General features: G+C 70.8%; 102 protein-coding genes, 1 tRNA gene and 4 pseudogenes (2 of these 107 only partly in view). 40 read left to right on the top strand and 67 right to left on the bottom strand.

Annotation, left to right across the window (positions count from 1 at the left end):
• Positions 1-781, bottom strand: the 5' portion of a protein-coding gene (locus tag ACQEV1_RS15560) for an ABC transporter ATP-binding protein (RefSeq protein ID WP_433394535.1). 17 nt of this gene lie to the left of the window's left edge; 781 of the gene's 798 nt are visible here — the first part of the coding sequence; it begins with the start codon at positions 779-781; its stop codon lies beyond the left edge, outside the window.
• A 240-nt stretch (positions 782-1,021) separates the two neighbouring features.
• Between ACQEV1_RS15560 and ACQEV1_RS15555 the strand changes: the two genes are divergently transcribed.
• Positions 1,022-2,404, top strand: a complete 1,383-nt coding sequence (locus tag ACQEV1_RS15555; RefSeq protein ID WP_433394534.1) for a tannase/feruloyl esterase family alpha/beta hydrolase — start codon at positions 1,022-1,024, stop codon at positions 2,402-2,404.
• On the opposite strand, the gene ACQEV1_RS15550 is transcribed toward ACQEV1_RS15555, so the two are convergent.
• Positions 2,397-3,287 (bottom strand): LysR family transcriptional regulator, encoded by an 891-nt coding sequence (locus ACQEV1_RS15550; protein WP_433394533.1) that lies wholly within the window; start codon positions 3,285-3,287, stop codon positions 2,397-2,399. The two genes, ACQEV1_RS15555 and ACQEV1_RS15550, sit on opposite strands and share 8 nt — an antisense overlap.
• A 113-nt stretch (positions 3,288-3,400) precedes the next feature.
• On the opposite strand from ACQEV1_RS15550, the gene ACQEV1_RS15545 reads away from it, so the two are divergent.
• Complete coding sequence (locus ACQEV1_RS15545; RefSeq protein WP_433394532.1) at positions 3,401-4,588, top strand: CaiB/BaiF CoA transferase family protein; 1,188 nt, start codon at positions 3,401-3,403, stop codon at positions 4,586-4,588.
• A 22-nt stretch (positions 4,589-4,610) separates the two neighbouring features.
• A complete protein-coding gene (locus ACQEV1_RS15540) occupies positions 4,611-5,936 on the top strand; it encodes an SLC13 family permease (RefSeq protein WP_433394531.1) in 1,326 nt (441 codons plus the stop codon).
• Positions 5,937-6,031: 95 nt separating this feature from the next.
• On the opposite strand, the gene ACQEV1_RS15535 is transcribed toward ACQEV1_RS15540, so the two are convergent.
• Together ACQEV1_RS15535 and ACQEV1_RS15530 are read right to left on the bottom strand one after the other, a co-directional pair.
• Positions 6,032-6,655 (bottom strand): NADPH-dependent F420 reductase, encoded by a 624-nt coding sequence (locus ACQEV1_RS15535; RefSeq protein ID WP_433394530.1) that lies wholly within the window; start codon positions 6,653-6,655, stop codon positions 6,032-6,034.
• Positions 6,656-6,685: 30 nt separating this feature from the next.
• Positions 6,686-7,420 carry an SDR family NAD(P)-dependent oxidoreductase gene (locus tag ACQEV1_RS15530; RefSeq protein WP_433394529.1) on the bottom strand — a complete coding sequence of 245 codons (735 nt, stop codon included), beginning with the start codon at positions 7,418-7,420 and terminating at the stop codon, positions 6,686-6,688.
• Between the two features lie 143 nt (positions 7,421-7,563).
• Here ACQEV1_RS15530 and ACQEV1_RS15525 point away from each other — a divergent pair, with 143 nt between their 5' ends.
• Entirely contained in the window at positions 7,564-8,175 is a 612-nt protein-coding gene (locus tag ACQEV1_RS15525; protein WP_433394528.1) for a TetR/AcrR family transcriptional regulator, read from the top strand.
• Between the two features lie 203 nt (positions 8,176-8,378).
• Here the strand turns inward: ACQEV1_RS15525 and ACQEV1_RS15520 are convergent.
• The 4 genes and pseudogenes from ACQEV1_RS15520 to ACQEV1_RS15505 form a co-directional block, all read right to left on the bottom strand.
• Positions 8,379-8,654, bottom strand: a pseudogene (locus tag ACQEV1_RS15520) (ATP-binding protein); the annotation flags it as partial.
• 71 nt (positions 8,655-8,725) lie between these two features.
• On the bottom strand, positions 8,726-9,454 hold the full coding sequence (locus ACQEV1_RS15515) for a hypothetical protein (protein ID WP_285617887.1): 729 nt from the start codon (positions 9,452-9,454) through the stop codon (positions 8,726-8,728).
• A gap of 90 nt (positions 9,455-9,544) precedes the next feature.
• The gene (locus ACQEV1_RS15510; RefSeq protein WP_433394527.1) at positions 9,545-9,883 is read right to left on the bottom strand and encodes a hypothetical protein; all 339 of its coding nucleotides are present in this window, start codon (positions 9,881-9,883) and stop codon (positions 9,545-9,547) included.
• A 272-nt stretch (positions 9,884-10,155) separates the two neighbouring features.
• Positions 10,156-10,227, bottom strand: a tRNA-Gln gene (locus tag ACQEV1_RS15505).
• 151 nt (positions 10,228-10,378) lie between these two features.
• On the opposite strand from ACQEV1_RS15505, the gene ACQEV1_RS15500 reads away from it, so the two are divergent.
• The gene (locus ACQEV1_RS15500; protein ID WP_433394526.1) at positions 10,379-11,527 is read left to right on the top strand and encodes an MFS transporter; all 1,149 of its coding nucleotides are present in this window, start codon (positions 10,379-10,381) and stop codon (positions 11,525-11,527) included.
• A gap of 202 nt (positions 11,528-11,729) precedes the next feature.
• Here ACQEV1_RS15500 and ACQEV1_RS15495 read toward each other — a convergent pair whose 3' ends face one another.
• From ACQEV1_RS15495 to ACQEV1_RS15475, 5 genes are all read right to left on the bottom strand, one after another.
• Positions 11,730-12,140 (bottom strand): sugar phosphate isomerase/epimerase family protein, encoded by a 411-nt coding sequence (locus ACQEV1_RS15495; protein WP_433394525.1) that lies wholly within the window; start codon positions 12,138-12,140, stop codon positions 11,730-11,732.
• A 52-nt stretch (positions 12,141-12,192) separates the two neighbouring features.
• A complete protein-coding gene (locus tag ACQEV1_RS15490) occupies positions 12,193-13,374 on the bottom strand; it encodes a DUF993 family protein (protein ID WP_285617890.1) in 1,182 nt (393 codons plus the stop codon).
• Positions 13,361-13,507, bottom strand: coding sequence for a hypothetical protein (locus tag ACQEV1_RS15485; protein WP_433394524.1), 147 nt, complete (start codon positions 13,505-13,507; stop codon positions 13,361-13,363). Before ACQEV1_RS15485 ends, ACQEV1_RS15490 begins: the two co-directional genes overlap by 14 nt.
• A 252-nt stretch (positions 13,508-13,759) precedes the next feature.
• Entirely contained in the window at positions 13,760-14,377 is a 618-nt protein-coding gene (locus ACQEV1_RS15480) for a hypothetical protein (RefSeq protein WP_433394523.1), read from the bottom strand.
• Positions 14,378-14,465: 88 nt separating this feature from the next.
• A complete protein-coding gene (locus ACQEV1_RS15475; protein WP_433394522.1) occupies positions 14,466-14,834 on the bottom strand; it encodes a hypothetical protein in 369 nt (122 codons plus the stop codon).
• 349 nt (positions 14,835-15,183) lie between these two features.
• Here ACQEV1_RS15475 and ACQEV1_RS15470 point away from each other — a divergent pair, with 349 nt between their 5' ends.
• A complete protein-coding gene (locus tag ACQEV1_RS15470; protein ID WP_433394521.1) occupies positions 15,184-16,170 on the top strand; it encodes an ArsR/SmtB family transcription factor in 987 nt (328 codons plus the stop codon).
• 25 nt (positions 16,171-16,195) lie between these two features.
• On the opposite strand, the gene ACQEV1_RS15465 is transcribed toward ACQEV1_RS15470, so the two are convergent.
• Positions 16,196-17,104, bottom strand: a complete 909-nt coding sequence (locus tag ACQEV1_RS15465; RefSeq protein WP_433394520.1) for a LysR family transcriptional regulator — start codon at positions 17,102-17,104, stop codon at positions 16,196-16,198.
• A gap of 139 nt (positions 17,105-17,243) precedes the next feature.
• Here ACQEV1_RS15465 and ACQEV1_RS15460 point away from each other — a divergent pair, with 139 nt between their 5' ends.
• Together ACQEV1_RS15460 and ACQEV1_RS15455 are read left to right on the top strand one after the other, a co-directional pair.
• Positions 17,244-18,800 carry an MFS transporter gene (locus ACQEV1_RS15460; RefSeq protein WP_433394519.1) on the top strand — a complete coding sequence of 519 codons (1,557 nt, stop codon included), beginning with the start codon at positions 17,244-17,246 and terminating at the stop codon, positions 18,798-18,800.
• Positions 18,801-18,912: 112 nt separating this feature from the next.
• Complete coding sequence (locus tag ACQEV1_RS15455; RefSeq protein WP_433394518.1) at positions 18,913-19,152, top strand: YciI family protein; 240 nt, start codon at positions 18,913-18,915, stop codon at positions 19,150-19,152.
• 62 nt (positions 19,153-19,214) lie between these two features.
• On the opposite strand, the gene gltX is transcribed toward ACQEV1_RS15455, so the two are convergent.
• From gltX to ACQEV1_RS15435, 4 genes are all read right to left on the bottom strand, one after another.
• Positions 19,215-20,618, bottom strand: a complete 1,404-nt coding sequence (gltX, locus tag ACQEV1_RS15450; protein WP_433394517.1) for a glutamate--tRNA ligase — start codon at positions 20,616-20,618, stop codon at positions 19,215-19,217.
• Positions 20,611-21,375 (bottom strand): fumarylacetoacetate hydrolase family protein, encoded by a 765-nt coding sequence (locus ACQEV1_RS15445; RefSeq protein ID WP_285617899.1) that lies wholly within the window; start codon positions 21,373-21,375, stop codon positions 20,611-20,613. The genes gltX and ACQEV1_RS15445 overlap by 8 nt, the downstream gene beginning before the upstream one ends.
• Positions 21,376-21,442: 67 nt before the next feature.
• Complete coding sequence (locus ACQEV1_RS15440; RefSeq protein ID WP_433394516.1) at positions 21,443-22,780, bottom strand: cellulose binding domain-containing protein; 1,338 nt, start codon at positions 22,778-22,780, stop codon at positions 21,443-21,445.
• 85 nt (positions 22,781-22,865) lie between these two features.
• The gene (locus ACQEV1_RS15435; protein WP_285617901.1) at positions 22,866-23,060 is read right to left on the bottom strand and encodes a hypothetical protein; all 195 of its coding nucleotides are present in this window, start codon (positions 23,058-23,060) and stop codon (positions 22,866-22,868) included.
• A gap of 285 nt (positions 23,061-23,345) precedes the next feature.
• Here ACQEV1_RS15435 and ACQEV1_RS15430 point away from each other — a divergent pair, with 285 nt between their 5' ends.
• Complete coding sequence (locus tag ACQEV1_RS15430) at positions 23,346-23,708, top strand: antibiotic biosynthesis monooxygenase family protein (protein ID WP_285569446.1); 363 nt, start codon at positions 23,346-23,348, stop codon at positions 23,706-23,708.
• Between the two features lie 402 nt (positions 23,709-24,110).
• On the opposite strand, the gene cimA is transcribed toward ACQEV1_RS15430, so the two are convergent.
• Entirely contained in the window at positions 24,111-25,682 is a 1,572-nt protein-coding gene (gene cimA, locus ACQEV1_RS15425) for a citramalate synthase (RefSeq protein WP_285569449.1), read from the bottom strand.
• A 374-nt stretch (positions 25,683-26,056) separates the two neighbouring features.
• Here cimA and ACQEV1_RS15420 point away from each other — a divergent pair, with 374 nt between their 5' ends.
• Complete coding sequence (locus ACQEV1_RS15420) at positions 26,057-26,641, top strand: Uma2 family endonuclease (RefSeq protein WP_433394515.1); 585 nt, start codon at positions 26,057-26,059, stop codon at positions 26,639-26,641.
• A 13-nt stretch (positions 26,642-26,654) separates the two neighbouring features.
• On the opposite strand, the gene ACQEV1_RS15415 is transcribed toward ACQEV1_RS15420, so the two are convergent.
• The 3 genes from ACQEV1_RS15415 to ACQEV1_RS15405 form a co-directional block, all read right to left on the bottom strand.
• A complete protein-coding gene (locus ACQEV1_RS15415) occupies positions 26,655-27,752 on the bottom strand; it encodes a branched-chain amino acid aminotransferase (protein WP_285617904.1) in 1,098 nt (365 codons plus the stop codon).
• A gap of 143 nt (positions 27,753-27,895) precedes the next feature.
• Positions 27,896-28,942: a 3-isopropylmalate dehydrogenase gene (locus ACQEV1_RS15410; protein ID WP_285617905.1), complete on the bottom strand. Its 1,047-nt coding sequence runs from the start codon at positions 28,940-28,942 to the stop codon at positions 27,896-27,898.
• Between the two features lie 68 nt (positions 28,943-29,010).
• On the bottom strand, positions 29,011-30,165 hold the full coding sequence (locus ACQEV1_RS15405; protein ID WP_433394514.1) for an ROK family protein: 1,155 nt from the start codon (positions 30,163-30,165) through the stop codon (positions 29,011-29,013).
• 224 nt (positions 30,166-30,389) lie between these two features.
• Here ACQEV1_RS15405 and ACQEV1_RS15400 point away from each other — a divergent pair, with 224 nt between their 5' ends.
• The 6 genes from ACQEV1_RS15400 to ACQEV1_RS15375 all read left to right on the top strand — a co-directional run bounded on the left by ACQEV1_RS15400 (position 30,390) and on the right by ACQEV1_RS15375 (position 36,956).
• Positions 30,390-31,793, top strand: a complete 1,404-nt coding sequence (locus ACQEV1_RS15400) for an APC family permease (protein ID WP_285617907.1) — start codon at positions 30,390-30,392, stop codon at positions 31,791-31,793.
• Positions 31,783-32,673 carry an ROK family protein gene (locus ACQEV1_RS15395; RefSeq protein WP_433394513.1) on the top strand — a complete coding sequence of 297 codons (891 nt, stop codon included), beginning with the start codon at positions 31,783-31,785 and terminating at the stop codon, positions 32,671-32,673. The genes ACQEV1_RS15400 and ACQEV1_RS15395 overlap by 11 nt, the downstream gene beginning before the upstream one ends.
• A 209-nt stretch (positions 32,674-32,882) precedes the next feature.
• Positions 32,883-34,313, top strand: a complete 1,431-nt coding sequence (locus ACQEV1_RS15390; RefSeq protein WP_433394512.1) for an alkaline phosphatase family protein — start codon at positions 32,883-32,885, stop codon at positions 34,311-34,313.
• A 28-nt stretch (positions 34,314-34,341) separates the two neighbouring features.
• Positions 34,342-35,463 (top strand): beta-propeller fold lactonase family protein, encoded by a 1,122-nt coding sequence (locus tag ACQEV1_RS15385; RefSeq protein WP_433394511.1) that lies wholly within the window; start codon positions 34,342-34,344, stop codon positions 35,461-35,463.
• Between the two features lie 116 nt (positions 35,464-35,579).
• Positions 35,580-35,939 (top strand): hypothetical protein, encoded by a 360-nt coding sequence (locus ACQEV1_RS15380; RefSeq protein WP_285617912.1) that lies wholly within the window; start codon positions 35,580-35,582, stop codon positions 35,937-35,939.
• Between the two features lie 51 nt (positions 35,940-35,990).
• Positions 35,991-36,956 carry a helix-turn-helix domain-containing protein gene (locus ACQEV1_RS15375; protein WP_285617913.1) on the top strand — a complete coding sequence of 322 codons (966 nt, stop codon included), beginning with the start codon at positions 35,991-35,993 and terminating at the stop codon, positions 36,954-36,956.
• Here ACQEV1_RS15375 and ACQEV1_RS15370 read toward each other — a convergent pair.
• Positions 36,874-38,124: an MFS transporter gene (locus tag ACQEV1_RS15370; protein WP_433394510.1), complete on the bottom strand. Its 1,251-nt coding sequence runs from the start codon at positions 38,122-38,124 to the stop codon at positions 36,874-36,876. The two genes, ACQEV1_RS15375 and ACQEV1_RS15370, sit on opposite strands and share 83 nt — an antisense overlap.
• 472 nt (positions 38,125-38,596) lie before the next feature.
• Complete coding sequence (serA, locus tag ACQEV1_RS15365; protein WP_433394509.1) at positions 38,597-40,186, bottom strand: phosphoglycerate dehydrogenase; 1,590 nt, start codon at positions 40,184-40,186, stop codon at positions 38,597-38,599.
• A gap of 194 nt (positions 40,187-40,380) precedes the next feature.
• Between serA and ACQEV1_RS15360 the strand changes: the two genes are divergently transcribed.
• Positions 40,381-41,055, top strand: coding sequence for an SseB family protein (locus ACQEV1_RS15360; RefSeq protein ID WP_285617916.1), 675 nt, complete (start codon positions 40,381-40,383; stop codon positions 41,053-41,055).
• 93 nt (positions 41,056-41,148) lie between these two features.
• Positions 41,149-42,576 carry a CehA/McbA family metallohydrolase gene (locus ACQEV1_RS15355; RefSeq protein WP_433394508.1) on the top strand — a complete coding sequence of 476 codons (1,428 nt, stop codon included), beginning with the start codon at positions 41,149-41,151 and terminating at the stop codon, positions 42,574-42,576.
• An 8-nt stretch (positions 42,577-42,584) separates the two neighbouring features.
• Here the strand turns inward: ACQEV1_RS15355 and ACQEV1_RS15350 are convergent, their stop codons facing one another.
• Entirely contained in the window at positions 42,585-42,674 is a 90-nt protein-coding gene (locus ACQEV1_RS15350) for a DUF397 domain-containing protein (RefSeq protein WP_433394507.1), read from the bottom strand.
• A complete protein-coding gene (locus ACQEV1_RS15345) occupies positions 42,671-43,483 on the bottom strand; it encodes a helix-turn-helix domain-containing protein (protein WP_433394506.1) in 813 nt (270 codons plus the stop codon). The genes ACQEV1_RS15350 and ACQEV1_RS15345 overlap by 4 nt, the downstream gene beginning before the upstream one ends.
• Before the next feature lie 117 nt (positions 43,484-43,600).
• Between ACQEV1_RS15345 and ACQEV1_RS15340 the strand changes: the two genes are divergently transcribed.
• Together ACQEV1_RS15340 and ACQEV1_RS15335 are read left to right on the top strand one after the other, a co-directional pair.
• On the top strand, positions 43,601-44,005 hold the full coding sequence (locus tag ACQEV1_RS15340) for an ATP-binding protein (protein ID WP_285617920.1): 405 nt from the start codon (positions 43,601-43,603) through the stop codon (positions 44,003-44,005).
• Complete coding sequence (locus ACQEV1_RS15335) at positions 43,984-44,355, top strand: helix-turn-helix domain-containing protein (protein WP_285617921.1); 372 nt, start codon at positions 43,984-43,986, stop codon at positions 44,353-44,355. Before ACQEV1_RS15340 ends, ACQEV1_RS15335 begins: the two co-directional genes overlap by 22 nt.
• 18 nt (positions 44,356-44,373) lie before the next feature.
• Here the strand turns inward: ACQEV1_RS15335 and ACQEV1_RS15330 are convergent, their stop codons facing one another.
• A complete protein-coding gene (locus ACQEV1_RS15330) occupies positions 44,374-44,766 on the bottom strand; it encodes a VOC family protein (RefSeq protein WP_433394505.1) in 393 nt (130 codons plus the stop codon).
• 52 nt (positions 44,767-44,818) lie between these two features.
• A complete protein-coding gene (locus ACQEV1_RS15325) occupies positions 44,819-45,637 on the bottom strand; it encodes a hypothetical protein (protein ID WP_433394503.1) in 819 nt (272 codons plus the stop codon).
• Between ACQEV1_RS15325 and ACQEV1_RS15320 the strand changes: the two genes are divergently transcribed.
• On the top strand, positions 45,636-46,133 hold the full coding sequence (locus tag ACQEV1_RS15320; RefSeq protein WP_433394501.1) for a hypothetical protein: 498 nt from the start codon (positions 45,636-45,638) through the stop codon (positions 46,131-46,133). The two genes, ACQEV1_RS15325 and ACQEV1_RS15320, sit on opposite strands and share 2 nt — an antisense overlap.
• 69 nt (positions 46,134-46,202) lie before the next feature.
• Here ACQEV1_RS15320 and ilvC read toward each other — a convergent pair whose 3' ends face one another.
• From ilvC to ACQEV1_RS15285, 7 genes are all read right to left on the bottom strand, one after another.
• Positions 46,203-47,189: a ketol-acid reductoisomerase gene (gene ilvC / locus ACQEV1_RS15315; RefSeq protein WP_285571326.1), complete on the bottom strand. Its 987-nt coding sequence runs from the start codon at positions 47,187-47,189 to the stop codon at positions 46,203-46,205.
• A 36-nt stretch (positions 47,190-47,225) separates the two neighbouring features.
• Positions 47,226-47,750: an acetolactate synthase small subunit gene (gene ilvN / locus ACQEV1_RS15310; RefSeq protein ID WP_285569495.1), complete on the bottom strand. Its 525-nt coding sequence runs from the start codon at positions 47,748-47,750 to the stop codon at positions 47,226-47,228.
• A gap of 18 nt (positions 47,751-47,768) precedes the next feature.
• A complete protein-coding gene (locus ACQEV1_RS15305) occupies positions 47,769-49,586 on the bottom strand; it encodes an acetolactate synthase large subunit (RefSeq protein WP_285617925.1) in 1,818 nt (605 codons plus the stop codon).
• A 227-nt stretch (positions 49,587-49,813) separates the two neighbouring features.
• Positions 49,814-51,712, bottom strand: a complete 1,899-nt coding sequence (locus ACQEV1_RS15300; RefSeq protein WP_433394498.1) for an N-acetylmuramoyl-L-alanine amidase — start codon at positions 51,710-51,712, stop codon at positions 49,814-49,816.
• A gap of 114 nt (positions 51,713-51,826) precedes the next feature.
• Entirely contained in the window at positions 51,827-53,722 is a 1,896-nt protein-coding gene (locus tag ACQEV1_RS15295; protein ID WP_433394496.1) for an N-acetylmuramoyl-L-alanine amidase, read from the bottom strand.
• 123 nt (positions 53,723-53,845) lie between these two features.
• Positions 53,846-56,563 carry a putative bifunctional diguanylate cyclase/phosphodiesterase gene (locus ACQEV1_RS15290; protein WP_285617928.1) on the bottom strand — a complete coding sequence of 906 codons (2,718 nt, stop codon included), beginning with the start codon at positions 56,561-56,563 and terminating at the stop codon, positions 53,846-53,848.
• A gap of 435 nt (positions 56,564-56,998) precedes the next feature.
• A complete protein-coding gene (locus tag ACQEV1_RS15285) occupies positions 56,999-57,910 on the bottom strand; it encodes a 2-hydroxyacid dehydrogenase (protein ID WP_433394494.1) in 912 nt (303 codons plus the stop codon).
• A gap of 184 nt (positions 57,911-58,094) precedes the next feature.
• On the opposite strand from ACQEV1_RS15285, the gene ACQEV1_RS15280 reads away from it, so the two are divergent.
• Positions 58,095-59,177: a PQQ-dependent sugar dehydrogenase gene (locus ACQEV1_RS15280; protein WP_433394492.1), complete on the top strand. Its 1,083-nt coding sequence runs from the start codon at positions 58,095-58,097 to the stop codon at positions 59,175-59,177.
• A 10-nt stretch (positions 59,178-59,187) separates the two neighbouring features.
• On the opposite strand, the gene ACQEV1_RS15275 is transcribed toward ACQEV1_RS15280, so the two are convergent.
• Positions 59,188-59,805: a TetR/AcrR family transcriptional regulator C-terminal domain-containing protein gene (locus ACQEV1_RS15275; protein WP_433394490.1), complete on the bottom strand. Its 618-nt coding sequence runs from the start codon at positions 59,803-59,805 to the stop codon at positions 59,188-59,190.
• A 113-nt stretch (positions 59,806-59,918) separates the two neighbouring features.
• Between ACQEV1_RS15275 and ACQEV1_RS15270 the strand changes: the two genes are divergently transcribed.
• From ACQEV1_RS15270 to ACQEV1_RS15260, 3 genes are all read left to right on the top strand, one after another.
• Positions 59,919-61,412: an FAD-dependent monooxygenase gene (locus ACQEV1_RS15270; protein ID WP_433394488.1), complete on the top strand. Its 1,494-nt coding sequence runs from the start codon at positions 59,919-59,921 to the stop codon at positions 61,410-61,412.
• Between the two features lie 38 nt (positions 61,413-61,450).
• The gene (locus ACQEV1_RS15265; protein ID WP_285617931.1) at positions 61,451-62,002 is read left to right on the top strand and encodes a suppressor of fused domain protein; all 552 of its coding nucleotides are present in this window, start codon (positions 61,451-61,453) and stop codon (positions 62,000-62,002) included.
• Positions 62,003-62,072: 70 nt separating this feature from the next.
• On the top strand, positions 62,073-63,077 hold the full coding sequence (locus ACQEV1_RS15260) for a YihY/virulence factor BrkB family protein (RefSeq protein ID WP_433394486.1): 1,005 nt from the start codon (positions 62,073-62,075) through the stop codon (positions 63,075-63,077).
• Between the two features lie 106 nt (positions 63,078-63,183).
• On the opposite strand, the gene ACQEV1_RS15255 is transcribed toward ACQEV1_RS15260, so the two are convergent.
• The 8 genes and pseudogenes from ACQEV1_RS15255 to ACQEV1_RS15220 all read right to left on the bottom strand — a co-directional run bounded on the left by ACQEV1_RS15255 (position 63,184) and on the right by ACQEV1_RS15220 (position 74,252).
• Positions 63,184-63,579, bottom strand: a complete 396-nt coding sequence (locus ACQEV1_RS15255; protein ID WP_433394484.1) for a hypothetical protein — start codon at positions 63,577-63,579, stop codon at positions 63,184-63,186.
• Positions 63,580-63,680: 101 nt separating this feature from the next.
• Positions 63,681-64,517: pseudogene (locus tag ACQEV1_RS15250) on the bottom strand (IS1634 family transposase); the annotation flags it as partial.
• A gap of 889 nt (positions 64,518-65,406) precedes the next feature.
• On the bottom strand, positions 65,407-66,903 hold the full coding sequence (gene gatB / locus ACQEV1_RS15245; RefSeq protein WP_433394482.1) for an Asp-tRNA(Asn)/Glu-tRNA(Gln) amidotransferase subunit GatB: 1,497 nt from the start codon (positions 66,901-66,903) through the stop codon (positions 65,407-65,409).
• Positions 66,900-68,405, bottom strand: a complete 1,506-nt coding sequence (gene gatA, locus ACQEV1_RS15240) for an Asp-tRNA(Asn)/Glu-tRNA(Gln) amidotransferase subunit GatA (RefSeq protein WP_433394480.1) — start codon at positions 68,403-68,405, stop codon at positions 66,900-66,902. The genes gatB and gatA overlap by 4 nt, the downstream gene beginning before the upstream one ends.
• A gap of 76 nt (positions 68,406-68,481) precedes the next feature.
• The gene (gene gatC, locus ACQEV1_RS15235) at positions 68,482-68,829 is read right to left on the bottom strand and encodes an Asp-tRNA(Asn)/Glu-tRNA(Gln) amidotransferase subunit GatC (RefSeq protein WP_285617935.1); all 348 of its coding nucleotides are present in this window, start codon (positions 68,827-68,829) and stop codon (positions 68,482-68,484) included.
• An 88-nt stretch (positions 68,830-68,917) separates the two neighbouring features.
• The gene (locus ACQEV1_RS15230; protein ID WP_433394478.1) at positions 68,918-71,017 is read right to left on the bottom strand and encodes a putative bifunctional diguanylate cyclase/phosphodiesterase; all 2,100 of its coding nucleotides are present in this window, start codon (positions 71,015-71,017) and stop codon (positions 68,918-68,920) included.
• A 224-nt stretch (positions 71,018-71,241) separates the two neighbouring features.
• Entirely contained in the window at positions 71,242-73,404 is a 2,163-nt protein-coding gene (gene ligA, locus ACQEV1_RS15225) for an NAD-dependent DNA ligase LigA (RefSeq protein WP_433394476.1), read from the bottom strand.
• Between the two features lie 110 nt (positions 73,405-73,514).
• A complete protein-coding gene (locus ACQEV1_RS15220; protein WP_433394474.1) occupies positions 73,515-74,252 on the bottom strand; it encodes an SDR family oxidoreductase in 738 nt (245 codons plus the stop codon).
• 122 nt (positions 74,253-74,374) lie between these two features.
• On the opposite strand from ACQEV1_RS15220, the gene ACQEV1_RS15215 reads away from it, so the two are divergent.
• Complete coding sequence (locus ACQEV1_RS15215) at positions 74,375-74,734, top strand: winged helix-turn-helix transcriptional regulator (RefSeq protein WP_433394472.1); 360 nt, start codon at positions 74,375-74,377, stop codon at positions 74,732-74,734.
• Here ACQEV1_RS15215 and ACQEV1_RS15210 read toward each other — a convergent pair.
• The 5 genes from ACQEV1_RS15210 to ACQEV1_RS15190 form a co-directional block, all read right to left on the bottom strand.
• Positions 74,731-77,988 carry an NACHT domain-containing protein gene (locus ACQEV1_RS15210; RefSeq protein WP_433394470.1) on the bottom strand — a complete coding sequence of 1,086 codons (3,258 nt, stop codon included), beginning with the start codon at positions 77,986-77,988 and terminating at the stop codon, positions 74,731-74,733. The genes ACQEV1_RS15215 and ACQEV1_RS15210 overlap by 4 nt on opposite strands.
• Positions 77,989-78,048: 60 nt before the next feature.
• The gene (locus tag ACQEV1_RS15205) at positions 78,049-79,047 is read right to left on the bottom strand and encodes a methionine synthase (RefSeq protein WP_285617941.1); all 999 of its coding nucleotides are present in this window, start codon (positions 79,045-79,047) and stop codon (positions 78,049-78,051) included.
• A 20-nt stretch (positions 79,048-79,067) separates the two neighbouring features.
• Complete coding sequence (locus ACQEV1_RS15200) at positions 79,068-79,883, bottom strand: LLM class F420-dependent oxidoreductase (RefSeq protein WP_433405911.1); 816 nt, start codon at positions 79,881-79,883, stop codon at positions 79,068-79,070.
• 39 nt (positions 79,884-79,922) lie between these two features.
• The gene (mnmA, locus tag ACQEV1_RS15195; RefSeq protein ID WP_285617943.1) at positions 79,923-80,999 is read right to left on the bottom strand and encodes a tRNA 2-thiouridine(34) synthase MnmA; all 1,077 of its coding nucleotides are present in this window, start codon (positions 80,997-80,999) and stop codon (positions 79,923-79,925) included.
• Positions 81,000-81,128: 129 nt separating this feature from the next.
• Entirely contained in the window at positions 81,129-82,289 is a 1,161-nt protein-coding gene (locus ACQEV1_RS15190; RefSeq protein ID WP_433394467.1) for an RNA-guided endonuclease InsQ/TnpB family protein, read from the bottom strand.
• A 322-nt stretch (positions 82,290-82,611) separates the two neighbouring features.
• Here ACQEV1_RS15190 and ACQEV1_RS15185 point away from each other — a divergent pair, with 322 nt between their 5' ends.
• A complete protein-coding gene (locus ACQEV1_RS15185) occupies positions 82,612-83,619 on the top strand; it encodes a DUF695 domain-containing protein (RefSeq protein WP_285617945.1) in 1,008 nt (335 codons plus the stop codon).
• A gap of 73 nt (positions 83,620-83,692) precedes the next feature.
• On the opposite strand, the gene ACQEV1_RS15180 is transcribed toward ACQEV1_RS15185, so the two are convergent.
• Together ACQEV1_RS15180 and ACQEV1_RS15175 are read right to left on the bottom strand one after the other, a co-directional pair.
• A complete protein-coding gene (locus ACQEV1_RS15180) occupies positions 83,693-83,992 on the bottom strand; it encodes a hypothetical protein (protein ID WP_433394465.1) in 300 nt (99 codons plus the stop codon).
• Between the two features lie 316 nt (positions 83,993-84,308).
• Positions 84,309-85,463 carry a cysteine desulfurase family protein gene (locus ACQEV1_RS15175; protein WP_433394463.1) on the bottom strand — a complete coding sequence of 385 codons (1,155 nt, stop codon included), beginning with the start codon at positions 85,461-85,463 and terminating at the stop codon, positions 84,309-84,311.
• Between the two features lie 150 nt (positions 85,464-85,613).
• Between ACQEV1_RS15175 and ACQEV1_RS15170 the strand changes: the two genes are divergently transcribed.
• The 4 genes from ACQEV1_RS15170 to ACQEV1_RS15155 all read left to right on the top strand — a co-directional run bounded on the left by ACQEV1_RS15170 (position 85,614) and on the right by ACQEV1_RS15155 (position 89,003).
• Positions 85,614-86,135, top strand: a complete 522-nt coding sequence (locus ACQEV1_RS15170; protein WP_285569563.1) for a TetR/AcrR family transcriptional regulator — start codon at positions 85,614-85,616, stop codon at positions 86,133-86,135.
• A gap of 87 nt (positions 86,136-86,222) precedes the next feature.
• Positions 86,223-87,434, top strand: coding sequence for an MFS transporter (locus tag ACQEV1_RS15165; RefSeq protein WP_433394461.1), 1,212 nt, complete (start codon positions 86,223-86,225; stop codon positions 87,432-87,434).
• Between the two features lie 103 nt (positions 87,435-87,537).
• Positions 87,538-88,095, top strand: coding sequence for an RNA polymerase sigma factor (locus ACQEV1_RS15160; RefSeq protein ID WP_433394459.1), 558 nt, complete (start codon positions 87,538-87,540; stop codon positions 88,093-88,095).
• Positions 88,092-89,003, top strand: a complete 912-nt coding sequence (locus ACQEV1_RS15155) for a hypothetical protein (RefSeq protein ID WP_433394457.1) — start codon at positions 88,092-88,094, stop codon at positions 89,001-89,003. Before ACQEV1_RS15160 ends, ACQEV1_RS15155 begins: the two co-directional genes overlap by 4 nt.
• Before the next feature lie 60 nt (positions 89,004-89,063).
• Here ACQEV1_RS15155 and ACQEV1_RS15150 read toward each other — a convergent pair whose 3' ends face one another.
• From ACQEV1_RS15150 to ACQEV1_RS15130, 5 genes are all read right to left on the bottom strand, one after another.
• The gene (locus tag ACQEV1_RS15150) at positions 89,064-90,014 is read right to left on the bottom strand and encodes an electron transfer flavoprotein subunit alpha/FixB family protein (protein ID WP_433394455.1); all 951 of its coding nucleotides are present in this window, start codon (positions 90,012-90,014) and stop codon (positions 89,064-89,066) included.
• 11 nt (positions 90,015-90,025) lie between these two features.
• On the bottom strand, positions 90,026-90,805 hold the full coding sequence (locus ACQEV1_RS15145; protein WP_285569578.1) for an electron transfer flavoprotein subunit beta/FixA family protein: 780 nt from the start codon (positions 90,803-90,805) through the stop codon (positions 90,026-90,028).
• Positions 90,806-91,034: 229 nt separating this feature from the next.
• A complete protein-coding gene (locus ACQEV1_RS15140; protein ID WP_285617952.1) occupies positions 91,035-91,694 on the bottom strand; it encodes a hypothetical protein in 660 nt (219 codons plus the stop codon).
• A 74-nt stretch (positions 91,695-91,768) separates the two neighbouring features.
• On the bottom strand, positions 91,769-93,391 hold the full coding sequence (locus ACQEV1_RS15135) for a serine/threonine-protein kinase (RefSeq protein ID WP_285617953.1): 1,623 nt from the start codon (positions 93,389-93,391) through the stop codon (positions 91,769-91,771).
• A gap of 45 nt (positions 93,392-93,436) precedes the next feature.
• Entirely contained in the window at positions 93,437-94,258 is an 822-nt protein-coding gene (locus tag ACQEV1_RS15130; RefSeq protein ID WP_285617955.1) for a serine/threonine-protein kinase, read from the bottom strand.
• Positions 94,259-94,308: 50 nt separating this feature from the next.
• On the opposite strand from ACQEV1_RS15130, the gene ACQEV1_RS15125 reads away from it, so the two are divergent.
• Positions 94,309-95,826, top strand: a complete 1,518-nt coding sequence (locus tag ACQEV1_RS15125; protein WP_433394452.1) for a DUF885 family protein — start codon at positions 94,309-94,311, stop codon at positions 95,824-95,826.
• 14 nt (positions 95,827-95,840) lie between these two features.
• Here the strand turns inward: ACQEV1_RS15125 and ACQEV1_RS15120 are convergent, their stop codons facing one another.
• Entirely contained in the window at positions 95,841-96,326 is a 486-nt protein-coding gene (locus ACQEV1_RS15120; RefSeq protein WP_433394450.1) for a hypothetical protein, read from the bottom strand.
• A 144-nt stretch (positions 96,327-96,470) separates the two neighbouring features.
• Here ACQEV1_RS15120 and ACQEV1_RS15115 point away from each other — a divergent pair, with 144 nt between their 5' ends.
• On the top strand, positions 96,471-97,913 hold the full coding sequence (locus ACQEV1_RS15115; protein WP_433394448.1) for a sulfatase family protein: 1,443 nt from the start codon (positions 96,471-96,473) through the stop codon (positions 97,911-97,913).
• A gap of 7 nt (positions 97,914-97,920) precedes the next feature.
• On the opposite strand, the gene ACQEV1_RS15110 is transcribed toward ACQEV1_RS15115, so the two are convergent.
• From ACQEV1_RS15110 to ACQEV1_RS15090, 5 genes are all read right to left on the bottom strand, one after another.
• Positions 97,921-98,460 carry a YbaK/EbsC family protein gene (locus ACQEV1_RS15110; protein WP_433394446.1) on the bottom strand — a complete coding sequence of 180 codons (540 nt, stop codon included), beginning with the start codon at positions 98,458-98,460 and terminating at the stop codon, positions 97,921-97,923.
• A 13-nt stretch (positions 98,461-98,473) separates the two neighbouring features.
• Positions 98,474-99,109 carry a maleylpyruvate isomerase N-terminal domain-containing protein gene (locus tag ACQEV1_RS15105; protein ID WP_433394444.1) on the bottom strand — a complete coding sequence of 212 codons (636 nt, stop codon included), beginning with the start codon at positions 99,107-99,109 and terminating at the stop codon, positions 98,474-98,476.
• A gap of 26 nt (positions 99,110-99,135) precedes the next feature.
• Positions 99,136-99,978, bottom strand: a complete 843-nt coding sequence (locus tag ACQEV1_RS15100; RefSeq protein WP_285617966.1) for a M55 family metallopeptidase — start codon at positions 99,976-99,978, stop codon at positions 99,136-99,138.
• A gap of 59 nt (positions 99,979-100,037) precedes the next feature.
• Positions 100,038-100,178: an Ig-like domain-containing protein gene (locus ACQEV1_RS15095; protein ID WP_433394442.1), complete on the bottom strand. Its 141-nt coding sequence runs from the start codon at positions 100,176-100,178 to the stop codon at positions 100,038-100,040.
• A gap of 115 nt (positions 100,179-100,293) precedes the next feature.
• Positions 100,294-101,253 (bottom strand): LysR family transcriptional regulator, encoded by a 960-nt coding sequence (locus tag ACQEV1_RS15090; RefSeq protein WP_433394440.1) that lies wholly within the window; start codon positions 101,251-101,253, stop codon positions 100,294-100,296.
• Positions 101,254-101,326: 73 nt separating this feature from the next.
• Between ACQEV1_RS15090 and ACQEV1_RS15085 the strand changes: the two genes are divergently transcribed.
• Positions 101,327-101,716: a RidA family protein gene (locus tag ACQEV1_RS15085; protein WP_433394438.1), complete on the top strand. Its 390-nt coding sequence runs from the start codon at positions 101,327-101,329 to the stop codon at positions 101,714-101,716.
• A 15-nt stretch (positions 101,717-101,731) separates the two neighbouring features.
• On the opposite strand, the gene ACQEV1_RS15080 is transcribed toward ACQEV1_RS15085, so the two are convergent.
• Positions 101,732-102,118, bottom strand: a complete 387-nt coding sequence (locus ACQEV1_RS15080) for a hypothetical protein (RefSeq protein ID WP_433394436.1) — start codon at positions 102,116-102,118, stop codon at positions 101,732-101,734.
• A gap of 196 nt (positions 102,119-102,314) precedes the next feature.
• On the opposite strand from ACQEV1_RS15080, the pseudogene ACQEV1_RS15075 reads away from it, so the two are divergent.
• Together ACQEV1_RS15075 and ACQEV1_RS15070 are read left to right on the top strand one after the other, a co-directional pair.
• Positions 102,315-102,437 (top strand): annotated as a pseudogene (locus ACQEV1_RS15075) (transposase); the annotation flags it as partial.
• Between the two features lie 20 nt (positions 102,438-102,457).
• Complete coding sequence (locus ACQEV1_RS15070) at positions 102,458-103,480, top strand: RNA-guided endonuclease InsQ/TnpB family protein (RefSeq protein ID WP_433394434.1); 1,023 nt, start codon at positions 102,458-102,460, stop codon at positions 103,478-103,480.
• Positions 103,481-103,538: 58 nt separating this feature from the next.
• On the opposite strand, the gene ACQEV1_RS15065 is transcribed toward ACQEV1_RS15070, so the two are convergent.
• The 3 genes from ACQEV1_RS15065 to ACQEV1_RS15055 form a co-directional block, all read right to left on the bottom strand.
• The gene (locus ACQEV1_RS15065; RefSeq protein ID WP_433394432.1) at positions 103,539-104,354 is read right to left on the bottom strand and encodes a heavy metal-binding domain-containing protein; all 816 of its coding nucleotides are present in this window, start codon (positions 104,352-104,354) and stop codon (positions 103,539-103,541) included.
• A 73-nt stretch (positions 104,355-104,427) separates the two neighbouring features.
• On the bottom strand, positions 104,428-105,306 hold the full coding sequence (locus ACQEV1_RS15060; RefSeq protein WP_285617976.1) for a heavy metal-binding domain-containing protein: 879 nt from the start codon (positions 105,304-105,306) through the stop codon (positions 104,428-104,430).
• Between the two features lie 61 nt (positions 105,307-105,367).
• Positions 105,368-106,147 carry an enoyl-CoA hydratase/isomerase family protein gene (locus ACQEV1_RS15055; protein WP_285617978.1) on the bottom strand — a complete coding sequence of 260 codons (780 nt, stop codon included), beginning with the start codon at positions 106,145-106,147 and terminating at the stop codon, positions 105,368-105,370.
• Positions 106,148-106,292: 145 nt separating this feature from the next.
• Between ACQEV1_RS15055 and ACQEV1_RS15050 the strand changes: the two genes are divergently transcribed.
• From ACQEV1_RS15050 to ACQEV1_RS15035, 4 genes and pseudogenes are all read left to right on the top strand, one after another.
• Positions 106,293-107,330, top strand: coding sequence for a hypothetical protein (locus tag ACQEV1_RS15050; protein ID WP_433394429.1), 1,038 nt, complete (start codon positions 106,293-106,295; stop codon positions 107,328-107,330).
• An 80-nt stretch (positions 107,331-107,410) separates the two neighbouring features.
• Positions 107,411-108,835 (top strand): annotated as a pseudogene (locus ACQEV1_RS15045) (SNF2 helicase-associated domain-containing protein); the annotation flags it as partial.
• A complete protein-coding gene (locus ACQEV1_RS15040) occupies positions 108,818-111,799 on the top strand; it encodes an SNF2-related protein (protein ID WP_433405909.1) in 2,982 nt (993 codons plus the stop codon). The pseudogene ACQEV1_RS15045 and the gene ACQEV1_RS15040, both read left to right, overlap by 18 nt.
• Positions 111,799-112,620 (top strand): SWIM zinc finger family protein, encoded by an 822-nt coding sequence (locus ACQEV1_RS15035; protein ID WP_433394427.1) that lies wholly within the window; start codon positions 111,799-111,801, stop codon positions 112,618-112,620. The genes ACQEV1_RS15040 and ACQEV1_RS15035 overlap by 1 nt, the downstream gene beginning before the upstream one ends.
• Before the next feature lie 18 nt (positions 112,621-112,638).
• Here the strand turns inward: ACQEV1_RS15035 and sigJ are convergent, their stop codons facing one another.
• Positions 112,639-112,766, bottom strand: partial view of an RNA polymerase sigma factor SigJ gene (gene sigJ, locus ACQEV1_RS15030; protein WP_433394425.1) — the end only. The gene runs 769 nt beyond the window's last position; the window shows 128 of its 897 coding nt (coding positions 770-897); the start codon falls outside the window, past its right edge; it ends in the stop codon at positions 112,639-112,641.

The following is a 112,766-nucleotide window of genomic DNA, read 5'->3' as shown; positions in this document are numbered from 1 at the left end:
AGTCTCCGAGGTAGGCGGTGATGACGCGCGGATCGTGACGGATCTCGGCGTACGGGCCCTCGATGAGCACCTTGCCGTGCTGCAGGACGGTCACCCGCTCGGCGAGGCTGGCGACCACGTTCATGTTGTGCTCGACCAGGATCACGGTGCGGCCCGTGCGGATCTTTCGGATGAGCTCGATGGTGCGCTCCAGGTCCTCGACGCCCATCCCGGCCGTCGGCTCGTCGAGCAGGAGCACCTTGGGATCCAGCGCCAGGGCGAGCGCCAGTTCCAGCGCGCGCTTGCTCCCGTACGACAGCGAGCCCGCCGGGATGCCGCCGTGCCCGGACAGCCCGACCTGTTCGAGCAGTTCCCCGGCGCGTCCGGCGAACCGAGCCAGCGCCCGATCGGAGCGCCAGAACCGCCACCCGAGGCCGGTCCGGCTCGCCAGCGCCAGCTCCACGTGCTGGTGGGGGGTCAACTCGGCGAACAGGCTGGTGATCTGGAAGGAGCGCGCCACCCCCAGCCGGGTGATGGCCTCGGGGCTGCGGCCCGCCAGCTCCTGCTCACCGAGTCGCACGCTGCCCGCGGTCGGCTTCAAGAACCCGGTGAGCAGGTTGAACAGCGTGGTCTTGCCGGCGCCGTTCGGGCCCACCAGGGCGTGCACGCCGCCCTCGGCCACGTCCAGGTCGACGCCGTCCACCGCGCGGAACCCGCGGAACTCCCTGACCAGGCCACGCGCCTTCAGAACCGGAACGGAGAGGGCGCCGTGCTCGCGGTCGCCGGCCATGGGCGCTCCCATACGCCCTCCTCACGATTCATGGTGTGACCCGAGCCACACTCGGACGCCGTGACCGTGAACGCTAAGTGGCGGCGGGGCCGGCGAACCAGGTGATCGCCCACATATTCCGGCGGTCCGGTATGAGGCGGCGCACACCGCGCCGGCCCCACCGGACACGGGCGAACAGTGGCCTCCGCCACGTGGTGCGCCCCGTCACCGGTCGAGGAACATGTGTTCCGTCTCCACCTCCCGGGAGCTGCCATGCCCACGCTTCGCAGACCGTCCGTCCTGTCGGCCCTGCTGGGATCGCTCCTCGCGGCCCCGCTGATGATGGCCGCGCCGCCCGCGCACGCCGGCACCCGCTGCACGATGAACCACGTCCACGTCCCCGGGGCCGAACGGCAGGTCGCCGCCTGCCTGGACGACCTCACCACCGCCGGCACGGTCGGCACGGACCACACCGACCCCTCCGACTGGGCGGGGTTGCAGTCGACGGCCACCCGGAACCCGAGCGGAGTGCCGGGCATCCAGATCGACGGCTACTTCCCGGACACCTCCACGTTCAACACCACTCACGGCTGGAACCACGACGCCCAGTTCGTGATCCGGCTGCCCGAACGCTGGAACGGCGGGCTCGTGGTCTCCGGGGCGCCGGGAAACCACCGCCAGTACGCCAACGACGTGACCATCTCCGACTGGGTGCTGGCCAAGGGGTACGCCTTCGCCTCGACCGACAAGGGCAACGTCGACGGGCGGTTCTACCTGGACGGCCGGCGGCCGGGCGACGCCTACCTGGAGTGGTACCGCCGGATGACCCAGGTCACCGTCGCCGCCAAGGCGGTCGTCGCCCGGCACTACGGCAGGCCCCTCCGCAGGACGTACGCGGCGGGCATCTCCAACGGCGGCCAGCTGGTGCGCTGGGCGCTGGAGAACCACCCCGAGCTCTACGACGGCGGCGTCGACTCCGAAGGCACCCTCTGGCCGCCCGACGACGCGCCGAACGCGCTGGTCTACCTGCCGGTGGCGCTGCGCGAGTATCCCAAGTACGCGGCGACCGGCGACCCCGCGGCGCACGCCGCGATGCTGCGGGCCGGGTTCGCGCCGGGGTCGGAGTTCCTGTGGGACTTCAACTACCGGGTGCTCTGGGACGGCACGCAGCGCCGAGCCCGCGAGGAGCTCGACCCGTCCTACGACGGCGACCTGGAGGCGGGCATCCCGTTCTGCCAGAGCGGCACACCCCACTGCGACGCCGACTACGACTACTACCGGCGGCCGATGAGCGTGCACCGGGCCGTACGGCGGGCATCGCTGAGCGGTCGCATCGGCAAACCGATGATCACCGTGCAGGGGACACTGGACAGCCTGCTGCCGATCCGGGTTCACGGCGACCGGTACGACGCGATGGTCCGGTCGCGGGGCGCGGGCGCGCTGCACCGCTACTACCGGATCGAGGGCGCCTCCCACCTGGACATCGAGTACGACATGTTCCCGGACAGAATGCGCCCGCTGCTCCCCTGCATGCGGACGGCCTTCGAAGCCCTCGAACGCTGGACGGCCCCGGGCGGCGGCCACGCGCCTCCGCCCAGCGCCACCATCCCCCGCCAGACCTCCGGCGACGTGGCCAACACCTGCTCCATCAGCTGACCGGGGACGTCATCTCCTCGGCGATGGCCCGGATGAGCCGCCGCACGATCAGGGCCGCCGGCGAGGGCCGGCTGTCCTCGCGCTGGGTCAGGCACAGCTCGATCGGCCGCGCGTCACGCAGGGGCAGCCACACGAGGCCGGTGATGTCGGCCGAGGTCTCCGTCCGGGCGAGGACACCGAGTCCGGCCCCTCGGCCGACCATCACCTTGACGGTGCGCGCCGACATGGCCTCGACGACGACGTCGGGGGCCGCCACGTGCCGGTGCAGCGTCTCCCACAGCACGGTGCCCGGCCGCATGGTGACGATGGGCCAGGCCTCCAGGTCGCGCCAGTGGACATGGTCGCGCCCGGCCAACGGATGGTCGGTGCGCGCGAAGACTCCGACGGGGACGGAGAGCAGCGACGTCCGCCGCAGTCCCGGCGCGGCCGGACCGAGCGGCATCGTGATCACTCCGAAGTCCAGCTCGCCGTCCAGCACGGCGGCCTCGACGGCGGTCGAGGCGCCCTCGCGGACGGTGAACCGCAGCTCCGGATGGTCCTCGCGCAGACGGCCCACGGCCGGCGCGATGATCGTCTCCGCGGTCACCGAGACGCCGCCGATCTGGACCCGGCCGCGGTAGGCGCCGCTCGACTCCATCGCCGACTCGCGCAACGCGTCCTCGGCCGCGACGAGCCGGCTCAGCGGTTCGAGGAGTGCGTGGCCGGCCGGCGTCGGTCGCACGCCGTGCCGGCTGCGGGTGAGCAGGACGACGTCGAGGTCCTCCTCCAGCAGCGCGATCTGCTGGCCGATGGTGGGCTGGCTGACCCCGCACCGGGCCGCCGCCGCTCGCAGCGACCCGGTCTCCACGGCGGCCAGGAGGTATCGCGCCCGTTCCACGCGCATCGCGTCACTATAAAGGCGAAGCCTTTCACCCGCGAGCCGCTTTCGCGTCTTCCTCGCACCTCACCGGCACGGCATGGTGACGGCAACCTCTCGCCGCATGAAAGGCATACCTGGTGTCCAATGGCCCGCTGAGCGGAGTACGCGTCCTGGACGTGTCGACGATCCTGGCCGGTCCGCTGGCGTCCTCGCTCCTCGGCGAGTTCGGTGCCGAGGTGATCAAGATCGAGCATCCCGTCGGGGGCGACCCGGCGCGCCTGTACCCACCGCTGGAGGACGGCGTTTCGTCCGGCTGGCGGATGCTCGGCCGCGTCAAGCGGAGCGTCACCATCGACCTGCACCACCCCGAGGCGGCCGGCCTGGTCGGCCGGCTGGCCGCGGCGGCGGACATCGTGGTGACCAACTTCCGGCCGCGAACGCTGCGCCGGTACCGCATCGACTTCGACGACCTTCGCGCGTACCGGCCGGACCTGGTGATGGTCCACGTGAGCGCGTTCGGCCGCACCGGGCCCTACGCCGACCGCCCCGGGTTCGCCCGCGTCGCGGAGGCCTTCGCCGGTCTGACCTACCGGACGGGCGAACCCGGCCGGCCGCCGGTCTTCGCGGGCTACCCCGTGGCCGACGGTGTCACCGGCATCTACGCCGCGTTCGCGGCCATGCTCGCCCTGCGTCAGCGGGACCTCACCGGAGAGGCCCAGTTGGCCGACATCCCGCTGTACGAGCCGCTACTGCGGATGATGGAGGACTTCGTCGTCGAGTACGGCGCGACGGGCGAGAGCCGCGAGCGCCAGGGCAACGAGAACCCGCACATCAGCCCCAACAACCTGTACCGCACCCGCGACGGTCGTTGGCTGGCCCTGCCCGCCTCGACCGAGCAGATGTGGCGGCGACTGGTCAAGGTGATGGACGCCGCGGACCTCGCCGTCCACGATTCGATGAGTGCCCGGCTGGAGCACCGCGAGGAGATCGAAACGCGCGTCTCCGCGTTCGTCGCGGCGCACGACCTCGAACCGCTGATGTCGCTGCTCGTCGACGCCGGGGTCGCCGCCGGCCCGGTGAACTCGGCGGCCGACGTCTGCGCCGATCCGCACATCCGCGCCCGTGGGTCGGTGATGGAGGTACCGGACGAGGACACCGGCCGTCCGCGCCTCATGCAGGCCCCGGCCGGCCGCTTCTCCGGCTTCGAGGGCACGGTCGGCCGCGGCGCACCGGCCCTTGGCGAGCACACCACCGAAGTACTGCGGGAACTCGCCGGGCTGGCGGAATCGGAGATCCATGATCTGCGCCACCGAGGAGTGGTCTGACCGAGAAAGCGAGCTCACGACCATGGCAACCCTCTCGATCCTCATCCTGATCGTCCTTTTCACCGCGACCCTCGTCCCCGGATTCGACCTCGGGCCGGCCGCCCTGTCCGCGGCGTTCCTCCTCGGTCTCGTCTCCGGTGTGCCGGCGGACGAGGTGACGAAATTCTTCCCGGGCGACTTCTTCGTGCTCATCGTCGGGGTGACGGCTCTGTTCGCCGCCGCCCAGCTCAACGGGACCCTCGACTGGCTGCTCGACCTGCTGCTCCGGCTCGTCGGCGGTCGCCTGGTGCTGATCGTGCTGGTCCCGTTCGTCGTCGGCGCGGTGCTGACCGCGCTCGGCACCCTGCCCGCCGCCGCGACCGCGATCGTCTCCCCGATCGCCCTGGGCCTCGCCGCGCGGTACCGGATCTCCCCACTGGTGGCCGCCGTGCTCGGCATCACCGGCATCATCAGCGGGCTGCTGTCGCCGCTCGCCGTCTACGGTGTCACCGCCCGCGAGCTGAGCACGAGGCTCGGCGTCGGGTTGCCCGGCTCGGCCCCGGTGACCTTCCTGCTCGGCGGCCTGCTGACCGGACTGGTCGTCTGCGCGGCGTGGCTCGTCGTCGGGACGCGCGTCGGGGCGGTGCCGCGCGGCCGTGCCACCGCCCTCGCCGCGCCGGCCGGACCCGACGCCGCCGCGCCGGAACCCGAGCACGGGACCCGCGTCTCGGGCGGTGCCGAGACGGCCACGGCCGTCGCGGCAGAGCCCAAGACGCCGCGGGCGCGGCCCGGAGTCCGCGCTCTCACCGTGCTCTGCCTGCTCACCGTCGTCGTCCTCTCGGTCGGCTTCGACCTGAACGTGGGCTACCTCGGCCTGACCGCGGCACTGGTCCTGCAGGTGGCGCTACGGCTGCCGGCCGACGCGATCGTCTCCAGGATCCCGTGGAACGTGGTCCTGCTGATCGGCGGCTTGCTGACCTACGTAGGCCTGATGCAGCACCTGGGCGCCTTCAAGAAGATCAGCGATCTGCTGCAGGTGGAGGGAGCGCCGTGGCTCAGCCTGCTGGTGCTGTGCTACATCGCCGGGGTCACGTCCTTCGCCGCCAGTTCGATCGCGGTGTTCGTGACCGTCATGCCGCTGCTGCCTCCGCTGGTGGCCGATGGAGTGTCCCCTGTCGGCGGCGTGCTCGCCCTCGCCCTGGCCTCGGTCCTGGTCGACATCAACCCGCTCGGCATCACCGGCGGCCTGATCCTCGGCGCCGCCGAGCCGTCGATGCGACCCCGCCTTTTCCGCCACCTGCTCGCCTACGGATCCGCCTCGATCGTGGTCGCGCCGGCCTTCGCCTGGCTCGCCTTCGGCTGGTGGTGACCCGCAGGGCGTCCTCAGCGGTCGGCCGCCGCCACCCCACCGACTCGCCACGGGCTCACTTGGCGAGTCCTTTCGGTGATCCGTCAACCGTTTGCTCAGACGGGAAGTTCGGTGATGCTGAGGGAGAAGTTCAAGTTCCCCATCCCGTGGTTGGCGAGGCCCACCGTGACCACGCCCGCTCCTTCCAGCCAGTGCGCCATTCTCAGGCCGCCGACGTCCAGCGGGCGCAGCCCTAGGCTCTCGATGAACGCCTCCACACTTGCCTTGGCCTGCGCGTTATCGCCGGCGATGAAGACGTCGGGCCGACCCTTCTCCAGGACATGACGGAAGATGGTGTTGAACGCCTTCACCACGCTGGCGCCGGCCGGGGCCGCCTTGGCGACTTCCTGCGCGATCGAGGTCTCCTCGCGGTGGGTCAGCCCGTCGAACGTGGAATTGAAGGGATTGCTGATGTCGACGATGACCTTGCCCGCGAGAGCGTCTCCGTACTGGGCGACGACCGGCACGACACCGTCGTACAACAGGGCCACGATGACGATGTCCCCTGCCGGGGCGGTGCCCCATTCTCCCGCCGTGGCGCCGCCGCCGAGAGCCTTGGCCAGGTCAGCGGCCTTGGACTGATCGCGGCCCATGACCTCGACGGTGTTGCCGCCCGCCACCGCCCGCGCGCCGATGGTGCGGGCCATGTTCCCGGTGCCGATGATGCTGATGTTGCTCATGAGATGTCCTGCCCTGGTGCGTTGTTCGGTTCAGATGGCGGTGGTGCCGCCGTCGGCGACGAGTTCCATGCCGTTGACGTAGCTGGAGTCGTCGGAGGCGAGGAAGAGGGCGGCGGTGGCGATTTCGTCGGGGCGGCCCATCCGGCCGCGAGGGATGAGGGACTCGAACTGCCGCTTGGTGGCCTCGTCGAAGAGTTCTTCCTGCTTGGCGGTGGCGACCTGGCCGGGGGTCAGGACGTTGACGCGGATGCGGCGGTCCTTGAGCTCGTTGAGCCAGACGCGGGCCCAGGCCTGCTGGACGGCCTTGCTGCCGGCGTAGACGCTCCAGCCGGGGAAGGCGCCGAGGGAGGCGTTGGAGCCGGTCATGAGGATGGAGCCGCCGTCGTTGAAGAGCGGGAGGGCCTTCTGGACGGTGAATAGGGTGCCGCGGGCATTGAGCCCGAACCAGGTGTCGAACTGGGCCTCGGTGATCTCGCCGAGCGGGGCGGGCTCGCCCCCGCCCGCGCTGGCCCACAGCACGTCGAGGCTGCCCTTCTCCCGCTTGACGGTGTCGTACAGGCGGTCCAGGTCGTCCAGGTCGGCGGCGTCGCCCTGGACGCCGGTGACGTTGCGGCCGATCTGCTTCACGGCCTCGTCCAGGGCGTCCTGGCGGCGGCCGGTGATGAAGACGTGCGCTCCCTCGTCGACGAACAGCTTCGCGCCGGCCAGAGCCATGCCGGTGGTACCGCCGGTGATGACCGCTACCTTGCCGTCAAGCTTTCCCATGGCCGCTCCCTTGGGTCCGTGGTGCCGTGCGCACCGGGGATGACGATGTTATGTACACCGATCTGTGTGCTTAAGGTACGCGACGGGCGGCCGGGGTACAAATTATGTACACCGGTCGTTACCCACTGCGGTACGATGGACCCATGACGGAGTCGGAGAAGGGCCCCACGGGCCGCCGTCGCGGCCGGGGCGCCCGCGAGCGCATCCTCAGTGCGTCCCAGCAGCTGTTCCGCGAGCAGGGCATCAACCGCACCGGCATGAACGAGCTCTGCGCGGCGGCCGAGGTGTCCAAGCGCACGGCCTACCAGCACTTCACCAGCAAGGACGAGATCGTCGCCGAGTACCTGCGCCGGTTCGACCCCTCCGTTCTGTCCGGCGTGTTCGACCGCACCGACCTCACGCCCCGCGAACGGCTCCTCGCCGCCTTCGACATCCCCCCCACCACCCCCCTGTGCCCCTACATCGCCGCCGCCGTCGAACTCCACGACCCCCAGCACCCGGCGTCCCAGTACGCACGCGAGTACAAGAAAGCCGTCGCCGCGCGGCTCGCCGAAACCGCCCGCGAAGCCGGCGCCGCCAACCCTGAACAGCTCGGCGAGCAGCTCGCGCTGCTCATCGACGGCGCCGCGGCCCGCACCCGGGTCCTCGACGCCGACGCCTTCCCCACCGCCGCCGCCATCGCCGCCGTCCTCATCGACAACGCCATCCCCGCCACAACCGGCGACGACCGGCGGCGGGAGGAAGTGTCAAGCTGACGTGGCACTCGGCGGCCGGGCTGGACGCGCTGCCGGTCGCGCGGCCGCACCCGCTGGTACGCGACACCAGCCGCCCGGCACCTGGCCCGGACCTGCGGGCTTTTACGGAACTGGCCGCCCGCCTGCCGGGGCCGCAGCAGAAGCCGCCGGGGAGACAGGCGGCCCCCGAAGGCCGGCACCGGCCCCGGGACGGTCTGGTCCGGGTCGACGACGTACAGATGCGTCCACCGAGGCCGGATGTCGAGCCAGACCGACGACTGCCCTTCGCCGACGGCGTGGCAGATGGCGTTGGTGACGAGTTCGGAGATGGCCAGGACGACGTCGTCCACGTGATCGGCGTCGATCTTGACGACTTCTGCGAGGACGCTCGCCACGTACCGACGGGCGACCTTCACCGGATTCGCCGACTCAGCCGGCAAGGGCTGCCAGATGGGCTCCTTCAACGACCCCAGAACGAGCCGACCGCCTTGAGCCTGCATACGTAAGCCCGCATCGGTCAACACGCATGTGTTGACCAGCAGGACAAGTCGGGCACTCGAAAAGAGTCGGTTTATCCCTGGCCGGTCTGGAACCCGCGTTTCTCCACCCCGGAGAGCGCCGCGAGGTTCATGGACAGGTCGAGTGCGAGCGGAATGGTCGCCGTGATCAGCGGCCAGTCCGGACGCCGGGTCAGCTGCAGCACGAACGCTCCGGCGACCTTCTGGGTGGCGGCGAACGGGGCGACGCCACTGCGTGCGCCATAGGACGGCGAGCCGACCTTGGTCAGCCGGCCGTAGCCACTGCCGTCGGCGTCCTCCAGGTCGAAGCCGAGCATCCGGGTGCTGTGCGCGATGAACCTGCCGTACGGCCGCCCGTACGCCTCGAGCTGAAACTTCACCTTGCCCAGCACGTTCCGCTGCCGCATCTCGCCGATCGGTCGGCCGTCGGCGTCGGCGATGCTGACGGTGCTCTTCCACACCTTCTTGTGTCGCAGGTACAGCAGCGCGGAACCGTCCGGTGCGCTGACGGTGACCACCGAAGTGTTGATGTGTTCGGTCATCTCGGCGATGGACGCGCCATCTGGGCTCGGCGGCGGACCGACGGCCTCGGCGGCGCGGGCCACGACGGTGCCATCCGGCGTCAGGTAGACGTACCGGAAGCCCTCGCCCGGCCCGGTCGGCAGTTGGACGAAGACCAGCACCGGCTCCCCGGACAGGGTTCGGTCGCCGGTCGCCACCGGCAGCACGTCGGCCTGGGAGAGAAGGTCATTCAGTTCCTGCTGGCTCACCTCGGCGTCCATGCCGACAAACATATCTGTCCCCCGACAACGACAATGCCCAAGCCTTTCAGGCTACGCAGGAACCAGCGGCGCAACGGCGGCGTTCGCCGGCTACCTGAGGCGGCGGATGCGGCGATTCAGCAACGTCCCGACTTTGTGGAGCCAGGCGATACGGTCGCCGTAGCGAGAGACCATCCCCGCACAAACACGATCAAGCGCAGGACTCATCCGGTAGCCCTGTGCCGCGAGGTAATCCTGATTGCCCAGCACAAGGGCGTCGGCGAGCCGCTCCTTGGTCGACCACTCCGAGGACGGGAAGCCATCGTCGCGCCCCCTCGCCCAACGGACACGGACGACGAGGCCTCGGGCGAACTCGACCTCAACGTCGGTCAGATGGACGATGCTCCCGGTCTCCTCCTCATAGCCCGCCTGCTTCCACCGCCGTCCCACACCGGGTTAGCCGCTGTCGCCGAGGAAGGCCAGATCGGCGAGACCTTCCTCTGTCAGCTCGCAGGGCGCTGCGACGTAGCGTCCGTCCGACGTATGGCAGGGGCAGGGCGGTGTGGAACCGGCGTCCGGATCGGTTAACCCTGTCACGCGATCTTTTGGGCTCCTGAGGCGAAGCATCGCACGTCTACAGCGCCCTGTTCGTTCCCGCGCGGGCCCAGAAACGACGAAAGCAGGGCCTCATCAGAGGCTCCCGCCGCAGGTCAGATGCTGTGCTGGGGTACCAGGACTCGAACCTAGACTAACTGAACCAGAATCAGTCGTGCTGCCGATTACACCATACCCCACGGGCCGCGAACCCCTGGTCCGTGGCGCCTCAGCGAGTTTAGCGGACTTGCACCACTCCTCGCGAACGGGCGGCCGCTGTCGTCCCGTGCGTCTCGCCGGCCGCCGGGGAGCGCGTCGAGGACGGTCGCCCTTCGGGCTAGTCTCCCCCCTGTGGATCGTTCGGGGGGTTTGTCGCGGGGCAGGGCCACCTGGCTGCTGTACGCCGTTCTCAGCTGTTTCGGCTTCCTCCTCAACGGGCTCGGCGCCATCCTCGTGCCCCTTCAGAAGGATCTTCGGGTCGGCCGGGACCAGGTCGCCTTCTACCCCACCCTCTTCGCCGTCGGGCTGCTGATCGTCGGGGTCTTCGGCGGTCTGCTGGTCGGGCGGGTCGGCCGGGCGGTGGCGTTGCGGCTGTCCATCGGCGGGATGATCGCCGGTGGGCTGCTCCTGGCGACCTCGGCGCAGGCGCTCACGCTCCTCGGCGCGCTGCTCATCGGCATCGGCGGGGCGCTGCTGATCCAGTTGATCCCCGCTCTGCTGTCCGCTCTTCACCCGCACGCCCCGGCGGCGGCGGTCGGGGAGGCGAACGGGCTCGCCAGCGCGGCGTCCGTGCTCGCTCCCCTGATGGTGGGCGGGGCGCTCGCGGCCGGGATGGGCTGGCGGGCCGGGTACCTGGTGGTGCCGCTCGTCATGCTCGTCCTCGTGCTGGTGCCCGCCTGGCGGGTTCCGTTGCCGGCGGCCGAGGTCCCGGCGGACGACGCGCCGCGCGCCGACGTTCGGCGGCTCATCGGGCCCTGGGTCGAGGTGCTCTTCGCGGTGAGCGTGGAGTTCTGCATGGTGTTCTGGGCGGCCTCGGCGGTGACCGAGTGGCACCACGCGTCGGACGGGCTGGCGCCGGCGGTGGCCTCCCTGTTCCTGGTCGGCATGGCGACCGGGCGGTCGCTGGCGGTGCCGGTGACCCGGCGGCTGCCGCGGGCCCGGCCGCTCATGCTCGTGTGCGTCGCCGTGGCCGCGGCCGGGTTCGCCGTCTTCTGGACCGCGCCCGACCTGCTCCTGGCCGGCGCCGGGCTCCTGGTGACCGGGCTCGGGGTCGCCCTGCTCTATCCCACGACCGTCAGCCGTACGGTGGCCGCCTGGCCGCACGCGCCCGACCGGGCGGCGGCCCGCGCCGCGCTGGCGTCCGGTGTGGCGATCGGCGGCGCGCCGTTCGTGCTGGCCCACCTCGCCGACCTGATCGGGCTGCGCATCGCCTACCTCGTCGTCCCGCTGCTGCTGGCCGCCCTCGTGGCCCGTACGCTCGCCGCCCGGGACACGCCCTAGCCGAGCACCCGTTCCGCGTACCGCTTCTTCGTCGTCGCGACGACCTCGTCCGGGTCGGCGGGCGGAAGTCGATCACGCCGTCGCCCATCATCGCCCGGCCCAGAAGGACGGCCGCCGGGAGCGGGTCGAGGAAGTCGCACACCTAGAAGCTCGCGATCCGCGACCCCGCGCGGGCGATCGAGGCGAACACGTCCGGATCCCATCAGAGGTGGAAGCGGTCGACCACCACTCCGACCTCCGGCGGCGCCAGGTCGAGCGCCTGGGCGAGCGTCGAGACCACCGACCGATCCGCGCAGTACATCGGATGCGGTGCCTCAATCGCCAGCCGTACACCGCGCTCGGCCGCGTACGGCGCCGGCGAGGTCGCGGGATCCGGCGGGCAGCCCGCCAGGCACCAGGACGAGGCGGGCGCCTCCAGGACCGCCGCCTCGTCGATGGCCCGCCGGTTCTGCTCGCGCCGGTCCGGCTCGTTGAAGAAGCCGCCGCGGCACAGCGAGGAGACGCGCTGGCCCGCGGAGCGTACGAGCGCGGCGGTCGCCTCAAGGCCGTGGTCGGCCACGTGCTCGCGCCACAGTCCGATCGCCTCCAGACCGTGGCGTACGCAACCGTCCACGGCCTCGGCTACGGACCAGCGCCGCGTCGTCCACTGGTTCAGCGACAGGCGTTCACAGCACCCCGGTGGTGGTCAGGAACGACCGCATCCGGCGTACGGCCAGGTCGGGGTCGGGCAGCAGGCCGGCCTGGTCCGCGAGCCGGAACACGTCGGTCAGGTGCAGCACCGACCGGGCGCTCTGGGCGCCGCCCACCATCACGAACGCGTCCTGGTGGCCGGCCAGCCAGGCGAGGAAGACCAGGCCGGTCTTGTAGTGGTACGTCGGCGGCTCGAAGATCTTGCGGGCCAGCGGCAGCGTACGGTCCAGGATCGCCTCGTACTCGACGGTCTCGTCCCGGTCGAGGGCGGCCAGGGCCGCGGACGCCGCCGGGGCGATCGCGTCGAAGACGCCGAGCAGCGCGTCGCTGCCGTCCTTGATCAGCGAGGGGTAGTCGAGGTCGTCGCCGGTGTAGAGCCGTACGCCGGCGGGCAGCGCCGCCCGCAGCCGCGCCTCGCGTTCGGGGTCGAGGAGCGACACCTTGACGCCGTCGATGACCGAGGCGTGCGCGTTCACCAGGTCCAGGAACGACGACGTCGCCTCCTCGATGTCGCCGCTCCCCCAGTATCCGGCCAGCCTCGGGTCGAACATCTCCCCCAGCCAGTGCAGGATCACCGGCCGGGACACCTGCCCCAGCAGCCGCCCGTACACCTCGTGGTAGTCCTCCGGGCCGCGGGCGGTGGCGGCGAGCTGCCGGCTGGCCATGAGGATCACACGGGCGCCGGTCTCCTCGACCGCCGCGACCTGCTCCTCGTACGCGTGCGCGACCGCCGCCGGCGAATCGGCCTCCGGCGCGTGGTCGGTGCCGGCGCCGCAGGCGAGCAGGTCGTACGGATCGCCGAAGTCCTTCGCCTCGGCCGCGCTGCGGCGGACCAGCTCACGGGCGGTGTCCCAGTGGAGGCCCGCGCCGCGCTGGGCGGTGTCCATCGCGTCGGCCACGCGCAGGCCCCAGGACCAGAGGTGGCGGCGGTAGGCGAGCGTGGCGTCCCAGTCGAGCCGCGCCGACGCCGGCTCCGCCAGCGGGTCGGCGACAACGTGCGCCGCCGCGTACGCGACGCGTGAGGTGGGCAGGCCCTCGGACCGCGGCCAGACGTACGGGCCCTTCAGCGCGTACGACTCCAGCGCTCCCCCCGGCGCCGGGAGAAGGAGGAAACGGCGGCCCGGCCGGCGCAGGACCCGGTTCTCACGAGTGATCATCAAGCGTCTCCAGTTCGATTCGGCGGCCCTCCGCCGAGGATCGCAGGCCCGCCTCCGCGACGTACACCCCACGGGCCCCGGCGCTGAAGTCGTGCGGGAACGGCGCGTCCTCGACGACGTGCCGGACGAACATCAGCCCGCCAGCACCGACCGGACGAGATGCCGACGGTGCCCCATCCGCCCGGTGACGCCGTTCATGATGACGCCGAGGGGGCGCGTGGTCATCGATGACCTCTTCAGCGGGGAGGGAAAGCGCTTTCCGCGCCACCGTACGCAGCGGCGGGCGGCGTGTCCAGATCACCCATCCGGGCCCGTGGCCGGGCGGATCGAGACGCGACGACCGGCCGGGCCGCGTACGGCCCGGCCGGTCCACCGGAAGGCCTGATCAGCACACGTGGACTATGTCGATCTTGTCGTTGGCGTACCCTCCGGGGGGATTGGACAGTGACTTGTCCTTCGAGAGATCGCGCAGGTAATGGCCGGCGGGGAGCCGGAGGAGGACCTGCCAGTTGCTCGATGAGTTGGGGTCACCGGAGCCGTCGTAGTTGTAGAAGACCGATGTGACGTTGGAAGTCTGGTCGTTGTCGATGGAAGAGATCTGGTCATTCCACGGACGACCGTTCGACATGTACTTGGTGCTGAGATTGACGTTCGTGCAGACGGTGAGGTCCAGGTTCTCACCGCCCCAGTTGTCGTTCTGGTACAGGCACAACCAGCCGACCGCGGCGCCGTGCCGGAAGCTGCACAGGCTGACCGACACCGCCGGTGAGACGGCGCTGTCGGGGTGGACCGTGACGACGGCACCCTGCCCCAGGTCCACCTTGTCCGCGGCGATGCGCTTCGCCCCCTTGTTGTACTTCAGCAGCCCGGCGACCTGGCTTTCCACGGTCGCTCCGGCGGTGTCGTGCGGAGCGGAGGTCGCGGCGTGTGCCGCGCCGCTCACCGCCGTGGTGGCGACGGCCACCGCGGCGGTCGCGACCATGGCCGAGCCGATACGGCGCATTTTCCCCATGTGAACCCTGCTTTCCTTCTTCCCCGTTCCGGCATCCGTTTTCGGTGCCGGCCTGAAAAATGTCACGACTCGGTCAGACTCAAGGAAAGGCGAGATAGGCTGTCACCATCCAGCCGGTGACCTTCGTCGAGCCGTTGTAGCCGTAGCCGTACACGAATACGTATCCACTGCCACTGGTGTACGAGCTGCTGCAGAATTTGACTTGGGCCCCGTAGGGCAGCTCGCCGACTCGTGGTGCCGATGTGGACGGCGACGTGTGAACGAGTAGCCAGTCCGCGCCGTTGACGTGGGTGAGCGAGTCATAGGTGCACGAGTAGGCGGGCGCGGCGACCGGACCGGCCGGCGCCGCGGCGTTCGCGGTCCCTGCCGTCAGTGCGGAACCGGCCAGGGTCGTCGCTGCGATGCAGAGCTTGGCGCGTTTTCCGGACAATGCTTTTCCTCCGTTCATGTTGGTCGATTCATGAGGGTCAGCTCGTGTTCAACAAACATGCGTCAGAGTCAGGCCGTTCCACAGACCCTTTCAGGCATGGCTTAAAGACCCAGCACCACGCGATGCCGCGTTGTTCGCACAGCAGAGAAGTCAGGGTTCTCCACGATGTTCGGACTCCCCCGGCGGGAGCAATATCGTCATCTGTGGATGTGGCGAAAAATGATCACCGGCGACAAGTGGTGATCCACCTTCTTCGTCGCGTACCTCAATAGGAGATGTGGTCACCCCGCCTAGGGCAGCGATGTTACGCATTCACTTCGGCACAGACGATCTTGCACGCACGCGCATCGCGGACACCGCGGATGCGATGTGGGAGATCGTGTCGAGCCTGCACCGCCTGCAGACCCGCAGCGGCCGGGTCGCGTTCACCGGCTGGCTCAACCAGGCCCGTGACGACCTGCGGCAGAGAGAACTGCTCCGAACCGTTCAGCACCTGCTGCTTCCGCTCGCGCCCCGCGCCGCCTACTTCCCGGATTTCCTCACCCCGCCCCAGGGGCTGCTCGGCGTCGAGCCTGGCGTCGAGGCGGTCCTGGCCACCCCACGCAGGCGTGTCCGCCGCGAACTCGCCCGGCTGCAGACCCAGCAGGGCCGCTCGGTCTGGGCCCGCGGCCTGGCCGACGGCGATGGCGAGATCCGCACCACGGTCGGCCGGGCGCTGCACGCGTACCACCAGGCCGCGGTCGCACCGCACTGGCCACTGATCGAAGCAAGCGTGGCCACCGACCGCGCCGTTCGCATCCGCGCCCTCCAGACAGGAGGAGTCCACGCGCTGTTGGAGAGCTTCGCCCCGATGATGCGCTGGCGGTCTCCGGTACTGGAGGTCCAGCATCCCGCCGAACGATCCATCCACCTCGACGGGCGCGGCCTTCTGCTGATCCCGTCGTACTTCTGCTGGCGCATACCCGTCGCCCTGGCCGACCCCCTTCTGGCGCCCACCATGATCTATCCGATCGCGCCAGAACTCCGGCGATGGGACACCACCGAACCCTGCCCGGACCACGTCATCGAACCAACGCTGATCCGGCTGCTGGGTACGACGCGGGCGAGAGTGCTCCAGGAAGCGCAGTACACGCGCAGCACGACCGAGATCGGCCGGGCGGTGCAAGTCTCGGCGGCGTCGGTCAGCCAGCACGCCGCCGTTCTGCGTGAGGCCGGGCTCATCGATTCACGACGCCACGGCGGCGCGGTGCTGCACAGCCTCACCACGCTGGGCCGCGCGCTGCTCGCCGGCCGGATCCTCCCACTGCCCGAAAACGCATCGCGGATCGTCCCGAAGGTGCCCTCGCACAGATGACCCACCACCGTCGGCACGGGCGAGATCAGCCCGACGTGGTGGTGCCGGCGGGGTGTTCGAGGAGGTCGGTGGCCATGGCCGTGAAGGCGCGGATGGCTGCGTTCTCGCGGGCGGTGGCCCATACAAGGACGCTCTTGACCGGTGGCTGCCCGTGAAGGGGGACCTGGGTGACGTCGGGGTGGCGGTAGTAGTCCATGAAGGGCGCGACGGTGGGGTGTACGACCTCACCGCGGGCGACCAGTTGCAGGACGTCGCTGCTCATGGTGATCTCGGGGCCGCGGCGGATGGGGCGACCGGACGGGGTGATGGCGGGGTATGACTCGTCGTACGTGGGCTGCGGGATTCCGCTGCGGGAGATGACGGCGTAGTCGGCGAGGTCCTCGACCGTCGCGTGGCCACGTTCTGCGAGCGGGTGGCCGGTGTGGACCAGAAGGATCCGGTCGTCCACGCTCATGATCGGTCCGACGGACAGGCCGGGCTCGTCCGTCGGTACGCGGTGGCACATCAGGTCGTAGGTCCCCTTGCGGAGCAGCGCGAGGTCACCTGGGAAATCCTCGGTCACCGTCACCTGGCAATCGGGGTAGCGGTTCTTGAAGGTACGAACGATCCCGGTGAACGAGGGGCCGGCCATGGAATAGGTGGGCAGGCAAATGCGCAGGACACCGCTGACGCCCTTGGCCAGGTCGGTGGTAATGCGTATCGCCCGGCGGAATTGCTCTTGCGCGGGAATCAGTTCATCGCGCAGCCGCTCGCCCAGGGGAGTGAGGCGCACGCGGCGGGTGGTCCGCTCGACGAGCCGGCCACCGATGCGTTCTTCGAGCGTGCGAAGGGTCTGGCTGACCCGCGGCTGGGTGAGGTAGAGCCGCTCGGCCGTACGGCCGAAGTGCAGCTCCTCGGCGAGCACCAGGAAGATCTCTGCTTCGCGGAGTTCCACCTGATGATCGTAGGCACTCATTAGCTCCGCTTATAAGCGTCTTATCGAATCCGTCGTTGATCGTCTCCTGACGGCGCCCCGATGCTGAATGAACCGGCGCGGGCCTCGCACCGGAGGGTCTTTCAGAAAGGAGACGTCGATGTCGGATGTGGCTGGGGCACGTGCCCCCTCGGCCGGGCGTCGCGAGTGGATCGGGCTTGCCGTACTGGTGCTGCCGACGCTGCTGGTGGCAATGGACATGACCTCGTTGTTCCTCGCGCTCCCGCGGCTGAGCGCCGATCTGGGCGCGAACGGCACCGAGCAGCTGTGGATCAGCGACGCCTACGGCTTCATGGTGGCCGGCTTCGTGATCACGATGGGGACGCTCGGCGACCGGATCGGCCGCCGTCGCCTCCTCCTGCTCGGCGGTGCGGCGTTCGCGGTCCTGTCGGTCGCCGCCGCGTACGCCCCCACCCCGGAGATGATGATCGTTGCCAGGGGGCTGCTGGGCGTGGCGGGGGCGACGCTGATGCCCTCGACCCTGGCCCTGATCAGCAACATGTTCCGCCGGGACGGGCAGCGCGCGAAGGCCATCTCGGTCTGGGCCACCTGCCAGTTCGCCGGCGGTGCGCTCGGCCCGGTCCTGGCCGGGGTGCTGCTGCGGCACTTCTGGTGGGGGTCGGTGTTCCTGATCGCCGTGCCCGCGATGGTGGTCCTGCTGCTCGCCGGTCCGGTCCTGCTGCCCGAGTACCGCAATCCGGCGCCCGGCCGGACGGACCCGGTCAGCGTCGCGTTGTCCCTGGGTGCGGTGCTCGCGGTGGTGTACGGCCTCAAGCAGCTGGCCGTGGAGGGAGCACACGACCTGGCGGTGCCGCTCGCCGCGATCGTCGTCGGAACGGCGGTCGGCGTGGTCTTCGTCCGCCGTCAGCTCACACTCGACACCCCGCTGCTGGACCTGCGGCTGTTCGGGAACCGGTCGTTCACCGCGGTCCTGGTCGCGCTCGTGCTGGCGGGAGTCGCGATGGCGGGGACGGGCCTGCTGGTCACCCAGTACCTGCAGAGCGTCCTGGGGCATTCGCCCGCCGGATCGGCCCTGCTGTTCGCGCCGATGGGCCTGGGCGTCGCGGTGGGTACGATGACCGCGCCCGCGCTCGCCTCGCGGATGCGGCCGACCACCGCCATCGCCGCCGGGCTGGCGGTGTCAGTGCTGGGTTGCCTGCTACTGACACAGGTCTCCAGCACCGGCGGGCTTCCACTGGTGATCGTGGGGATCACGGTCCTGGCTCTGGGCACCGGCCCGCTCTTCGCCCTCGGCACCGGCATGGTGGTCGGTTCCGTTCCGCCCGAACGAGCCGGATCGGCGGCCTCGATGTCGGAGACCAGCAACTACTTCGGCTCATCGCTCGGCCTGGCGCTGCTCGGCGTCACCGCGGCGAGCGTCTACCGGCACCACATGGCGCACGCCGGCGTGCCCGCCGCGCGCGAAACACTCGCCGGTGCCGTCACCGCCGCCCGGAACCTGCCGTCCGGCCAGGCGGCCGAACTGCTCCACACCGCCAAGGACGCCTTCACCTCCGGCCTGAACCTCACCGGCGCGATCGCCGCCGCGCTCTTCGCCGCGCTCGCGGTGCTCACCGCGACGACCCGCCGGGAGAGCGCACAGGTCGCCGTCGAACTCCCCGAAACCCAGGTCGAACTCGAAGGAGCATCGTCATGAAGTACATGCTGCTGATCCACAACCGACCTGGATACGTCGAAGAGCTGCCCGAAGCCGACCGCGCCGAGCTGATCGATCAGGTCGACACCGTCATGAAGGAGCTGTCGGAGAGTTGATCCGCGGCGAGGCCCTGGCCTGCCCGTCCCAGACCCGGACGGTCAGGGTCCGCGACGGCCTCCCCGCCGTCACCAACGGACCGTTCATCGCCACGGCCGAACAGTTCGCCGGCTACCTCCTCGTCGACTGCGACACCCGGGAACGCGCCATCGAGATCGCCACCCGCTGGCCCGACGCCCGCCACTTCGCCATGGAGGTCCGCCCCGTCACCCACCAATCCGGCCCACAGGTATGACGACCCGCAGCCGAGGATCCGCTGACACGGCGGATCCTCGGCGCGTCTCTCTCGGAGGGACGTCAGGCCAGGGCGGTGGCGGCCTTCCGGAGACGGGCGAGGGTGCGGTCTCTGCCGAGGACCTGCAGGGACTCGAACAAGGGCAGGCCGACCGTGCGGCCGGTGACCGCCACGCGGATGGGGGCCTGGGTCTTGCCGAGTTTCAGGCCGTGTGCGACGCCGATGGCCTCCGTGCGGGACTTGAGCTCTTCGGCCGTCCAGGGGGCGTCGGTGTAGGACTCGATGGCGGCGGCGAGGATCGCGGCGGCGGGCTCCTTCATCGCCTTGTTCCATGAGGCCTCGTCGATCTCCGGCTCGTCCAGGAACGCGAAGTCCACGATGGCGGTGATCTCGGACATGACCGCGACGCGGGTCTGGGCGAGCGGGGCCAGGGCGGCGAAGACGTCCTCGTCGTACTGCTCCGCGGTCCACGGGGCCTGCGGGGCGACCAGCCACGGACGGCAGCGGGCGATGAAGTCCGCGAGCGGCAGGGCGCGGATGTATTCGCCGTTGAACGCGCGGAGCTTCTTGACGTCGAAGAACGCCGGTGACGGGTTGACCTCCTCGAGCCGGAACTCCTCCTCGATCACGCTCCACGGCACGATCTCGCGGTCGCCCGACGGGGCCCAGCCCAGCAGCATCAGGTAGTTGCGCATCGCCTCGGCGAGGTAGCCCTCGGCCTGGTAGTCCTCCAACGCGACCTTGTCGCGGCGCTTGGAGAGCTTCTGCCGCTTCTCGTTGACGACCACGGGCACGTGCGCCCAGATCGGCGGCTGCGCGCCCAGCGCCTCCCACAGCAGCTGCTGCTTGGGCGTGTTGGAGAGGTGCTCCTCCGCGCGGATCACGTGGGTGATGCCCTGGGTCATGTCGTCCACGACGTTCGCCAGCATGAACAGCACCGAACCGTCGCCGCGGGCGATGACGAAGTCCTCGATCGTGGCGTTCTCGAACGCCGGCTTGCCGCGGATCAGGTCGATGACGACCGTCGTGCCCTCGTCGGGGGTGCGGAAGCGCAGCGCCCGGCCCGGCGCGGCCTCCAGGCCCCGGTCGCGGCAGTGTCCGTCGTAGCCCTTGTAGGAGTCGCCGGTGCGGGCGATCACGTCGTCGCGGGTGCAGTCGCAGAAGTACGCCCGGCCGGCGACGCGGAGGCGCTCCACGGCCTTGCGGTGCTCTTCGGCGTTGGCCGACTGGAAGAACGGGCCCTCGTACTGGTTTTCGTCGATGCCGAGCCACGCGAGCGCCCGGATGATGCCCTCGGTCCACTCGGGCCGGTTGCGGGAGGCGTCGGTGTCCTCGATGCGCAGCACGAGAGTGCCGCCGTGCTGGCGGGCGTAGAGCCAGTTGTGCAGCGCCGATCGCGCGCCGCCGACGTGGAACATGCCGGTCGGCGACGGCGCGAAGCGCACGCGGGGCTTGTCGTTAGTCACGTGAGATCACCCGGTTGGTGAGCGTGCCGATGTTCTCGATGGTGACGGAGACCTCGTCGTCGACCTCCAGCGGGCCGACGCCCTCGGGCGTGCCGGTGAGGATGACGTCTCCGGGAAGCAGGGTCATCACCCGGGTGATGTACTCGATCAGCTCGGGGATGCGGTGCAGCAGCTTGTCCGTACGGGAGTCCTGACGGGTCTCACCGTTGACGGTCGTGGTGATGGCGAGGTCGGACGGGTCGAGCTCGGTCTCGATCCACGGACCGAGCGGGCAGAACGTGTCGAAGCCCTTCGCCCGGGTCCACTGGCCGTCCTTCTTCTGCAGGTCGCGCGCTGTCACGTCGTTGGCGCAGGTGTAGCCGAGGATGACCTCGGCCGCCCGCTTGGCCGGCACGTCACGGCACAGCCGCCCGATGACCACGGCGAGCTCGCCCTCGTAGTCGACGCGCTCGGACAGCGACGGGTAGACGATCGCCTCCCGCTGCCCGATCACCGACGTGGACGGCTTCATGAAGATCAACGGCTCCGCCGGCGCCTCGTTGCCCATCTCCTTGGCGTGCTCGGCGTAGTTACGGCCGACCGCGATCACCTTGTTCGGAAGGATCGGCGCCGTCAGCCGTACGTCGGCCAGCGGCTGGCGCTCCCCCGTGAACTGGATTTCGCCGAAGGGGTGGGCGGCCACGGTGGCGATGGTGTCGTCGTCCTCGACCACCCCGAAGGACAGGTCGCCGTCTTTGGTGAACCTCGCGATACGCACGAGACTGAGGCTATCGAGCCCGGGAGGGTGACGTCGCAACCAGTGGGCGGGTTGTGGACGACCTCGGTCACCGTACGAAGGTGCAGGGCGCGCCGTTGAAGCGGCAGTTCGTCGGCATACCCGGACGACCCGCGCCGCCGAACCGCACCTCGAAGTCGTCGCCGGGGGCGATCGGCTCGGCGGTCGGGGCGCTGGCGATCGCGACGTTCTGCCCCGTCTGCCGCAGGACGACCTCCCAAGCGTTGTGCACGTCGGCGCCGGGATAGGTGAACGTCAGCGTCCACGAACGCCAAGGCGTCGCGCCGCGGTTGGCGAGCGTGACGGTGCCCTCGAAGTACCCGGTGTCCCGTTCGACGGTGCGGTAGCGGAACCGGGGCCCGGCCGCGGCGCTGCCCGTCCGCGAACAGGCTTCACCCGCGCACCCGGCCTGGGGTCGAGAGGCGCCGCCGAGCCGCCCGAACGCGAACGCGATGCCCCCGGCGACCACGACCGCGACGCCGGCCGCGACGATCGCCATGGTCATCCGGCGCCGTCCCTCGCCGGGAGCGCGTCCTCCGACGGGGCCACCGGGTGGGCCAGGGGGAGGACCGCTCGGCGTACCGTCCATGGGCATTCCGGACGTACGGCCGCCGGGAGGACCCGCGGCCGGTCGGATCGGCGCGCCTCCCGACGCGGGACCGTTGCCCTGCCCGGCTGGACCGGGAGTAGGCCACCCACCGGTGCCGGACGGCGGATGCCCGCCGGGCGGCAGGGGTTCGGCAGGCGCCTCGCCGCGCGATTCGGCGGTTCGCGCGGCCCGCCCGCGGTATCGGGGCGCCGACTGATCGTGCCGCGTCGCCGGAGCGGTGAACGGCGCCACGACCGCGTCCCAGGGCCCGGACCTGCTGCCCGTCTCCTCGGGAACGTCGTTCGCCGCCTCGGACCGGCTGCCCGGCGCCTCGGGGACGTCGTTCACGGCCTCAGGCCGGTCACTCGCGGCCTTGGGCAGGTCGTGGCCGGGCGCGGGCAGTTCGCGGGTGAGCATCGGAAGGTCGGCAGGTGCCATGGCCGCGCCGGACGGCCTGGGTACCTCTCGGGTACGCGCCTCGCCCTCGGTCTGCGCCGATCCGTCGGCTGGTGGTACGCCGCCCGGCCGTACCGCTTCGCCGACCGGTGTCTCACGCGTCGGCGCGGCGCTCCCCGGTCCGCCGCCCGGCGTCAGCGGAACCTCACGAGTCACCGCCGCCCCGGAGGGGCCGCCGGCGATCATTCCCGTACTCAGATCGGTCACCGTGACGATGTCCCTCGGCGCCGGACCGCCCGGCTTCGCCGGGACGTCGGTTTCGCGCCTGTTCTCGGGTACGCCGGGGGATTCTTCGTCCGGTGAGACCCAGGGGGCTTCCGGGTCGCCCGGAGTGTTCGTCACCGTGTCACCGTCTTCCAGTCTCTACCGATGTCTCGGACTTCGACGGCGATGCGACCCGGATGGTTTCACCCGGCGACCCGACGGTTCACGCTCCGCAGGCCTCGACGGGAACGTCGAGGGCCCGGCAGGCGGCCACGTGCTGCTGGCGCTCCAGCAGGGCCATGACGGACTCCATCGTCTCCTGGTCGCCGGAGCGCGTCGTCAGCCGGCGGCTGGCCTCGGCGATCAATAGGAGCTCGATGTCGCGGTCGTACCGCAACCAGTGCTGAGAAGTCTGCAACGCCGACACATCCCCCGAATCAACAAGAACCAAGTACGCGCGGCGCCCCCAGCGCCGCAGGAGGAAGAGTCTGCCGTCAGACATTTCCGCCCCGCCACTTATTTAGCATCCTTCGCCAAGAAAACTCGCATCCGAACGGACCTGCACGTGCAGACGCACGTGTTGCAACCACAGAACCCCCCGACGCCTCCCAAATTGGACATTTTCTCTTCGTTGCGCTCTTCATAACCACCGCACAAGACACCCCTCATCCGCAGCGGAGACGGCGCGCGCGACAATGCCCTCATGAGCGTCGTGAAGATCAACGTCCTGACCGTCCCGGAGCCCATGCGCGACGAGCTGGAGCGCCGGTTCGCCGGGCGGGCCGGTCTCGTGGAGAACGCCGAAGGCTTCGAGGAGTTCGCGCTGCTCCGGCCCGCCGGTGGCAACGACCGCTACCTCGTCTACACGCGCTGGCGCAGCGAGGAGGACTTCCAGCGCTGGACGGAGAGCCAATCGTTCCAGAAGGGCCACGAGCAGGCACGGGCCGACGCCGAACACGACGCCGCCGAAGGCCACGGGCACGGCCATGGCCACGGCGGCCCCGCGGCGACCGGCTCCGAGCTGTGGTCCTTCGAGGTCGTCGAACGCGCCACGCCCAAGGCCTGATCACCGCTCAGGCCGGACCCGCGTCCGCCGAGCCGAGCTGACCGTGAGCCGATCCGCGTCATCGACGCTGAACAGGGATAACGCCGGGGTGCCGGAGCAGCCCACTGCGGTCGCGGTGAAGGTGGCGGGCGGCGCCGAAGCCGACACCGGACATGCCCAGGTGCCCTACGGCGCCCGCGTGCTTCAGGCGGTCGGCAGAGGCACGTGGACACCGCGCCAAGGGCCGACGCGAGGAGCGGGAGGGACTCGGCGGCTCGGTGCCGCCTGACCGGCCTGATATCGCAGTGGCGAGGATCACGCGCCCACCGGCGCGGACGTGATCTCCGGACTTCGATCACGGAGCTCTGAACCGCCGGCCGTCGAGATCGCCGGGGCTCCGCCCGCGCCGGGCGCGGACAGCGCTTAGGCCGGTGTGTGGCCGGCGCGCAGGAGGCAGTACGTCACCGACTCCTCCAGGGCGTCCCAGGACGCGGCGATGACGTCGTCCTGTACGCCGACCGTGCCCCACTCCCCGGTCGAGTCGCTCGACTCGATCAGCACCCGGGTGCGCGCCTCCGTGCCGTGGGTCCCTTCGAGGATGCGGACCTTGTAGTCGACGAGTTCGAGCGCGGAGAGCTCGGGGTAGATGCGTTCGAGCGCCAGCCGCAACGCGCGGTCGAGGGCGTTGACCGGGCCGTTGCCCTCGCCGGTGGCGACGATCCGCTCGCCCTTGGCGTTGAGCTTGACCGTGGCCTCGCTCATGAGCGTCCCGTCGGTGCGGCGCTCGACGATGGTCCGCCACGACTCGACGGTGAAGAACCGGGTCCGCGCGCCCTCGACCTCCTCGCGCAGCAGGAGTTCGAACGAGGCGTCCGCGGCCTCGAAGGTGTATCCGGAGGCCTCCAGCTCCTTGACCCGGCCGACGACCTGCTTGGCCTTCTCGCCGGACAGCTCGTACCCGAGCTCGCGGCCCTTGAGCTCCACCGACGCCCGGCCGGCCATGCTGGAGATCAGCATCCGCATGTCGTTGCCGACGAGTTCGGGGTCGATGTGCTGGTAGAGCATCGGGTCGACCTTGACCGCCGAGGCGTGCAGGCCGGCCTTGTGCGCGAACGCCGAGGTCCCGACGTACGGCTGCTGCGACGAGGGCGCGACGTTCGTCACCTCCGACACCGCGTGGGCCACACGCGTCATCTCGCCGAGCCGGACGCCGAGGTCGTACCCCCGCTTGAGCTGGAGGTTGCCGACCACGGTGAACAGGTTGGCGTTCCCGCTGCGCTCGCCGTACCCGTTGGCGCATCCCTGCACATGCGTCACTCCCGCGCTCACGGCCGCCAGCGTGTTGGCCACCGCGCAGCCGCTGTCGTCGTGGCAGTGGACGCCGAGGCGCGCGCCGGCCTCGGCGACGGCGGCGACCACGTCGGCCAGCTCGTCCGGGAGCATCCCTCCGTTGGTGTCGCACAGCGCGACGACGTCCGCGCCGGCCTCGGCCGCGGTCCGTACGACCTCCAGGGCGTACGCCGGGTTCGACCGGTAGCCGTCGAAGAAGTGCTCGGCGTCGAGGAAGACCCTCTGGCCCTCCGTACGCAGGTGGGAGACCGTGTCGCGGATCATCGCGAGGTTCTCCTCCAGAGTCGTACGGAGGGCCAGTTCGACGTGCCGGTCGTGACTCTTGGCGACAAGGGTCACGACCGGCGCGCCGGACTCGCGCAGCGCGGCCACGAGTGGGTCGTCCGCGGCCTTCGCGCCGGCCCGGCGGGTCGCGCCGAACGCGGCGAGCTGCGCGTGCTTGAGATCGAGTTCGGTCCGGGCGTGCCGGAAGAACTCGGTGTCCTTGGGGTTCGCGCCCGGCCAGCCGCCCTCGATGAAACCGACCCCCAGATCGTCGAGGTGACGAGCGATGGCGATCTTGTCGGCCACAGAGAGGTTGAGGCCCTCCTGCTGGGCCCCGTCACGAAGCGTCGTGTCGTAGACGTGGAAGCCGTCGTCATGCATGGGGTATGAGTCCTTTGGGATACGAGAGGCGCACTGCTCCGAAAAGCAAAATGACCCCTCACGGACGTGAGAGGTCTGCGCGCCGGCGATGTGGTGCTATCAGCCGACGCGCCCGCCGATAATGAGAAGGCCGCAGCGCATGATGCGATCGAGTCTGCCACATGTGTACGGCAAGTGACACCTCGCGTTCCACACTCTGAGACGAGAGCAGATCCAGGCAGGCCGGGCGCGGCAGGCGACGCCGACGGCCGCATGCGGATCCAGCGAGGAATCGAAACCACACTCGAATCTCCGGGACAGAACGCCATCCCCACCGCTACTTTCCGTCATTGATCGGACACGAAAGATAGAGGTGCGGAGGAGATGATGGCAGCATGTCCATCGTGCTGGAGACCCCGACGGACGCCGAGACGGGCGAGGGCCCTTCTCTCGAAGAGCGCTACCAACAGCTCAGCGATCAATGGCCGGACCGCAAGGTCGAGATCGTCGATGACCGGATCGTGGTGAGAGAAGTGCCCACCACGCAACACGCCAAGCTCATCTTCCGCCTGCTGCTCCAGCTCATCCCGGTGATGACCGAGCGGGGTTGGGAGGCATGGAACGACGTCGCGCTCTTCCTCGGCCCGCAGCTGGGCCGCTACCGCCCGGACGTCCTGGTCGTGCCGCCCGACCCCGGGCTCTGGGGCGAAGACCACGTGTTCGGCAAGGACACCTTGCTCGTCGCCGAGGTCGTCTCCAAGAGCAGCGCGCACGACGACCATGAGGTCAAGCCGCGCGGATGCGCCCGCGGCAAGGTGCCGCTCTATCTGGTGATCGACACGTTCGCCGGACGGGTACGGCTGCTCAGCCGGCCCGGCGACAAGGGATACGACCACGAGGTCGAGGTGAGGCTCGGCGAGCCACTCGAACTGCCCGCCCCCTGGAGCCTCACCCTCGACACCGCCGTTCTCGGCGGCTGACCTCAGGCGCGGGTCAGGCCGTCTTGTGGATCCAGCCGTACGAGTCGGTGCGCTCGCCGTACTGGATGCCGACGAGTTCGTCGCGCAGGCGCATGGTCACCGGGCCCGGCTCGCCGGAGCCGACCAGCCACTCGCCGTTGGTGCCCTTCACGCGCCCGACCGGGGTGATCACCGCGGCGGTGCCGCACGCGAAGACCTCGGTCAGCTCGCCCGAGGCGTTGCCCTCGCGCCATTCGTCGGTGGAGATGCGTCCTTCTGTGGCGGGGATGCCCAGGTCGGGGGCGAGTTGCAGCAACGAGTCACGGGTGATGCCGGGGAGCAGCGTGCCGGTGAGGGCCGGCGTCATGATGCGGGCGTCCGCTCCCGAGCCGTACACGAAGAAGAGGTTCATGCCCCCCATCTCCTCGACCCAGCGGTGCTCGGTGGCGTCGAGCCAGACCACCTGGTCGCAGCCCTCGCGGACCGCCTGGGACTGGGCGACGAACGCCCCGGCGTAGTTGCCGCCGCACTTGGCCGCGCCGGTGCCGCCGGGAGCGGCGCGGGTGTAGTCCTCCGAGAGCCAGACCGAGACCGGCTTGATGCCGCCGGTGAAGTACGCGCCGGAGGGCGAGGCGATGACGACGAACATGAAGGAGGACGAGGGGCTGTTCACGCCGAGCCCGCGCTGCGTGGCGATCAGGAAGGGGCGCAGGTAGAGGCTGGAGTCCACATTGGTGGGGACCCAGTCGCGGTCGGTGTCGACGAGGAGCTCCAGCGAGCGGACGAACAGCTCCTCGGGCAGCGGCGGCATCGCCATCCGCTCGCAGGAGGTGTTGAAGCGCGCGGCGTTGGCGTACGGCCGGAACGTCACGATCGAGCCGTCGGCCTGGCGATACGCCTTGAGGCCCTCGAACAGCTCTTGGCCGTAGTGGAAGACGGCCGTCGCCGGGTCCAGCGTCAACGGCCCGTACGGCTGCAGACGCGCGTCGTGCCAGCCCTCTTCTTCGGTCCACTGGATGGTGATCATGTGGTCCGTGAAGTACTGGCCGAAGCCGGGGTTGTCGAGGATCCGTTGCCGTTCCTCGGCCGGCGTACGGTTCTGGGAGAGCCGGATGTCGAAGGTGTTGCTCATCAGGAGGTCCTCTCGCGGCGCGGCCCCGTGCCGCCCTTGCCCATCTTTTCTTATTTTGACGTCCTACTATCTCCTTCGTCACGGCAGCGCTAAAAGGGCGCGCCGTGGGGCGCGCCCGGAGATGTCCGAAAGGAAGGCGCGCCCTAGCCGGCTACTCGCTCGGCGATGTCGTCGCCGGCCTCGCGGGTCGAACGCGCGGCCCAGGCACCCTGCCGCTCGATGATGTCGTCGGCGACGGCCTGCTCCACCCGGCGGGCCTCGTCGGCCAGGCCGAGGTGGTCGAGCAGCAGCGCGACGGACAGGATCGTGGCGGTCGGGTCGGCCTTGCCCTGCCCGGCGATGTCGGGCGCGCTCCCGTGCACCGGCTCGAACATGCTCGGCGCGGCGCCGGAGGGGTTGAGGTTGCCGCTGGCGGCCAGGCCGATGCCGCCGGCCACCGCCGCGCCCAGGTCGGTGATGATGTCGCCGAAGAGGTTGTCGGTGACGATGACGTCGAAACGTGCCGGCTGGCTCACGAAGTACATGGTCGCGGCGTCGACGTGGCAGTAGTCGACGTCGATGTCGGTGAACTCCTTGGCCACGGCATCGACCGTACGCGACCACAGGTCGCCCGCATAGACCAGGACGTTGTTCTTGTGGACGAGGGTGAGCTTCTTGCGCGGGCGGCGGGCCGCGAGCTCGAACGCGTACCGGACGGTCCGCTCGACGCCGAAGGCGGTGTTGATGCTCTCCTGGGTCGCGATCTCCTGCGGGGTGCCCTTGCGGAGGACGCCGCCGGCGCCCGCGTACAGGCCCTCGGTGCCCTCGCGCACGACCATCATGTCGATGTCCTCGGGCCGGACGCCGGCCAGCGGCGTGCCGACGCCCGGGTAGAGCCGCACGGGACGCAGGTTGATGTAGTGGTCGAGCTCGAATCGCAGCTTGAGCAGCAGGCCGCGCTCCAGGACGCCGCTCGGCACGCTCGGGTCGCCGACCGCGCCCAGCAGGATCGCGTCGTGGCCGCGAATCTCCTCGAGCGTCGCGTCAGGCAGCACCTCACCGGTCTTGTGCCAGTAGGCGGCGCCGAGTTCGTACACCGTCTGCTCGATCGTGAGGCCGAGCGCGTCGAGGACCTTGAGGCCCTCGGCCACGACCTCGGGGCCGATGCCGTCACCTGGGACCACGGCGAGCCTGATGCTGCGAGAAGCCATGGAGGTACCTTAGCGGAGCGTCTCAGTGCCTGAACACTCGTCTCACACCATGAACCGGTACAAGGGCCCTAAGCGGACCGGTCGCCGGCGATGGCCCGGTCGAAGACGAGGGCGCGGGCCGTGGCCAGGCCGGTCGCCAGGGCGCCCAGCACGACGGCGTCATCGCCCAGGGGCGACACCTCGATCCGGGGCGGGCCCAGCGGCGTCATCGCCTCCAGCCGCTCGCGGACCGCGCCGAGCAGAACGTCCGCGCCGTGGCCGCCGATGCCGCCGCCCAGCACGATCAGCTCCGGATCGAGCAGTGCCACGACCCCGGCCAGGGCGTGGGCGACGTGGTCGGCCTCGTGCACGACCGCGTTCACGGCGACCTCGTCGCCGTCGCGCGCCTCGTCGAAGACCCGCTTGGCGGTGATCCGCCCGGACATGCCGAGCCGCTGGGCCGTCGCGACGACGCCGGGGCCGGAGGCGACCGACTCGAGCATGCCGTGCCGGCGGGTGCCGGGGGCGTGCGCGAGCGGGTCGGCCTCGCCCATCGGCAGGAACGCGATCTCCCCGGCCGCGCCGCGGGCGCCCCGGTACAGCTCGCCGTCCACGATGATCCCCATGCCGATGCCGGTGCCGATCGACACGTAGACGAAGTGCCGCAGCCCGGCGCCGAGGCCGTACCCCTGCTCCCCCAGGGCGGCCAGCGCGATGTCGTTCTCGATCGCGATCGGCGCCGGCAGCCGCTCCGCCAGCCGCCCGATGACGCCGGGGCGGTCCCAGCCGGGCAGGTTCGGCGCGAGCAGGAGACGGCGGTGGTCGGCGTCGTGCACGCCGGGTGTGCCGAGCACGATGTTGGTGATCTCACCGCCGGCCGCCGCGGCGAGGTCGTCGACGATGCGGCCGAGCCGGTCGATCAGCGCGGTGGCGCCGCCGGCACGCGCCGGGAGGTCCTCGCGTACGGCGATCTCTCCGCTCAGGTCGACGAGCGCGGCGCGGATCCACTCGCGGCCGACGTCGAGTCCGATCACCCAGCCGGCCTCGGGACGGATCTCGTAGAGCGCCGCGGCGCGTCCGGCGTTTCCGGTGCGATGGCCCACGGAGAGCACGAGCCCGGCGCGCTCCAGGTCGGCCAGGGCCAGGGAGATCGTCGGCTTGGACAGGCCGGTCGCGGCGGCGAGCTGGGGCCGCGACACCGGGCCGAGCACGCGGATCCGGTCGTACACGGCCCGCTCGTTCATGATCCGCAACACACTCGTGGTGTTCGCGGTGGGATTGACGTTCCCCGTCCCACCAGTCCCCGTCGACACGTGTCCCCTCCGACGCCGATCTGCACAAGCTGGCATATCACGTAACGGTCCGCCTTGGGCGGCCCCGATGCGGTTTCTTTGTTAGGAAGTCTCCCTTACCTTGAGGGGAGACATCTTCCCTGGGTATGGCGACCCCCGGTGAACGGAGAGCATCCATGGCGAGTCCCACCGCGCCGTCGTTCGAGCGGCGCCTCGGGCTGTTCCAGGCGACGACCGTCAACATGACACAGATGTGCGGCGTGGGACCGTTCGTCACCATCCCCCTCATGATCAGCACGATGCAGGGGCCCCAGGCGATGTTCGGCTGGGTCGTGGGCGCGCTCATCGCGATCGTCGACGGGCTGGTCTGGGCCGAGCTCGGCGCGGCCATGCCGGGCGCGGGCGGCACCTACCTCTACCTCCGCGAGGCCTTCCAGTACCGCACCGGGCGGCTCATGCCCTTCCTGTTCGTCTGGTCGGCGGTGCTGTTCATTCCGCTGATCATGTCCACGGGCGTCATCGGTCTCGTGCAGTACGCGGGATACCTGTGGCCCTCGCTCGTCCACGGCGGCGGACTGTCCGCCAAGGGCCACCTGGTCGCCCTCGGCGTCGTCGTGCTCGTGGTCATCGCGCTGTACCGGCGCATCGGCGACATCGGCAAGCTGACCTCGTTCTTCTTCGTGGTCATGCTCGTCTCCGTGCTCGGCGTGATCTTCGCCGCCTTCACGCACTTCAGCCCGCACCTGGCCTTCACCTTCCCCGAGAACGGCGGCTCGAAGTTCTTCACCGGCCTGGGCGCGGGCCTGGTCCTCGCCATCTACGACTACCTCGGCTACAACACGGCCGCCTACCTCGGCGCCGAGGTGAAGAACCCGGGGCGGGTGATCCCGCGCGCGATCGTCATCTCCATCCTCGGGATCATGGGGCTGTACTTCCTGCTCCAGGTGGGCGTGCTCGGCGTCGTTCCGTGGCAGCAGGCCCAGCACTCCAGCTCCGTGGCCTCGCTGGTGCTGGAGACGGCGTGGGGCAAGGGCGCCGCGCAGATCTTCACGGTCGGGATCATCGTCACCGCCTTCGCCTCCGTGTTCGCCGGCCTGCTCGGCGGCTCGCGGGTGCCCTACAACGCGGCGCGCGACAAGGTGTTCCTGTCCTGGTTCGGACGGCTGCACCCGCGCCTGAACTTCCCGACCGCCGGACTGTTCGCGATGGGGATCATCACGGCGGTCGGCAGCCTCTTCACGCTGACCGACGTGATCAGCATGCTCACCGCGGTGTTCGTACTCATCCAGTCGGTGGCCCAGGTCGTCGCCCTGACCGTGCTGCGCCGGCGGCAGCCGACCCTGCCCCGGCCGTACAAGATGTGGCTCTACCCGCTGCCCAGCATCGTCGCGCTGGTCGGCTGGCTCTACATCTACAAGTCGGCGGGCACCAAGCCGATCCTGCTGTCCATCGCATGGCTCGCGGCCGGTGTCGTGGCCTTCCTGATCTGGGCCCGCGCCGAGCGGACCTGGCCGTTCGGCCCCAAGGAGATCAAGGAGTCGTTCCTGCCGAACGCCGAGGAGGCGGTCCATGAAGCATGATGAACAGGCCGGTTTCGTCCTCGGCATCGACTTCGGCGGCACCAAGATCGCCCTTGCCACCGCCACGACGACCGGTGAACGGCTGCGGTACACCCGCATCGAGACCCGCGCCGCGGACGGCGCGGAGGAGGTGCTGCGGCGCACGCTCGACGCCGCGCACCGGCTGGGCGACGCGACACCCGGCCGTCTCCGGGCGGCCGGGATCTCCACCTTCGGCGTCGTACGGGACGGGCGGGTGCACCTGGCGCCCAACGTGATCGGCTGGGACGACCTGCCGCTGCCCGCGATCCTGCGCGAGGGGCTCGGCGTGACCGCACTGGAGATCGAGAACGACGTCAACGCGGCCGCCACCGCCGAACTGGACTGGGGCGCGCTCCAGGGCACCGACGTCGGCCTGTACGTCAACCTCGGCACCGGCACCGGCGCGGCCCTCATCGTCGAGGGCCGCGTCGTGCCCGGCATGCACGGCGCGGCGGGCGAGATCGGCTACCTGCTGCGGGAACCGGGCGAGCCGGGGTACGCCCACGGCCACGCTCCGCTGGAGGAGTACACGTCCGGCAGCGGCCTGGCCGCGCGCGGCACGACGCTCCTGCGCCGCTCGGTGACCGCCGTCGACCTGGCCGCCGGCCGGGACGAGCCCGCCATCGCGAGCCTCCTGGACGACGCCGCCGCCACGCTCGGCATGACCGTCGCCAACCTGGCCACCTTCCTCGACCCCGAGCGCGTCGTCGTCGGCGGGGGCATGGCGAACGCCTTCCTGCCCGCGATCCAGAGCGCGGTGGAACGGGCGGTGCCGTTCCCGCCTCCGGTCGAGGCGGCGCGGTTCCTCGACGACGCTCCGCTCATCGGCGCCATCGCCCTCGCCGTCGCGGCGCTCTGAGGCGCGTCTTCCCGCTCGTCAACCCACCCGGACCGCATTACCCCATGCCTGTCCGGGTCCGGCCATAACCCTATTCTTCGGGCTCTTTAACACCTTAATGTCCCGGCAGATGATCATCACTGCCAGTTGACTCATCCTGTCAAGCCGGGCTTCCGCAATGCCATTTCGCATGGTATTTTCCGGGCGCCCGCGGGCCGGGAGCGTGTTAGATGCCTGATTTGACCCGTCGTCGCCTGTTCAGTGCGGCGGGCGCCACGGCCGCGGCGGCATTCGCGGCGGAATTCCTGCCGCCCAACGTACGACGCGCCGTCGCCGAAACGCCCGCACACGTGAGCGGAAAACTCCACGACATCGAGCATGTCGTGATTCTCATGCAGGAGAATCGCTCGTTCGACCACTACTTCGGGACCCTTCCCGGCGTTCGCGGCTTCTCCGATCCGGACGCGCTCACGCTGGACACCGGCAGGTCGGTCTTCTACCAGCCCGACGTCGAGAACCCCGCCGGCTACCTGCTGCCCTTTCACCTGGACACCCGCAGGACCAGCGCCCAGGCGATCCCGTCGACCAGCCACGCGTGGGCGGTGCAACACCAGGCGTGGAACAACGGGAAGATGGACCGGTGGCTGCCCGCGCACCGGGCGGCCGACGGCGCGAACGGCCCCTATGTCATGGGGTACTACACCCGCGAGGACATCCCCTTTCAGTTCGCCCTCGCCGAGTCGTTCACCATCTGCGACAACTATTTCTGTTCGCAGATGGGACCGACCTGGCCGAACCGGCTCTACCTGATGAGCGGGACCATCGACCCGGGCGGCACCATGGGCGGTCCGGTCACCAGCAACAAGGACCCGGTCCCCTACCAATGGAAGACCTATCCGGAGGCGCTCACCGAGGCGGGCATCGACTGGAAGGTCTACCAGGAGGTGGACAACTACGGCTGTAATGTGCTGGAGTACTTCGCCTCATTCCAGAACGCCGGCGCGCAGTCCCCGCTCTTCCGCAATGGGTTGCGCACCTATTCGGCCGGGCAGTTCGAATACGACGCGGCGCACGACCGGCTGCCAGCGGTCTCGTGGATCATCCCGACGAGTTACCAGTCCGAGCATCCCGACTACACGCCTGCGGCCGGGGCGGACTTCGTGGCCAGCAAGATCGACGCCATCGCGTCCAACCCGGACGTGTGGCGCAAGACGGTCTTCATCCTCAACTACGACGAGAACGACGGGTTGTTCGACCACATCCCGCCTCCGGTGCCGCCGCCGGGCACACCGGACGAGTTCGTGCAGGGGCTGCCCATCGGCGGCGGCTTCCGGGTGCCGTGCGTGATCGTGTCGCCATGGACCGTCGGCGGGTGGGTCGCCCGCGAGGCGTTCGACCACACCTCCACGCTGCGCTTCCTCGAACGGCTCACCGGAGTGCGGATCCCGAACCTGAGCGCGTGGCGCCGGTCCGCGTTCGGCGACCTGACCTCGGCGCTCGGCATGGCGACCCACGCTCGCCCGCCGCGGCTGCCGCACACGAAGCGGCGGCTGAGGCAGGCGGTCGAGGAGATCGCGACCCTGCCCTCGCCGCAGTTCCCCGGCGGCGTCCAGACGCCGCCACGGCAGGAGAAGGGCCCGCGGCCACGGCCGCGGGGCTGAACCGGCAGACGAGAAGGGACTTTCGACCGTGCTGAAGCAGATCTCACGGCGGCGGCTCCTCGCGGCAGCGGGCGCGGCGGGCCTCGTCATGCTGGCCGTGCCGGCGAGTGCCGCCCTCGGGCTGACCGGGTCATCGTCTCCGCAGGCGAGGCCGAGCCCGACGAACAGCGCTCCCGGCGGGCCCAAGTGGGACGCGCCGTCATCGCCGGGGGCCAGGCGCGCCGCCGCCGGCTACCTGGCGTACGTCGCGCTGGCCGGCGGATACAACGTGTCCACCGTCGACGTCGCCTCCCACACGATCCTGGCCACGGACATCAAGACCGACGCCGCCCAGGGCGTGGCCGCGACACCGGACGGCAAGAAGCTCTACGTCGCGAACACCGGCCAGTACGACGTGCTCGCCGTCGACGCCGTCAGCCATGCCGAGCGGACCGTCCACGTCGGCCCGTACCCGAAGGACGTCGCGGTCTCCCCCGACGGCACGAAGACGTACGTGGCCGTGACCGGCGGTGACAGCGGGCCGGGCGGCGCCGACACGGTCGCCGTGATCGACACCACGACCGACACGGTCACCCACCGGATCCGGGTGGGAACGGCGCCCCGGCAGGTCGTGTTCAGCCGGGACGGCGCCCGTGCGTACGTGACCTGCGACGATCGCATCTCCGTCATCGACGTGAAGAAGGATCGAGTGATCGACGCCTTCCGCGACGACGCGGGACCGCAGGGCGTCGCCGTCGATCCGGCCGGCCGGACCCTGTACGTGACGGAGCCGCTCGCCGGAAAGGTGGCGGTGATCGACGCGGACACCGGCCGGACGCGGCAGCGGATCACGGCCGGGGACCAGCCGTGGGCGGTCGACGTGACGCCCGACGGCTCCCGGGCCTACGTGACGCAGATGAACGACGACACCGTCGCGGTGGTCGACACGGCGAGCCGGAGGATCACGGGTGAGATCGCCGTCGGGAAGCTGCCCGAGTCGGTCGCCCTGACGCCGGACGGCACGCAGGCGTGGGTCGGCAACGGCTTCTCCGGCAGCGTCTCGGTGATCGACGTGGCCTCCGGCCAGGTCGTCGCCACGGTCGTGGGCGGCACCGGAACCAAGCCGCTCGACGCCGCACCGCTCGGTATCGCGTTCGCCAAAGCACCGTGAGCCGCCGCCCTGTGACGCCCTGCCACGCCGCCGGGGGCTTGACGCGCGAAACCCCGCTGTGGACGCTGAACGGGGAGGTGCGACATGGGGCGCGATCACGTGTGGGGCCGGCGATCGTGAGCAAGGACGACGGACCGTTCGGGGGCGTGCTGGCCCCCTGCGACATGTGCCTGGAAGTCGGTGAGCTGGTCACCCTGGACGGGCGGCCGCCACAGGTACTGCGGGTGGGCGAGTGTCCGCAGTGCCACGGGTCGGGGCACGTCCACATCGACTGTGAGGAGCACGAGGTCGACGACGTCGTCCGCGGCCTGCCGCCGACCCGAAGACAGCTCGCCGTACGCCGCATGGTGGCCGGCGTCGGCATGTGCACCGACTGCTTCGGCGCCGGCGCGGTCGCCCAGATCGACTGCGACGCCGACCGCTCCCCCGTCCGGTACACCGAGGTGCCCTGCCCGACCTGCGGGACCGGTGACTGACTCGACCATCGAACGCTCCGTCCGTAACAGTACGGTCGTACACTTCCGGACATGAGCTCGGTCGCGCTCGCGCTCCACGACGGCATCACGATCTACGAGGTCGCCGCGGTCTGCGAGGTCTTCGGCGTCGACCGCGGGATCACCGACCGCTGGTACGACTTCACCGTCTGCGGCCCGGGCGACGTACGGTTCGGCGGCTGGTTCCGGGCCGAGGCGCCGCAGGGGCTGGACGGGCTCGCCGCCGCCCGTACGGTGATCGTCCCCGCCTGCCGCGACGTCTCCGAGGATCCGCCCGCCGACCTCGTCGCGGCGGTACGGAAGGCGCACGAGGCGGGCGCACGGGTGGTCTCGATCTGCACGGGGGCGTTCGTGCTGGCCGCCGCCGGGCTGCTCGACGGACGCCGGGCGACGACGCACTGGCTGCACGCCGGGCGGCTCGCCGCCCGGTATCCCCGCGTGACCGTCGACCCGGACGTCCTCTACGTCGACGAGGGCGACGTCCTCACCTCCGCCGGCAAGGCCGCCGGGATGGACCTGTGCCTGCACCTGGTCCGGCTCGACCACGGTGTGGCCGTCGCCAACGACCTGGCCCGGCGCCTGGTCGTGCCGCCGCACCGGCCCGGCGGGCAGGCCCAGTTCATCCCCGCCCCGGTCGCCGCGGGCGGGCCCGGCCGTCCGCTCGCCGACCTGCTCCCGTGGGCACTCGCGCGGCTGGACCGGCCGTTGACCGTCGAGGACCTCGCCCGCGCCGCGAACATGAGCACGCGCAACCTGGCTCGGCACTTCAACGCCGCGACCGGCACGACGCCGCTGCGGTGGCTGCTGACCCAGCGGATCCATCGTGCCCAGGAGCTCCTGGAGACCACCGACGACAGCGTCGAGCGGATCGCCGCACGCACCGGCATGGGCACGGCGGCCACGCTGCGGCGGCACTTCAACCGCGCGATCGGCGTACCGCCCGATACCTACCGGCGGACGTTCCGCGACGGGCCCGCGGAGCCGTCCACGCCAGCGTGACGGCGGCGAGCCCCGCCACGACCAGCAGCAGTACGCCCGGGGACGCGAGACGTCCGGCCGCGGCGAGCGGGAACGGCAGTACCAGGCCGACGTAGGAGACCGCCTGGTACGCCGCGGTGAGCCCGGCGAGGTGCTCGGGCCGGGCCAGGCGCTGCACCTCGGTCAGACCGCAGACCTGGCAGCAGCCGTACCCGGCGCCGAGCACGAGCGCGGCCACGACCACGAGCCACGGCCGTACGACGGCGGCGGCCAGCGCGGCGACGAGAAGGCCGGCGACGACGAGGGTCAGCGAGGTGGCGACCAGGCGCACGGGGGCGCCGTCCATCCGGCGCGCCAGCGGCTGCGCGAAGATGCCGGCGAAGGCGGTCAGCAGGATGACCAGGGCGCTGAAGACGAGCTCGTACCCGCCGAGCCGTGGCCGGACCACGCCGGGCAGGTAGGCCAGCGCCACGGACGCGGAGCCGAACACCCACGGCGCGAGCGGCGCCACCACGCCCCGGAACCGGGGTTCGCGCAGTTCGGGCAGGCGCAACGCCCGCAGCATCCCGCCCGGGCCGCCCGGCCGCGTCTCAGGGGCGCGCAGCACCGCCGCGAGGGCCGCGACGGTCAGCACCAGATGCGGCGCGTACGGCAGGACGGTGGGCGCGGGCGCCCACTGGGCCAGCACGCCGGCGGTCAGCGGGCCGAGCCCGAAACCGGCGCTCATCGTGACGGTCAGCCGCCGGGGGGCGTGAGCGGCGTCGCCGGAGGGTCCGAGAGCGGACAGTTCCTTGATCCAGGCCGCGCCGGAGCTGAAGGCCGCGCCACCGGCGACACCGGTGAGCAGGCGACCGGCGAACAGCCAGCCGACCGCTCCCCCGCCGAGCATGAGCAGGGAGGTGGCGAGGACGGACAGGGCGAGGACGGGAGCCATGACGCGCCGGCGGCCGAACCGGTCCGAGACGGGGCCGCCCAGCAGCAGTCCGGGGATCAGTCCCGCGACGTAGAGGCCGAAGGCGGCCTGGACGGTGGTGGCCGTGAGATGCAGGCGGCCCTGGTACATCAGCAGGAGCGGCGTGAACTGCTGGGCTCCCCAGCCGGCCGCCACGACGGCGAGCCCGGCCGGCCACCACACGCGGGGCGTCGCCGGGCGCCGCGCGGCGGGGATGACGTGCGCTGTGTCGTACATGCCGCTCATGCTGGCGGCGGGGATGACGGTCGACGAGCGTCGCAAACGCCAACATGCGCACGGTTTCGGACACCCGCGAGAAACGAACGGCGCCCCACCGGCGTCGTGCCGGCGGGGCGCCGTTCAGGTCGTCACTTGCTGGCGGCGCCGCCGTTGTCGCGGCGGTCCAGGGCGATCTGGATCGCGCGGGCGGCCTCTTCGGCGGCGTCTTCGGCAGGCTTCAGCACGTACATCGAGTCCATGGGATACGTCTCCGTGGATGTCGAGAGCGATCGGGACGTTCGGCCAGCGGCTGACTCCGCGGCGGGTCGCCGGCCCACCCGAAGGATCAGGCCCCGCCGCGGCTGCGAAGGATGAACACGGAGCGCCGCATGACCATTACCACGGTACCCGCGGCCCTCGGTGATGTCTCGACTCACGGTCAGAAATCCCACTATGTGAGACGCGGACCGCGAAACGCCTGGTAGACGGCTTATGTGTCCAGGTCGACCCGTCGTCCCTGGTCGGCGCCGATCTCGGCCGCGATCGCCTCGGTCAGGTCCGGGCCGAGCGCCGAGTCGACGGACAGCGCGATGAGCGCCTTGCCGCCCTTGGCGTTCCGGCCGACCTGCATGCCCGCGATGTTGACGCCCGCGTCGCCCAGCAGCCGGCCCACGACGCCGACGATGCCGGGCCGGTCGGTGTAGGTGAAGAAGCCCATGTGCGCGGTCGGCGCGATCTCCATCGGATAGCCGTTCACCGCCACGAGCCGTTCGGCGTGCCGGGGCCCGGTCAGCGTGCCGGACACCGAGACGACCGCGCCGTCGGCCATCGTGCCGCGCACCGTGATGAGGTTCCGCCAGTCGGGACTGTCCTCGCCGGCGGTGAGCGTCACCTCCACGCCGCGGTCGCGCGACAGCAGCGGCGCGTTCACGTAGGTCACCGAGTCCTCGACGATGTCGGTGAACGCGCCCTTGAGCGCGGCCAGCTCCAGCACCTTCACGTCGTGCCGGGCGATCTCGCCGCGCACCTCCACCTCCAGCCGCGCCGGCACGCCGCCCGCGAGCGCGGTGAAGACGCGGCCGAGCTTCTCGGTGAGGGGCAGGCCCGGCTTGACCTCCTCGGCCGCGACGCCGCCGCGTACGTTGACCGCGTCCGGCACGAACTCCCCCGACAGCGCCAGGAGCACCGACCGGGCGACCTGGGTGCCGGCCCGCTCCTGCGCCTCGTGCGTGCTCGCGCCCAGGTGCGGGGTGACCACGACGTTGTCGTGGTGGAACAGCGGGCTGTCGGTGCACGGCTCGCTGCGGAACACGTCGATGCCGGCCCCCGCGACCCGCTTCTCCTTCAGCGCCAGGTCCAGGGCGTCCTCGTCGACGATGCCGCCGCGCGCGGCGTTGACGATCCGCACGGACGGCTTGACCATCCGCAGCTCCCGGTCGCCGATCAGCCCGAGCGTCTCCTGGGTCTTGGGCAGGTGCACGGTGATGAAGTCACTCTCGCGCAGGAGCTCGTCCAGCGGCACGAGCCGTACGCCGAGCTGGGCCGCGCGCGGCGCCTGGATGTACGGGTCGTAGGCGATGACGTTCATGTCGAAGGCGGCGAGCCGCTTGGCGACGAGCACGCCGATGCGGCCGAGGCCGAGCACGCCGAGCGTCTTGTCCCGCAGCTCGACGCCGGTGTACCGCGACCGCTGCCACTCCCCTCGCTTCAGCGCCGCGTGCCCCTGCGGGACGTTGCGGGCCGTGGCCAGCAGGAGCGCGATCGCGTGCTCGGCGGCCGTGACGATGTTCGAGGTCGGCGCGTTGACGACCATGACGCCGGCCTGGGTCGCCGCCTCGACGTCGACGTTGTCCAGGCCGACGCCCGCACGCGCGACGACCCGCAGCCGCCGTGCCGCCGCGAGCACCTCCGCGTCGATCCGGCTCGCGCTCCGTACGATGATCGCGTCGACGTCGGCGACGGCCGCCAGCAGCTGTTCGCGGTCGGCGCCGTCGGCGCGGCGCACCTCGAAGCCGGGCTCGAGCAGGGCGATGCCGGCGGGCGACAGCTCCTCGGCGACGAGGACGACGGGCTTGCTCAACGTGGGCCCCCTTGTGACGGTGCTTCCCCTGTGACGGGGATCGCTTACCGACTCTCCGGCGGCGGGTGCCATGAGCGCAATGCGCGTAACCACAAGCGGCCGACGGCGCCGTCGGCCCGACCAGGAAAAGGCGTGTCCGGAACCCGTGCCCGTACGGCCGCGGGAGGTGCCGCGTACGCACTAGTGTCGGGCGCATGGCGAATGGAAACCCGAAGCTGGCCGACGTCCTCACGCAGCGCGGAGAACCCGAGGAGATCCTGCGCGCGCTGGTCGACGGCGGGGTGCTCATCGTGACCAACCCCGACGGCTCGGTCCTGGTCGGGCAGCTTGAGGACGAGAGCGTGGTGCTGGCCGCGTTCACCTCTCCCGACAAATACTCAGAAAAGCCCGAGAACGAGACTTTTCAGCAGGCTGACGCCGCGTTGCTGCTGGAGATCGCGCGTACGGGCGACGTCGAGGCCCTCGTGGTCGACCCCGAGGGCGAGGACGCGGCCCTCATCCCGTTCAGCGACGTGCAGGGCTTCCTGATCGCCCAGGGCATGAGCGTGGACGAGGACGTCGAGGTGGCGTTCCGGCCGAGCGAGCACGAGCTGGTGCCCAGCCTCCAGGAGGGGATCGCCGCGCGCCTCAAGGACTTCCCCGCGGTCGAGCGGGTGTGGATCTCCGACGTGCGGATGCCCAGCGGCGTCGAGGGGATCATGCTGCACGTCATGGTGCAGGAGGGCGCCGACCCGCAGCTGGCCAACGAGCTGCTCCAGTCGACCATGGAGGACCTGCCGCCGAGCAACGTCCCGGTCTTCGCGCACATCGGCGACGAGGAGACCGAGGGCTTCCTCACCGAGATGAACGCCACCGTCGTACGGCGCTAGGGACTCTGAGGCGGGTGGCCGGTCCCGGCCGCCCGCCTTCTCGCCGCCGCGCCGGACGATCAAGATCGACCCTGTCGGCCGAGGGGAGATCTCATGTCCGCCGCACTGGACCGGAGAAGGTTCCTGCTGGTCACCGGGGTTACGGGCGCGGCCGTGACGCTTGACCCGCTGCGCTTCGCCGCCGCCGAGGCCGGCGCGGAGCAGACCCTAACGATCTCCGGCCGCTTCGAACCGGGAGCGCCCGACTGGGTGTACGTCCCGGTACGGGTGCCGCCCGGCGTCCGCTCGATCGCGGTCTCCTCCACCTATGACCGGCCCGCCGTGCCCGCCGGCGTGCCCGGCAACGCCCTGGACCTCGGGGCGTTCGACGAGACGGGCTTTCGCGGCTGGTCCGGCGGGGCGCGCGACTCGTTCACGATCAGCCGTTCCTCCGCCACCCCCGGCTACCTGCCCGGTCCCGTACGGCCTGGCGAATGGCGCGTAACCCTCGGGCCGTACACGGTCGCGCCCCAGGGCATGAACTGGACGGTGACGGTGACGCTGCGGTTCGGCGAACCCGGGCCGGCGTTCGTGCCCTCCCACGCACCGACGCGCGCGAACGGCCGGGGCCGCGCCTGGTACCGGGGCGACATGCACCTGCACTCGGTGCACTCCGACGGCGCGTGGCTGCCCGAGCAGATCGTGGCCGGCGCCCGTACGGCCGGACTGGACTTCATCGTCTCCACCGAGCACAACACCTCCAGCGCGGCCGGCATCTGGGGTCATCACGCACGCGAGGACCTGCTCATCATCGACGGCGAGGAGATCACCACCCGCAACGGCCACTACACCGCGCTCGGGCTCCCGCCGGGCACGTGGATCGACTGGCGGTACCGCGCGGTCGACGGCGTGATCCCGCGTTTCCTCAAGGAGATCCACCGGCACGGCGCGCTGGCGGTGGCCGCCCACCCGTTCTGCCCGTTCGTCGGCTGCCAGTGGAAGTTCGGCTACGGCCAGGTGGACGCGATCGAGGTGTGGAACGGTCCGTGGACGCTCGACGACGAGGCGGCCCTGCAGATGTGGAACGGCCTGCTGGTCGAGGGACGCCGCTGGATCCCGGCGGTCGGCGACAGCGACTCCCACAAGGAGGGCCAGGTCATCGGCCTGCCACAGAACGTCGTGCTCGCCGACGACCTGGAGCGTGACGCGATCCTGTCGGCGGTGAAGGCGGGGCGGCTGTACGTCGCGGAGTCCTCGGCGGTCGCCCTGTCGTTCACGGCCGCCGTGGGGTCGCGTACGGCGGGGATCGGCGAGCGCCTGAACGCCGCGCCGGGCGATCAGGTCGAGGTGTCGGTACGGACGGAGGGCGTGCCGGCGGGCATGATCCGCCTGTTCACCGACGAAGGCCAGGTGTTCGAAGGCCCGGCCGGCACGGCGACGTGGCGGACGACACCACGCGTGTCACCGTACGTCCGCGCGGAGGTCCGCCACCCGGACGGCTCCATGGCCGCCCTCACCAACCCCATCTTCCTGGGCCACTGAGCCGAAGACTAAGCGGACTTCTCCTCGATGCGGACCTCGACGCACGCGTTCCCCGAACCGCCGCTACGGCTGCTCTTCCTCCACGGGGAATCACTCATTTGAACTCCTCCATCGCCTGCTTGATCATCTCGCGCGACGCACTCCGGGAAAGGGCATCGGCCCCGAGCTGCTCAAACTTTTCCTTGTACCAATCGATCTCGGCAGCGGCGAGAATGAGTCTCCCTCCAGGCATGGCCGAGGAGTATGCCGCTCGACTGGTCGGGGACTCCAGTGTACAGAACGAGCCATCGAGGCCACAATGCGCGCCAACCTTTGTAGGGATAACGCGCACAGAGATGTGCGGGAGGCGACTGACCGCCAGTAGGTGTTCTAGCTGCTCTTTCATCACCTCCGGTCCACCTACCGGCTGGCGGATGATGGGCTCATTCAATAGAAGCCAGACATTGGGCGGCGGGTCCACCAGGAGTGCGGTTTGGCGCGCCTTCCGAATGTCTAATGCCTGCTCCACGTCATCGACGATTCTTGAGGCTTCCAGGAGTGCGCGCGCGTATCTCTCGGTCTGGAGAAGACCTGTGACGGTCAGCGCCTCGTAGATGCGGATGCTGGACGCCACCCGCTCGTACCCGATGAAGGCCTTGAACCAGTCGGGGTCGTGGCCCAGCTCGGCGTAGCGCAGGAGGCGGAGGAAGTGGCCGCCGGTGTCGAAGATCCGGTCCAGGATCTTCGCCTGCTTGTCGTCGATCTTGAGCGTGGCGGACTCGATGCGGGAGATCGTCGAGCGGTCGCAGCCGAGCAGCTCCCCCAGCCGCGTACCGGACATTTTCGCGCGAGTGCGATAAAAGCGCACATCGTGCGCGAGCCAGGTCCACATCGAGATCATCGGGTCCGGTGACGGTTTCGCATGCATTGACAGGCCCTCCGTGTTTCCGAGTGTTGCGGATGTTTCCGAGAAACATCGACACGTCGACGGGGACGGGTCAATCCTTCTCCTGAATCCCGATTATCACCGACCAGGAGAGCATTCGTGGACCTTTCGAATATCCTCCGCCATCCGGCACAGAATCGCGACCTGCGCATTCGCATGCCGCCGCACGCGATCGCCGCCGAACAGGCCCGTACGCTCACCGAAAGGGTCCTGGACGACTGGGATCTCACGCCGCTGAGGGACAATGCGCTACTCGTGGTGTCCGAATTAGTGACTAATGCCATAAAGCAGCGCGATATATTCCTGTTCGCGCTTCAACGCCGCGGCGACACCGTCCTGGTCGAGGTCACGGACATGGGCCCCGGTCTTCCCACGGTGAGGAACGCCGGCGAGACGGACACCACGGGACGCGGCCTGTTCCTCGTCGACGCCGTCTGCGAAGAATGGGGAGTGCGCGGCGAGGAGAACGGCGGGAAAACGGTATGGGCGGCGGTCGCGAAGTGAACGACCGCGATCTCCCCGACGACCACTTGCTGAAACCGTACGAGGCCGCGCGAGCGCTCGGCATCGCCACGGGAACGCTCGCGCAAATGGCCAGAGCGGGCCGCCTGACGTCGCTGACGACCCCGGGCGGGCACCGCCGCTACCGATGGGCCGACATTCGCGCACTCCGCGACGCCAAGACCGATCCGGAACTCGAATGGTTGGAAGAAGAGGCCGCCCGCCTCTACCGGGAGGGCTGGACCATCCGCGAAGTAGCGGAGAAATTCGACCGCGGCTACGGCGCCATGCGCCGCATCCTCCTGCGGCGTGCGCCCCTGAGACCTCCCGGTGCGCGTACGGAGAGAGGGTGATGAGCACACCGGATCCGGTCAGGCCGGGCCGAGCAGGTCCCAGCGGTTACCGGAGATGTCGAGGAACACGGCGACCCGGCCGTACGGCTCGGTGCGAGGCGAGGTCACGAACTCGACCCCCGCGGCGACCATCCGTTCGTACTCGGCCTCGAAGTCGTCCACCTGGAGGAAGAACCCGACCCGGCCGGCGACCTGGTTCCCGACGGCCAGGGACTGCCGTTCTCCGTCCGCGCGGGCGAGCAGGACGCCCGTCTCGGCCCCTGGCGGCCGGACGACGACCCACCGTTTCGGACGGCCGTCGTTCGTCAGCGACGGCGAGTCTTCGACCAGCTCGAACCCGAGCACGTCGACGAAGAACTCGATGGCGGGGTCATAGTCGTCCACGACCAGCGTGACAAGATCAACTCGCACGCTTCCCGAGCATACGGACGAACCCATGAGAGCGCACAGCACGCTTCATGATTCAGTAGTCGTTGTAGACGCTGGAGCCGTAGAAGGCGAGCCGCTCGCTCCCGTGGCCGAGGCGGACCTGGGCCGGATGGCCGACCGGCAGCAGGTCACCGGCGAGAGACGGCAGGGTGAACTCCGACCATTCGACAGGTCGTTCCGCGCTCCTGCCGAGATGGCGTTCGAGTCGTATCAGCCTGGTCGGTTCTCCTGAACGGTAGACGGTGATCGCCGGTTCAGTGTCCGCGAAGAACACCGCCGGGTCGTCGTCGCCGTCGAGTCCGCACCGTAGTTGCCGGTCGAACGCCCACCGGAACTCACGCGGATCGGTGGCGACCAGGAGGCTGACCCAACCGGCCGAGCCAGAGTGGGCCGACCACGTGGCACAGTAGAAGCCGTATCCGGACACCGGCGTGGTGCCGGCCGGATCGAGGAGGTCCTGGATCGCGGCGAGCCCGGCCTTCGCCGTCGCGTTGTCGGGATCCCGGCCCAGGATCCGGGAGTACAACGCCGTCGCTTCGTCCTGTAGCGCGGTATCGGAATCGCCGTCGTGCACCCGGAGACCGGTCTCGAACCGTTGCGTGAGGAGACCGGCGAGCAGGGCGGCGGAGTCGATGTCGTCCGGCCGCGACGCGAGCGCGGCGCGCAGCCACGGTTCGGCGGGCCATTCCGGCGCTAACCAGCTCCACGCGGTCAGTGATCCGTCCTGCGGCAACAGGCACAACAGCCGCCCGAGTTCGCCGGCCGCCCGCGGATCCCCGGCGGCCGCGTCGGCGTGCAGGCGCTCAAACGCGGCATCGAGCGGCAGCTCCGTTTCATCATGATCGCTTGACATGGGCGTGACCGTATCAACGGGAATCACGACCAGTGTCCGTCTCGACAAAGCGGAGGCGGAGAATGAGCGGATGCGCCAAGTACCGATGGAGACGCTTCTCAGCGGTCTCTTGGAGCGGCTGGACGACGAGGATCTCGCCGAGGTATGCGACACGCTCTCCTGGAAATTCCAGGACAACGGCACCGAGATGCTCGATACCGTCCGGAGCTGGCTGGACGGCGACGATATCCGCCGCATCGAGGCCGCGCTGACGATCAACGACGGCTTTCTCTTCCGTACCCGTGAAGAGAGCGAGACCGCCTTCACGAAGCTCGTCGCGCGGCTTCCGCAGTTCCGGAAGAGGACCGAGGCGATCCTTCAGGCGTGGGACGCCGGGTGCAGACCGAAAGCGGTACGCGACGTCGTCGAGGGCACCTGGCCGATCTCAACCGCCGCACAGATCTACGGCGTGTCCGAAGACCGGCTCCGCCGCTGGATCGAGGAATCCCCGGAGTAGAGCCGGGGACCGCCCCCGGGGCCCGTCGAGGGATCGCCTGACGGGCCCGGGGCGGCTCTCAGAAAGAGATCAGTCGTCCTGGAGCCAGGACATCATCGGGCGGAGCTTGGCGCCGGTCTGCTCGATCGGCGAGTTCTGCTCTTCCTCGCGGCGCTTGAGGAAGTTCTTGCGGCCGCCGTCGAACTCCTCGACGAGCTCCTTCGCGAAGGTGCCGTCCTTGATCTCGCCGAGGATCTTGCGCATCTCCTCGCGGGTGGCGTCGGTGACGATGCGCGGGCCGCGGGTGTAGTCGCCGAACTCGGCGGTGTCCGAGATCGACCAGCGCATCTTGGACAGGCCGCCCTCGTACATCAGGTCGACGATCAGCTTCATCTCGTGCAGGCACTCGAAGTAGGCCGCCTCCGGCTGGTAGCCGGCCTCGACGAGCGTCTGGAACCCGGCCTTGATCAGCTCGGACACGCCGCCGCAGAGCACGGCCTGCTCGCCGAACAGGTCGGTCTCGGTCTCCTCGGTGAAGGTCGTCTTGAGCGCGCCCGGACGGGTGCCGCCGATGGCCTTGGCGTACGAGAGCGTGAGCGGCCAGGCGTTGCCGGTGGCGTCGCGCTCGACGGCGACGAGTACCGGCACGCCGCGGCCCTCGGTGTACTGGCGACGGACCAGGTGGCCCGGGCCCTTGGGGGCGACCATGCAGATGTCGACGCCCTCGGGCGGCTCGATGAGGCCGTAGCGGATGTTGAGGCCGTGGCCGAAGAACAGCGCGTCGCCCTCGACCAGCGACGGCGCGATCGCCGAGGTGTACAGCTCGCGCTGCAGGTGGTCGGGGATGAGCACCATCGTGACGTTGGCCTCTTCACACGCCTCTTCCGGCGTGACCACGCGCAGGCCGTCGTTCTCGGCCTTCTCGCGGCTCTTGGAGTCCTTCGGCAGGCCGACGCGGACGTCGACGCCGGAGTCGCGCAGCGAGAGCGCGTGCGCGTGTCCCTGGCTGCCGTATCCGAGCACCGCGACATGGCGGTCCTGGATGACGCTCAGGTCGGCGTCCTTGTCGTAGTAGATCTCAGCCACTTGCCTTTACCTCTCTGAAAAAACGGCTCACGCGCTGCGCTCGATGGCGCGCAGCGAGCGGTCGGTGATGGAACGGGCACCTCGGCCGATGGCGACCATGCCCGACTGCACGAGTTCCTTGATGCCGAAGGGTTCGAGCACCCGGATCAGGGCTTCGAGCTTGTCCTTGCTACCAGTCGCCTCGACCGTCACCGCGTCCGGGGCCACGTCGACGACCCGGGCGCGGAAGAGTTCGACGGTCTCCAGCACCTGGGAACGGGTCTCGTGGTCGGCACGGACCTTGATCAGAACGAGCTCGCGCTGAACCGACGCCGCCGGGTCGAGCTCGACGATCTTGATGACGTTGATCAGCTTGTTGAGCTGCTTGGTCACCTGCTCGAGCGGGCGTTCCTCGACGTTGACCACGATCGTCATCCGGGAGATCTCCGGGTGCTCGGTCGTGCCGACGGCCAGTGAGTCGATGTTGAAGCCGCGGCGGGAGAAGAGCGCCGCCACACGCGCCAGGATGCCCGGCGTGTTCTCGACCAGCACCGAAAGCGTATGCCTGCTCATCTCGTGTTCTCTCCCAGCTCAGTCATCGCTCCCCCACTCCGGCGCCAGGTCTCGCGCGATCTTGATGTCGTCGTTGCTCGTGCCGGCGGCGACCATCGGCCAGACCATCGCGTCCTGGTGGACGATGAAGTCGATCACGACGGGCACGTCGTTGATCTCCATGGCCTTGTTGATCGTGGCATCCACGTCGGCCGCGTTGTCGCACCGCAGTCCCACGCAGCCGTACGCCTCCGCCAGTTTGACGAAGTCCGGGATCCGCCGGGACTGCAGGTCGGAGTTGGAGTACCGCTCGTTGTAGAACAGCGTCTGCCACTGCCGGATCATGCCGAGGTTACCGTTGTTGATCACGGCGACCTTGATCGGGATGCCCTCGATGGCGCAGGTGGCGAGCTCCTGGTTGGTCATCTGGAAGCAGCCGTCGCCGTCGATCGCCCAGACCGTGGTGTCCGGCCGCCCCTGCTTGACGCCCATCGCGGCCGGCACCGCGAAGCCCATCGTCCCCAGCCCGCCGGAGTTGATGAACGCGCCGGGCCGCTCGTAGCCGATGAACTGGGCGGTCCACATCTGGTGCTGGCCCACCCCCGCGACGTACAGCGCGTCCGGACCGGCGATCTGCCCGATGCGCTGGATGACCTGCTGCGGTGCCAGCGACCCGTCGGCCGGCGTCTCGTAGCCCAGCGGGTACGTCTCGCGCCACGCGCTGAGCTGGCGCCACCAGTCCGCGTGGTCACCCTTGCGGCCGGCGGCGTGCTCGTTCCGCACCGCGGTGATCAGGTCGGTGAGCACGTCGCGGCAGTCGCCGACGATGGGCACGTCGGCGTGGCGGTTCTTGGAGATCTCGGCCGGGTCGATGTCGGCGTGCACGACCTTCGCGTCGGGGGCGAAGGTGTCGAGCCGGCCGGTCACGCGGTCGTCGAAGCGGGCGCCCAGCGCGACGAGCAGGTCGGACTGCTGGAGGGCGCCGACCGCGCCGACGTTACCGTGCATGCCCGGCATGCCCATGTGCAGCGGATGGCTGTCGGGCAGGGCGCCCTTGGCCATCAGGGTCGTGACGACCGGGGCGCCGGTCAGCTCGGCGAGCGCACGCAGCTCGTCGGCGGCCCTGGCCTTGATCACGCCGCCGCCGACGTACAGGACCGGCCGCTTCGCCGAGGCCAGGAGCCGGGCGGCCTCGCGGATCTGCTTGGCGTGCGGCCGGACCGCCGGACGGTAGCCGGGGAGCTGCATCGGCTGCGGCCAGACGAAGTCGACCTCGCGCTGCAACGCGTCCTTGGCGATGTCGACCAGCACCGGGCCCGGCCGGCCGGTGGAGGCGATGTGGAACGCCTCGGCGATGGTACGGCCGATGTCCGCGGGGTCGGTGACGAGGAAGCTGTGCTTCGTGATCGGCATCGTGATGCCGCCGATGTCGGCTTCCTGGAAGGCGTCCGTGCCGATCGCACCGCTCACCACCTGCCCGGTGATCGCGACGATCGGCACCGAGTCCATGTACGCGTCCGCGAGCGGGGTGACGAGGTTGGTCGCGCCCGGACCGCTCGTCGCCATGCAGACACCGACCTTGCCGGTGGCCTGGGCGTATCCCTCCGCGGCGTGGCCTGCGCCCTGCTCGTGACGGACAAGGATGTGGCGTACCTGCTGGGAGTCGAAAAGGGGGTCGTACGCCGGGAGGATGGTGCCTCCCGGGATTCCGAACACAGTGTCGACACCGACCTGCTCCAGGGCTCTGACGAGCGCCTGGGCTCCGGTCATCCGTTCGGTCATCGCAAGTCCTTGTGCTCCTGAGGGCTCGGGCTCGGTGATCGTGCACTCACGGCCTGTCACGAGCCCAGGGGTCATGGCCAACAAAAAACCCCTCGCGCCGGGTGGCGGTCGAGGGGAGCGCGCAAGCGGTCGAACCTGGTCAGCCTGCGCGCCGACCAAGTACGAGAATCAGATTGCGTTTCACGTTCCCAACCATGGCGAATTTGCCGCCTCACGTCAAATCTGTGGACTACAAATCTCAGCATACGAGACCGCCCGCCGTGATCGGGCGATCACGGCGGGCGGTGCGGCCCTCAGGCGCCTCAGAAGACGCGCTTGAGCACCACGTCACCGGTCTTGACGAAGTAGACGCGGTGGCCGAACTGGATCTCGTAGTACTTCAGCTTGCCGCGCACGATGGCGTGCGTGGACACGTCGAAGGTCGTGGAGTAGTCGTACTCCCCGCGCACCGTGTCGGCCACGGCGTAGCTCTGGCCGGCGGCGAAGGTGTACTGCATCGGCACCAGGCTCTGCGCCGGGATGTTCGCCGGGTACGCCTCCGGCTCCGGGTAGGCGCGCCCGTAGACCGGCACCGACGCGGCGCCCGGCTTGGGCGTGACGACGAAGCCGTGGGCGCCGACGGCGGTGGGCTGCTTCTTCGGGTCGTGGAACCACGCCTTCTGGCCGAGGTACCAGATCGCCGTCCAGTCGCCCTGGCGGTCCGCCACGGCGTAGGTCTGGCCGGTCGCGGCGCGCGCGCTGTGGTCGTACACGCTCATCGTCGCGTCGCCGTTCGGCGGGTGCTTGCCGATGTCCTTGACGAGCGGCGCGTCGTCGCTGGGCGCGGTACGCAGCATGATCGATCCGCCGCCGTGCGGCGGGCACGGGGCGCTCGGAGCGTTCGCGTCGCAGCCGGTGTACGGCACGACGTTCTTGTCATAGTCCGGCAGGATCGTGACCATGCCCGAGCGCGGCCCGGCGGTGGCGTGGAGCGGGTGGCCCAGCAGGGTGAAGTAGTGCGCCCAGTCCCAGTACGGCCCCGGGTCCTCGTGCATGCCCTGCACGTTGGCGGGCGTGATGCCGGGGACGTTGTCGTGGCCGAGGATGTGCGCCCGGTCGACCGGGATGTCGTACTTCCTGGTCAGGTACCGGACCAGCGCCGCGGAGCTGCGGTACATCGCCTCGGTGTACCAGCTGCCGCCCTGCGCGAGGAAGCCCTCGTGCTCGATGCCGATCGAGCGGGCGTTGACGTCCCAGTTGCCCGCGTGCCAGCCGACGTCCTTGGTCTTGACGTGCTGGGCGATGTGCCCGTCGTCGGACCGTACGGTGTAGTGCCACGCGAGGTACGTCGGGTCCTGGGCGAGCTTCAGCGTGGTCGCCCAGTCCGCCTCGGTGTCGTGGATGACGATGTAGCGGATCCGCTGGCTCTTGGGCCGGTCGCCCAGGTCGTGGTTGCCGTAGCTCGTGGGGTCGCTCGGGTCGAGCTGCTGGTACGGCGCGGGCACCCATTCACAGTCGAGGCCGGGCGGGCACTCGGTCCGCGGGTCGTCGGCGCCCGCCCCGGCCGGCTTGATCCCGGGCGTGGCGGCGAGCGTGACCCGCTGGCCGTCGTCGGTCGTACGGGACTCGCCGGTGCGCAGGACGTCGTAGACCTGGCCCGCGAACCAGGCCGTGCCGCCGTAGCGGGCCGTCGCCTGGTACCAGGCGGCGGGGTCGGCGGCGAGCGGCCTGCCGAGGTCGCGCTGGTAGCGGGCGAGCAGGGCGGCGCCGCCCCTGATGTTGGCGGTGGGGTCGGTGCGCAGGGTGGTCGCGGCGGTCCCGGTGAGCCCGGCGGCCCGCTGGAGCGTCTGCCCGTCCGGGCTCGCGGCGGGAGCGGCCGTCGCCTTCGGGTGCAGCGCCGGGCGCGCCGTGTCGCCGCGGGGGTCCTCACCCCCGCCGGACAGGTGCTCTCCGGCGGAGGTCAGGGTGCCGTCGGTCAGGTGCATGGGGCCGTAGCCCGCGCCGACGCTCGGCCGGCCCTGGTTGGCGTCCCACCGCGACTCCAGGTAGGACACGGCGAGCAGCAGTTTCTCGGGAACGTGGTAGGCCTTCGCCGCGTCGGCGAAGGCCTGTTGCCGGGTGGTGGGGACCGGACTGGATTGCTGGGCGGCGTGGGCCTGGCCGGTACCTAGACCGGCCAGGGCCACGATCGCCGCGACGAGAGCATGACGTCGCACGGGCATCGGCAGCCTCCGCTGACGGTGAGGGTCGCGGTAAGAGTGCCGAAGCCCGGAGGCCTCGTCAATGACTTTCGATCATTCGAGACACCACAGCAATTTTCCACTTCCGGACACGCGTCACGAGACGCGTCTGAGCACCACGTCAGTGGCCTTCACGTAGTACACGCGGTGGCCGAACTGGATCTCGTAGTACTTCAACCTGCCCTTCACGACGGCGTGGGTGGACAGGTCGAAGGTCTTCGAGTAGGCGTACTCGCCGCGCGCCACGTCGGCCACCGGGTAGCTCTGGCCCGCGGCGAAGGTGTACTGCATCGGCGTGAGGTCCTGCACCGGGATGTTCGCCGGGTACGCCGACGCCTCCGGATAGGCCCGCCCGTAGATCGGCACCGACTTCGCTCCCGGCTTGGGCGTCGCGACCAGGCCGCGGGCGCCGACGGCGGCGGGTGCGCTCGCGGGGTCGTGGAACCACGCCTTCCGCCCGAGGTACCAGATCGCGGTCCAGTCGCCCTGCCGGCCGGCCACCGCGTAGGTCTGGCCCGTCGAGGCGCGCGCGCTGAAGTCGTACACGCTCATCGTCGCGTCGCCGTTCGGCGGGTGCGCGCCGACGTCCTTCACGAGCGGCGCGTCCGCGGACGGCGCGGTGCGGAGCAGGACGTCGCCGCCGCCGTGCTCCGGGCACGCGGCGCTCGGGTTCTTCGCGTCGCAGCCCGTGTACGGGACGGTGTTCGTGGCGTAGTCCGGCCGGATGGTGACCAGGCCCGCGTTCGCGCCGCCGGTCGCGTGCGGCGGCCGGCCCAGCAGGTCGAAGTAGTGCGCCCAGTCCCAGTACGGGCCGGGGTCCTGGTGCATGCCGGCGACGTCGGACGGCACGCCGCCCGGGACGTTGTCGTGGCCCAGGATGTGCGCGCGGTCCACCGGGATGCCGTACTCACGGGTCAGGTAGCGCACCAGCTCCGCCGAGCCGCGGTACATCGCCTCGGTGTACCAGGCGCCGCCCTGCGCGAGGAAGCCCTCGTGCTCCACGCCGATCGACTTGGCGTTGATGTACCAGTTGCCGGCGTGCCAGCCGATGTCCTTGTTCTTGACGTGCTGGGCGACATGGCCGTCGGAGGAGCGGACCGTGTAGTTCCACGCGAGGTACGTCGGGTCCTGCGCCAGCTTGACCGATGAGGCGTAGTCGCCCTCGGTGTCGTGGATGACGATGTAGCGGATCCGCTGGCTCAGCGGGCGCCGCGCCTCGTCGTGGTTGCCGTACTTCGTCTGGTCCTTCGGATCGAGCTGCTGGTACGGGGCGGGGATCCACTCACAGCCGAGGTCGGGCGGGCACTCGGTCTGCGCGGCGTTGGCGGCCGTCCGGACGGCCTTCAGGCCGGGTGTCGCGGCGAGCGTGACCCGCTGGCCGTCGTCGGTCGTACGGGACTCGCCGGTGCGAAGGACGTTCACGACCTGGTCGGCGAACCAGCTCGTGCCGCCGTAGCGGGCGGTCGCCTGGTACCAGGCGGACGGGTTCGAGCTGAGCGGCCTGCGCAGCCGGCGCTGGTAGTGCGCGAGCAGCGCGGCCCCGGCACGGATGTTGGCGGTGGCGTCGGTGCGCAGGTCGTCGGCGCTCGCGCCGGTCAGCTTGGCGGCCTGCTGCAACGTCTGCGCCACGTGGCCGGGGCGCACGCCGCTCGCCCGGGGCCGGCGTCTCGGCCGGGACGTGTCGCCGCGCGGGTCCTCGGTGCCGCCGGAGAAGTGCTCCCGGGCGGGGACGAGCGTGCCGTCGGTCAGGTGCATCGGGCCGTACCCCGCGCTGACGCTCGGCCGGCCCTGGTTGGCGTCCCACCGCGACTCCAGGTACGAGACGGCGAGCAGGAGCCTGAGGGGGACGTGTTCGACCCTGGCCGCGTCGGCGAAGGCCTGCTGCCGGGTCACGGGGACGAGTTTCGGCTGGTAGGCAGCGTAGGCCTGCCCGGTCGCCAGACCGGCGAGCCCTACGGCTGCCGCGACGAGGAGGTGTCGTCGCGCGCGCATATGGAGTTCCTTCGCCATTGTGGGGGAAAGTCATGATCTTGGTAAGGATCACGGTAAGGATGGCGAAGATCACGGTGCGTCGTCAACGACATTGGAGCTGTTCGCAGGCGAACGGTCCCCCGGTCAGCTGGCGGAGATCACCGAACCGTGGAGGGGGATGGACGCCTCGCCGCGAGGATTGAGCTGCACGAGCGCCTCGATGCCGCTCGGCGCCATCGGCCGGGACACGAGATAGCCCTGGCCCCGGGGGCAGCCCATCTCGCGGAGCAGTTCGAGCTGCTCGGGCCGCTCGACGCCCTCGGCCACGACCGTAAGCCCGAGATCGCGGCCGACCCGGGCGATGGTGCGGGTCAGCAGCGTGAGCGTCTCGTCGCGGCCGAGCCCGGACACGAACGACGGGTCGATCTTGATGACGTCGACCGGGAGCTGCCGCAGGAAGGCGAGCGAGGCGTAGCCGGTGCCGAAGTCGTCGATGGCCAGGCGCACGCCGAGGTCGCGCAGGGCCGACAACCGCTCGATGAGCTCGTCGGAGCCGTCGACCAGCACCTCCTCCTTGACCTCCAGCGTCAGCGCGCCGGGCGGCAGCCCGCTGTCGGCGAGCGCGGCCGCGACCGAGTCGACGAAGTGCGCCGCCGCGATCTCACGCGGCCGGAGATTGATCGACAGGCCGATCTCCCAGCCGTTCTCCCGCCACCGGGCCACCTGGGCGCACGCCTCGCGCAGCACCCAGTTGCCGAGCGGCACCATGAGCCCGGACTCCTCGGCGGTGCCGATGAACTCCTCGGGCGGCACGGACACGCCGTCCCGCCACCAGCGGACCAGCGCCTCGACCCCGGTGACCCGCGAGGTGGCCAGCTCGACCACGGGCTGGAACTCCACCGCGAACTGCTGCTCGGTGAGCGCGCGCTGCAGGTCGCTGCCGAGTTCGAGCCGGCGCATGACGTCGGCGTGCATCTTGGCGGCGAAGACCTCGACCCGGCCGCCGCCGAGATCCTTCGCCCGCGACAGCGCGATGTCGGCGTTGCGGATCAGCTCGGCGCCCTCGATGCAGTCCTCGGTGAAGGCGATGCCGACGCTGGCCGTGAGCACGATGGCGCGGTCGGCGACGCGGTACGGCTCGCCGGCCAGGGCTCGCAGGAGACGCTCGCCGAGGTCGACGACGGTCTGCACCTCGGCCGCGCTCTCCATGAGCACGGCGAACTCGTCGCCGCCCCAGCGCGCGACCGTGTCGTCGGCCAGCACGCCCGCGCGGAGCCGCCGCGCCGCCTGGGCGAGCAGCTGGTCGCCGCCGGCGTGGCCGATGGAGTCGTTGACGGCGGTGAACCCGTCGAGGTCGACGAAGACGACCGCGACCGGGCCCTGGCTGCGTCCGACCTTCTCCCGGGCGCGTTCTTCGAGGTAGGCGCGGTTGGGCAGGCCGGTCAGCCCGTCGTGGAAGGTCAGGTGGGCGACCTGGCGCTCCAGCGCCACCTGCTCGCTGAAGTCGCGGGTGGTGACCAGCAGCTGGTCGGTGCCGTCACCGGCCCGGCCGTACCGGGAGATGGTCGACTCGGTGGGCAGCCAGGTGCCGTCGGTGGCGCGGATGCGGCAGGCGATGCGCGCGACGTCGAGGTCGCAGTCGGTGTCGAGGAAGGCCGTCACCGCGTCCACGACGCGCGGCAGGTCCTCGGGGTGGACGACGTCGTACACGGGGCGGCCGAGGAGGTCCTCGGCGGTGTAGTGGTACGAGCGGCGGGGTCCGGCGCTGACGTACTGCACGACGCCGTCGAGGCCGCAGATGAGCACGACGTCGTTGATGCTCTCGGCGAGCGCGCGGAAGTGCTCCTCGCCGCTCGCGGCGGCGCGGGCGAGGCGGTCGTTCTCGCGGACGAGCTCGGCGAGGCGGGCGAGCAGGACGAGCACCGCCGAGCCCGCGACGATCGGCACGATCGGCCGCAGCCCGCGGGCGCCCGTGAGCGTGTGGCCGGCCACGAAGATCGCTGCCGCGGCGGCGGTGGCGGCGGGCGCGAGGCCCGGCCCGACCAGCGGCCGGCGCGTGTCCTCGGCCGGTCCCTCCCCGCGCCCGAGCCAGGGCACGGCGGCCAGGAGCAGCAGTCCGGCCGCGCGGACCACGTCGGCCGGGATGCCGTGGGTGGCGTCGTCGTTGAGCCGGAGCACGGCGTAGACCACGTCGGCCGCGGACAGCACGAGCAGTGCGCAGTAGGCGAGCGCGGCGGGCCGGTGGTTCGCCCGTACGGCCACGAGGGCCATCGGGAACAGCGCGCAGACCAGCGCGGCGTCCAGCACCGGGTAGCGCAGCTCGATGAGGAACTGGCCCCAGCCCTCGCCGGAGGCGTGGTAGAGCCGATCGAAGATCGCGACCCAGCCGACCACGAACAGGGCGCAGGCGCAGACGTAGGTGTCGGCCAGGTAGCGCAGCCAGGGGCGCGCGCTGCGCGGCAGGCGTATCGGCGCGAGGAAGCCCGCGGTGATCGCGATCGGCGCGACCAGCAGGAACAGGTCGGCCGGTGAGACCGTCACGACGGCGCGGCTGATCACGAGCCGGGAGACGGCGTTCACCGTGGCGCCGGCGCACCAGGCCAGCGCGGCCACGCCGAACCACCGCCACATGTCCCGGTCGATCTTTCCGGCGGCCGTCTGGGGCGCGCGCACGGCGGCGTACATGAGCGACGACGCGGCGGCGGCCGCGGCCCACGCGGCGAGCCATGCTCCGGACAGCCCTCCGCCCCAGCCCAGCCCGAGCGCGAGGGCATAGATCAAGGCGAGCGCCACGAGCGCTCCGAACGGCCGCACCGGTGCCGGTACGTGCCAGCGCCGCCGCTCCGCTCCCTCCCCGGTCATCTAACTTGCTCCCCGCGACTTGATCATTAGCCGTCCCGCTCTGGAAACGCCTCGCAGGGCGCACATGACTCCCGAGTTCTCCACCGAACCCGGGCGGTTCTCCGGTGGTCTGTCAAGTGCTTTGTCATCCTTGCGAGGCGGTGTCCCGCCTGAGCGGGGCACCGGGTTTTGAGTTGCGAACCCCGCGAATCAAGGCCGGGGTCTTCCGGCATGGTCCGCGCGGTGGTCGGGCTGGTCAGCTTCGCGGCTCAATCTACGGGCCGTATGTCACGGAGCGATTGAGGCCGGGCGTCCAGCAGGCGACGGATGGCCACCGTGAGTAATCACAACCCTGACCTTTTAGGCGTTTTGCCGGAAATGACGGCCGGAGAGGAAACGTAGCGGCCTGTAATCGGTCTCCGGCGGGCAAAGGCCCGCCGGGCAGTGTTTACCCGATCAGTAGTCGCCCCTGATGACGTTGATCGGGGGCTCCCCCGTGACAAGCCGTGTGACCTGGTCAGTAACAAGCGCGACGATCCGGCGGCGCGACGCCGGGGTGGAACCGCCGACGTGCGGGGTGATGAACACCCCGGGCGCCGTCCAGAGCGGATGACCGGCCGGCAGCGGCTCGGGGTCGGTCACGTCGAGTACCGCGCGGAGCCGGCCGCCGGTCACCTCGTCCAGCAGCGCCCCGGTGTCCACGACGGTGCCGCGCGCCGCGTTGACCAGCAACGCTCCGTCTTTCATGCGAGCCAGAAACGCCTTGTCGACCAGTCCCGTGGTCTCGGCGGTCGAGGGCACGATGAGGACGACGACGTCGGCCTCGGGCAGGATTTCGGGCAGCACGCTCACGGGGTGTACGCCGTCGCGGGCGGATCGGGCGACGCGGATGATCCGCGTCTCGAACGGGGTGAGACGGCGCTCGATCGCCTCCCCTACCGAGCCGTACCCGACGATCATCACGGTGCGGTCTGTCAAGGCGTCTGTCATGTGCCAGTCCCAGCGTCCCTCGCGCTGGGCGTCGCGGAAGCCGGGGAACTCCCGCTGGGCCGCGATGATGCCGCCGACCACCCACTCGGCCGTGCTCGCGTCGTGCACGCCGCGGGCGTTGCACAGGATGACGCCCTCGGGCACCACCGGCAGGAACGTGTCGACACCCGCCACCTGCAACAGGATGACCTGGAGGCTCGACATCTCGGCCACGATCTCGCGGCTGCGCGGAGTCGCGACGAACGGCGGCACGTAGACGTCGACCTCGGCCGGGTCGCCGGGCGGCTCGTCGCTCCGGCCGTCGTAGATCCGCGCGTGCACGCCCTCGACACCCTCGACGGCGTCGGCGAGTTCGCGGTCCGGCACCCAGATTCTCACTGACCCTCCCGATCCCTGTGGAAGAGGATCGTACGACCGTCGGTCTCGGGCCGTGACGCCGAGGTGTGACGATGCGGCATGGAGGGGTACGGATCGCCCTGTCCCACCACCCCGGCCGACGACCACGGAGAGTCAACTCGGGCCGGAGAACTTCGTTCCGGATTGAGACGGGAATTTGACCAAAGTGAGGCTTAACACGCTCGTCATCGTGTGCGCCCTGGCGCTCGCCGGATGTTCGTCCGGCGGGTCACCCGGTAGGTCATCGGCGCCCCCCGCTTCGGCGTCGGCCTCCGGGGTTCGGCTCGGGACGCCGCGCGCCCTGGTGACGGGGCTGTCGGTGCCGTGGGCGATCGCGTTCCTGCCCGGCGGTGACGCCCTGGTGACCGAGCGGGACACCGCACGCCTCCTGCGCGTCACCCCTGCGGGAAAGGTCACCACCGTCGGGACCGTCCCGGGCGTGTCACCGGCCGGCGAGGGAGGCCTGCTCGGCGTCGCCGTCTCCCCGTCGTACGCGAAGGACCACTGGGTGTTCGTCTACTACAGCGCCTCCGCCGACAACCGGATCGCCCGGTTCCAGTATCACGACAAGGGCATCGGCGGCCTGCGGACGATCGTGACGGGCATTCCGCGCGGCCGGATCCACAACGGCGGCCGTCTCGCGTTCGGCCCCGACCACTACCTCTACGCCTCGACCGGCGAGACCGGACGCGGCGGGCTGGCGCAGGACCGGTCCTCCCTCGGCGGCAAGATCCTCCGGATGACGCTCGACGGCGGGCCCGCGCCCGGCAACCCGTACGGCACGCTCGTCTTCTCCTACGGGCACCGGAACGTGCAGGGCCTCGCGTGGGACTCGCAGGGGCGGATGTTCGCCACGGAGTTCGGCCAGGACCGGTTCGACGAGATCAACCGCATCCTGCCCGGCCACGACTACGGCTGGCCGGTGGTCGAGGGATTCGGCGGCGACCGCCGGCGGTACACGCCGCCGCTGCTGACGTGGCGGACCTCGGAGGCGTCGCCGTCGGGACTGGCCTACGACCACGGGTCGCTGTGGGCCGGCGCGCTGGCCGGGCGGCGGCTGTGGCAGGTACCGGTCACCGCGAACGGGACGACCGGCACTCCGGTGCCGCACTTCGAGGGCCGGTACGGCCGCCTGCGGGCGGTCGTCACCGCGCCCGACGGCTCGCTGTGGGTCAGCACGAGCAACCGCGACGGGCGGGGCTCCCCGGCTCAGGGGGATGACCGGATCCTGGTGATCCCGGTCTCCTGACGCGGGCGGGCTATCCGCCCGCGAGGAGAGCCCGCAGGCCGGCGATCATGACGCGGACGCCGAAGCGGAAGGACACGTCCTGGTCGTCCGGTGCCGAACGCGCGGCCATCGCCCGTGCCAGGATCGACGGCTCCGCGTCCCTTCGCCGCTGGATCGCGGCGGGGTCGGGCAGCGTCTGTTCCTCGACGGTCCGGCCCACGACGAACCAGATGAACGTCGCGGCGGCACGGGAGGCGTCGGCCAGGTCGAAGCCCGCGTCGTGGAGCACCTCGATCGTTCGTTCCACGAACCGCGACAGGGCACCGGCCCGGGTCAGGTCGGCGCCGAGGGCGAGCCGGGCGCCGTCGGGGTGTTCGAGGAGCCGGGAGCGCAGGAGCTCGGCGACACGGGCAAGCCAGGCGGGCCAGCCGGCCGGGTCCTCGGGGCCGTCGAGCGCGGGAAGGGCCGGGGCGAGGACGACGTCGGCCATGTGGTCGAGCAGCGCGCGCTTGTTCGCGAAGTGCCAGTAGAGCGCGGGGGCCTTGACGTCCAGCTCGGCGGCGAGGCGCCGTAGCGACAGACGTTCGAGGCCCTCCTCGTCGAGCATGCGCAGAGCCGTACGGACCACCAGGTCCCGATCGATGGCCAAACCGACCGTCCTCCTCACCTGTCGCCGGGCCCCGCCGGGCCCGGCTTGACACCTTAACGCGTTAAGGGGATTCTCGGGCCACCACTCGCCTTAACGCGTTAAGGAGATTCCTCATGGACGCTGACGTCATCGTGGTCGGAGCCGGCCCGGTCGGGCTGATGCTCACGGCCGAGCTCGGCCTGCACGGTGTGCGCGTGCTGGTGCTCGACTCGCTCCCCGCGCCGTCACCGCACTCGCGCGCGTTCGGGCTGAACGCCCGCAGCACCGAGACGATGGAGCTGCGCGGCCTGCTGCCGCGCCTCGAAGCGGAGGTCGCACGGGTGCCGATGTTCGGAGGCGTCTCCCCCACCTTCCGCGCCGGAGTCCCGCGTGCCCACTTCGCCGGCATTCGCACGATCCGCCTCGACACGCTGGAGGCCGGCCGTCCCGGCATGTTCTCGATCGCGCAGACGGGTGTCGAGGCCGTGCTCGGCGCGCGGGCCGCCGAGCTGGGCGCCGTGGTCCGCCGTGGCGTCACGGTCACCGGCCTGGACCAGGACGGCGAGGGCGTGACCGTGTCCGCTGCCGGTGAATCGCTGCGGGCCGCGTACGTGGTCGGATGCGACGGGGGCCGCAGCACGGTCCGCAAGCTCGCCGGCTTCGCGTTCCCCGGCAGCCCGCCGACCATCACGGGCCGGCTGGCCGAGGTCGCCGTGCCGGACCTGCACGCGGATCCGGGGATGGGCTGGCACCGGTGCCCCGGCGGGATGCTCCAGGTGCTGCCCGGAAGGGTGCTGGCCGTGGAGTTCGACGGCCCACCGGCCGACCGCGACGAGCCGGTCACCGTCGCCGAGATGTCGTCCTGTCTCAGCCGGATCGTGGGGCGTCCGATCACGATCCCCGGCGAGCCCGGGTGGATGACCCGCTTCACCGACAACACACGCCTGGCCGACGACTACCGCCGCGGCCGGGTGCTGCTGGCCGGCGACGCCGCGCACGTCCACTCGCCCTTCGGCGGCCAGGGGCTCAACCTCGGCCTCCAGGACGCCGCCAACCTCGGCTGGAAACTCGCCGCGACGGTCTGCGGCCGGGCGCCATACGGACTGCTCGACACCTATGCGGCCGAACGCCGGCCGGTGGCCGGCCGGGTCCTGCACAACACCCGGGCCCAGGTGCGCCTCATGAACCCCGACCCCGTCGCGACGCCGCTCTATGAGCTGTTCGCCTCCCTGATGGAACTGGAGCAGGTCAACCGGTACCTGGCGGAGATGCTCTCGGCGGTCGACGTCCGGTACGACCTGGGCGGCGATGACGGCATGGCCGGGCGGTTCGTGCCCGACCTGACCTTGGACACGGGCGCCGGGGTCCGGGACCTGTTCGCCTGCGGCCGGGCCGTGCTGCTCGATCTGACGGACGACGCCGCCGTACGCAGGACGGCCGCCGGCTGGGCGGACCGCCTCGACGTCGTCACCGCGCGGCCGGAGGGCGCCGTCACCGGGCCTCTCCTGGTGCGGCCGGACGGCTACGTCGCCTGGGCCGGCACCGGGGAACTGCGCCACGCCCTGGAACGCTGGCTGGGCGACGCCGACCGCCTCGCCCGGCCGGTGGCTCACAGCGCGAGGCGGTGACCGATTCCTCCCGACCTCGGTGTCCTAGGCTGTCGCAGATGGACGACCGTGAGGTGATCGAGCACGCCGAACGCCATCTGGGCCCCTTCCTCCGCACGCACCCCCTGGAGAACGACTCCGGCCGTGACCTGGGTCTCGGTGTGTTCTTCTTCGCGTCGCCGTCGATGGTGAGCGTGGTCACCGTCGGGCTGCGCTCCCGGATGCTGCAGTCGCCGCTTCCGCTGGAGCTGGCCTGCTCCGTACGCCCGGGGCAGGAAGAGCACGCCGAGCGGCTCGTGGAGCGGTTCGCCCGGCTCTCGGTCCTCGGCGACGTCGAACTGGAGTACGACGACGGGTTGATCGTCGAGGAGCCGCTGGTGCCGGACACGGAGATCCGCGGACTGCTGGCGGCGCCGCACCCGTACGCGGACGAGATGTTCAACCTGGTCCGCGACGCGGACGGGACGCTGAGCCTGCAGTTCGTCACGCTGGTGCCGATCACCGGGCCGGAGGGGGCGTACCTGCGGGACCACGAGACCGGTGAGCTGTTCGAGCTGTGGGAGTCGGCCGGCACCGACCTGCTGGACCTGCGGCGCCCGTCCGCCGCCTGACCCTCCCTGGTGACCGCCCGGTCACCGAACGGTATGGCGCCGTGTCTCTTCTGCCCCTATCGTCAATCCAATGTCAGAAGATCAGCGGCATGTGCGGATAACGCTGTTCTTGCGGCGGGTCCTCAGCGCCGACGCCATGCGCCGGGCGGTCGCCGGTCCCGGCGAGGGCTTCACCGCCCGCGACTGGATCGTCGTCCTGCAGCGCGTACGCAAGGAGGCCAAGGAGGACAACGTCGGGCTGATCGCGGCCGGCGTCGCCTTCTGGGCGATCCTGTCGATCGTGCCGCTGCTCATCGGAGTGATGGCCGTCGCCTCGCTGGTCGCCGGACCGGCGTGGGTCCGCGAACAGCTCGGCCCGCTCGCCGCGGTCCTGCCGCGCCCCGTCGCGCGGTCCCTGACCGACCAGCTGACCGAGGCGGTCAGCGCGATGAGCGGCCAGGGCCGGACGCTGGGCCTGATCATCGGCCTCCTCGGCGTGCTGTGGACCTGCTCCCGCGGCTTCGGCGCGCTCATCAACGGCCTGCACGTCGTGATCGACGCGGAGGACACGCGCAACGTGATCCGCAAACGCGCGACCGCGGTCGGCATGACGGCCGGGGCACTGGTGACGGTGATGGGCGCGCTGTGGCTGGTGGCCTCGGTGCCGAGGATCGGCCTGCACGACGCGGACGTCGTCGTGGGCTTCGCCCTCCGCTGCGCGCTGCTGGCCGTCCTGGCGGTGATCGGCCTGATCCTCCTGTACCGCTACGGCACGGACCGCAACAACGCCGACTGGCACGCGGTCCGCTGGGGCGCGGGCATCGCGATGACGGCCTGGGCCGTGATGTCGGTGGCGCTGGCCGTCTACACCGCCGACACGGGCGGGAGAAGCTCGACGTACGGGACTCTGGCCGGCGCGGCGGCGATCGCGACGTGGCTGTACATGTCGTGCTACATCATCTTGCTGGGCGCCGAGATCAACGTCGAGATCGAACGCCTCCTGACCCACCGCGCCGCCTTCCGCGACGAACCGTCCGAGCCCGGCCCCTCAGCCCCCGACCCCGCCCCTCACCCGGTGACGGAACCCGCAGGGTGACGCCTCATGGATGACCACAGCGCCGGCCGCCCTCGGTTCGTCGCGCAAGCCGCCCACAGCCGTTGGAAGCCTCCGGTCGTGACCGCGTCGGCCAACGGCCGTTTGCCTACAGCTCATACCACTGTCCGAGGCCTGTGACCTCGCCTGTGCGCACGAACTGCTGGACAGCTTCCCAGGCGTGGTCAAGGCGGTGAACGAACTCGGCGGTGAACTCGGCGGGCTCGTCCATCACGGGGACCTGCGTCGATTCCGCGTCTGCTGCGCTCTCGCCGAGTAGTAGGCAGGTGGTCTCGGCGCTCGTGAAGAGGTGGACGACGGCCACCCCGTCCTGAAAGCCCATCGTGAGCACGGGAAAGTCGTCATCGCGCCGGACCTCGAGGTATCCGCGGCCCTGAGCGCGGAGCCACTCGAACCTTTCCACGAGTTCAGCCATGTCCGTTTCAACTTCGGGAGCGGCGAATCGACCGGACGACGGCGATGTTGCACTCCACCAGACGTTCAACGTGCTCCTCCTGGGTTCGGCCCCGCGACGCACGTCTCGCCGGCGCGAGCGGCTCGGCTCTTGCTGGTCTGGAGGGCGGTGTTGAGGTCGTCGGGTAGGGGATCGGCGGCGGATTGGTAGTAGATCACCTGGTCGCGGCGCTTGTCCGAGGGGTGCGCCGGCCACGGTTGGGTGAACACGTACCTGTCCGGGATCGCCTCGCCCGGGTGCTCCCGGTGCCACTTACCGATCTGGTAGGGCACCTCGGGCGTCTTCGCGCCGGGGATGAACGACAACCCTTCGGCCTCGATCGCCTTCTTGTTCGCGTCGGTGAGCAGACCGACGGTGATCTGCGGTTCCAGGCGGCGTTCCCTGGAGAACCCGGGCTCGCGGAACCCGTCACCCTCGTGCGTCTCGAAGTACAGCGTGGTCACGTCGTAGCGCACGAGCGTGGCCGAGCCGAGGCTGGCCTGCTTCGCACACGCGGCCGCCAGCGATTCTCGCCACCCCTCGGCGGCGTAGAGGGCCAGGCGGCGCTTGAGCGTGCGATACGACGTCGGGGCGATCCCGGCCTCGGCCAGCACGCGCAGCGGGTCAAGCTTCGACGTGGGCTCGATGATCCGCGCAAGCACGAGCTGCCGGAACACCTCGTCCCCGCCTGCAGCCTTGGCGAAGCCGAGCACGTCGTAGGCGCCGGACAGCGCGTCCCACAGGTGCCCCATCCGCGACCCAGTGATCGGCAACGGACCACCGGCCTCCGGCGGCGGCTGCAACCCCAGATCCAGCTCATCCTGACCGGCCGTCAGCATCTGCCGGGCCACCGTCTTCAAAAGCTCGAACCGTACGTCGTCGTGCGCGGACCCGACGTGCTCAGTGTCCCGCGAGCCCTTCCGGTCGGAGTACACGATCTGCACCGCACGCGCCCCCGAGGCGGTCTTCACGGTGCGGAGGTGGGCCACCCGGCAACCTTAGAGCACTCGATTAGTGCACAAAACCAGCTACCCACGGCGACGAACCTACAGGTCAGCGCACTGCTACCCCGCTCAGGCCGCAACGGTGTCCCAAGTCGGGTGACGGCGGCCCGGAGGAGCAGGCCGAAGGCCGCGGGCAGGGTGATATGGCCGCGACGGCCCGACTGGTCGTGGCGCCGATGAGAAGGACCAGGCGGTAGGCGCGGATCGCGTGGCGTTCCCCGCCCGAGAGTCCGGCCGTCGGATCCCGGCACTCGCGACAGCGGCGTCCACACCGCGCCAGCCGGGTCGGCCACCTCACCGGCGACGGCCCGCCCGGCACCACAGGTGGCGGCCGAGCACGGCGGGGTCGTCGTGACGGCGCGAAGCCCGGGCGTCATCGGCGTCGCGGTGCTCGTCGCCGGCCGAGAAGGCGGCAGGAGCTGACCGCGGCTCTCGGCCTGATCATCGGTGGGTGTGGGACAGCCCTTGTCTCCCGTACGACACTCTGCCGGTCCGGACGCGACCGTCGCCGACGCGGAACGGCGCGGGCTCCGGCTCGATCCGTGGGCGTGACATCTCCACCGTGACGACGCCCCACATCCGCGACGACACCGCCCATCGCGTACGGAATGTGCCGCTTCCTGACCGGCGCTCGGAACAAGCGGCCACGGCAGGCGCCCGCCGGGCGGCCGGCTCGCGTGTGGGCGGCGATGACGCGGCGCCCGTGGCGCTCCAGGGCCGACACGGTGGTGCCGTGGCGCAGGTCGACGCCGCTCCGCGTACGGACCGGTGCCAGAAAGTGCCGCTCCACCGGGCAGAGCGGGGCGCCGCAGATGGTCCGGACACGCTGCGGCGCGGCGCCCGTTTCCGGGAACCGCGCCGCGGCGGGCCGGTGTCAGCCGGTCAGTTTCTGGATGATCAACTCGCGGGCGCGGCCGGCGTCGGCCTGGCCTCGGGTGGCCTTCATCACGGCGCCGACCAGGGCTCCGGCCGCGGCGACCTTGCCGCCTCGGATCTTCTCGGCGATGTCCGGGTTGCCGGCGATGACCTCGTCGATGACGGTGGACAGCTCACCCTCGTCGCTGACGATCTTCAGCCCGCGCTTCTCCACGACCTCGTCCGGGGTGCCCTCGCCCGCGAGGACGCCGTCGAACACCTGACGGGCCAGCTTGTCGTTCAGCGCGCCCTCGGCGACCAGTGCGCTCACGCGGACGACGTCGGCCGGGGTGACCGGGAGCTCGCTGAGCTCGACGCCCTGCTCGGTGGCGCGGCGGGACAGTTCGTTCATCCACCACTTGCGGGCCGCGGAGGCTTCCGCGCCGGCGCGTACAGTCTCCTCGATGAGGTCGAGCGCGCCCGCGTTGACGATGTCCTGGAGCTCCTTGTCGCTGAGGGACCACTCCGCACGGACCCGCGCGCGGCGGGCCGCGGGGAGTTCGGGCCGGTCGGTCAGCAGCTCGTCGACCCACTCGCGCGGCGGCGCCATCGGCACCAGGTCCGGCTCGGGGAAGTAGCGGTAGTCCTGCGCCTCTTCCTTGCTCCGGCCGCTCGTCGTCGTGCCGGTGTCCTCGTGGAAGTGACGCGTCTCCTGGATCACCCGCTCCCCCGCGTCGAGCACGCCCGCCTGCCGCTCGATCTCGTGGCGTACGGAACGCTCGACCGAGCGCAGGGAGTTGACGTTCTTGGTCTCCGAGCGGGTGCCCCAGACCGAGGAGCCGGCGGGCATGAGCGACACGTTGACGTCGCAGCGCATCGAGCCCTGCTCCATCCGCACGTCGGACACGCCCAGGGCGCGGACCAGCTCGCGCAGTTCGGTGGCGTACGCCCGCGCGACGAGCGGCGCCTTGTCACCGGTGGCGACGATCGGCTTGGTGACGATCTCCACGAGCGGGATGCCGGCGCGGTTGTAGTCGACCAGGGAGTGGTCGGCGCCCTGGATGCGGCCGGTGGCGCCACCGACGTGCAGCGACTTGCCGGTGTCCTCCTCCATGTGGACCCGCTCGATCTCGATGCGGTACGTCTCGCCGTCGACCTCGACGTCGAGGTGGCCGTCGACGCACAGCGGCTCGTCGTACTGCGAGATCTGGAAGTTCTTCGGCATGTCCGGATAGAAGTAGTTCTTCCGGGCGAACCGGCACCACTCCACGATCGAGCAGTTCAGCGCCAGCCCGATCTTGATGATGCCCTCGATGGCGGCCTGGTTCGTCACCGGCAGGGACCCCGGCAGGCCGAGGCAGACCGGGCAGACCTGAGTGTTCGGCGGGGCGCCGAACTCGGTGGAGCAGCCACAGAACATCTTGCTCTTGGTGCCCAGCTCGATGTGGGTCTCGATGCCCAGCACCGGCTCGTACCGGGTCAGCGCCTCGTCGTACGGCACCAGCGTGGTGGTCACTTCACAGCCTCCGTGAGGTCAGGGGCCTGCGCCAGCAGCGGGCCGCCCCAGCGATCCTGCAGGGCCCTCTCCACGGCGGCGGCGACGCGGTAGGTCCGGTCGTCGGCCAGCACGGGCGCCATCACCTGCAGGCCGACCGGCAGGCGATCCTCGTCGGCCAGGCCGCAGGGCACCGAGATCGCGGCGTTGCCGGCGAGGTTCGACGGGATCGTGCACAGGTCGGCGAGGTACATCGCCATCGGGTCGTCGGCCCGCTCGCCGATCGGGAACGCGGTCGTCGGCGTGGTCGGCGACACCAGCACGTCCACCTGCTCGAACGCGGCGTCGAAGTCGCGGGCGATGAGGGTGCGGACCTGCTGGGCCTTGCCGTAGTAGGCGTCGTAGTAGCCGCTGGACAGGGCGTAGGTGCCGAGCATGATGCGGCGCTTGACCTCCGGCCCGAAGCCCTCGGCGCGGGTCAGCGCCATGACCTCCTCGGCCGAGCGGGTGCCGTCGTCGCCGACGCGCAGGCCGTAGCGCATCGCGTCGAACCGGGCCAGGTTGGACGAGCACTCCGACGGCGCGATCAGGTAGTAGGCGGGCAGCGCGTGGCCGAAGTGCGGGCAGGACACCTCGACGACCTTCGCGCCGAGCGACTCGAGCAACTCGACCGCCTCGCGGAAGCGCGCCAGGACGCCCGGCTGGTAGCCCTCGCCGCCGAACTCCTTGACGACCCCGATCCGCAGGCCCTCGACGTCGGCGCGGCGCGCGGCCTCGACCACCGGGGGCACGGGCCGGTCGATCGAGGTGGAGTCCATCGGGTCGTGCCCGGAGAACGCCTCGTGCAGCAGGGCCGCGTCCAGCACCGTACGGGCCATGGGCCCGGGCGTGTCGAGCGAGGAGGCGAACGCGACGACGCCGTACCGGGAGGAGCCGCCGTAGGTCGGCTTCATGCCGACCAGGCCGGTCACCGCGGCGGGCTGACGGATCGAGCCGCCCGTGTCGGTGCCGGTGGCGAGCGGCGCCTCGTACGCGGCGACGGCCGCCGAGGAACCGCCGGAGGAGCCGCCGGGGATCTTCGTCAGGTCCCACGGGTTGTGGGTCGGGCCGAACGCGCTGTTCTCCGTGGAGGAGCCCATCGCGAACTCGTCCATGTTGGTCTTGCCGAGGATGACCAGGCCCGCCTCGCGCAGCCGCGCCGTGATCGTCGCGTCGTACGGCGGCTGCCAGCCCTCAAGGATCTTGGACGAGCAGGTGGTCGGCATGTCCTTGGTGGTGAAGACGTCCTTGTGCGCGATGGGCACGCCCGCGAGCGGGCCGAGCCGCTCACCGGCCGCGCGGCGGGCGTCGACCGCCTGCGCCTGCGCGAGGACGTTGTCCTCGTCGACGTGCAGGAACGCCTTGACGTCGCCGTCGACGGCCCTGATGCGGCCGAGGTGCTCGCGCGCGATCTCCTCCGCCGACGCCTCGCCGGAGGCGAACAGCTCCGCGAGCTCGGCCGCGGTCTTCTTGATGGTGCTCATTGGTCGCTCACCGGCTCCTCACTCGCTCCGCGGATGAGCTGGTGCCTCATCCGTCCACTGCGCTCGGTCCGGCTCATCACGCCTCCTCGTCGAGAATCCGCGGGACCTTGAAGCGCTGCTGCTCGGCGGCCGGAGCGGCGGCGAGCGCCTGTTCGGGCGTGAGGCCCGGCCGCACCTCGTCGGTGCGGAAGACGTTGGTCAGCGGCAGCGCGTGCGAGGTCGGCGGGATGTCCTGCGCCGCGACCTCCTGGACCCGCGCGACGGCGGAGATGATGTCGCCGAGCTGGCCGGCGAGATGGTCGAGCTCGTCCTCGCGGAGGGCCAGCCGGGACAACCGGGCGAGGTGCGCGACCTCGTCGCGGGTGATGGCACCGCCGGACGCTCGCTCTTCGGCGGAGCCCGTGGCGGCGTGCTCATCAGGCATAGGGAAACCGTTTCTGCGATCGATGGATTCGTCTCAATCCTAGAGGGCGTGGCCCCCTGGCACCGACCGGTTTACCCAGCGCTGATCGTCAGCAGGCGGCCTCTTCCGGGGCGGCGAGCTGGTGTGACCGCCCTCGCAGCCAGGCGGTGGCGTCGTCGGCCGTCATCGGCGGCCGGAAATGGTAGCCCTGGGCCGCGTCGCAGCCCATCTTGCGCAGGAGGTCCGCGGTCGCGGCGTCCTCGACGCCCTCGGCGACCGAGCGGAGCCCGAGCGTGCGGACGAGATCCACGATGGACTGCACGATCACCGCGTCGTCACCGGTGTCGCACAGGCGTCCCACGAACGAGGAGTCGATTTTGATCTCTTCGACCGGCAGGCTCCTCAGGCGTACGAGGGAGGAGTAGCCGGTGCCGAAGTCGTCCAGGCTGAGCGGGATGCCGAGCTTGGCGAGCGCGGCGACCGTGTCGGCGGCGTAGGCCGGCTTGGTCATGAGGATCCGCTCGGTTATCTCCAGCTGGAGCGCGTGCGGCGGCACGGCGTGGCGCATCAGACCCGAGGCGATCGTCTCGGTGAGCGTCGAGTCGAGCAGGTCGCGCCCCGAGGCGTTGATCGAGACCTGGACCGGCAGCCCGGCCTGCCACCACTCGGCCACCTGCGCGAGGGCGGCCTCGACCACGAAGCCGGTGATGCCGCGCATGAGGTACGTCTGCTCGGCGATCGGCAGGAACTGGTCGGGGGGCAGCAGGCCCTTGGTCGGATGCCGCCACCGCAGCAGCGCCTCCATACCGGCCGGGCGGTCGTCGTCGAGGAAGATCTTGGGCTGGTAGTGCAGCTCGAGCTCACCGCGGTCGATGGCGCGGCGCAGCTCGCCCTGCCGGCCCAGGCGCTCGGGCGAGTTGCGGTCGCGGTCGGGTGAATAGATCTCCACCCCGGTGCGGTTCTCCTTCGCCACGTACATCGCGACGTCGGCGCGCTGCATCAGGAGTTCGAAGTCGGGCGCGTGGTCGGGGTGGAGCGCGATGCCGACACTGCCGTCGAGGTCGAAGGAGTTGCCGTCGAGACGGACCGGCTCGCCCAGCGCGGCGCGCAGCCGGGCCGCCACCTCGCGGGCGGCGCGCGCGTCGCGTACGGACGGCAGCAGCACCGCGAACTCGTCGCCGCCGAGCCGCGCGACCAGGTCGCCGGGCCGGACGCTGTGCGTCAGCCGGTGCGCGACCAGTTGCAGGAGACGGTCGCCGGTGGGGTGGCCGAGCGTGTCGTTGACCTCCTTGAAACGGTCGAGGTCCAGCAGGAACAGGCCGACCCGCTGCTGCGGCTCCTCGTCGGCCCCCCGGCCCTGGGCCGCCCGCCGCTCGGCCCGGTGGCGCGCCTCGGCGAGCGCCTCCTCGGTACGGACGATCAGCAGCTTGCGGTTGGGCAGGCCGGTCAGGGCGTCGTGCATGGCCTGGTGCTCGCGGCTGACCGAGACCGAGGCGTTGAGGTAGACGGCGATGAACGGCAGCACGAACAGCGGCATGAACGCGGCCGACCGGCTCATCGCCACCGCGACGAGGGGCGCCAGCCCGAGCAGCGCGGCGTTGACGAGCAGCTGGAGCCCGAGGTTCCAGCGCATCGCCTTCAGCATCGAGCCGCGCTCGTGGAACGCGATCGCCCCGTTGACCAGCACGGAGTTGACGAGGAAGTACGCCGTGCCGGCGAGCGCCATCGGCACCAGGTCGGCTCCGTCGGGGATCCACACGTGACTCGGCGAGGCCGTGATGCCGAAGGCCAGCAGGGTCAGGCCGGCCGCGGTGAAGCTCAGGGTGTACTGGCCGACGTTGAAGACGGTGCGGTGCAGCGCACGGCGGCGCAGGACGCCGGTGGCCGCGGCCGCGAACGCATGGAACAACAGGGCCGTGGGCAGGCCCGCGTAGATCATGGTCGCGAACGTGAAGGTGGTCGAGATCGTGGCGCCGGTCGTCTCCGTGGCGCCCGGCGTGACGATCGGCTTGAGCTCGCCGAGCACGATCAGGCAGGCGAGAATCCAGAAGAGCGGGTTACGGACCAGCTCCTGGACGTCGACGCCGCGAAGGAAGGCGACCGAGGCGGCGAGCGCCGCGATGCCGGCCGAAGTGACACTGACGACGTAGACCCACAGCGGCGATCCGCGCCGAGGGACCGTGTCTCGCGTGTTGTTCGGGTCCTTCATCACGTCCTCGAGGGGTTACACCAAACGCTCCGCTTTCGATGTCTGCGGTGGTGTTTGGACGGACACAGGTTGTGTTGAGGGGAGACTACGACGTTCGGGCAACTTCGCGAAACCGGTTGGGCACGTTCTGTTACGTCCGAAATCTAGGGGTCCACGGTACGACAGTGATCGAACGATACCGTACGGTATGTTGTCGCAGGTCAGAAAGCGACGAACGGCCGCCGTCACTCCTCAGACGCGACCGCCACCTCCCTGGCCGCATCCGGCCCCTTTTCCAGCAGAACGCCGAAGCCGGCCTCGTCTAGAAGAGATACGCCCAGCTTGACTGCCTTGTCGTATTTGGACCCTGGGCTGTCGCCGAACACCACAAAGCCGGTCTTTTTCGACACCGAACTCGACACCTTGCCGCCGAGGTTCTGCACGGCGGCGGTCGCGGAGTCGCGGCTGTAGCCGTCGAGCGAGCCGGTGATCACCACGCTGACGCCCTCGAGGGGCCGCGGACCGTCGCCGCCCTCGTCCTGCATGCGCACCCCGGCCCGGCGCCACTTGTCCAGGATCTCCTGGTGCCACTCCTCCTGGAACCAGTCCTTGACCGAGGCCGCGATCGTCGGGCCGACGTCCTCGACCGCCGTCAGCTCCTCCTCGGAGGCCTCGATGATGCGGTCCATCGACCGGAACTCCCGCGCCAGTGCCTGCGCCGCCGTCGGCCCGACGTGCCGGATCGACAGGGCGACCAGGACCCGCCACAGCGGCTGCTCCTTGGCCTTCTCCAGCTCCTCGAACAGCTTTTCCACGGTCTTCTTCGGCTCACCGGCCTTGTTGGCGAAGAAGGTGACGACCTTCTCCTCCCCCGTGTTCGGGTCGATCTTGGGCAGGCCGGTGCGCTGCTCGCGGACGACGCTCTTGATCGGGAGGAGCTGCTCGACCGTCAGGTGGAACAGGTCACCCTCGTTCTTGACCGGGGGGTCCTCGGGCTCCAGCGGCTGCGTGAGCGCGGTCGCGGCGACGTAGCCGAGCGCCTCGATGTCGAAGGCGCCGCGCCCGGCGACGAAGTAGAGGCGCTCGCGGAGCTGGGCCGGGCAGGTGCGGGCGTTCGGGCAGCGGATGTCGACGTCGCCCTCCTTCTGGGCCCGCAGCTCGGTGCCGCACTCGGGGCAGTGCGTCGGCATCTCGAACTCACGCTCGGTGCCGTCGCGCAGGTCGCTCACGGGCCCGACGATCTCGGGGATGACGTCGCCGGCCTTGCGCAGCACGACCATGTCGCCGATCTTGACGCCCTTGCGCCGGACCTCGTCGGCGTTGTGCAGCGTCGCGTACGCGACGGTCGAGCCGGCCACCTTGATCGGCTCCATCACGCCGTACGGCGTCACCCGCCCGGTGCGGCCGACGCCGACCCGGATGTCGAGGAGCCGCGTGTTGACCTCCTGCGGGGGGTACTTGAACGCGATCGCCCAGCGCGGCCACCGGCTCGTGGACCCCAGCCGCCGCTGGAGCGCGAGCTGGTCGACCTTGACCACCACGCCGTCGATCTCGTACGCGGGCTCGTGCCGGTGCTCGCCGTAGTGCTCGATGTACTCGCGGACCTGGTCGAGGCCGTCGACCACGGTGTAGCGGTCGCTCACCGGCAGCCCGAACCCGCGCATCAGCTCGTACGCCTCGGACTGGCTCCGCGGCTGCTTTCCGCCGTTCCACGTGCCGAAGCCGTGGACGATCATGTCGAGCGGACGCCGCGCGGTGACGCGCGGGTCCTTCTGCCGCAGCGAGCCGGCCGCGCCGTTGCGCGGGTTGGCGAACGGCGCCCGGCCGGCCTCGACCAGGCTCTCGTTGAGCTTCTCGAACGCCTCGACCGGCAGGTAGACCTCGCCGCGCACCTCGAGCAGCTCGGGCACGTCGTCGCCGCTCAGCTGGGTCGGCACGCTGTCGATGGTGCGGATGTTGTTGGTGATGTCCTCGCCCGTGCGGCCGTCGCCGCGCGTCGCGCCGCGTACGAGCCGGCCGTTCTCGTACGTCAGGTTGACCGCCAGCCCGTCGATCTTCAACTCGCACAGGAAGGAGGCGAGCGTGCCGACCTCCTTCTCCGCGCGCGTCACCCAGGCGCTCAGGTCGTCGGTGTTGAAGGCGTTGTCGAGACTCTGCATCCGCTCCAGATGCTCGACGGTCTCGAAGTCGGTGGTGATCGGCGCGCCGACCTTCTGGGTCGGCGAGTCGGGCGTGACCAGCTCGGGATGCTCGTCCTCCAGCGCGCGGATGTCCCGCATCAGGCGGTCGTACTCCGCGTCGCTGATGGTCGGCGAGTCGAGGACGTAGTAACGGTAGTTGGCCTCGTCGAGCTCCTGGGTCAGCTCGCCGTGCCGCTGCCGGGCCTCGTCGGGTACGGATGTCGCCACGTCTGTCTCCCTGCCGTGCGGGTGCCGCTGAGAGATAGTCTCTCGCGTGGCTGTGACAGTTTGACCTGCGGCTCGCCCGTCGCCGGGCTCGTTCACCGGCGAAAGCGGCGTCAGGGAGCGGGGAGCACGCGGAAACCGCCGTCGACGGGGATGCGGACGCCGGTCGTCGCTTGGAAGTCCCCGCCGACGACCGCCGCGATCACCTTCGCCACGTCCTCGGGTTCGAGCATGCGGCGCAACACCGAACGCTCGGCGCGGGCCTTCTCCATCTCCGGCGTCAGGTGAGCCGTGGCGTCGGTACGCACCGCGCCGGGCGCCACGACGTTCACCCCGATCCCGTACGGGCCGGCCTCGGCGGCGACGTGCCGCGCGAAGGCGTCGAGCGCCGCCTTGGCTGTGGCGTGCGCGATCGCGCCGGGACTGGTGCCGTCGGCGCTGAGGCTGGAGACGTAGATGATCCGGCCGCTCCCCTGCCCGCGCATCACGGTCATCACGCGCTTGGTCAGGTGGAAGACGGCGGCCATCTCGCCCTCCACCTTGCCGATGAAGTCGTCCCAGGTCATGGCGTCGAGCGACGCGAACGGCGGGTTGATGTTGGCGTTGCAGACGAGCGCGTCGACGGTGTCACGGCTCCGTACGAGGGCGGCGACCTGCTCCGGATCGCGGACGTCGGCCCGGACGGGCTCCGCCGTGCCGCCTTCCCGCGTGATGTCCTCGGCGACCTTCTCGGCGCTCGCCGCGTCGCCGCGGTAGTTGACGACGACGTGGTAGCCGCGGCGTCCCAGCTCTCTGGCCGTCGCGGCACCGATCCCCCGGCCGCCGCCGGTGATGAGGGCGGTCTTCGACACTTCATCCTCCTCTTTTCCTTGCCTGCGGGGGCTCACGGTAGAGGTGCGCGCTAACCCCTGGTAAGTACATACCCTGAGGTAAGCTCCGTACGTCGGAGACGGCTCGCAGGATGGAGCGAGTGGTGGGTGACGTGTTTCACAGGGACTGCCCGGCGCGCATGGTGCTCGACCACGTCACCAGCCGGTGGGGCGTGCTGATCCTCACCGCCCTGCGCGAAGGCGACCTGCGCTTCTCCGAGCTGCGCGAGAAGATCGAGGGCATCAGCGAGAAGATGCTGTCCCAGACCCTGCGCATGCTGGTGAGGGACGGCCTGGTGTCCCGCGCGGTCGAGCCGTCCACCCCGCCGAAGGTGACCTACGGCCTGACGACACTGGGCAAGGGCATCACCGAGCCCCTGGAGGGCCTGTCCGGCTGGATCCGCGACCACGCCCCGGACATCCTCGCCGCCCAGGCATCCTTCGACGCCGCGGGCCGTGACTAGAACCGCACGATCTTCACGGTTCGGTGCAGTCTCTCGCTCCCCCGAGCCTGCTGCCCCTCGCCGAGCGAGATCCTCAGATTTCGAAGGCCGGTGAGCGGGGCGAGGTCCACGTCAACGGCCGCCCCTTGCAACAGGAGCTGGCGCAGGGCGGACAGGCCCGCGAGCGGTGACAAATCACGGATCGACGGACCCGAGAGACCAAGCATCTTCAGCTTGCCGAGTCCGCTCAACGGACTGAGATCCGTAAGGCGGGGACAGTCCAGTAGTTGCAGAGAGCTGAGCGGCAGGCGCGCGATCCCCGCGAGGTCGGTCACCCGCTCTTCGGCACGTACATCCAGGTGCGTCAGCTTTGGATGGTAGCCAGCGACCTCGTGCCAGTACCGGTCGCCGAGGCGAGCGCCCTCCAGGTACAGCAGGTCCAGCTCGCGGAATGGTTTCAGCACGTCGTCGGTCAGGCTTTGGCAGCCTTGAAGGCTCAGATCAAGCAGTCCTGGCTGCGCCACGAGGTGCGAGAAGTCGTGTTGCTCATCCAGTCCGCTCAATCCCAGCCCTCTGAGACGCGGCAGCAGTGACAGGAAGCCGAGGTCAACGCCGAGGCGGTCTGGATAGAGATAAAGAACCTTCAGCGCGGGGAACGCCGTGAGCGGTGACATGTCGTCGACCGTCCCCTCAACGCTCAGCCAGATCGCTTCGAGACTGGGATGCTCGGCCAACAGGGGTAGGGCTTCCGATGACACGTGGGCCTGCACCTGCTTCAGTGCCGGGACTCCGGCCAGCGAATCCAAAGCGACCCCTGGCGGCAGCGACGCCGCCAACCAGGTGAGATGGCGAAGCGGACCGAGCGCGGGCAGAAGCCGAGGATTTCTGATCCTCAGCTTTCCCTCAAGCAGCGGCGCGTCGGCGAGAACGCGTTCGGCGTACTCTCCCGGCTCGAAGTAGTCCCACGCGGTGACCAGCTCCTCCTGGACCCTGGGCCTCGGATCGGTCGCGTAATGCGACAAGATCTCCAGGGCGCGCGGGCCGTTGACCAGCCAGGCCGTCCGTACCGTGGCGACCGCCTGGGCCTCCGGCAACCCTTCCAGCGACTCCGGGAGGCGCCGCAGGATCTCCTCGCCCGCCGAGGCGAGGCGGCGGGCCTCCGCGGCGTTCCTCGGTGGGATCAGGCGGGACACGCAGCGTTCCACGCGGTCCTTTGACTCGCGGGGTACGTCCGGGATGGTCTCCAGGCACGCGGCGACCAGCATCCGCAGGCGGTGGCCGTACCTCGGTTCCGCCTCGGCGCGGTCGAGGAGGCCCGTCAGGAGTTCGCGGCGCAGTGGGCCGTTGGCGTGGCCGGCCGCCATCAGGACCGTCTCGCGCCACTGGTCCAGGTGGGCCTTGGTGACGAGCGTCTCAATGTCGGCGTCGTCGGCCGCCTGACGGGCGGCGAGGTACTCCTGGACCGTGCGGTGCACGAAGTCGATCCGGCCCGGTACCGGCTCGCGGATCACGCCGCTGCGCTGGATCAGGTAGTCCAGGATCTCCTCGGCCGTCGCGGCGACGCGTGGCATGGCCTCCGCCCTGGCCTCGACGCGTCGCAGGGCCGTGGTCCTGGACAGTTCGGCGCGGCCGAGGACGGTGAGGCGCCAGGCCAGTTCCTGGAGCAGCCGTTCCTTCTGCTCGCGTTCGAGCACGATGCCGGGGTGGCTGCGGATGCCGCGTTCGACGTCCCGGCGCTCCAGCAGCAGGTCGAGGACCGCGCGGTACAGGCCCATGCGGTCGCGCGGAAGATGGGTCACGCGGTCGAGGTTGAGGGCGCACAGCATCGCGGCGAGCAGCGGCGTCGTCGCCAGCGCGCGCAGGTGGGGGCCGCCCTCCAGCCGGGCGAGCAGGCCGCCCTCGTACGCGGGCAGGTCCTCCGGGGCGCACGGCAGGTTCCCCGCGTGGCGGACCGCCTCGTGCCACTGCCTCACGAGTTCGCGCAGGTTGTCCGGGGTCATCGGCTCCAGCATCACCGGCCGGAAGCCCTCCCCGGTCAGCCAGCGGCTGTCCGCCGCCGCCGGGCGGGACGTGATGATGGTCCGTACGCTCGGGTAGACGTCGAGGAGCTCGCGCAGCCAGCGCCGGAGCGTCTCCCGGCGGCCGTACGGCACCTCGTCGACGCCGTCGATCAGCAGGATCCCCCGGCCGGTGTCGAGGACGCGGTGCGCCCATCCGGCGGGCGCCAGCCCGCCGAGCGGCCCGGCGACGAGGTCCTCCGGCTGCGGCAGGGGTCCGTCGCTCCAGCTGCGGAGTTTGATCAGGAACGGGACGCGCCCGTTCCAGTCCCGCAGGTCGCCGGTGAACGCGCCGCGGGCCGCCGTCACCGCGATCCAGCCCAGTAACGTGCTCTTGCCCGACCCCGCCTGGCCGCGCAGGAGCGTACGGGACGAGCGGGCGAGCATCGACTCGGCCGGCGCGGTCGACGGCTCCCGGTCCGCGCGGTCCCCGGTGAGCGCGGCCATCTTCAGCGGGCCGCCGTCGTCGCGTACGCGGTCCTCTGCGGTCGCGGTGAGGCTGATGTAGGCGACGCTCAGGGTGGCGCGGGGACGGTAGTTCTCCACGCGGAGGCCGAACAGCTCGATCTCGTCGAGCGTGCGGCCGAGATGTTCGAGGTACCGGCGCTCGAACTCCGCGTCGTCCCGGGTGCCGGACGGGGCGTCGAGCGACCGGGCCGGGATCCGGTCGAGCGCGACCGCGATCCGGTCGCCCAGATCCGACAGGCGTGCCAGCGTCTCGGCGAGCGCGCGCGGCGTGAACTCGGCGAGGCCGAGCACGATGCGGACCAGGCAGTCGCAGCACTCGTCGAGCGCGACGTCGTACAGGCGCGTGGCCGCCTCGCCGAGCTGTCCCGCCGGGGCGGGTACCAGCGCGCGGACACGCCGGGCGAGCTTCACCGGGTCCGCGTCGGCCGCGAAGAGCGTCTCGTCGGACAGGTCCATCATGCCCAGCGCGCGCTCCGCCTCGGCCAGCGCCGCGGCGCGGTCCTCGTCGGACAGGCCGCCGTACTCCTGCTCGATCAACGGCGTCAGGCGGCGCTCCACCGAGTCGGCGATGTCCGCGAGCTGCCGTTCGACCTTCCGGCGGGCGAAGCGGTCCGGGAACGACACCCTGATCAGCTCGGTCAGGTCCTTGCCGCGGTCGGAGTCGGCGGCGCGGGCGGCCAGCCACTCGCGGCCGGCGCGCCTGGCGACCGTCCGGCCGGCGGCGGCAGCGGCCACTTCGAGTCCCGTCATCTTCGCCCCCGGGCGCCGATTCGCGACGACACTCCGAAATCGACGCCTGCGACGGGGGCGTTACCCGTCCTCGGAGGTCTCCAGGAGGACGCGGGCGGCCTCACGGCAGTGCTTCAGGGCCGTTCGGGCGTACGCCGGGGTGGCGCCGGCCAGGCCGCACGACGGGGTGACCACCACGGCCTCGGCCAGGGACTTCGGGGAGAAGCCCAGGCGGCGCCACAGCTCACGTACCCGCGCCACCGAGCGCTCCGGCTTCGGCAGCCTCGCGTCGGTGCCCGGGATCACGCCCAGCAGGAAACCGGTGCCCGCCTCCACGGCCTCGCCGATGGCCTCCTCGTCGCGGAGCAGGGACGCGTCCACCGACACGGCCTTCGCACCGGCGGCGCGCAGCAGGCCGTACGGGACACGCGGGGCGCAGCAGTGGACGATCGGGAACGCCTCCACGCGCTCGATGACCCGGCGCAACGTGTCCTCGGCGATCGGCGCCTCGACCGAGCGGATGCGGGAGAAGCCGCTCGCGGTCGGCACCGTTCCGGCCAGGACGCCCGGCAGCGACGGCTCGTCGAACTGGACGAGCAGGTCGGCGCGCGGCAGCCGGCGGCGTACGTCGCGTACGTGCGCGGCCACGCCCTCGGCCAGGGACGCCGCCAGGTCACGCACGGCGCCCGGGTCGGCGAGCGCGCGCTCGCCGCTGCGCACCTCGATCGACGCGGCGAGCGTCCACGGCCCGGTCACCTGGATCTTGAACGGGCCCGCCACGTCGCCGGCCTGCTCTTCGAGCGTGTCCAGGTCCTGGGCGAGGAGGCCGTGCGTACGTGAGGCGTCGCGGCCGGGGCGGTCGGCGAATCGCCAGCCGGACGGCTGTACCGCGACGGCGAGGTCGACGAGCAGCCCGGCGGTACGGCCGATCATGTCGGCGCCGGGGCCACGCGACGGCAGCTCGGGCAGGTGCGGCAGGTCCGGCAGCTCGCCGAGGACGACCCGCAGGGTCTCCGCGGGGTCCGTGCCGGGGTAGGAACCGACGCCCGTGGCGGCGCCGGCGGCCCAGGGAAAGTTCACAGCGTGAGCCTAGTGCGGCCTCAGATGAGCTCGGCCATCCGGTCGAGGCGGCGGAACGTCTCGTCGGCCGGCTCGGTCGGCAGGAAGAAGAGGATCTCGTCCACGCCCGCGGAGGTGAGCTGCTCCACCGCGTCCGGTTCGGACCGGGCCGCGTAGGCGACGACCGGCACGTGCCGTCCGGCGCGGGCGCGCAGGTCGGCGATGGCCCCGGCCAGGACTCCGTCGCGGTCGCGGCCGGCCACGGGCATCCAGCCGTCCCCGTACTCCACCACCCGGTCGAGCGTCTTCGGCCCCCAGCCGCCGACGAGGACGGGCGGCCGGCGTACGGGCTTGGGCCAGGAGAAGATCGGGTCGAAGTCGACGAACTCGCCGTGGAACTCGGCCTGGTCGTTCGCCCAGATCTCCTTCACCGCGAGGACGTATTCCCGCATGCGCGCCATCCGGGTCTTCGGGTCGGTGCCGTGGTGGAGCATCTCCTCGCGGTTCCAGCCCGCGCCGATGCCCAGGACGGCGCGGCCGCCGGTGACCAGGTCGAGTGAGGCGGTCTCCTTGGCGAGCAGGATCGGGTCGCGCTGGTTGATCAGGGCGATGCCCGTACCCAGCTCCAGGCGCTCGGTGACGACCCCGGCGGCGGTCAGGGCGACGAACGGGTCCAGCGTCCGGTAGTACTGCCGCGGCAGGTCGCCGCCCCCGGGGTACGGGGTGGCGCGGGCGACCGGGACATGCGTGTGCTCGGCCAGGTAGAGCGAGGCGAAACCGCGCTCCTCCAGGGCGGGACCGAGCACGGACGGCGCGATCCCCTCATCGGTCACGAACGTCGACACGCCGAATCTCATACTGCTCACGAACGCCCTTTACCCGCCACGGCGGGCGGATCACGCCGGGGAGTGCTCCGCGACCGCGATCGTGGCCGAGCCCAGGACCCGGTCCCCCGCGTACAGGACCGCGGCCTGGCCCGCGGCGACTCCGCGCGCCGGGCGGTCGAGGGTCACGCGGAGCAGGTCGCCGTCGAGCCGGGCGGTGCAGTCGTACACCTCGCCGTGCGCCCGCAGCTGGACCCGGCAGGCGAGCGGCTCATCCGGCGGCGACGCCAGCCACACCGGACGCTCGGCGACGATCTCGTGGACGTCGAGCGCCTCACGCGGGCCGACCGTCACGGTGTTGGTCACCGGCGAGATGTCCAGGACGTAGCGCGGCCGCCCGTCCGGCGCGGGCCGGCCGAGCCGCAGGCCGTGCCGCTGGCCGATCGTGTACGCGTACGCGCCGTCGTGCTCGCCCAGGACCTCGCCGGACGTGTCGACGATCGGGCCCTTCTCCGCGCCGAGGCGTTCGGCCAGGAACCCGCGGGTGTCGCCGTCGGCGATGAAGCAGATGTCGTGGCTGTCGGGCTTGTCGGCGACGGCCAGGCCACGCCGGTCGGCCTCGCGGCGCACCTCCGCCTTGGTCGTGTCGCCCAGCGGGAACATCGCGTGCGCGAGCTGCTCCTTCGTACAGACCGCCAGGACGTACGACTGGTCCTTGGCGAGGTCGACGCTGCGCCGCAGCACACCGTCGTCCAGCCGCGCGTGGTGCCCGGTGCAGACCGCGTCGAACCCGAGGGCGAGCGCGCGGTCCAGCAGCGCGGAGAACTTGATCTTCTCGTTGCAGCGCAGGCACGGGTTGGGCGTACGGCCCGCGGCGTACTCACTGACGAAGTCCTGCACCACGTCGCGGTCGAAGCGCTCGGCCATGTCCCAGACGTAGAACGGGATGCCGATCACGTCGGCGGCGCGCCGCGCGTCGCGGGCGTCCTCGAGGGTGCAGCAGCCGCGGGCGCCCGTACGGTAGGACTTGGGGTTGGCCGACAGTGCGAGGTGGACGCCGGTCACCTCGTGGCCGGCCTCGGCGGCCCGTGCGGCGGCCACGGCGGAGTCGACCCCGCCCGACATGGCGGCGAGTACGCGAAGAGTCATGACGTCATCGAGGGTACGCACCCGAGGCCGCTGAGGGAAAACGCGCCCGCCCACGCGCGAGGCCGCCCGCACGCGAATACGATTGGCGACACTGTGACTCCTCCGCTCCGTGAAGGGAACGGCTTCTCGCTAAGCCGCTCCCGCAGCCTTGCGAAGGGCAAGCCCTGCCCTCAAGATGTTGATCGCCGCGTTCACGTCGGCGTGCGCGGTGTGCCCGCACGCCGTACAGGCGAACTGGGCCTGGGTGGGGCGGTTCTCCTTCGCGCGGTGCCCGCATCGGGCACACGTGCGGGAGGTGTTGGCGGGGTTCACTGCGATCAGCTCACGACCGGCGCTTTCAGCCTTGTGCGTGAGGATCGTCAGGAAACCCCCCCAACCCGCGTCGAGTATCGAGCGATTCAATCCGGCCTTGGCCGCAACGTTGCGGCCCGGCGCTTCGAGGGTTCCGGAGGCCGATCGGGTCATATTCGCGATCCGCAGGTCTTCATGCACGATCATGTCGTAACCGCGGACCAGCGCGAGGGCCGCTTTATGCGCGCCGTCCAAGCGCTGGCGGCGCACCTTGGTATGCAGCGCGACGACACGGGCTACAGCCTTGTGGCGGCGCTTGGAGCCGCGTTTCTTCCGCGCCAACGCCTGCTGGGCCGCCGCGAGACGGCCTGCGGACGCGGCCAGGTGGCGCGGGTTCACCAGGTGTTCTCCACCGCTGGTTGTAACGAGCGAGGCGACGCCCATGTCAATACCGGCCGCCGCACCTGTGGCGGGCAAAGGCCCGGCGGGCACGTCGTCGCACGACAACACCACGTACCAGCGGGAACCCTCCCGCTTGACACTGATCGTCTTGACCCGGCCGGCTACCGGCCGGTGCTGGTGGACCCGGACATGTCCGATGCCCTGAAGGCGAACGAACGTCGCCGCGCGATGCTCGGGCTGGGAATCCCAGCGGCAGCCGTCCCCGTCCTTGGGCCACTCCACGGTGTCGAACCAGCCGCGTCCTTTGAAACGGGGGAATCCCGGCTTGCGCCCAGCCTTCAAGCGAAGGAAGAAAGCGGTGAACGCCTTGTCAAGGCGGCGCAGGGTGGCCTGCTGGGAGGAGAACGACCATCGGCCCTGACCGGCGGGGTCGTCGGCGCGGATGTGCTTCAACTCCGCGGACTGATCGCCGTACCGCACCCTCACGCCGGCCTTGCGGTAGGCGGTACGCCGATGCTCCAAAGCCGCGTTGTACAGCTCTCGGTGGTCCTGCAGGCATGCCGACAATGCGACGTTCTGCCTGCTGGTAGGACGCATCAGGAACTTGTAGGACCTACGCACGACCACCGCCCACGAACGCTCGCTCGTACGCCTTGGCGCGGATCGACTCCTCCAGACGGGCCCTCACCCGCCCGCCGAGAACCGGGTGGCGGTAATTCGGCCACCCCACGTGGTATCCGAGGCCATACGCCGAGCGGAGGGCTGTGCGTACCTGACAGGTCACACGACCGTCATAACAGTCCCATGAATTTGATGTTCAGCAAAGGGAGCAACCCGCCGTGACTCAAGAAGGAAGAAAACCAGCCAAGGACGGCATTTCCCGCTCGCCTAAAGGCGACGGCCCCTTGCCGAGGCACTGATGGGAATCTTCCGTCGCTCATCCGACGCGCCCGCGCCGTACGTCGAAGCCATCGCCCGTTTCTGGGAGTGGTGGCCGCAGGCCCGCCGGCGTCTGGACGAAGGGGTGCCGGCCGACATCGCCGATGAGATGTCCGCGCACGTCGAGGCGATGCACGCCGACCTCGAATGGGAGATCGGCCCCGGGCCCAGCCTCACCGTGAGCGGCGGCGGCGTGGACGAACTGCGCGGCATCGCCGAACGCTGGCGGCTCGGCGCGCCCGGCGATGACAACTGGAAGTACCGCGCCGCGCGGCCCGCCGACCCGGCGATGCTCACCGGCAAGCTCCAGCTCGACGACCACGAGTTCGACCTGGACTACGTACGGATGGGCCTGCGCGCCGACTCCTCGCGGGCCCGCGTCGACGTGGTCGCCTACCACCCCGACTTCCTGTTCGTACCGGAGGAGACCCAACTGGCGCTCACCCACCGGGTGCTCGACTGGGCGCTGGGCGAGGACGACGTCGCGCGGTGGATCGGCGAGGTCACGGCGGCCGAGGAGGAGCCCATGGACGCGCTGCCGGCGAGCATGCTGCCGCCGGTGGTGGAGCAGATCGCCGCGCCGTTCGGCGAGCCGGCGTGGCTGGTCGGCGAGGGCCGCACGCCCCTGGGGCACGCGGCGCGCGTCGCCGTGCGCTTCCCCCTGCACCGGCAGGACTATCCGCTGTGCGACGTGTACGTCGCGGTGACCCTGCCGTACGCCAGCGCCAACCCCGACCGGCTGCCGGTCGAGCCGTCGGCCTCGACGCTGCGACGCTTCGAGGAGGCGGTGGAGGCGATGGGCCCGCGAGCGGTCCTGGCGGCCCACGAGACCGGCGACGGGCGCCGGGTGCTGCACGTGTACGCCGACCCGGACTCGGGCGCGGTCGCGGAGCTGGACCAGCTCGCCGCCGCCTGGTCGGAGGGCCGCGCCAAGGTCACGTCCCAGTCCGACCCCGCCTGGTCCGCGCTCGCCCCGTACCGCCCCTGACCACCGGCCCGCGATTCACGTTGACCCGCCTCGTCGCCTAGCTTAGCTAGGGCGTGTTTCAGAAGTACCGTCGTCAGTCGCCGTTGAAAAGAAGGTAGCGGTGCGGTTCGCGCTCGATTCGGCCGGTCAGCTCGATGATCTCCTGGGCGGCTTGAGCCTCGCCGTCCGATGTCTCTTCTGCGAGCCTGTGAAGCTCAGGGATCACGAGTCGCATCTGTGATCGGTTGAATACCGTGTCATCGTGGGGATCGACGCCGCCGAGCATCGGCAGGTCCAGATGCCGTGCGCGTTCACACAATCCGTCGATCGCTGGGTGGGTGCAGGTTGCTTCGACAGCGCCGGTAAACGTCCGTATCTGCACGCTGATCCCCATGCGGAGCACCATAGCGCCGACGTTTTGGCCTGGTCAGAGTCGAGCCGGTTGATCGCGCACTCCACCGCGTGGCGCTGATCATCTCGGAGGCGGATCACTCAGATGATCAACTTCTGAAACAGGCCCTGGACGAGTGATCCTTTTGATGCGTCACCGCTTGTGGACGACGCGCCGGAGACAGGTGTAGCCACTGGCGGGCTTCTCCTGTGAGCAGAGAGTTCTCCTGTCAGAAGAACCCGGGAAACGAACACCCGCCTCCGCCCGGTCCGACCGTCCGGTTCTCCCAGCGCCGTGATTACGCCTGCCGCCGGCGGTGTCAGACGGCGCCGGCGCGGCGGGCGCGTTCGACGACCGGGGCGATCTCCTTGGCGGTGGCGTCCACGTCCGCCCGGGTCGAGGTGTGGCCCAAGGAGAACCTCAGCGATCCCCGCGCGCGGGCCAGGTCGGCGCCCATGGCCAGCAGTACGTGGCTGGGCTCGGCGACGCCCGCCGAGCAGGCCGAGCCCGTGGAGCACTCGATGCCGCGGGCGTCCAGCAGCATCAGCAGCGCGTCGCCCTCGCAGCCCGGGAAGGAGAAGTGCGCGTTGCCGGGCAGGCGGTGGACCGGATCGCCGTTGAGGACGGCGTCCGGGACCTCCGCGCGGACGCGTGAGATCAGCTCGTCGCGCAGGCCGGCCAGGCGTGCCGCCTCGCTGTCGCGGCGGGACACCGAGGTGCTGACGGCGGCGGCGAAGCCCGCGATCGCCGGGGCGTCGAGCGTGCCGGAGCGCACGTCACGCTCCTGACCGCCGCCGTGCAGGACGGGGACCGGGTCCAGGCCCTTGGCCAGCAGCAGCGCGCCGACGCCGACTGGGCCGCCGATCTTGTGCCCGGTGATCGTCATGGCGTCCGTGGTGAACCGGACCGGCAGCTGCGCGGTGGCCTGGACCGCGTCGGTGTGGAACGGGATGCCGTGCTCGCGGGCGATCGCGGCCAGCTCGTCGACCGGCTGGACGGTGCCGACCTCGTTGTTGACCCACATCACGCTGACGACGGCGACCGAACCCGGGTCGCGCTCGATGACGGCGCGCAGCGTCTCGGGCAGCACCCGGCCGTGCTCGTCGACCGGGAGGGTCTCGACGACCGCGCCCTCGCGTTCGGCCAGCCAGTCGGCGGAGTCGAGGACGGCGTGGTGCTCGATCGCGCTGATGAGCACGCGGTTGCGGGCGGGGTCGACGCCGCGGCGCACCCAGAAGATGCCCTTGAGGGCCAGGTTGTCGGCCTCGGTGCCCCCGCTGGTGAAGACGACCTCGCTGGGCCGCGCGCCCATCGCCTCGGCGATGATCTCGCGCGACTCCTCGACGACACGCCGGGCCCGGCGGCCGGAGGCGTGCAGTGACGATGGGTTCCCGACCTGCGCGAACTCGGCGGTCATCGCCTCGATCGCCTCGGGCAGCATCGGCGTGGTCGCCGCGTGATCCAGGTACACCATGGCGGCATCAGCCTATCGGCGCGCGTCCCACGGGGCGACGGCGCGGTCTGGCCGTACGAGGTCATCCGGATCTTCCCCCTTCTGGGAAGAAAAGCGCCGTCTTTCCGGTTTGGCCAACTGTACCGTCCGGACGGTATAGTTAGGAACGCCATGAGACGAGACGCCCTCCTCGACGCCGCCGAGGCCCTGCTCTGCGAGCAGGGCACGCAGGCGCTCACCCTCGCCGCGGTCGCCGACCGCGCCGGGGTCAGCAAGGGCGGGCTGCTGTATCACTTCCACACCAAGGAAGCGCTGATCAGAGGTCTCGTCGAACGACTCATCGAGGAGTTCGACGCGCTCATAGCGTCGTTCGACACCGGCGGCCCCGGGGCGTACACGCGGGCCTTCGTCGAGGCGAACCTGGCCGTGGTCATGGACCGCGACCAGTCACGGCTGCTGCGACGATGGGCGACGGTGAGCGCGGCCGCCGCCGACCCGGGACTGCTCGCCGAGATCCGCGAGGCGATGCATCGCTGGCACGACCGCGATCCGGCGGACGATCCCGATCCCGTCGCCGCGCGAATAGCGCGGCTCGCCGCCGAGGGGCTCTGGGAGGTCGCCATGCACGACCCCGGCCTCTACGACGAGACGCAGCTCGAAGAGCTGCGCACCCGGCTGCTGGACCTGCTCTAACAGCCGAATGACGAAGTGACGAGCCGGCACCCGACGGGTGCCGGTCGTTTCGTGCGCAACGCGAAACCAGTTGAAAGAGGTGAAATCATGACGTCTCGCGTCCTCAGCCGGGCGCGCCTGGGCACCGTTCTCACGTTCGCCCTGGCCGGCATGCTCTGCGGAGTCTGGGTGTCACGCACACCGGCGCTCGCCGACCGGTTCGGCCTGAGCGACGGCTCCGTCGGTGTCGCCATCCTCGTCTGGGGTGTCGGCGCGATCATCGCGATGCAGGGTCTGCGGGGCGTCATGGCCCGCGCCGGCAGCGCCGCCGTCCTGCGGGTCGCGGCGCCGCTGACCGCGGTGAGCCTGCTGCTCATCGCGCTCGCCCCGTCGTGGCCGCTGCTGCTGGCCGCCGTCGCGATGTTCGGCATGACCTTCGGCCTGACGGACATCGGCATGAACGCCCAGGGCAGCGCCGTGGAACGTTCCTACGGGCGACCCGTCATGAACGGCATGCACGCCGGATGGTGCGCGGGCGCCATCTCCGGTGGCCTGCTCGGCGCGCTCAGCGCCTCCGCCGGGATGTCGTTCGGCCAGACGCTCTTCGGCGGCGGGCTCGTCGCCCTGCCGGCCGCGCTGGTGCTGGGCCGCACCTACGTCCCGGAGCGCCCGGCGTCCGCGGGCGGCTCCCCCACGGCGAGGTCCCGGCGCGCACGGCTGCCGCTCGTGGTCTACCTCGTCGGCGCGCTGGCGTTCGCCGCGTTCATGATGGAGGGCTCGATCGCCGACTGGAGCGGGCTGTACCTGAGCCGTGAGCTCGGTGCCGGCGAGGCGATCGGCGCCCTGGGGTACCCGCTGTTCGAGGCGGCCATGCTGACCGGGCGGCTCGTCGGCGACCGGCTGCGGACCCGCCTCGGCACGCGCCGCCTGATGACGTACGCCGGGCTGGCCACGGCGGCCGCGATGGGCGTCGTCGTCGCCGCGCCGACCGCGTACATGGCGCTGGCCGGGTTCCTGCTGACCGGGCTGGCCGTCTGCACGGTGGTCCCGACCACGATCTCGGTGGCGGGTACGGTCGTGCCCGGCCGGTCGGCCGCCGCGGTGGCCCAGGTCGGCGCGATGGGGTACGGCGGGCTGGTGCTCGGCCCGGTGGTGATCGGATTCCTCGCCGACGCGGCCTCGTTGCGAGCCGGTCTCACGGTGGCGGTCGTCCTGGCGCTGCTCATCGCGGCCGGCGCCCGGTTCGTCCCAGTGCGGCGCTTCCTCCTCACGGTGCCCGAACGCGACCTGGAGCCGGAGACCGTCGACCTGGCGGCCTGACAGGTCCGCGGACGGGCGGTGAAATGGTGCGGATCGGCCGGACACGTTCGGAGGTGTGACCGCGGTACTCCCCGCGGCTCCGCACCGACCGAGAGGAGACGGCTTGCGACCTCCCGATGAGAAAAGACGACGATTCGAGGAGATCTACGCGGCCTGCCATGACCCGGTGCTCGGCTACGTCATGCGCCGTACGAGCGACGGTCACGACGCCGCCGACGTCCTCGCCGAGACGTTCCTGGTCGCCTGGCGGCGGCTCGACGACGTCCCGCCCGGGGACCAGGCGCGTCCCTGGCTGTACGGCGTCGCCCGCCGGGTGCTGGCCAACCACCATCGCGGCGAGCGGCGGCGCACCGCTCTCGGCGATCGGCTGCGCGCCGAGTTGGCGTCGGCCGTGCGCCCGCCGGACCGCCTCGCCGAGTCCGGTGCGGTCGCGGACGCGTTCCGCAGCCTGTCCGACGACGACCGGGAACTGCTGTCCCTGGTCGGCTGGGAGGGCCTGGACGCCGGTCAGATCGCGACGGTCCTCGGCTGTTCCCGCAACGCCGTACGGATCCGGCTGCACCGGGCGCGCAAACGCCTGGCCCGCGCGCTGGAGGCACGCGACGCCCACACGGAGGCCTACCCGCATCAGGCGCGGATCGTGAAGGAAGAACACGCATGAACCACGACAAGCTGATCGGGCGGCTCGCACCCGTCACCGACGAGGAGATCGCGCACATGGTGAGCCCGCAGACCAAGACCGACCTGGCCGAGCGCATCATGACGACCGCGGCCGACACCGCTCCGGCACCGCGCCGCCGGCGCCGCCTGGTGCTGTTCGGCCTGCCGCTGGCGGTGGCGACGGCCGCCGCGACGGTGGCCGCCGTCACACTGACCGGGTCTTCGGGCTCGCCGACGCCGACGACGTCCCTCGGCCCGCAGAAGGTGCAGCCGGCCGCCCTCTCCTTCTCCACCCGGGGGAAGTACCTCGTCGTCAAGGTCGAGGACCCGCTGGCCGATCCGGCGCGATACAAGAAGGAGTTCGCCGCCCACGGCATGGACATCACGTTGAAGGTGGTCCCCGCGTCCCCGTCGGTGGTGGGTACCGTGGTGATGACGGACCTGCCGGCCAACGTCAAGATGATCCCGGCCAAGGGGAAGTGCTACAGCGGCGGTGGCGCCTGCCCCGTCGGTGTGCGGATCCCGGTCGGCTTCCACGGCAGCGGCGCGATCGTCTTCGGCCGGGCGGCACGGCCGGGCGAACAGTACAACAGCACGAACAGCGCGTTCGCGCCGGGCGAGGCGCTGCACTGCGTGAACATCCGCGGCCTGACCGTCGATCAGGCGCTGCCGATCCTGCGGCGTCACAAGGTCGCCGTCGGGCAGTGGCACTACGACGAGAAGCGTCCGACCGGCCCCTACGGCGTGACCACGCCGAACCGCGGAAAGATTGCTGGATCGTGGTACGTCACGGACGCGGACCCCTGGGCGCCCGGTCAGGTCCTGCTGTGGACCCAGCCGACGATGCCGAAGCTCTCCCCGGGCGCGACCGCGTCCCAGAGGCGTCTGGCGGCCGGCTGCCCGCGCTGACGGAGGCCGCGCACACGACGGTGCCCCGGCGAACACTCGCCGGGGCACCGTCGCATGCGACTACTTGCGCTTGTTGATCTCTTCGGTGAGCTGCGGCGCGACCTGGAACAGGTCGCCCACCACCCCGTAGTCGACCAGCTCGAAGATCGGCGCCTCGGCGTCCTTGTTGATGGCGACGATCGTCTTGGAGGTCTGCATGCCGGCCCGGTGCTGGATGGCACCGGAGATGCCGACCGCGATGTAGAGCTGCGGCGACACCGTCTTGCCGGTCTGGCCGACCTGGAACGTGTGGGGGTACCAGCCGGCGTCGGTGGCGGCGCGCGAGGCGCCCACCGCCGCGCCGAGCGAGTCGGCCAGCTCCTCGATGAGCTTGAAGTTGTCCGCGCCACCGACGCCACGGCCGCCGGAGACCACGATCGCGGCCTCGGTCAGCTCCGGCCGCTCGCCCTTCTCCTGGACGACCTTCTCGACCACCCGCGCGCCCTTGGCGGCGTCGGACAGCGTCACCGACACCTGCTCCTCCTCCGGAGTGGAGGGGGACGCCTCGGCCGCCGCGGAGTTGGGCCGTACCGCGATGATCGGCGTGCCCTTGGTCACCTTCGCGTGCGTCACGACCGCGCCGCCGAAGATCGAGTGCTCGCCGACGAAGCCCTCCTGGAGGCCGACGACGTCGGTGAGGACGCCCGACTCGGTGCGGACCGCGAGCCGGCCGGCGATCTCCTTGCCCTCGCCGGTCGCGGCCACGAACACCGCGGCGGGCGACTTGTCGGCGACGAGCTTCGCGAGCAGCTCGACCTTGGGCGCCACGACGTAGGAGGTCAGCTCCTCGTCGGCGGCGACGTAGACCTTGCCGGCGCCGTACTCGGCCAGCTTGTCCTTGGCGCCCTCGTAGCCGGGTCCGACCCAGACCGCGGCGGCGTCGCCGTACGCACGGGCGAGCGTCAGCAGCTCGAACGTGACCTTCTTGACCTCCCCGTCGACATGGTCGACGAGGACGAGAATCTCCGCCATCTCCCCGCCCCTCAGACGAACTTCTTCGACGCGAGGAAGTCGGCGGCCTTCACGCCACCGTCGCCCTCGTCCTTGATGATCTGACCCTTTTCACGCGGCGGCGCGTCGGCGAAGTCCACGACCTCGGTGGAGGCTCCGGCGAGCCCGACCAGCGCGGCGTCGATCTCGGCGTCGGCGACAGCGAGCTTCTCGACGGGCTTCTTCTTGGCCGCCATGATCCCCTTGAACGAGGGGTAGCGCGGCTCGTTGATCTTCTCCACGACGCTCACGACCGCGGGCAGCGTGGCCTCGACCCGGTCGAAGCCGTAGTCGGTCAGCCGCTGGGCCTTGAGCGAGGTGCCGTCGATCTCCACCTTGTTGGCGAGCGTCACCTGGGGAACGCCGAGCCGCTCGGACAGCATCGCGGCGAGCACGCCCATGCGCGCGTCGGTCGACTCCGAGCCCAGGATGACCAGGTCGAACCCGATCTTCTTCAGCACCTGGGCGAGGGCGTACGAGGTCGAAAGACCGTCCGAGCCCACGAGCGCCTCGTCCGTCACGTGGACCGCCTTGTCGGCGCCCATCGCGAGGGCCTTGCGGATCGATTCGGAGGCCTTGTCCGGGCCCATGGTGAGGACCGTCACCTCACCGCCCTGGGACTCCTTGATCGCCAGGGCCTCTTCAACGGCGTACTCGTCGAGCTCGTTGATGACACCGTCGGCGGCCTCGCGATCGAGGGTGCTGTCGTCGGACTTCAACTTTCGTTCGCTCGCCGTGTCGGGCACCTGCTTAACGCAGACGACGATGTTCATTCCGTGTACGCCCTCCCTGCACACTCCATGACGCGCCTCTCTCCCTCCCGCCTCGCCCGCCTGGGGCGGACGCCGCCCGGTCGGGCCGGCGCGGGGTTCGCACCATAAGCCTGCCAAACACCCGAAGGACATTCGGCTTCGGGGGCACGGCAGGTGTACCGTCCTGATGTTACCCATGAGTAGCGAAGGCGCAAAACCCCGGTGGGCGGGTTTGCCGGTCGCGCTCAGGTCACAGCGCGTAACGGTGCACCGAGTGCTGGAAGTGGGACAGCTCCTGCACGATGGAGTTCTCCAGCTCGTACATCGGGGCGAAGCTCGGCTGCAGCACGATCGCGCCGGCGACCGCCCCGAGGGCCAGCGCGCACAGCAGCACCCCGGCGCCCGCGATCCGCCGCGGGTCGTCGGCGAACATGACGAACACCCGCACCAGGTAACGGCGCGGCGTGCGGATGCCGGGCGCCGCCAGCAGGACGTACGCCGCCGCGCCCGCGCCCCAGGCCGCCCCGACGATCGGGGAGACCTGCACGTCGACCGCCGCGCCGAGCATCACCGCGAACGGCACCACGACGGCGAACAGCCCGGCGTACGGCAGGGTGACGAGGGTGCCCGCCACGCCGCGGACCAGGTCGAGCGGCGCCGTCAGCGGCCCCGCCAGCGACCGCAGCAGGCCGCCCCGGTGGCGGCGCGTGTGCACCTCACCGGCCCGGAGGTACGAGGCGCCGGCCAGGGCGAGCAGGAGCCCGAAGAAGGGCAGCACGACCGTGAAGGCGACCACCATCGCGACCACCAGGTAGGCGAAGAGCCGCGACCATCCCTCGATCACGGCGTCGGCGGCGTCTTCGTCCGCGAGCGGGTGGGCGGGGACCGGGTGTGTCTCGTCCGACGTCATCGCGAGGCAACACTACCGGCGCGGCGACCCTTCGGGGGTGAGGCTCGGGCGGGTCGTCCGCACACGGACAGGGCTCAGCCGCCGCGCAGGTTGCGCAGCTGGTGGCGCAGGTCCTTCAGGGCATGGTTGAACTGCGGAAAGTCAAAGGGCCGCAACTCCGGCGACTGGCTCAGCGAGAAGGACACGAGGAAGAACACGAGCAGGCCGACGACGCCCACGACGATCCACGCGCGTTCGCGCTGGGGCGCGACGGCGCCCCAGATCCGGACGAGCTGGCGGCGAGCCGGCTCGCTGCCCGGGCCGAGGCACGTGACGATGACGAAGGCGGCCACGCTGAGTGACAGGGCGCGCGCGATCGTCATCTCCGACTTGGCCAGCATCGAGATGATGAGCACGATCACGCCGGCGAGGATGGCGATCGGACTGATCAGCGCCATCACCAGCCCGGACCGGACCACCGAGAACGGCGACCGGACGATAACGCCCGCGACGTCGGCGGGCCGCGGGCCCCGGCGGGTGCGCCGGGAGGCGAGGTCCTGTGACGCGCGGTCGGCCGTTCGCAGCAGGAGCATGGCGATCAGCACGATGATCAGTGCGATCGACGGGACCACCATCGCGAGACCGACCGCTCCGGCGAGCAGCAGGAAGCTCAGCAGCCGGTACAGGCCGTACGGCTTGGGCCCCTCGGGCTTCGGCGGCCGCTCCGGCCGGCGCTCGGGCGTCGGCGCGGGTGCGGTGTAGGGCTGCTGCCCGTACATCGGCGGCGGTGGCTGTGGCGGCGGCGCGGGGGGCAGCTGCCCGCGGAAGTCGCGCGGGTTGGCGAGCGGCGGCGCGGCCACGGCCGTCAGCGGCTTGGTGTGCGGCGGCACCGGCGCGTCGAAGGTCGTGCGCTCGACGTCGAGCCGGGACGTCAGCCCGACGAGCGCCTGCGCGGTGGGGCGCTCGGCCGGGTTGCGGGACATCGCCGCGCGGATGAGCGGCAGGAGCGCCGCGGGCACGCCGTCGAGGTCGGGCCGGCCCTCCATGATCTTGTAGAAGATCGACTCGAAGGTGCCGGCGCCGAAGGGCGCGCGGCCGGTGGCGGCGTAGGCGATGGTGCTGGCCCAGGAGTGGATGTCGGCCGGCGCCGCGGCGTCCTCCCCCTCGATGATCTCCGGTGCGAGGTAGCCGGGGGTGCCGATGACCAGGCCGGTCGCGGTGAGGCGCGTCGCGTCGACGCCCTGCGCGATGCCGAAGTCGATGACGACCGGCTCGCCGTTCTCGTCGAACATGACGTTGCCGGGCTTGAGGTCGCGGTGGATGATCCCGGCCGCGTGGATCGCGGCGAGCGCCTCGGCCAGGCCGGTGGCCAGCCGCCGCAGCTCCCGCACTCCCAGCGGGCCGCGGTCGCGTACGGTCTGCTCCAGCGTCCGCCCCGGGACGTACTGGGTGACGACGTAAGGCGGCTCGGCCGTCACGTCGGCGTCGACGATCTCGGCGACGTGCGAGCTGCGCACCCGCCGCATCGAGTCGACCTCGCGGGCGAGGCGGCGCAGCGCGGTCTGGTCGGAGGCGACCCCCGGACGCAGCACCTTGACGGCGACCCGCCGCCCCTGGGGGTCGGTCGCCAGATGCACGACGCCCATCCCGCCTTCCCCGATCTTGTCGAGCAAGCGGTACCGGCCGATCATCTGCCCGGACGTGTCTACCCCCTCCATAGTTCCGCCACGATACCCGTGCAAGTGCGGTCAAGCGGGCGGCAATCAGGACATCGCGGCGAACGCGAGGCCTGGTTCCCCTACCGTAAGCCGGGTGGCCAGCCACGCCGCCGAAGGCCGCGCGGCCGGGTCCCGGCGCAACGCGAGCCGCAGCAGCGACACGACCGGCTCGGACACACCGTCGAGGTCGGCCGCGCCGCGCAGCACGCGGAAGCACACGCCGTGCAACGACCCGGCGCCGAAGGGCGGCCGGCCCGTCGCGGCGAAGGCGACCGTGGCCGCCCACGAGAAGACGTCGGAGGCCTCGCTCGACCGCCCGCCGTCGATGAGCTCCGGCCCGACGTAGCCGGGCGTGCCGGTCAGCACGCCGACCTGGGTGTGCTGCGCCGCGCCCGACTCCTGCGCGATGCCGAAGTCGATGATCTTCGGCGCGCCCGCCGCGACCATGACGTTGCCCGGCTTGAGGTCGCGGTGCAGCACGCCCGCGCCGTGGATCGCCGCGAGTCCCTGCGCGAGCCGGCCGGCGAACCCGGTCAGCATCTCACCCCGCATCGGGCCGAACCTGGCCACCAGGTCGCGCAGCGGCACGCCCGCGACGAACTCGGTCACGATGAACGGCCGTTCCCCCTCCAGGCAGGCGTCGAACACCTCCGCGACATACGGGCTGCGCACCCGCGCCATCGTCTGCGCCTCGCGGGCCAGCCGGCGCCGGATCGCCGGGTCGGCGGCCAGGTCCCCCCGTGGTTCCTTGACCGCGACCACGCGTCGATAAGGGTCCATCGCGCGATGCACGACGGACGTGGCGCCCTCCCCGACCGGCTCCAGCAGGTCGTAGGAGCCCAGATGCCGAACCCCTATGACGTTCATGCCCGGTTCGACGCGAGATCACGGCCGCGGGTTCCGAGTAATGTCGGGACATGAACGATCTACCTCCGCGGCTGCGCGCGGTCTGCGACCTTCTCATGCCCTGGGCGCGCGAAGGGGCGGGCCGGCATGAATACGACGGCCGGCTGCCCGACTACTCGGCCGCCGGGGTGGCGGACGCGCTGAGCCGGGTCGGCGCCGGCGACCCTCTCGACGACCCGCACGACGAGGCTCACCTACGCGCGTTCGAGGAGTTCCTGCGGGTCTCCTACGGCGAGCTGGAGATGCACCGCCGCAACCCGCTCGACCATCTCGACGCCCTTGACCTGGCCTGTTACGACCGGGAGTACGCCCCGGCCGCCGAGCGCGAGGCGGCACGGGCGCGGCACCTGGCGGGCTGGCCGGAAGCGGCCGACGTCGCCGTCCGCACGCTCGACCGGGTGCCGGCGCCGGTCGCACGTGCGCTGCTGGGTCCGGTGCGCGGCCTCGCCGCCGGGATCCCGGCCGACGCCGGTGAGGCCGGAGACAAGGCCCGTACGGCGCACGCGCGGCTGGTCGCGCACCTGGAGCACCTGGCCGAGCACGGCGACCCGGACGCCGCGCTCGGCGGCCCCGCGCTGGCCCGGCTGATGGGCGCCTCGGAGGCGCTCGACCTCGACCTCGATGCCCTGGCCGCCGAGGCCGACCGCGAACGCGACCGGCTGATGGCGCGGCTGACCGAGGCCTGCGCGCGCCTGGACCCGGCGCGGCCCGCCCTGGACCTGTGCCGCGAGCTCGTACGGGACCACCCGGACATCGACGGCGTCATCGACGCGTCCCGCGACTGGACCCGGCAGGCCCTGGCGTTCACCCGCGAACACGACCTGGTGCCGTACCACGACGGCGAGTGCCTCGTCGGCCTGGCGCCGGAGTCACGCCGCTGGGGCATGGCGATGATGTCGTGGGCGGCGCCGGGCGAGCCGGACTCGCCGTCCTGGTACCACATCACGCCGCCGGACCCCTCCTGGCCCGAGGAGGACATCGAGGACTGGCTGCAGGTGTTCAGCGCCACGACCCTGCCGGGCGTGACGGTGCACGAGGTCGCCCCCGGGCACTTCTCGCACGGCCGCGCGCTGCGCCACGCGCCGACCGTCGTACGGCGGACGCTGTTCTCCCTCGCCTTCGTCGAGGGCTGGGCCCACTACGCCGAGGAGCTCTGCGTCGAGGAGGGCTTCCAGGCCGACGACCCGCGGTTCGAGATCGGCGTGTGGCTGGAGTCGCTGGTCCGCGTCACCCGGCTCGCCTGCGCGATCGGCGTGCACACGGGCGCCATGGCGGTCGAGGACGGGGCCCGGCGCTTCGCCGCCGACACCCACCTGGCCGGATCGGCGGCGCACGCGGAGGCCGCGCGCGCCGTGTTCGACCCGACGTACGGCCGGTACACGCACGGCAAGCTGGAGATCCTGCGCCTGCGCGAACGCGCCCGGAGCGAGTGGGGCGACGGGTACTCCCCGCAGCGTTTCCACCGTGCGCTGTTCGAGCTCGGCTCACCGCCGCTCGGCCTGCTGGGCAACGCGCTGAAGCACGGCTGAGCCGTGATCTCCCGTTAGGAACCGCTCCAGCGGGAGACCTCGCGGCGGCGCAGGAGCAGGCCGGCGGTCAGCAGCGCGCCGCCCGCGACCGGCGTCGGCAGCAGGTAGGGCACGAAGTCCAGTGCCGACCCGCCCGGCGGATCGGTGGCGAACAGCACGGCGAAGGCCACCGTCGCGACCAGGAACAGGCCGCCGATCAGCGTGCCGACCCTGGACATGAAGGCGATCGCCACGCGCCCGCCGCGCCACAGGCGCCAGACCATCAGGGCGAAGACCAGCGTCCAGAACACGATGTAGGCGACGTCACCGCCATGGCCGCCCTTCCGGCCGTGGGCCAGGCCCCACACCGCCGTGCCCACCGAGCAGATCCAGAAGGCCGCGAAGAGGAGGATGGCGACGACCAGCGAGAGGGGCCGGCCGCGCCGGCCGACCATACGGGCACGGCGGACCGGTGCGCGGCCGGGCTCGGAGCCCTCGGGGCCGGGTTCGGGCGGCAGCATGACCCGGGAGCGTACTCCGGCGCTCTGACGGGCCCCTGACCGATCCCCGTGGGCCTCCCATGCGCGTGCCAGGGTGATCCCACGGTCTTCCAAGGCTCTTCGGTCACGCTGACGGTCTGTCATGTCACCGACGGAAGGCCAGAGATGAAGCGGCTCGTGGCACTGACCCTCGCGGCCGGCCTGGCGCTCGCCTCCTGCCGGGCGGACGCCACCGAGCGGACCTCCCGGTCGGCGGCGCACGCGGCGGACCGGCCCAACATCGTCTTCGTGCTGACCGACGACCTCGCGACCAACCTCCTCCCGTACATGCCGGAGCTCGCGCGGATGCGGCGGCAGGGGACGACCTTCACGCACTACTTCGTGACCGACTCGCTGTGCTGCCCCTCACGGTCGACGACGTTCACCGGCGAGTTCCCGCACGACACCGGCGTCTTCACCAACAGCGGCGCGGACGGCGGCTACCAGGCGTTCAACGCCCACGGGAACCAGCGGAACACGTTCGCGACCGCGCTGCGGGCGGCGGGCTACCGCACCGCCATGATGGGCAAGTACCTCAACGGTTACCAGCCGGCCGACCCGGTGCCGCCCGGCTGGAGCGAGTGGGACGTCGCGGGCGACGGCTACCCCGAGTTCGACTACTCGCTCAACGAGAACGGCCGCGTCGTCAAGTACGGCCACCGGCCGGGCGACTACCTGACCGACGTGCTGAACCGCAAGGGCCAGGACTTCATCGCCGCGTCGGCCAGGTCCGGGCGGCCGTTCATGATGGAGCTGGCGACCTTCGCCCCGCACGGCCCGTTCACGCCGGCGCCGCGCGACGCGAACAAGTTCCCGGGGCTCAAGGCCCCGCGCGGGCCCTCATTCAATGAGGCGGACATGTCCGACAAGCCCGCGTGGATCAAGGACCATCCCAAGCTCACCGCGAAACAGATCAACAAGATCGACACCTCGTTCCGCAAGCGGGCCCAGGCCGTGCAGGCGGTCGACAAGATGCTCGGCGACCTCCAGACGGCCCTGAGGGCGAACGGCGTCGACCGCGACACCTACGTCGTGTTCGGCTCCGACAACGGCTTCCACATGGGCGAGCACCGCCTCGCCTCCGGGAAGATGACCGCCTACGACACCGACGTCAACGTGCCGCTCGTGGTCACCGGGCCCGGCGTCGCCGCCGGCCACAAGACCTCCGCGCTCGCCCAGAACACCGACCTGTGCCCGACCTTCGAGACTCTCGGCGGTGTCAAGGTGCCGGACACGGTGGACGGACGCTCGCTCACGCCGTTCTTCACGGGCGGCACGGTGAAGGACACACGTGACGCGGTCCTGGTCGAGCACCACGGTCCCGACAACGCGGTGAACGACCCCGACCGGCCGACCAGGGCGAGCGGCAACCCGCCGAGCTACGAGGCGATCCGCACGGCCCACGAGGTCTACGTGGAGTACGCCGACGGCGAGCGTGAGTACTACGACCTCGCCAAGGACCCGGACGAGCTGGACAACACCGTGAGCCAGGTGCCCGCGAAGCGTCTGGCCCAGCTGAAGTCGATGCTGCACCGCCTGGAGAAGTGCTCCGGCACGGCCTGCCGGTGAGAGACGGTCAGGAGGCCACGGGGCGGGCGAGGTCCGGCAGGACCTCGCCCGTCGCGATCTCGGCCAGCGACGCGCTGGGCACCACGAGCTTGGAGCGGCGCACACCGCTGCCGACCACGACGTAGGGCTGCTCGACGACCGCCGCGTCCACCAGCACCGGCCAGGCCGGCGGGAGGCCGAACGGGGTGATGCCGCCGTACTCCATCCCGGTCTCCGCCACGGCCTGGTCCTGCGAGGCGAACGACGCCTTGCGCGCGTCGAGGCGCCGGCGGACCACGCCGTTCACGTCGGCGCGGGTCGTCGCCAGCACCACGCAGGCGGCGAGGCGCACCTCACCGCCCCGTTTGGCCGCGATGATCACGCAGTTGGCGGAGGCTTCGAGCGGAGTCCCGTACCGCTCGCAGAACGCGGCCGTGTCGGCGAGCTCGGGATCGATCTCGGCGACCTGGAAGGAGCCCTCACCCTTCCAGCCGCGCAGCGCCTCGGCGACGGGCGCGGCGAGCAGGTCGGTGCGGTCGAGGGCGGGTTCGAGTGTCAGTCCCCACATGTGTCGAACTCTCTCACAGGGCCGAGATGGAGGCGGGCGCGCGCTCGGCGCGGCTGAGGCCGCGCAGCACTTCGACGGCGCCGTGCCGGCGGATCGCGATGCGGGACAGCAGATCGACGACCGTCTCGACGGCCTCGGCGGGCAGTTCGGGCGTTGGCACGCCGACGCTGCAGGCGAGGTCGTCGCTGTGCACCGTGATCTCCAGCAGCCGGCTCGTCACGAAGTCGTCCAGCGTGAGCGAGAACGGCCAGCCCGCGCGGCGGACGCGGCGGGACGGCGCGTCCGGGAGCGCGACGCGCAGTGCCGCGACGGCCGTCGCGGCCCGCTCGGCGAGCGCCCGCGGGCCGTCGGCGGCGTCCTTCTCCCCCTTGGCCCGGATGCCCTGGTTGAACTCGTCGTCCAGGTCGGAGCCGATCCAGGCCGCCCGCGCGTAGTAGGCGTGGATCCCGATCGTCTCCTCGGCCGCCTCGGGGCCGTCGAGCGCCTGGGAGACGAAGAGGATCTGGCCGGCGAGGTGACCGGCCAGGCCCCGCACGCTGAGCCGGTCGAGCGCGCTCGGCTCGTCCCACGCGTCGGCCACCTCCGGGCCGGCCAGCAGGCCGGCCGCCCCGTCGGCCGCCGTGAGGAAGAGATCTCGGATGTCCGTCATGCTCCGTCTCCGTGCCAGACGCCAGGTCAGCCGTACTGCTGCCCGCTGCAGCCGACGCTGCCGCCGATGGTCGCCAGGATGCCGAGCACCGACATGATCTGACCGTAGTCGTCGCTGGTGAACTCCACCGAGCGGGTGCCCGCGCGCTTGACGCCGGGGATCATCGCGCACGACTCGGCCATCGACGTCGACGCCCAGTCGATACCGAGGGTGTACGGCGGCTCGACCACGTGGGGGCGGAACCGGTCGAGGTCGCGCAGCGCGCGGGCGGCCGCGGCGCGGATCAGCGACTGGGCCCGCGCGGGCGGCAGCACCTCGGCGGAGTAACGGTCGATGCCCTTCTTCACCTCGACCGTCTCCACGTCGCCGAGCAGTACGCGGGCCTCGGCGCAGGCCGCCTCGTCGCCGGTGACCAGCACGACCGGCACGCCCATCGAGCCGGCCAGCCCGGCGATCAGCCCGATCTCGCCGCAGACCTCGCCGTTGAGGTAGAGGTTCTGGATCTCATAGCCCATCCAGGTGTGATTGAGCACGCCGTGGGGCACGCCGGCGCGGGCGTGGTAGCCGACGAACATGGCCGCGTCGTGCGACGGGCCGATGCCCTGGCCCATCCGCAGCGGGCGGTACGGCCCGCGGATCAGCGTGCACCGCTCGTCGATGAGGTCGGCGCGGATGTTCTTGGTGCTGCCGTGCGCGTCGGTGACGACGACGTCGACCGCGCCGGCCTCGTACGCCCCGGCGACCGCGGCGTTCGCGTCCGCGGTCATCAGCTCGCAGCCGCGCTCGTAGCCTCGGCCCTCGGCGCGCATCTCGTCCGGATCGGTGAGCCCGGAGACGCCCTCCATGTCGACCGAAACGAAAACCCTCATGGTGGAGAACCCCCCTCGCGATACGGCAAGCACGACCGTACCGCGCGGGGGTGGATGGTTCACCCGGTCACGGTCGAGATGAGCTTTCCGGTCACGCCTCCGCTGGTGACCGAAACGGTCGCCGTGCCCGGCCGGTGCGCGGTGAGCCCGCCGGTGGCCCGGTCGACCGAGGCCACTCGCGAGTCGCTGGAGGTCCACACGGGCGAGGCAGGGTCGGCGATCGGCAGGGTGAGCGTCGGCAGGCGTCACCACCGACGGCCGCGCCGGTCCCGGTGAGCGTCGCCTTCGCACCCGCCGCGAGCGACGACGGCCCGGTCACCGGGATCGAGGCGAGCACCGGCTCGCACGGCCCGACGGCCGACGAGCGGGTGGCTCCTCCGCCGGATCGTGGCCGACGGCCGCCAGCAGGTGCGCGACCAGGGGATTCTGGTCGCCCTCGCGCCAGGCGACGGCGACTCCCGTGCGGGCGGTGCCGGGCTCGATCCGGCGAAAGGCGACGCCTTTCAGGCGGATGTGCCGGATGCTCGCCGGGGCCAGGGAGACGCCCAGTCCGCTCCCCACGAGCGCGCACACGGTCTGCCATTCCACTGCGTGCTGGGCTATCCGGGGTGAGAAGCCCGCGGCGGCGCACAGGCCCGTGATCTGGTCGTGGAGTCGCGGGCCGGCCTCGCGGGGCAGCAGCACGAACGGCGAGTCCGCCAGCTGCGAGAGCCTCACGGTGCGCCCGGCGGACAGTGGGTGGGCGGATGGCAGCACCGCCACGAAGGGTTCGCTGAGTACCGTCTCGAAGCGGAGTTCCGTCTCGTCGGCAGGGGGTTCGCGCAGCAGTCCGATGTCGATGGTCTCGTCGTGCAGGGCGGCGATCTGCGGCGCGGTGGTCATCTCGTGGATGTCCAGGTGCACCTCGGGAAACCGCTGCCTGAAGGTGCGCAGCAGGCCGGGCAGCACCGTCAGGGCGAGGGAGGCGGCGAAGCCGATCCGCAGGCGGCCCGCCTCCCCGCTGCCGACGGCCCGCGCCGCGGCCAGGCCGGCCGTGAGGTCGGCGAGGGCCCGCCGGGCGGCCGGGAGAAGTTCGCGGCCCGCCGGGGTCAGCGTGACGCGTCTGGGCCCGCGGTCGAACAGCGGATGGCCGACCTTGTCCTCCAGGCGGCGGATCTGCTGGCTCAGCGGCGGCTGGGCGATGTCCAGACGCGCGGCGGCGTGGCCGAAGTGGAGTTCCTCGGCGAGCACGACGAAGGCGTGCAACTGTGCCAGCGGTAGTTCGGGGCGCTCCATACGCCTAGAGATATCAAGCGGTGCCGAAGGCGGTATTAGACGTATCCGTGCTGGGCCCCTTAGCGTTCGGCGCATGACAGAGCGACGCGCGATCCTCAGCGGCTCGACCTTCGAGGAGCAGATCGGCTACGCCCGCGCCGTGCTCGACGGCGACTGGGTCCACGTGTCCGGGACCACCGGGTTCGACTACACCACCATGACGATCTCCGAGGACGTCGTGGAACAGGCCGAGCAGGCCCTCCGCAACATCGAGGCCGCGCTGGCCGAGGCGAAGTGCACCTTCGCCGACGTGGTGCGGGTGCGCTATCTGCTGCCCGACCGGGCGGACTTCGAACCCTGCTGGCCGGTCCTGCGCCGTTGCTTCGGCGAGGTCCGGCCGGCCGCCACGATGCTCATGTGCGGCCTCGCCGACCCCCGGATGAAGATCGAGATCGAGGTGTACGCACGGCGGCCCACCGTGTGAGGCCGATCGGGCGCGTCAGGCGCCGGTGACCAGGCGGCGCAGGGCCTCGGCGGCGCGGGCGTCCGTCTCCGCCTGGGCGACCAGTTCGCGGGCCAGAGCCTGGACCCACACGTCCAGGCTCACCTGGTCGCGGGACAGCACCACGCCGCGTACCTCGTGGTGGATCTCGGCGACCGGCCGGTGACCGCCGGTCAGCGAGAGGGTGCGCTCGCCCAGGCGGACCACGATCCGGCTGGGATGACCCTCGCGGCCCTTGAGACGGTCACCGAGGCTGCGCTCGTACTCGACCGTCACGCTGCCCGGCGGCAGCACGTCGGCCAGTGTCACCGTGAGCACGCGCGCGTAGGTGGCGACGTCCGCCGCGTCCTGCCGCAGGGCGGCGGCCACCGTGTCGAATTCCATCAGGTCTCCTTCGAGAGGGACTACCGGCTCTAGCCGGTGGGGGAATCGAAGGTCCCCTAGGGGCTGCCCGGCGTAGCCGGGACGGCCACCCCGCCCGGGTGTGGCCGGTTCAGGGATTACACGCTTCGTGAACAGGCGATGTCTGTATGTTAGCGGTGCGGCTGCGGCCGGGAGGGTTCGCCGGTTCTCGGGCGCCGTGTACGACCTCGGGCTGCACATGGTGTCGTGTCCGAAGTACCGCCGCCCGGTCCTCGACGGCCAGGCCGCGGCACGTCTAGAGGAGCTGATCCACGCCAAGGCCGACGAACGTGGATGGGAGAATACGAAACAGGACGGTTCGTGATCCGCGCTTATAAGTTCCTCTTGCGTCCGACGGCCCGTCAGACGGTCGTGCTGGGTGAGATGCTGCGGGATCACCGTTCGCTGTACAACGCCGCTTTGGAACACCGTCGTACGGCCTACCGCAGGGCGGGTGTGACGGTCCGCTACGGCGAGCAGTCGGCGGAGCTGAAGGCGATCCGTGCTGATGACCCCGACGGTCAGGGCCGGTGGTCGTTCTCCTCCCAGCAGGCCACGCTGCGTCGCTTGGACAAGGTGTTCGCCGCGTTCTTCCGCCGGATCAAGGCCGGGCAGACGCCGAGCTACCCACGGTTCAAAGGGTCCGGGCACTTCGACACCGTCGTCTTCCCCAAGGACGGCGACGGCTGCCGCTGGGACTCCAGCCCCCACGCCACCCAGGCCCGGGTACGCCTGCAAAGTGTCGGGCATGTGCGCGTACACCAGCACCGGCCCGTACGGGGCCGCGTGAAAACGATCAGCGTCAAGCGTGAGGGCAAACGCTGGTACATCGTCCTGGCCTGTGACGACGTCCCCGCCGAACCGCTCGCGCCCACCGGCGCCCTCGTCGGTATCGACATGGGGACGACGCACTTTTTGACCACCTCCGGCGGCGCCCACGTCGCCAACCCGAAGTTCTTTGCGACGGTAGCCGGTGAACTCGCCGAAGCCCAGCGGCACCTCGCGACGTTCCCCGAACGCACCCGGCGACGCACCAAGGCCCACCGCGCCGCCGCCAAGGCCGGGCTCAACCGCACCATCCTCGACGCGGGCTGGGGACAGTTCCTCCGAATCCTGGCCGACAAGGCTGAAAGCGCCGGTCGGCTCGTGATCCCGGTGAACGCCCGCAACACCTCCCGCACCTGCCCGCCCTCGGCTGGAGGCTGCGGGCACGTCAGCGCGAACAACCGCCTCACCCAAGCCAAGTTCCAGTGCACGGCGTGCGGCTTCACCGCCAACGCGGACCACGTCGGCGCGACGAACATCCTCAACAGGGCCGGGCTGGCCCTCTGCGACGCGGCCTAGCCACACCCGCAGGAAGCCCGCGCGTTCCCGCGTGAGTGGAGTCACGACGTCCAGTGAATCAGCGGTCGAGGCCGAGCACCATCTGCGGCTTGGCGATCACATGATCGGCGCGCAGCGGGCGTACGGCGGTGCCGATGGCGAAGAACTCCATCGTGTGGCCGCCCCACTGGTGGTGGAACTGGTCCAGGTACACGCCGACGATGCCCTCCGCGTGCAGCGCCTGACCCTCGGCCTGCATGCGGCTCATCGCCAGCTCCCGCGCGTCGTACAGGGCCTGGGTGAACTCCGGGATCTCGACGTTCTGCCCCATGCTGCCCAGCACCGACCCGAGCCGCCGGTGGGCGACGTGGTACACGCACGTGCCCATGACCATGCCCAGCGGCGCGTAGCCCGCCTGGATGAGGGTCCAGAAGTCCTGGCCGTTCAGGTCGGAGGTGAACGGCTGGTTCTTGTTGTTGCGCCAGTTCTGCGAAGTGTCGTCGGCCTTGACCGCGGTGCCGATGGCGATGAACTCGGCGATGTCGCTGCCGAAGTCACGGAACTCCACGCGCAGGCGCACCCCGACGATGCCGTCCGCGCCGAGCTGGTCGGCCTCGGCCTCCATGCGGGTCATCGCCAGCTCACGCGCGTGGTACATCGCGCCGGAGAGCTGGTCCAGCTCCATGTTCTTGCTCCACCGGCCGACCTGGATGCCGACGTGGTAGATCGAGCTGCCCAGCACCAGGCCGAGCGGCCGGAAGCCCGCCTCGCGGACCAGCAGGAACTCGTTGACGGACAGGTCGCTGGTGAACAGTGACCCGGGGGCGCCCGGCCGCAGCTCGGCGAGGCGCGCCATTGCGTCGGCGGGGACCCCCTGGGAAATGGGATCGGTCATGTGACCTCCTTCGTCGGCCTCATGACCAACGGTGCTGTGCTTGCCGGTTCCCTCGCTTCGCTCGGTCATGTGGCTACAACCTCATGATCGTCAGCGAGGAGGGCGGATGGTGGGAGGTGCGGAACTCGGCGACGGCGGTGCCGATGATCGTCGTCTCGACGACGTGGTCGTGCTGGTGGTCGTTGTAGGAGCATTCGCGCTCGCGTACGCGCAGGTCGATGCCGGACACCACGACGCCGTCGGCGCCCGTACGCGCCGTGTCGGACAGGAAGTGCCCGCGCGCCTCGTGCCGGGTGACCGAGACGAGCTCGGTCCAGCCCATCACCTCCTGGGCCGGGGCGAACGTCCCGGTCGACCAGCCGGTGCGCCAGTCGTCGTGGCGCACGCCCACCGAGGCGCCCATCACGAGATCGACCGGCACCCAGCCGGCCTGGATGAGCTTGGCGAAGTCCTGGCCGCTCAGATGGGACAGGAAGACCCGGCCGGGCCGTACGGGACCGACCGCGCGCACGGCCGTGCCGACCGCCTGGAACTCCAGATGGTGTGAGGCGCCCTGGAACGGAGCGATGGTCAGCTCGACCGCGACGACGCCGTCGCCGCCGAGCGCCGCGCACTCCGCGGCCATGCGGCTCATCGCGGTGTGCCGGGCGCGGTAGAGCGTGTCGACGTAGGTGCCGTATCCGCCCCAGGCCCCCTGCATGCCCGAGGTGACGGTGACGGCGGCGCCCGACCCGAACAGCCCGCTGCGGTAACCGCAGTCGACCCTCGCGCCGTACCACCAGCCGAGGTTGTGGACCGTGCTGCCCATCACCTGGCCGACCGGTTCGAACCCGATGGCGCGCAGTCCGGCGAACTCACCGACGCTCAGGCTGGAGGTCCACGTGCCGGCCTGCCGTGCCTGGCCGAGCCGGGCCATGGCCGCCGGCGGCAACTGCGGCTGGACCACGCTCACCTCCTGAGTCTTCGGTACGGGTCCACGACGTGTGACGTACGGGCCGGGAGGCAGGTTCCGGTCAGCGGCCGACGAACTTCGCCTTTCCCGGTCCTTCCTCCACGAAGCTGCGCATCCCGATCTTCTGGTCCTCGGTGGCGAACAGGGCGGAGAAGTGCAGCCGCTCGATCTCCAGACCGGTGGCGAGGTCGACCTCCAGGCCCGCGTCGACGGCCTCCTTGGCGGCGCGCAGCGCGGCCGCGGGCCCGCCGGCGTACCGCGCGGCCAGCTCCTTGGCGGCCTCGTACACCCGGTCGTCCGGCACGACCTTGTCCACGAGCCCGAGGTCGAGCGCCTCGTCCGCCGGGACGTGGCGGCCGGTGAAGATCAGGTCCTTGGCGCGGGACGGGCCGATCAGCCGCGGCAGCCGCTGCGTGCCGCCGGCGCCGGGGATGACGCCGAGCAGGATCTCCGGCTGGCCGACCTTGGCCGACTCGCCGGCGACCCGGAAGTCGGCGCACAGCGCGAGTTCGAGCCCGCCGCCGAGCGCGTAACCGGTGATCGCGGCCACGACGGGCGCGCCGATCCCGGCGACGGCGTCCAGCGCGCCCTGCAGGGCGCGGCAGTGCCCGGCCGCCTCGACGTAGGAGAGCTCGGCCATCTCCTTGATGTCCGCGCCGGCCGCGAAGACCCGCTCGCCGCCGTAGAGGATCACGGCGCGCACGGCCGGGTCGGCGTCGGCGGCGCGCGCCGCCTCGGCCAGCTCGTCGCGCAGCCGGGCGTTGATGGCGTTCATCTTCGGCCGGTCCAGCCGGATCGTCGCCACCCCATCGGCGACCTCGAGACGCACGAACTCCCCCACGGCCCCTCCAAACGATCGACTGCGCTGCGTCCGCGAGCCTAACGCGCGGCGCCTCTCGGCGTAGCGGCACGTCAACCCCGACGGCCGCGAACGGTCACCTCTTCCGTCAAGGCGTCCGTGGTCGCTAGGGTTCAGCCGCTCATCCTTGATCATTGAATGGAACACCGCCATGCCGGGCGACCCCGACCACCTCCTCTTCGACGAGGACTTCGTCAAGAACGCAGCGTTCACCGAACCCTCGGCGCGGGAACGCGGCAAGCGCCCCGGATGGCGGAAGCGCCGGCGGCTCGCCCGCGCGGAACGGCGGCGACGGCGCGCGATGACACGGCAGCGGCGCGGCTCCCGGCTGAAGACGACCGGCACGGTGCTCGCGGTCCTCGTCGCGCTCGCCGCGGTCGGCGCGCTCGGCTGGAAGGTCCGCGGCGGCCGGGGGCTGTCCCCGGAGACGACGCCGGTCCGGCGGGGCGCGGTGCCGACGCTGCGCGCCGCCGACCCGTTCGAGGGTTCGCCCGCCGCCGCGTACGCCGACGGCGCCGCCGGCATCACGCCGCCGGCCGCGACCGCGACGGGCGGCCTGTCCGCGCGCGACGTCGAGGCGGCGTACGCGAGGACCCGGAAGCGTCTCGTCGCGGCGGGGCTGGACCGGCCGACGCTGCTCGGCGGCAGTCCGGACGCCTTCGCCCGCGCGGTCGGCCCGGACGAGCGGTCGTACTTCGTCACCAACCTCAACAACCCCGACCTCGACAAGCGCACCCGCTCGTGGGTCGTGACGTTCGCGCCGAACACCGCCGCGCTCTCCGGCCCGGTCATCAAGGTGCACGGCACCATGTCGGCGCACCCGTCGGCCGTGAACCACCTCCGCGGCGCGGGTGTGCGGTTCGACTACCTGTTCGTCTATCCGATCGAACGCCCCGGCTCCCCCGCCACGCTGGAGCGGCTCGTGGTGCGGCTCAGCGGCGAGGTCCTCTTCTATTCGAGCGGCGGCACCCTGCACAGCCACACGTCGCGTTGGGAGTTCTTCTCCGACCCGGCCCGGTGCGACGTACGTGACGGGTTCATCCATCCGGCCTACCACGACTCGGCGCCGGAGCGGTCGCCCGGGACCGGCCCGGCGCACGACCCGTACGACCAGTCCCAGCCGATGCCGGGCGGCGAGAAGTGCCTCCGCTCGTCCGGAACCTGACCCGTACGCCGTCACGGGCCGCGGGCGTCGGAGGCTGCTGGTAGCTTCGCCGGGGTCCGTCACGTTGGGAGGCACGGGGGATGCTGGTCGCGCACGCCACCTGGCACGGCGGTGCGCTGTGCCTGTGGGCGGAGGATCCCGCGCTGCCGGCGACCACGCGTGTCCGCGTCACTCCACGGCCGCACCCGTTCGCCGCGGCCGACTTCACCGGCACCTCGTACGCGCCGCTCACCGCCGGGGCCATGCGGGTCACGCTGTCCCTGCTCCTGCCCGGTTCGGCCGACGGCCCGCTGCCCTCACCGGAGCTGGCCCGCGAGCCGTCGGCCAAGCGTCCCGCCGCCCACGTGTGGCGGGTGCCGGCGCTGGCCCTCGACCCGTTCGCCGCGATGGCCCTGCTCTCCTCCACCGGCGAGGCCGACGACGTCGTACGCGGCTCCGACCTGCGGTTCTTCGCGCTCGTCGCCGACGAGGCGGTGCACCTCGCCGGGCGCGGCCGGGTGCTGCCCGCGCTCCTGCGCGAGGACGGCGACCTGACCGCCCGCTGGCGGCCGGTGGTCACCGGCGCGGACGCCGAGCGGTTCCGCGAGCTGGCCCGCGCGATGCCGCCCGCTTGCCGCGCCGCCGACGGCGGCCGTCCCGCGGCGGAGCTGCTGCTGGAGGCGCTGACCGGCCTGGCCGACGCGGCGGTGCGCGGCATCGTCCCGCACCCGCTGCTGGCCGACCGCACCGGCCGGGTGCCCGACCGGCTGCCGCTCGCCGAGCGCTGGGCGGCGGCGCTGACCGGCCCGGATCCGTCCGTGGCGCGCGAGCCGGGCGACGACCCGGCCACTCTCGGCGCCGCCCTCGACGACTGGGCGGCGGCCGCGAGCCGTCCGTCGGGCCCGCTGCGCGTCTGCTTCCGGCTCACCGAGCCGCCCGAGGACGATCCCGGCGGGCCGTGGTCGGTGCAGTTCGCGCTGCAGGGCACCGACGACCCGAGCCTCTACGTCCCGGCCGCCGCGATCTGGACCGGCGAGGTCACCTCGGTCGCCGACGCCGAGGAGACGCTCCTCGCGGGCCTGGGCCGCGCGCTGCGGCTCTATCCCCGCATCGCCGACGCGCTGCGGATGGCCACGCCGACGAGCGTCACCACGGACGCCGCGGGCGCGTTCGCGTTCCTGCGCGAGGTCGCGCCGCTGCTGTCGGCGGCCGGGTTCGGCGTGCAGCTGCCCCAGTGGGCCGGGCGGGCACGGCTCGGCATGAAGCTGACGACGCGCACCAAGACCGAGTCCTCGGGCGCCACCGTCTCCTCCGGATTCGGCCTCGGCGACCTCGTCGACTTCCGGTGGGACCTGGCGGTCGAAGGCGAGGACATCACCGAGGAGGAGCTGGCCGAGCTGGCCCGGCTCAAGGCGCCGCTGGTCCGGCTGCGCGGCCGCTGGGTGGAGCTGGACGACGCGCAGCTCCGCGCGGCGCTGGAGTTCCTCAGCCGGGGCCGCGAGGGAGAGATGAGCGCGGCCCAGGCCGTACGCGCCGCCATCCACGCGGGCGACGACACACTGCCGCTGCTGGAGATCGACGCCGACGGCGCGTTGGGCGACCTGCTGTCCGGCGAGGCCGACCGCCGCCTGGAGCCGATCCCCACCCCGGAGGGCTTCGAGGGCACCCTGCGCCCGTACCAGGAACGCGGTCTGGCCTGGCTGTCCTTTTTGGACAGCTTGGGGCTAGGTGCGGTGCTTGCGGACGACATGGGACTCGGAAAGTGTTTGCTACCAGAAACGCCTGTTTTGTCGAACGGGGCATTGATCAAAGCGAAGGACATGTGGGCCCGCTTCGCCGGTCCGATCGAGCCGGATGGAGAGGGCGAGTGGGCCCAGCCTACACAGCGGTTGACGACGAACTCTCTCGACGGCAACGGTCAGGTCGTTGAAACCGAGATATGCCGACTATATCGGCAGCACATTCGTGAGCCCGTCCGCCGCATCAGCCTTTCCGATGGCAGCTCGATCATGGTGACGCGACGCCATCGGCTAATGGGACGCGACGGCTGGACGAATGATCTCAAGCCCGGCGACCGCGTATGCGTACCGGCGCGCCTTCTCCACGTCGGCCGATCAGTCGACCCGGATCTAACGATTCTTCTCGCCTGGCAGATCAGCGAGGGGTACGAAGGCGACGGCTGGGTACTGCGCATCACCCAGAAAAAGAGCGAGGTACTTGACGATCTCCATCAGCGCCTACTCCGGGTGGGACACCGGTTCGATCTCAAGCTGAACACACCGAGAATACTGGAGCCGGATACCCACCACTCCTGTCCGACGCTGCGAATGCACAGTAAGTCGTACGCCTATTTCCTTGAAGAACTCGGATACCGCTGGGGCCGCGTGGCGGCCCACAAGAAGATCCCTGACTTCATCGTCTCAGCGGACGATGACACACTTCGCCTCTTTCTCCGCCACTATTTCGCCGCCGAGGGATCAGTCGGTACTCGGACCCGCCTTATAGAGATCGCCTCAGCATCCCCGCTCTTGATGCAGCAACTGGCAACGATGCTCAGACGGTTCGGCATATGGTTGCGCATCTCAATCAGGATGAACTGTGCCACCAATGGAACGAGGACCAAACGACCATACGCCATCGGACTTATCGGCGGGTCGAGCGCTCGGCTCTTCCGCGAGTACATCGGCATCGCCGATCCAGAAAAGCAGGAAAAGCTCGACAGGATCTGCGAACTCCCTGCGAACACTAACGTCGAAGGCATACCCGGAAGTGATCTGCTGTCCGCGGCTCACACCCTCACCGGGCTTCCGATGCGGCATTTCGGCGTGAAGCCGGTGTACTTCGACGGCAGCCAGGAGCTTTCCAAGAACTCGGCAAAGGCTGTCGTCGGAGCGATGGACCGAGTCCTCGACGGCCGGGCTCTGGCCGAGTACTCCGCCCTCCCCAAGAGCAGGTGGACTGCCGCGACACTCGCCGCGTACGCGCGACTGGACCGCGACAGGTTGATCGCCATCCGCGAAACGTTGAACGACCGAGTGGACCGGCAGGCGTTCTACGCGACCGTCGTGTCGGCGGAGGACGTCGACTACGAGGGCTGGGTCTACGACTTCGAAGTGCCCGAGCACCACAACTACGTGGCGGCGGGGATGTTCTGCCACAACACCGCGCAGACGCTGGCGTTGCTGGAGCGTGGTCGCACGTCGGCCGCCGCGGGGGCGACGCTGCTCGTCGGGCCGATGTCGCTCATCGGCAACTGGCAGCGGGAGGCGGCGCGGTTCACGCCCAAGCTGCGCGTCTACGTCCACCACGGTGTCGGGCGGCATCACGGGGAGGATCTGGAGCGCGCCGTACGCGACGCCGACCTCGTCCTCACCACCTACGGCACGGCCGCCCGCGACCGCGAGGCCCTGTCGGCCATCGACTGGGACCGGGTGGTCTGCGACGAGGCGCAGGCGCTGAAGAACAGCGGCACCCGGCAGGCGCAGGCGGTGCGGGGCATTCCCGCGCGCGGCCGGCTCGCGCTCACCGGCACCCCCGTCGAGAACCACCTGACCGAGCTGTGGTCGATCATGGAGTTCGCCAACCCGGGGCTGCTCGGGCCGCGGCAGGCCTTCCGTGAGCGGTTCGCCGCACCGATCGAGGCGCACGGCGACCAGGAGGCCGCGGCGGCGCTCGCCCGAGCAACCGGCCCGTTCATCCTGCGGCGCCTGAAGACGGACAAGTCGATCATCACCGACCTGCCCGAGAAGCAGGAGATCAAGGTCTGGTGCAACCTCACGCCCGAGCAGGCCTCGCTCTACCAGGCCACGGTCGAGGACATGCTCGACCGCATCGCGGACAGCGAGGGCATGGAGCGGCGCGGTCTCGTCCTGGCGACCATGGCCAAGCTCAAACAGGTCTGCAACCACCCCGCCCACCTGCTGAAAGACGGCTCGAGGCTGCCCGGCCGCTCGGGCAAGCTGGAGCGGCTGGAGGAGATCTGCGCCGAGGTCGTGGAGCAGGGCGAGAAGGCCCTCGTCTTCACCCAGTACTCCGAGTTCGGCGCGATGCTCCAGCCCCACCTGGAGGCACGGCTCGACCGGCCGGTGCTGTGGCTGCACGGCGGCACCACCAAGAAACGCCGCGACGAATTGATCCGCCGGTTCCAGCAGGACGCCGAGCCCTCCGTCTTCCTGCTGTCGCTCAAGGCCGCCGGCACGGGGCTGAACCTCACCGCCGCCAACCACGTGATCCACGTCGACCGCTGGTGGAACCCCGCGGTCGAGGACCAGGCCACCGACCGGGCGTTCCGCATCGGCCAGACCAAGAACGTCCAGGTCCGCAAGTTCATCTGCGTGGGCACCATGGAGGAGCGCGTCGACGAGATGATCGAGCGCAAGAAGGCCCTGGCCGAGCGCATCGTCGGCACCGGCGAGGGCTGGCTCACCGAGCTGTCCGTCGCCGAGCTGCGCGACGTCGTGCGCCTCGGGTCCGAGGCGGTGAGCGCCTGATGCCGATGTACGGTCCCGCGCGCCCGGTCGAGGGCGGGCTGCGCGCCCGCAGCGAACGCGGCACGATCGGCGAGGAGTGGTGGTCGCGCCGCTTCATCGACGTGCTGGAGTCGTTCGCCGACAAGGGCCGGCTGAGCCGGGGACGCGCGTACGCCCGCAAGGGCCAGGTGATCGACCTGAGGGTGGACGCGTACGAGGTCACCGCGCGCGTGCAGGGCTCGGAGGCCGAGCCGTACGACGTGGCGATCGGCATCGACGCGATCGACGAGCCGACCTGGACGGCGATCGAGGAGGCGCTGGCCTCGCAGGCGGTCTTCCGCGCGCGGCTGCTGGCGGGCGAGATGCCGCCGGAGATCGAGGACGTCTTCGGCGCGTTCGGCATCCCGCTGTTCCCCGGGGCCTCGGGCGACATGCACCTGATGTGCAGCTGCCCCGACTGGGGCGAGCCCTGCAAGCACACCGCCGCCGTCCTCTACCTCCTGGCCGAGGCGTTCGACGACGATCCGTTCCTGATCCTCGCGTGGAACGGCCGCACCCGAGAGGACCTGCTGGCGAGCCTGCGCCGCCTCGACTCCGCCGACGCGGCGGCCGAGGCCGACCCGCTGGAGATCGAGGAGACACCGATCACCGAGCGCCTGGACGACTTCTGGACCCCGGCCGCGGTCCGCGACCGCCCGCCGGCGCCCCCGATGCCGCCGGGGCTGCTGCTGAAGCTGCTCGACCCGCCGAAGGTCAAGGTGCGCCGCAAGGAGCTGACCGACGTGCTCCGCCCCGTATACGAGGCCCTGTCCGGCCTCGATGAGGCGGAGCAGGCCGAATGAGCGCCACTCGCGAGCTTCCTACCGGCTGATCTGACGCGGGACCGCCACCGCGAGGAGTTTGTCCGGATTGCGGATGGCGTAGAAGTTGGTGATCTCGCCGTCGGTGATCTCGATCAGGAAGACGCCTTCGAGGTGGTCGCCGTGGT

The organism is Actinoallomurus sp. CA-142502 (assembly GCF_050936355.1).
Classification (GTDB): Bacteria; Actinomycetota; Actinomycetes; order Streptosporangiales; family Streptosporangiaceae; genus Actinoallomurus; species Actinoallomurus iriomotensis.
The sequence above is the reverse complement of the archived record's forward strand: the minus strand, read 5'-3'. Positions and strand labels throughout refer to the sequence as shown.

Bases quoted from the DNA above. Each gene is read 5' to 3' on its own strand.
- ACQEV1_RS15260 (WP_433394486.1), top strand. From the start codon at position 62,073: ATGTCAGAAGATCAGCGGCATGTGCGGATAACGCTGTTCTTGCGGCGG.
- ACQEV1_RS15290 (WP_285617928.1), bottom strand. From the start codon at position 56,563: ATGACCGGGGAGGGAGCGGAGCGGCGGCGCTGGCACGTACCGGCACCG.
- ACQEV1_RS15350 (WP_433394507.1), bottom strand. From the start codon at position 42,674: ATGAGTGATTCCCCGTGGAGGAAGAGCAGCCGTAGCGGCGGTTCGGGG.
- ACQEV1_RS15555 (WP_433394534.1), top strand. From the start codon at position 1,022: ATGCCCACGCTTCGCAGACCGTCCGTCCTGTCGGCCCTGCTGGGATCG.
- ACQEV1_RS15535 (WP_433394530.1), bottom strand. From the start codon at position 6,655: ATGAGCAACATCAGCATCATCGGCACCGGGAACATGGCCCGCACCATC.
- ACQEV1_RS15395 (WP_433394513.1), top strand. From the start codon at position 31,783: ATGAAGCATGATGAACAGGCCGGTTTCGTCCTCGGCATCGACTTCGGC.
- ACQEV1_RS15100 (WP_285617966.1), bottom strand. From the start codon at position 99,978: ATGAGGGTTTTCGTTTCGGTCGACATGGAGGGCGTCTCCGGGCTCACC.
- ACQEV1_RS15300 (WP_433394498.1), bottom strand. From the start codon at position 51,712: ATGCCCGTGCGACGTCATGCTCTCGTCGCGGCGATCGTGGCCCTGGCC.
- ACQEV1_RS15530 (WP_433394529.1), bottom strand. From the start codon at position 7,420: ATGGGAAAGCTTGACGGCAAGGTAGCGGTCATCACCGGCGGTACCACC.
- ACQEV1_RS15430 (WP_285569446.1), top strand. From the start codon at position 23,346: ATGAGCGTCGTGAAGATCAACGTCCTGACCGTCCCGGAGCCCATGCGC.
- ACQEV1_RS15165 (WP_433394461.1), top strand. From the start codon at position 86,223: ATGACGTCTCGCGTCCTCAGCCGGGCGCGCCTGGGCACCGTTCTCACG.
- ACQEV1_RS15360 (WP_285617916.1), top strand. From the start codon at position 40,381: ATGGCGAATGGAAACCCGAAGCTGGCCGACGTCCTCACGCAGCGCGGA.
- ACQEV1_RS15405 (WP_433394514.1), bottom strand. From the start codon at position 30,165: ATGAACGAGCGGGCCGTGTACGACCGGATCCGCGTGCTCGGCCCGGTG.
- ACQEV1_RS15170 (WP_285569563.1), top strand. From the start codon at position 85,614: ATGAGACGAGACGCCCTCCTCGACGCCGCCGAGGCCCTGCTCTGCGAG.
- ACQEV1_RS15475 (WP_433394522.1), bottom strand. From the start codon at position 14,834: ATGAACGGAGGAAAAGCATTGTCCGGAAAACGCGCCAAGCTCTGCATC.
- ACQEV1_RS15210 (WP_433394470.1), bottom strand. From the start codon at position 77,988: ATGACGGGACTCGAAGTGGCCGCTGCCGCCGCCGGCCGGACGGTCGCC.
- ACQEV1_RS15035 (WP_433394427.1), top strand. From the start codon at position 111,799: ATGCCGATGTACGGTCCCGCGCGCCCGGTCGAGGGCGGGCTGCGCGCC.
- gatC (WP_285617935.1), bottom strand. From the start codon at position 68,829: ATGCCTGATGAGCACGCCGCCACGGGCTCCGCCGAAGAGCGAGCGTCC.
- ACQEV1_RS15460 (WP_433394519.1), top strand. From the start codon at position 17,244: ATGTCGGATGTGGCTGGGGCACGTGCCCCCTCGGCCGGGCGTCGCGAG.
- ACQEV1_RS15145 (WP_285569578.1), bottom strand. From the start codon at position 90,805: ATGAACATCGTCGTCTGCGTTAAGCAGGTGCCCGACACGGCGAGCGAA.
- ACQEV1_RS15175 (WP_433394463.1), bottom strand. From the start codon at position 85,463: ATGGTGTACCTGGATCACGCGGCGACCACGCCGATGCTGCCCGAGGCG.
- gatA (WP_433394480.1), bottom strand. From the start codon at position 68,405: ATGAGCACCATCAAGAAGACCGCGGCCGAGCTCGCGGAGCTGTTCGCC.
- ACQEV1_RS15180 (WP_433394465.1), bottom strand. From the start codon at position 83,992: ATGGGGATCAGCGTGCAGATACGGACGTTTACCGGCGCTGTCGAAGCA.
- ilvN (WP_285569495.1), bottom strand. From the start codon at position 47,750: ATGAGCAGGCATACGCTTTCGGTGCTGGTCGAGAACACGCCGGGCATC.
- ACQEV1_RS15295 (WP_433394496.1), bottom strand. From the start codon at position 53,722: ATGCGCGCGCGACGACACCTCCTCGTCGCGGCAGCCGTAGGGCTCGCC.
- ACQEV1_RS15150 (WP_433394455.1), bottom strand. From the start codon at position 90,014: ATGGCGGAGATTCTCGTCCTCGTCGACCATGTCGACGGGGAGGTCAAG.
- ACQEV1_RS15090 (WP_433394440.1), bottom strand. From the start codon at position 101,253: ATGGAGCGCCCCGAACTACCGCTGGCACAGTTGCACGCCTTCGTCGTG.
- ACQEV1_RS15110 (WP_433394446.1), bottom strand. From the start codon at position 98,460: ATGTGGGGACTGACACTCGAACCCGCCCTCGACCGCACCGACCTGCTC.
- ACQEV1_RS15120 (WP_433394450.1), bottom strand. From the start codon at position 96,326: ATGCTGCCGCCCGAACCCGGCCCCGAGGGCTCCGAGCCCGGCCGCGCA.
- ACQEV1_RS15370 (WP_433394510.1), bottom strand. From the start codon at position 38,124: ATGTACGACACAGCGCACGTCATCCCCGCCGCGCGGCGCCCGGCGACG.
- ACQEV1_RS15080 (WP_433394436.1), bottom strand. From the start codon at position 102,118: ATGGAATTCGACACGGTGGCCGCCGCCCTGCGGCAGGACGCGGCGGAC.
- ACQEV1_RS15125 (WP_433394452.1), top strand. From the start codon at position 94,309: ATGAACGATCTACCTCCGCGGCTGCGCGCGGTCTGCGACCTTCTCATG.
- ACQEV1_RS15115 (WP_433394448.1), top strand. From the start codon at position 96,471: ATGAAGCGGCTCGTGGCACTGACCCTCGCGGCCGGCCTGGCGCTCGCC.
- ACQEV1_RS15525 (WP_433394528.1), top strand. From the start codon at position 7,564: ATGACGGAGTCGGAGAAGGGCCCCACGGGCCGCCGTCGCGGCCGGGGC.
- ACQEV1_RS15040 (WP_433405909.1), top strand. From the start codon at position 108,818: ATGAGCGCGGCCCAGGCCGTACGCGCCGCCATCCACGCGGGCGACGAC.
- ACQEV1_RS15200 (WP_433405911.1), bottom strand. From the start codon at position 79,883: ATGAGATTCGGCGTGTCGACGTTCGTGACCGATGAGGGGATCGCGCCG.
- ACQEV1_RS15185 (WP_285617945.1), top strand. From the start codon at position 82,612: ATGGGAATCTTCCGTCGCTCATCCGACGCGCCCGCGCCGTACGTCGAA.
- ACQEV1_RS15085 (WP_433394438.1), top strand. From the start codon at position 101,327: ATGACAGAGCGACGCGCGATCCTCAGCGGCTCGACCTTCGAGGAGCAG.
- ACQEV1_RS15420 (WP_433394515.1), top strand. From the start codon at position 26,057: ATGTCCATCGTGCTGGAGACCCCGACGGACGCCGAGACGGGCGAGGGC.
- mnmA (WP_285617943.1), bottom strand. From the start codon at position 80,999: ATGACTCTTCGCGTACTCGCCGCCATGTCGGGCGGGGTCGACTCCGCC.
- ACQEV1_RS15355 (WP_433394508.1), top strand. From the start codon at position 41,149: ATGTCCGCCGCACTGGACCGGAGAAGGTTCCTGCTGGTCACCGGGGTT.
- ACQEV1_RS15140 (WP_285617952.1), bottom strand. From the start codon at position 91,694: ATGACGTCGGACGAGACACACCCGGTCCCCGCCCACCCGCTCGCGGAC.
- ACQEV1_RS15135 (WP_285617953.1), bottom strand. From the start codon at position 93,391: ATGGAGGGGGTAGACACGTCCGGGCAGATGATCGGCCGGTACCGCTTG.
- ACQEV1_RS15105 (WP_433394444.1), bottom strand. From the start codon at position 99,109: ATGACGGACATCCGAGATCTCTTCCTCACGGCGGCCGACGGGGCGGCC.
- ACQEV1_RS15550 (WP_433394533.1), bottom strand. From the start codon at position 3,287: ATGCGCGTGGAACGGGCGCGATACCTCCTGGCCGCCGTGGAGACCGGG.
- ACQEV1_RS15490 (WP_285617890.1), bottom strand. From the start codon at position 13,374: ATGATCACTCGTGAGAACCGGGTCCTGCGCCGGCCGGGCCGCCGTTTC.
- ACQEV1_RS15065 (WP_433394432.1), bottom strand. From the start codon at position 104,354: ATGACCGATCCCATTTCCCAGGGGGTCCCCGCCGACGCAATGGCGCGC.
- ACQEV1_RS15485 (WP_433394524.1), bottom strand. From the start codon at position 13,507: ATGTTCGTCCGGCACGTCGTCGAGGACGCGCCGTTCCCGCACGACTTC.
- ACQEV1_RS15345 (WP_433394506.1), bottom strand. From the start codon at position 43,483: ATGCATGCGAAACCGTCACCGGACCCGATGATCTCGATGTGGACCTGG.
- cimA (WP_285569449.1), bottom strand. From the start codon at position 25,682: ATGCATGACGACGGCTTCCACGTCTACGACACGACGCTTCGTGACGGG.
- ACQEV1_RS15320 (WP_433394501.1), top strand. From the start codon at position 45,636: ATGGGCGTGACCGTATCAACGGGAATCACGACCAGTGTCCGTCTCGAC.
- ACQEV1_RS15335 (WP_285617921.1), top strand. From the start codon at position 43,984: ATGGGCGGCGGTCGCGAAGTGAACGACCGCGATCTCCCCGACGACCAC.
- ACQEV1_RS15400 (WP_285617907.1), top strand. From the start codon at position 30,390: ATGGCGAGTCCCACCGCGCCGTCGTTCGAGCGGCGCCTCGGGCTGTTC.
- ACQEV1_RS15305 (WP_285617925.1), bottom strand. From the start codon at position 49,586: ATGACCCCTGGGCTCGTGACAGGCCGTGAGTGCACGATCACCGAGCCC.
- ACQEV1_RS15390 (WP_433394512.1), top strand. From the start codon at position 32,883: ATGCCTGATTTGACCCGTCGTCGCCTGTTCAGTGCGGCGGGCGCCACG.
- ACQEV1_RS15265 (WP_285617931.1), top strand. From the start codon at position 61,451: ATGGACGACCGTGAGGTGATCGAGCACGCCGAACGCCATCTGGGCCCC.
- ACQEV1_RS15470 (WP_433394521.1), top strand. From the start codon at position 15,184: ATGTGGGAGATCGTGTCGAGCCTGCACCGCCTGCAGACCCGCAGCGGC.
- ACQEV1_RS15415 (WP_285617904.1), bottom strand. From the start codon at position 27,752: ATGAGCAACACCTTCGACATCCGGCTCTCCCAGAACCGTACGCCGGCC.
- ACQEV1_RS15515 (WP_285617887.1), bottom strand. From the start codon at position 9,454: ATGGACGCCGAGGTGAGCCAGCAGGAACTGAATGACCTTCTCTCCCAG.
- ACQEV1_RS15270 (WP_433394488.1), top strand. From the start codon at position 59,919: ATGGACGCTGACGTCATCGTGGTCGGAGCCGGCCCGGTCGGGCTGATG.
- ACQEV1_RS15230 (WP_433394478.1), bottom strand. From the start codon at position 71,017: ATGAAGGACCCGAACAACACGCGAGACACGGTCCCTCGGCGCGGATCG.
- ACQEV1_RS15190 (WP_433394467.1), bottom strand. From the start codon at position 82,289: ATGCGTCCTACCAGCAGGCAGAACGTCGCATTGTCGGCATGCCTGCAG.
- ACQEV1_RS15540 (WP_433394531.1), top strand. From the start codon at position 4,611: ATGGCAACCCTCTCGATCCTCATCCTGATCGTCCTTTTCACCGCGACC.
- ACQEV1_RS15325 (WP_433394503.1), bottom strand. From the start codon at position 45,637: ATGTCAAGCGATCATGATGAAACGGAGCTGCCGCTCGATGCCGCGTTT.
- ACQEV1_RS15130 (WP_285617955.1), bottom strand. From the start codon at position 94,258: ATGAACGTCATAGGGGTTCGGCATCTGGGCTCCTACGACCTGCTGGAG.
- ACQEV1_RS15410 (WP_285617905.1), bottom strand. From the start codon at position 28,942: ATGGCTTCTCGCAGCATCAGGCTCGCCGTGGTCCCAGGTGACGGCATC.
- ACQEV1_RS15480 (WP_433394523.1), bottom strand. From the start codon at position 14,377: ATGCGCCGTATCGGCTCGGCCATGGTCGCGACCGCCGCGGTGGCCGTC.
- ACQEV1_RS15155 (WP_433394457.1), top strand. From the start codon at position 88,092: ATGAACCACGACAAGCTGATCGGGCGGCTCGCACCCGTCACCGACGAG.
- ACQEV1_RS15375 (WP_285617913.1), top strand. From the start codon at position 35,991: ATGAGCTCGGTCGCGCTCGCGCTCCACGACGGCATCACGATCTACGAG.